The 87,852-nt window shown below is 46.6% G+C and carries 67 protein-coding genes and 4 pseudogenes (1 of these 71 running past the window's edge); 29 read left to right on the plus strand and 42 right to left on the minus strand.

From position 1 onward, the window contains the following. On the minus strand, positions 1-465 hold the 5' portion of the coding sequence (gene rppA / locus QUB13_RS09855) for a two-component system response regulator RppA (protein ID WP_333380333.1). Its footprint begins 210 nt before the window's first position; the window shows 465 of its 675 coding nt (coding positions 1-465); it begins with the start codon at positions 463-465; its stop codon lies beyond the left edge, outside the window. Between the two features lie 159 nt (positions 466-624). Between rppA and QUB13_RS09860 the strand changes: the two genes are divergently transcribed. Beyond that, complete coding sequence (locus QUB13_RS09860) at positions 625-1,014, plus strand: hypothetical protein (protein ID WP_333380334.1); 390 nt, start codon at positions 625-627, stop codon at positions 1,012-1,014. A 233-nt stretch (positions 1,015-1,247) separates the two neighbouring features. Here QUB13_RS09860 and QUB13_RS09865 read toward each other — a convergent pair whose 3' ends face one another. From QUB13_RS09865 to QUB13_RS09885, 4 genes are all read right to left on the minus strand, one after another. Next, positions 1,248-2,585 (minus strand): ferredoxin reductase family protein, encoded by a 1,338-nt coding sequence (locus QUB13_RS09865; RefSeq protein WP_333380335.1) that lies wholly within the window; start codon positions 2,583-2,585, stop codon positions 1,248-1,250. Between the two features lie 17 nt (positions 2,586-2,602). Continuing rightward, positions 2,603-3,379 carry a rhomboid family intramembrane serine protease gene (locus tag QUB13_RS30430; RefSeq protein WP_442922151.1) on the minus strand — a complete coding sequence of 259 codons (777 nt, stop codon included), beginning with the start codon at positions 3,377-3,379 and terminating at the stop codon, positions 2,603-2,605. A 27-nt stretch (positions 3,380-3,406) separates the two neighbouring features. Next, positions 3,407-5,053, minus strand: coding sequence for an alpha-amylase family protein (locus QUB13_RS09880; RefSeq protein WP_333380336.1), 1,647 nt, complete (start codon positions 5,051-5,053; stop codon positions 3,407-3,409). A 123-nt stretch (positions 5,054-5,176) separates the two neighbouring features. Then, a complete protein-coding gene (locus QUB13_RS09885; protein WP_333380337.1) occupies positions 5,177-6,403 on the minus strand; it encodes a PQQ-dependent sugar dehydrogenase in 1,227 nt (408 codons plus the stop codon). 685 nt (positions 6,404-7,088) lie between these two features. Between QUB13_RS09885 and QUB13_RS09890 the strand changes: the two genes are divergently transcribed. Then, complete coding sequence (locus QUB13_RS09890; protein WP_333380338.1) at positions 7,089-8,432, plus strand: APC family permease; 1,344 nt, start codon at positions 7,089-7,091, stop codon at positions 8,430-8,432. 25 nt (positions 8,433-8,457) lie between these two features. Next, entirely contained in the window at positions 8,458-9,126 is a 669-nt protein-coding gene (locus tag QUB13_RS09895) for a class I SAM-dependent methyltransferase (RefSeq protein ID WP_333380339.1), read from the plus strand. 86 nt (positions 9,127-9,212) lie between these two features. Here the strand turns inward: QUB13_RS09895 and QUB13_RS09900 are convergent, their stop codons facing one another. The 9 genes and pseudogenes from QUB13_RS09900 to QUB13_RS09940 all read right to left on the minus strand — a co-directional run. Next, positions 9,213-10,433: a Rid family detoxifying hydrolase gene (locus QUB13_RS09900; RefSeq protein ID WP_333380340.1), complete on the minus strand. Its 1,221-nt coding sequence runs from the start codon at positions 10,431-10,433 to the stop codon at positions 9,213-9,215. A gap of 125 nt (positions 10,434-10,558) precedes the next feature. Beyond that, entirely contained in the window at positions 10,559-11,053 is a 495-nt protein-coding gene (gene msrB, locus QUB13_RS09905; protein WP_333380341.1) for a peptide-methionine (R)-S-oxide reductase MsrB, read from the minus strand. 461 nt (positions 11,054-11,514) lie between these two features. Continuing rightward, positions 11,515-16,857 carry a hybrid sensor histidine kinase/response regulator gene (locus QUB13_RS09910; RefSeq protein WP_333380342.1) on the minus strand — a complete coding sequence of 1,781 codons (5,343 nt, stop codon included), beginning with the start codon at positions 16,855-16,857 and terminating at the stop codon, positions 11,515-11,517. 1,021 nt (positions 16,858-17,878) lie between these two features. Then, complete coding sequence (locus tag QUB13_RS09915; RefSeq protein WP_333380343.1) at positions 17,879-20,971, minus strand: methyl-accepting chemotaxis protein; 3,093 nt, start codon at positions 20,969-20,971, stop codon at positions 17,879-17,881. A gap of 135 nt (positions 20,972-21,106) precedes the next feature. Beyond that, positions 21,107-21,640, minus strand: a complete 534-nt coding sequence (locus tag QUB13_RS09920; protein WP_333380384.1) for a chemotaxis protein CheW — start codon at positions 21,638-21,640, stop codon at positions 21,107-21,109. A 183-nt stretch (positions 21,641-21,823) separates the two neighbouring features. Then, positions 21,824-22,066 (minus strand): annotated as a pseudogene (locus QUB13_RS09925) (RNA-guided endonuclease IscB); the annotation flags it as partial. 165 nt (positions 22,067-22,231) lie between these two features. After that, entirely contained in the window at positions 22,232-22,606 is a 375-nt protein-coding gene (locus QUB13_RS09930; protein WP_333380344.1) for a hypothetical protein, read from the minus strand. A gap of 103 nt (positions 22,607-22,709) precedes the next feature. Continuing rightward, a complete protein-coding gene (locus QUB13_RS09935) occupies positions 22,710-23,951 on the minus strand; it encodes a response regulator (RefSeq protein ID WP_333088458.1) in 1,242 nt (413 codons plus the stop codon). Between the two features lie 367 nt (positions 23,952-24,318). Continuing rightward, a pseudogene (locus QUB13_RS09940) lies at positions 24,319-25,533 on the minus strand (RNA-guided endonuclease InsQ/TnpB family protein); the annotation flags it as partial. A gap of 550 nt (positions 25,534-26,083) precedes the next feature. On the opposite strand from QUB13_RS09940, the gene QUB13_RS09945 reads away from it, so the two are divergent. Further along, on the plus strand, positions 26,084-27,367 hold the full coding sequence (locus tag QUB13_RS09945; protein ID WP_333380345.1) for a hypothetical protein: 1,284 nt from the start codon (positions 26,084-26,086) through the stop codon (positions 27,365-27,367). A gap of 683 nt (positions 27,368-28,050) precedes the next feature. Then, complete coding sequence (gene hmpF, locus QUB13_RS09950; RefSeq protein ID WP_333380346.1) at positions 28,051-29,799, plus strand: pilus motility taxis protein HmpF; 1,749 nt, start codon at positions 28,051-28,053, stop codon at positions 29,797-29,799. Here hmpF and tilS read toward each other — a convergent pair. Beyond that, positions 29,796-30,890: a tRNA lysidine(34) synthetase TilS gene (tilS, locus tag QUB13_RS09955; protein ID WP_333380347.1), complete on the minus strand. Its 1,095-nt coding sequence runs from the start codon at positions 30,888-30,890 to the stop codon at positions 29,796-29,798. The two genes, hmpF and tilS, sit on opposite strands and share 4 nt — an antisense overlap. On the opposite strand from tilS, the gene QUB13_RS09960 reads away from it, so the two are divergent. Beyond that, positions 30,889-31,095, plus strand: coding sequence for a hypothetical protein (locus tag QUB13_RS09960; protein WP_333380348.1), 207 nt, complete (start codon positions 30,889-30,891; stop codon positions 31,093-31,095). The genes tilS and QUB13_RS09960 overlap by 2 nt on opposite strands. A gap of 368 nt (positions 31,096-31,463) precedes the next feature. Here the strand turns inward: QUB13_RS09960 and QUB13_RS09965 are convergent, their stop codons facing one another. Then, positions 31,464-31,889, minus strand: a complete 426-nt coding sequence (locus QUB13_RS09965) for a KGK domain-containing protein (RefSeq protein ID WP_194011953.1) — start codon at positions 31,887-31,889, stop codon at positions 31,464-31,466. Positions 31,890-32,312: 423 nt separating this feature from the next. Further along, entirely contained in the window at positions 32,313-33,371 is a 1,059-nt protein-coding gene (gene ccsB / locus QUB13_RS09970) for a c-type cytochrome biogenesis protein CcsB (RefSeq protein WP_333380349.1), read from the minus strand. Positions 33,372-34,169: 798 nt separating this feature from the next. Between ccsB and QUB13_RS09975 the strand changes: the two are divergent. Then, positions 34,170-34,760: pseudogene (locus tag QUB13_RS09975) on the plus strand (Rpn family recombination-promoting nuclease/putative transposase); the annotation flags it as partial. 6 nt (positions 34,761-34,766) lie between these two features. Next, positions 34,767-35,066: a DUF4351 domain-containing protein gene (locus QUB13_RS09980; RefSeq protein ID WP_333380385.1), complete on the plus strand. Its 300-nt coding sequence runs from the start codon at positions 34,767-34,769 to the stop codon at positions 35,064-35,066. A 743-nt stretch (positions 35,067-35,809) separates the two neighbouring features. On the opposite strand, the gene QUB13_RS09985 is transcribed toward QUB13_RS09980, so the two are convergent. Together QUB13_RS09985 and QUB13_RS09990 are read right to left on the minus strand one after the other, a co-directional pair. Then, positions 35,810-37,549 carry a DUF3352 domain-containing protein gene (locus QUB13_RS09985; protein ID WP_333088471.1) on the minus strand — a complete coding sequence of 580 codons (1,740 nt, stop codon included), beginning with the start codon at positions 37,547-37,549 and terminating at the stop codon, positions 35,810-35,812. Positions 37,550-37,936: 387 nt separating this feature from the next. Next, complete coding sequence (locus QUB13_RS09990; RefSeq protein WP_333194387.1) at positions 37,937-39,028, minus strand: hypothetical protein; 1,092 nt, start codon at positions 39,026-39,028, stop codon at positions 37,937-37,939. A gap of 135 nt (positions 39,029-39,163) precedes the next feature. On the opposite strand from QUB13_RS09990, the gene QUB13_RS09995 reads away from it, so the two are divergent. The 3 genes from QUB13_RS09995 to QUB13_RS10005 all read left to right on the plus strand — a co-directional run bounded on the left by QUB13_RS09995 (position 39,164) and on the right by QUB13_RS10005 (position 43,065). Next, positions 39,164-40,402 carry an LL-diaminopimelate aminotransferase gene (locus tag QUB13_RS09995; RefSeq protein ID WP_333380350.1) on the plus strand — a complete coding sequence of 413 codons (1,239 nt, stop codon included), beginning with the start codon at positions 39,164-39,166 and terminating at the stop codon, positions 40,400-40,402. Between the two features lie 214 nt (positions 40,403-40,616). Beyond that, complete coding sequence (locus tag QUB13_RS10000; RefSeq protein WP_333380351.1) at positions 40,617-42,188, plus strand: AAA family ATPase; 1,572 nt, start codon at positions 40,617-40,619, stop codon at positions 42,186-42,188. Beyond that, complete coding sequence (locus tag QUB13_RS10005; RefSeq protein ID WP_333380352.1) at positions 42,163-43,065, plus strand: hypothetical protein; 903 nt, start codon at positions 42,163-42,165, stop codon at positions 43,063-43,065. Before QUB13_RS10000 ends, QUB13_RS10005 begins: the two co-directional genes overlap by 26 nt. 31 nt (positions 43,066-43,096) lie before the next feature. Here QUB13_RS10005 and QUB13_RS10010 read toward each other — a convergent pair whose 3' ends face one another. Beyond that, a complete protein-coding gene (locus tag QUB13_RS10010) occupies positions 43,097-43,339 on the minus strand; it encodes a helix-turn-helix domain-containing protein (RefSeq protein WP_333380353.1) in 243 nt (80 codons plus the stop codon). 211 nt (positions 43,340-43,550) lie between these two features. Between QUB13_RS10010 and QUB13_RS10015 the strand changes: the two genes are divergently transcribed. Next, positions 43,551-43,817: a hypothetical protein gene (locus QUB13_RS10015; RefSeq protein WP_333380354.1), complete on the plus strand. Its 267-nt coding sequence runs from the start codon at positions 43,551-43,553 to the stop codon at positions 43,815-43,817. A 58-nt stretch (positions 43,818-43,875) separates the two neighbouring features. Here QUB13_RS10015 and QUB13_RS10020 read toward each other — a convergent pair whose 3' ends face one another. Further along, positions 43,876-44,481, minus strand: a complete 606-nt coding sequence (locus tag QUB13_RS10020; RefSeq protein ID WP_333156224.1) for a hypothetical protein — start codon at positions 44,479-44,481, stop codon at positions 43,876-43,878. 3 nt (positions 44,482-44,484) lie between these two features. Continuing rightward, a complete protein-coding gene (cofH, locus tag QUB13_RS10025) occupies positions 44,485-45,642 on the minus strand; it encodes a 7,8-didemethyl-8-hydroxy-5-deazariboflavin synthase subunit CofH (protein WP_333380355.1) in 1,158 nt (385 codons plus the stop codon). Between the two features lie 139 nt (positions 45,643-45,781). Here cofH and QUB13_RS10030 point away from each other — a divergent pair, with 139 nt between their 5' ends. After that, on the plus strand, positions 45,782-46,999 hold the full coding sequence (locus QUB13_RS10030; RefSeq protein ID WP_333380356.1) for a glycosyltransferase: 1,218 nt from the start codon (positions 45,782-45,784) through the stop codon (positions 46,997-46,999). Between the two features lie 169 nt (positions 47,000-47,168). Then, entirely contained in the window at positions 47,169-48,959 is a 1,791-nt protein-coding gene (locus QUB13_RS10035) for a glycosyltransferase family 39 protein (protein WP_333380357.1), read from the plus strand. A gap of 94 nt (positions 48,960-49,053) precedes the next feature. On the opposite strand, the gene QUB13_RS10040 is transcribed toward QUB13_RS10035, so the two are convergent. Next, the gene (locus tag QUB13_RS10040) at positions 49,054-49,464 is read right to left on the minus strand and encodes a hypothetical protein (RefSeq protein WP_333380358.1); all 411 of its coding nucleotides are present in this window, start codon (positions 49,462-49,464) and stop codon (positions 49,054-49,056) included. Positions 49,465-49,615: 151 nt separating this feature from the next. On the opposite strand from QUB13_RS10040, the gene QUB13_RS10045 reads away from it, so the two are divergent. Next, complete coding sequence (locus QUB13_RS10045) at positions 49,616-49,873, plus strand: helix-turn-helix transcriptional regulator (protein ID WP_333380359.1); 258 nt, start codon at positions 49,616-49,618, stop codon at positions 49,871-49,873. A gap of 271 nt (positions 49,874-50,144) precedes the next feature. On the opposite strand, the gene QUB13_RS10050 is transcribed toward QUB13_RS10045, so the two are convergent. The 3 genes from QUB13_RS10050 to QUB13_RS10060 form a co-directional block, all read right to left on the minus strand. Further along, entirely contained in the window at positions 50,145-50,417 is a 273-nt protein-coding gene (locus QUB13_RS10050; RefSeq protein WP_333380360.1) for a hypothetical protein, read from the minus strand. A 47-nt stretch (positions 50,418-50,464) separates the two neighbouring features. Beyond that, positions 50,465-51,070, minus strand: coding sequence for a DUF3318 domain-containing protein (locus tag QUB13_RS10055; RefSeq protein ID WP_333380386.1), 606 nt, complete (start codon positions 51,068-51,070; stop codon positions 50,465-50,467). A 362-nt stretch (positions 51,071-51,432) separates the two neighbouring features. After that, complete coding sequence (locus QUB13_RS10060) at positions 51,433-53,007, minus strand: NupC/NupG family nucleoside CNT transporter (RefSeq protein ID WP_333380361.1); 1,575 nt, start codon at positions 53,005-53,007, stop codon at positions 51,433-51,435. A gap of 221 nt (positions 53,008-53,228) precedes the next feature. On the opposite strand from QUB13_RS10060, the gene QUB13_RS10065 reads away from it, so the two are divergent. After that, complete coding sequence (locus tag QUB13_RS10065; protein WP_333380362.1) at positions 53,229-53,516, plus strand: hypothetical protein; 288 nt, start codon at positions 53,229-53,231, stop codon at positions 53,514-53,516. Positions 53,517-53,673: 157 nt separating this feature from the next. On the opposite strand, the gene QUB13_RS10070 is transcribed toward QUB13_RS10065, so the two are convergent. Then, on the minus strand, positions 53,674-53,868 hold the full coding sequence (locus QUB13_RS10070) for a hypothetical protein (RefSeq protein WP_333088493.1): 195 nt from the start codon (positions 53,866-53,868) through the stop codon (positions 53,674-53,676). A gap of 748 nt (positions 53,869-54,616) precedes the next feature. Between QUB13_RS10070 and QUB13_RS10075 the strand changes: the two genes are divergently transcribed. Beyond that, a complete protein-coding gene (locus tag QUB13_RS10075; RefSeq protein WP_333380363.1) occupies positions 54,617-59,455 on the plus strand; it encodes a CHAT domain-containing protein in 4,839 nt (1,612 codons plus the stop codon). A gap of 34 nt (positions 59,456-59,489) precedes the next feature. On the opposite strand, the gene QUB13_RS10080 is transcribed toward QUB13_RS10075, so the two are convergent. The 3 genes from QUB13_RS10080 to QUB13_RS10090 are packed head-to-tail and all read right to left on the minus strand — an operon-like array spanning position 59,490 to position 61,825. Continuing rightward, a complete protein-coding gene (locus QUB13_RS10080; protein WP_333380364.1) occupies positions 59,490-59,711 on the minus strand; it encodes a hypothetical protein in 222 nt (73 codons plus the stop codon). A 10-nt stretch (positions 59,712-59,721) separates the two neighbouring features. Continuing rightward, the gene (locus QUB13_RS10085) at positions 59,722-60,414 is read right to left on the minus strand and encodes a hypothetical protein (protein WP_333380365.1); all 693 of its coding nucleotides are present in this window, start codon (positions 60,412-60,414) and stop codon (positions 59,722-59,724) included. 28 nt (positions 60,415-60,442) lie between these two features. Beyond that, positions 60,443-61,825 carry a GAF domain-containing sensor histidine kinase gene (locus QUB13_RS10090; RefSeq protein WP_333380366.1) on the minus strand — a complete coding sequence of 461 codons (1,383 nt, stop codon included), beginning with the start codon at positions 61,823-61,825 and terminating at the stop codon, positions 60,443-60,445. A gap of 638 nt (positions 61,826-62,463) precedes the next feature. Here QUB13_RS10090 and QUB13_RS10095 point away from each other — a divergent pair. Beyond that, positions 62,464-62,784: a DUF3155 domain-containing protein gene (locus QUB13_RS10095; protein ID WP_333088499.1), complete on the plus strand. Its 321-nt coding sequence runs from the start codon at positions 62,464-62,466 to the stop codon at positions 62,782-62,784. Positions 62,785-63,235: 451 nt separating this feature from the next. Here QUB13_RS10095 and QUB13_RS10100 read toward each other — a convergent pair whose 3' ends face one another. The 3 genes from QUB13_RS10100 to QUB13_RS10110 form a co-directional block, all read right to left on the minus strand. Further along, on the minus strand, positions 63,236-63,772 hold the full coding sequence (locus tag QUB13_RS10100) for a cofactor assembly of complex C subunit B (protein ID WP_333380367.1): 537 nt from the start codon (positions 63,770-63,772) through the stop codon (positions 63,236-63,238). A 318-nt stretch (positions 63,773-64,090) separates the two neighbouring features. Continuing rightward, on the minus strand, positions 64,091-64,483 hold the full coding sequence (locus QUB13_RS10105; protein WP_194011342.1) for a PadR family transcriptional regulator: 393 nt from the start codon (positions 64,481-64,483) through the stop codon (positions 64,091-64,093). 406 nt (positions 64,484-64,889) lie between these two features. Next, positions 64,890-65,093 carry a DUF751 family protein gene (locus QUB13_RS10110; protein WP_194011343.1) on the minus strand — a complete coding sequence of 68 codons (204 nt, stop codon included), beginning with the start codon at positions 65,091-65,093 and terminating at the stop codon, positions 64,890-64,892. Positions 65,094-65,163: 70 nt separating this feature from the next. Between QUB13_RS10110 and QUB13_RS10115 the strand changes: the two genes are divergently transcribed. Together QUB13_RS10115 and QUB13_RS10120 are read left to right on the plus strand one after the other, a co-directional pair. After that, positions 65,164-65,322: a hypothetical protein gene (locus QUB13_RS10115; RefSeq protein WP_333380368.1), complete on the plus strand. Its 159-nt coding sequence runs from the start codon at positions 65,164-65,166 to the stop codon at positions 65,320-65,322. Positions 65,323-65,365: 43 nt separating this feature from the next. Beyond that, positions 65,366-66,241, plus strand: coding sequence for a DNA adenine methylase (locus QUB13_RS10120; RefSeq protein ID WP_333088503.1), 876 nt, complete (start codon positions 65,366-65,368; stop codon positions 66,239-66,241). A 591-nt stretch (positions 66,242-66,832) separates the two neighbouring features. Here QUB13_RS10120 and QUB13_RS10125 read toward each other — a convergent pair. Beyond that, on the minus strand, positions 66,833-67,315 hold the full coding sequence (locus tag QUB13_RS10125) for a PD-(D/E)XK nuclease superfamily protein (RefSeq protein WP_333380369.1): 483 nt from the start codon (positions 67,313-67,315) through the stop codon (positions 66,833-66,835). Positions 67,316-67,342: 27 nt separating this feature from the next. Further along, the gene (locus QUB13_RS10130; RefSeq protein ID WP_333380370.1) at positions 67,343-68,278 is read right to left on the minus strand and encodes a metallophosphoesterase family protein; all 936 of its coding nucleotides are present in this window, start codon (positions 68,276-68,278) and stop codon (positions 67,343-67,345) included. A gap of 108 nt (positions 68,279-68,386) precedes the next feature. Here QUB13_RS10130 and QUB13_RS10135 point away from each other — a divergent pair, with 108 nt between their 5' ends. Next, entirely contained in the window at positions 68,387-69,433 is a 1,047-nt protein-coding gene (locus QUB13_RS10135) for a hypothetical protein (protein WP_333380371.1), read from the plus strand. Positions 69,434-69,899: 466 nt separating this feature from the next. Here QUB13_RS10135 and mrdA read toward each other — a convergent pair whose 3' ends face one another. Continuing rightward, the gene (mrdA, locus tag QUB13_RS10140; RefSeq protein WP_333380372.1) at positions 69,900-71,714 is read right to left on the minus strand and encodes a penicillin-binding protein 2; all 1,815 of its coding nucleotides are present in this window, start codon (positions 71,712-71,714) and stop codon (positions 69,900-69,902) included. A gap of 210 nt (positions 71,715-71,924) precedes the next feature. Between mrdA and QUB13_RS10145 the strand changes: the two genes are divergently transcribed. Next, a complete protein-coding gene (locus QUB13_RS10145) occupies positions 71,925-72,284 on the plus strand; it encodes a phage holin family protein (RefSeq protein WP_333380373.1) in 360 nt (119 codons plus the stop codon). Between the two features lie 167 nt (positions 72,285-72,451). Here QUB13_RS10145 and QUB13_RS10150 read toward each other — a convergent pair whose 3' ends face one another. Next, entirely contained in the window at positions 72,452-73,126 is a 675-nt protein-coding gene (locus tag QUB13_RS10150; protein WP_333380374.1) for an N-acetylmannosamine-6-phosphate 2-epimerase, read from the minus strand. On the opposite strand from QUB13_RS10150, the gene QUB13_RS10155 reads away from it, so the two are divergent. Next, on the plus strand, positions 73,112-73,249 hold the full coding sequence (locus tag QUB13_RS10155) for a hypothetical protein (RefSeq protein ID WP_333380375.1): 138 nt from the start codon (positions 73,112-73,114) through the stop codon (positions 73,247-73,249). The two genes, QUB13_RS10150 and QUB13_RS10155, sit on opposite strands and share 15 nt — an antisense overlap. Positions 73,250-73,353: 104 nt before the next feature. Here the strand turns inward: QUB13_RS10155 and QUB13_RS10160 are convergent, their stop codons facing one another. Genes QUB13_RS10160 through QUB13_RS10170 form a run of 3 tightly spaced genes read right to left on the minus strand, consistent with a single transcriptional unit; the run spans position 73,354 to position 76,425 of the window. Next, positions 73,354-73,617, minus strand: a complete 264-nt coding sequence (locus QUB13_RS10160) for a four helix bundle protein (RefSeq protein ID WP_333380376.1) — start codon at positions 73,615-73,617, stop codon at positions 73,354-73,356. A gap of 2 nt (positions 73,618-73,619) precedes the next feature. Next, complete coding sequence (locus tag QUB13_RS10165) at positions 73,620-73,880, minus strand: hypothetical protein (protein WP_333380377.1); 261 nt, start codon at positions 73,878-73,880, stop codon at positions 73,620-73,622. Next, positions 73,873-76,425, minus strand: a complete 2,553-nt coding sequence (locus QUB13_RS10170) for a hybrid sensor histidine kinase/response regulator (protein WP_333380378.1) — start codon at positions 76,423-76,425, stop codon at positions 73,873-73,875. The genes QUB13_RS10165 and QUB13_RS10170 overlap by 8 nt, the downstream gene beginning before the upstream one ends. Before the next feature lie 249 nt (positions 76,426-76,674). Here QUB13_RS10170 and QUB13_RS10175 point away from each other — a divergent pair, with 249 nt between their 5' ends. The 5 genes from QUB13_RS10175 (at position 76,675) to QUB13_RS10195 (ending at position 85,896) form a co-directional block, all read left to right on the plus strand. Beyond that, a complete protein-coding gene (locus tag QUB13_RS10175; protein ID WP_333380379.1) occupies positions 76,675-77,961 on the plus strand; it encodes a chemotaxis protein in 1,287 nt (428 codons plus the stop codon). Between the two features lie 474 nt (positions 77,962-78,435). Continuing rightward, positions 78,436-80,355, plus strand: coding sequence for a response regulator (locus QUB13_RS10180; protein ID WP_333380380.1), 1,920 nt, complete (start codon positions 78,436-78,438; stop codon positions 80,353-80,355). Between the two features lie 645 nt (positions 80,356-81,000). After that, positions 81,001-84,474, plus strand: coding sequence for a PAS domain S-box protein (locus tag QUB13_RS10185; protein WP_333380381.1), 3,474 nt, complete (start codon positions 81,001-81,003; stop codon positions 84,472-84,474). Positions 84,475-85,173: 699 nt separating this feature from the next. After that, positions 85,174-85,482 carry a DUF1830 domain-containing protein gene (locus tag QUB13_RS10190; RefSeq protein WP_333380382.1) on the plus strand — a complete coding sequence of 103 codons (309 nt, stop codon included), beginning with the start codon at positions 85,174-85,176 and terminating at the stop codon, positions 85,480-85,482. Positions 85,483-85,551: 69 nt separating this feature from the next. Next, positions 85,552-85,896 (plus strand): late competence development ComFB family protein, encoded by a 345-nt coding sequence (locus QUB13_RS10195; protein WP_333088531.1) that lies wholly within the window; start codon positions 85,552-85,554, stop codon positions 85,894-85,896. A 91-nt stretch (positions 85,897-85,987) separates the two neighbouring features. Here QUB13_RS10195 and QUB13_RS10200 read toward each other — a convergent pair whose 3' ends face one another. Together QUB13_RS10200 and QUB13_RS10205 are read right to left on the minus strand one after the other, a co-directional pair. Continuing rightward, positions 85,988-86,341 carry a DUF6464 family protein gene (locus QUB13_RS10200; RefSeq protein WP_333380387.1) on the minus strand — a complete coding sequence of 118 codons (354 nt, stop codon included), beginning with the start codon at positions 86,339-86,341 and terminating at the stop codon, positions 85,988-85,990. Positions 86,342-86,589: 248 nt separating this feature from the next. Next, the gene (locus tag QUB13_RS10205; protein WP_333380383.1) at positions 86,590-87,321 is read right to left on the minus strand and encodes a sucrose-phosphate phosphatase; all 732 of its coding nucleotides are present in this window, start codon (positions 87,319-87,321) and stop codon (positions 86,590-86,592) included. A gap of 160 nt (positions 87,322-87,481) precedes the next feature. Here QUB13_RS10205 and QUB13_RS10210 point away from each other — a divergent pair. Next, a pseudogene (locus QUB13_RS10210) lies at positions 87,482-87,852 on the plus strand (iron uptake porin); the annotation flags it as partial.

An 87,852-nucleotide genomic window follows, 5' to 3' on the forward strand; every position in this document is an offset into this window, starting at 1 on the left:
AAATTCACGAGTCGATAACTGCAGACTTTGCTCCCTCCGTTCAATAGTCAGCGTTGATAGATGTAGAGTCAGATCTTCAACCTGTAAAGTATCCCCTTTCCAAAGTGGCGATCGTCGTCCCAATGCCCGCACCCGTGCCAGCAGTTCAAACACATCGGCAGGTTTGATGAGATAATCATCTGCTCCAGCGTCTAAACCGCTAATTTTGTCAACAATCGCATCTTTGGCAGTCAACAGCAACACTGGGGCCGTTTTTCCCAGACGGCGGTATTGCTGGCATAAGCTTAACCCACTGACCTCTGGTAATAACCAATCCAGGATCAACAGATCGTAGTCCCGCTTGGATAAAATCCACTGGGCCGTCGCCCCATCTTCTACACCATCCACAATATGTCCTGCCTCAGAGAGAGCAGCTTGAAGTGGCTCCAGTTGATCTACATCGTCTTCTACCAGGAGAATTCGCATCCGTCTCACCATTGTTCGGCAAATTGTATGTATGGTAGAGAAGAAATTTAGGAAAAGCCTCCATCACAGGTAAGATTTATGCCAATCTGTTGCTAACTAAAATGTTAGTAGTTTCTCCCGATTATTTCGAGCAATCTAAATCTCAAATCCAACATTTCAATGGCTTTACCTCGCTTCTTACCACTTCTACACCGCGCTGCCTGGGAATTATGGATACCTCTGCCTTTGGTAGCAGCCTTATTCTGGACTACAGGTAACTTCATCGCTGCCCACACTCTAAGCCGTCCGTATAACTCTGTCCACAAACTCCAGGCAGATAAACAGTTAAATCGGAGATTACCAGTAACAATCTTGAGCATAAATGCAGAAATCGATCGCAGCGTCGGTGTTACCACTATTTTTGTCAACACCAGTGACTCAACTTTAAAGAAGTTGGAATACGAGTTTCCAGTAACCCAAACCAGTCAGGCCGAAGCAGCGATCGCCCAAGAATTAGCAATGCCGGTTGAAAATGTCCGCAAATTGATCAGCTACCGGATTAAGAACTAAGCGGTCGGTCGAAAAATTGCTGCACAATTGGCGAGTGGGAAATAGATCGAGTGCCGCCGATCGCAAGCATGGATTTAGTGCCTGTTATGAGAAGGATTAGAAATTGTGTCTTCTCTAAGATCGATAGGCTCAATTCGAGTTTGAAGCCAGGCAAAGACAACCGCAACTCCCAACAAAATGAGCGTTGTGCCTGCTACCAGTTGCAACATGATACTGTAACGCATAGCCCCCCATTAAGCTAAATCAAAGTGTTCCATGTGAACGTTCGTGACGGGAACCTTTAGTTCAAATAACGCCCGCTCAACGGCATCCATCATCACCGGAGCCGCACAGACAAAGTAATGCCGACTGCCCCGATGAAGAGGAATGTATTTTTCCAATAATGCTTGGTCAACATAACCTGTGTCACCTGCCCAATCGTCATGAACTTTTCGCAACACATAGACGATCGATAAATCTAATTTTTCCTTTAAAGCGTCTAGCTCTTCTTGATAGGTCAGGTCGTCCCAGGAGGAAGCCGCGTAGATTAGCAAAAAGGGGCGATCGTCCTTTCGTTGGGCCGCGGTCAACAGGATGCTGAAGATCGGTGTAATCCCCACTCCACCAGCAATCAACACAAAGCCAGCGCTGTCCCAATAGCGCTCGGTCGTAAATACCCCATAGGGCCCATCCAAATACGCTCTCGTTCCCGGTTGGACATCTTTGATGCCTTTGGTGAAATCTCCGATCGCTTTGATACCAAACTCGATGCGATCGGCGCGATCGGCACTAGACGACATCGAAAACGGATGTTCTCGCATACTCAACGGGGTAATATTCAGCGTCAACCAGGCAAATTGACCGGGTTCAAAGGTAAAGCCTTCATGTCCCAAGGGACGCAATGCCAGCGTCCAGACATCACCCCGTTGGGGCAGCACTTCCTCTACCACGTAGGGCTTTTTAGTCATCAACCAGGGTTTGATCAAACGCACATAAATGATTAGCCAGAGCGAGATGAGAATAATGCCTCCCCAGAGCACAGCTTTCCAGAACAAGCCTAAATAATTGCCAACGGCGAGGGCATGTGCAAAGCCGAACCCCAGTGCCACCACTGCCAGAATGGTGTGAGAGGCTCGCCAGGGTTCGTAGGGAATCTTGAGTGGTTTGCGCCAGATAGTTGTCACCACCATTGCCAGAAATGCCAGTGTACCCAAGACTGCCATCCGCGCCCGCCAGGGTGCCTGGGGAAAGTTGAGTAGTTGCAGGGTTTCCGGTTGAGCAATAAATAAGATAACTGGATGTACCAGCACCATGAAAAATGCCACCAGTGAGGTATAGCGATGAAACTGCAGCAGGATATCAATCCCGTAAGAGGTTTCGATCCGATTGACGCGGGCCGTCAGGATAAATTGCAACGCCATCATCGCCAAGCCAATAAAGCCCAGTGCTACCGAAAACTCAGTCCAGAATCCACGTCCAGAGGGAGCCGGATGCAATAACAGCACCAACAGGGGAAATAGAGTCAGTGACAGATACCCTACAATCCAGAGAACAGCAACTGCGCTCGGGCTATGCATTAACAACCTTCTCATAGCAAACTCCTAGACGATTATGGTTGGGATGCGAGTTGAAACCGTCGGTTTACTTCTTCCCAGTTGACCACATTCCACCAATTGGTCAGATATTCAGCGCGGCGATTTTGGTAGCGCAGATAATAAGCGTGTTCCCAGACATCGTTGCCCAGGATTGGGTATAAGCCTTTGGTAAGCAATACCACCACCTTCCATGCCGACATTACTGCGTATCTGCAAACTGGCAACACCGTACAAAGCTTGTTGGACAAACCAAAAGCCCAGGAAGAAAATTGCCGGATACGGAAAATTGTTAGAAAGAAACCTAGCGGAACCAAGGTCAGAATTTTAGCGTGAGGAAAGCGAAGAATGTACACTCCAAGGACGCCCGCTATCGCCCCACTAGCTCCCAATGCAGGCACCGTAGACTGCATTGAGAAAAACCACTGCGCCAACCCTGCTAAGGCTCCACAAAGCAGATAGAAAATCAAAAACTTGATATGTCCCAACTGGTCTTCGATGTTGTTGCCAAATACCCACAAAAACAGCATATTCCCACCCAGATGCAAAAAACCTCCATGCAGAAACTGCGAGGTAATGAGTGTCATCGCTTGAAGTAGAATTTGTGCGAGATCACCACTTTGAAAACTGGTAGTTAATTGATTCGGAACAACCGCATAGGCTTGTACAAAACTCTTCAATTGCGGAGCCGATAAACTTGCCTCATAAAAAAAAATAACGATGTTGATACCAATTAACCCATAATTGACGTAAGGAGTAATTCGGGTAGGATTGTTGTCGTGAAGGGGAACCACAATACTTCTTCCTTGTATGGATATCTGTTAAAAAGGCTGGTTGCCCACGCGAAACCAGTGGTAACCGTACCCTTTGAGATGAATTTTATGAGATGAATCTACGATCGCCTCATCCGGCCGATCTTCAAACAAATCAATCAAATATTTGTTAGCATCCTCTTTGAGTGTCAATGTTGCTGTACAGGCAGCTTCGGCCAGATTATGTACGGCAATAACCACCCTGCCCTCCCACTCACACCGATGGGCAAATACACTGGGGTGATTCGCCTCCAAGATTTGCCATGCGCCCCAACCAAACTCAGGGCATTCCTTCCGCACGCGGATGGCGCGTTCCATCCAGTTGAGCAACGAGTCAGGGTTTCGACGTTGAACCTTGACATTCAAATGCTCGTAGCTGTATTCGCCTTCGGAAATAACAGGAAGGAGGAGTTGATCGGCCGCGGCCGTCGAAAATCCACCATTGGGCGCACTCGACCATTGCATTGGTGTCCGAGCCGGATCGCGCTCGTTCAATGATAAGTCATCACCCATACCCAATTCTTCGCCATAGTTAATCACTGGCGTGCCTGGTAGGGTTAGCAGCAAACTATAGGTTAGTTGCAGTCGCTGAATATCGCCGTTGACCATAGGAGCAAATCGACGACGGATACCGCGATCGAAAATCCACATTCGATCGCGATCGGGCGCAAATGCCCCTGCAATTTCGTCTTGCTGAACATTGGAGAGTTGATCGAGCGACAGTTCATCATGATTGCGAATAAAGTTTGCCCATTGCCCAGTGGGGGGGAGATCTGGCAATTCTTTAAATGCTTCAATTAGTGGAGTTGCCGTTTCCTGTGCTAGGGCAAGCATTAAATGTTGATTTCCCCAAAAGTTAAACAGCATTTGCATCCGGTTGCCATCCCCAAAATACCTGGATAGTTCTTCGGGAGGTTCATTGGCTTCTGCCAGCAAAATCGCATCTCCCCGTCGCCAGGAAAGAAAATTCCGCAGTTCATCAATGTAGATGTAAGGATCGTCGACTCGCTCACACAGGTTATCAGCCTGTCTCAGTTCAATGAGATAGGGAGCGGCATCAATCCGAAACCCAGATACGCCCAACATCAACCAAAACCCCATGATTTTTTGAATCTCTATCCTGACTTCAGGATTAGTAATATTCAAGTCAGCCTGATGGTCATAGAACCGATGGGCATAATAGGCTTCTGCTTCTGGTTGATATGTCCACGTCGCTTTCTGAAAACCCGGGAAGATAATACCTTCTAACAAATCCTGCGGTTTCTCTTTTGACCACAAGTAGTAGTTCCAGTATTTGGAGGTTTTATCTTTACAAGCTGCTTGAAACCAGGGGTGCTGATCTGACGTATGGTTGACAACCAAATCAACAATAACCCGGATTCCTCGTTCTTCTGCCCTATGGGTGAATGCAACAAAATCTCCCAATGTTCCTAAACGAGGATCGATGCTGTAGTAATCCATCACATCGTACCCATTATCTTTATTGGGAGATGGATAGAAAGGCATGAGCCAGATGCAGGTAACGCCCAACCCAGACAGGTAATCAACGCGCTCAGTCAAGCCTGCAAAGTCACCAATGCCATCACCATTCGCATCCATGAAGGTTTTGACATCGATGCAATAGATGATGGCATTTTTGTACCAGAGATCCAGCATTAGAATTACCCATTCAACTGATAAAAGAACAGGTAAAGCAATCGCTTGAGCGATCGTAATTCTCTACCTCTTTTAAATTTGAAGCCCAAAAGTGATCAGAAGGTGACAGGTTCAAAAACTTACTCAGCGAGTAATGCGAAGAATCTTGTCCTGTTCTGGTGGGCAAGTGCCGCGACCATCACAATTACTGGTGGTCACATACAATTCCCCATCGGGGCCCATAATCGCTTCTCTGAGCCGTCCCTGCTGCCCCTGCAAATACACTTCATGCTGCTGCACTTGACCCGATCGAGGATCGATGACAATTCGCTGCAATTGCTCTGCCCGCAGTCCTGCAACTATGAGGTTGCCTTTCCATTCAGGAATCGCATTACCTGTGTAGATGGTGGCTCCTCCGGGGGGTAATGCCTGCTGCCACACGATCGCAGGGGTGACTAATCCTTGCTGTGATTCGCAGCGATAGATAGTGGGCCAGCCCAAATTATCACCTGCCCGGGCAACACTGACTTTATCGTGTCCCGATCGCCCTAACTCGCCACTGGGGCCATGATCGCTGACCCACAGAGTCGATACATTCACCCAATCAAACCCCTGAGTATTGCGAATTCCCAGGATATAAACTGGATTTCCTGGGAAGGGATTATCAGCGGGTACCTGGCCATCAGGGGTGACGCGCAAAATCTTGCCTGCCAGACTTTTGACATTCTGAGAAAGGTTTGGATCTCTGGCGTCTCCGGTGCCAATATAAAGCATCCCATCGGGACCAAACCGAATCCGTCCGCCGTTGTGGAATTGAGCAACGGGAATATTGTCAACAATGGTGCGATCGCGGGTTGCACTCAACCCATCCTGGGACAACTGCCAGCGTTCCACACGATTGACTGGAGTGCCATTTTGGTTGGCGGTGAAATACACATAAAAGAATCGGTTATTGGCAAAATCGGGATGAGCGGCAATGCCCAGTAATCCACCTTCACCGCGATCGCTGACATTGATGGTGGCGATCGCTTGGGGGCGCAGCTTGCCATTTTGCACTAGCCGCACCTGTCCCGATCGTTCAGAAACAAGCAGATCGCGGTTTGGTAAGAAGGCAATCCCCCAGGGAACATCCAGCCCTGTCACCACTTCCTCCACCCGTACACTCACCTGCCCCTGCGGACCAAACCCGTCTTCCACCAATTTGCAACTGGCTGGCTGCTGGGCAGTTTGATTAGTTTGTGCCTGTTGCGCTTCACTACTGATTTGGACAGAAGCCGGTGTTTCGCGCACCTGTGGCTGGGGAGAAGTGCAGGCAACTAGACCCATGATGCTCAACATTAGCCTACTTTTAAGAATGTTTGTTCGTTTCATGCGTTTTTACCTGCTAATTGCTTTTGAGCTACGCTGCAATTTTCATCAATTTTTGTGCAATCAAATAAAACAGCTAACACCGCTTATCCAACTGTTCACATTACTTTTTCTTGTAGACACGATCGATCGTCGTTTAATCACTTTTGAGCCGAAAATTTGCCGACAATACAAAGCCCCGATCTAGAAATCCAGTGCTTCTAACCATTCAACAACATGATGGCTATTGTGCAAGATCGTGTAGATTTTGTCATCTTGCAAAAGGCTGAATCTCGTTTCTGGATTATCTGTGCGGTTGTCTGATTGGCGATCGAAGCGCTCATGTATTGATTTCAGGAGTGACGCGGATTTGGTAGATGCTACCTCAACTGCAAGCAATGGTTCGTTTTGGTTTGATTATCCTGCAAACCATCGAAGCATGGGAACCTGCTCTCAGTAATTAATTGGAAAAATGTGGGAATTGTCACCTTTGAGTCACATTTGCTGTTGACGCTAAGAGTAGACCTTGATTGTCAACCCTTTCCTAAATAGATTTTTGAGGATGAACAGTTCACGTTTCCAGCAACTCTTTTTAATTTCTGGTATCGCAGGAATTTTAATTCTTCTGAGTGTCGGATTTTTGGGCAAAACGGAAATGGGTTTACGCCTGGGTGTCGTTACAAATTCTACTTGTTGAGAAGCTAAAACTGTGAATAGATTAGAGAACACTGCACTGGTAGAACGTAACGAACCCCAAACAGGGACTCCAAAACCCTCTATTAGTCTAATTGATGCGATCGCCTTGATTGTCGGGCTAGTAATCGGCGCAGGCATTTTTGAAACCCCTGCTCTGGTCGCTGCTAATGCTGGAACGGTTGGTGGTGTCATAGGAGTCTGGCTGATGGGCGGTGTTGTGTCATTGCTGGGGGCACTTTGCTACGCCGAATTGGCAACGACATATCCCCATGTCGGCGGCAACTACTACTACCTGAAACGGGCATTTGGGCAACCGATCGCGGTTTTATTTGCCTGGGCACGCATGACCGTGATTCAGACTGGATCGATCGCGCTGCTGGCATTTGTGTTTGGCGACTATGCCTCTGAGCTATTTCGACTAGGTGGCTACTCGCCTGCAATTTACGCCGCAGTCGCGATCGCCCTGCTCACAATGCTGAACATCATTGGACTGCGCCAGAGTAAAGGCCTCCAGAACTGGCTAGCGGTGATACTCGTTTTAGGCTTACTGCTGGTTATCGTGGTTGGTCTGGCATCCTCCCCTGCTTCCGTCGGGCCGCTTCCCTCCGATGCCTCTCCTACCTCTTCCTGGGGCTTAGCGCTGGTCTTCGTGCTGCTGTCCTATGGTGGTTGGAATGAAGCCGCTTACATTTCTGCCGAAATTCACCACCCGCAGCGCAATATTGTGCGATCGTTCCTCTGGAGCATTGGCATCATTACAGGACTTTATCTGCTGATTAATCTGGCATATCTGCGGGGATTGGGTATCGCAGGCATGGCAGACTCTCAAGCCGTTGCATCAGATTTACTGCGGCGAGTGCTGGGTGAACCAGGAGCCGCGTTTGTGAGTTTACTGGTTGTGACCGCCACGCTGGGGTCGATCAACGCCAGCATCTTTACGGGGGCACGCAGCAGCTTTGCTCTGGGGCAGGATCTGTCTGCGTTTCGTTGGTTGGGACGCTGGCACCCGCATCCGAGTTCACCCACAACCGCTTATTTATTGCAAGGTGCGATCGCCCTGACGCTGATTGGGCTGGGAACCTTCACCCGCAAAGGATTTGAAACAATGGTGGACTACACTGCCCCCATCTTCTGGTTTTTCTTTTTGATCAGCACCCTGTCGTTAATTGTTTTACGCATTCGAGAACCCGATCGACTCCGCCCGTTTAGCGTACCGCTTTACCCGATCGTTCCCATAGTGTTCTGCGCCATTTGTGGCTATTTGCTCTATTCCAGTCTGGTCTATACAGGCATCGGCGCGATCGCAGGGGTCATCGTTGTTCTACTGGGTATTCCCTTTGCCCGTCATACTACATAGCAACTTTTTTTGGAGATTTACGATCGTGCAACTCAAAACCATTAGGCAATCATTCTTTGTTGGCGTTAGCATTCTCAGTTTTGCTGCGATCGGCTGTACCCAACAACGTAACTTTGAGACAGTGGCTCCAACTCCGGCTGCCGCATCCCCAACTAATTCTGTTTCCGATGTGGCTCAAGCGACTCCTAGCCCCACAACACAAGCTCCAACCCGTGAACCCGATGTCGTTTACGTTCCAACGCCTGAACCGGTTGTGAATGAAATGCTGCGGCTGGCAAACGTGCAGTCCAATGACGTGGTTTACGACCTGGGTAGTGGCGACGGTAGGATTGTGATTGCAGCCGCTCAAAAGGTTGGCGCGCGGGGCATTGGTATTGACATCAACCCAGAACGCATTCGAGAAGCTAACGAGAACGCCAAAAAGGCTGGCGTGACCGATCGCGTCCAGTTTCGTCAGCAAGATTTATTCCAAACGGACTTCAGTGAGGCAACAGTTGTCACGCTATACCTACTGCCAGAACTCAACGTAAAACTGCGCCCCAAATTACTCAGTGAATTAAAACCAGGTACGCGCATTGTGTCCCATGAATTCGATATGGGCGACTGGAAACCTGAGCAAGTAGTAAAAGTGGGCGAGAGAACAGTCTACTACTGGGTTGTACCTGAAACTCCTCCTGCTAATTTGAAGAAGTAGTGAGACTATTGCAGCTTGAGGAGTCAGACTCTATATACCTGGCACGTCGATCCGATCGACGTGCCAGGTCAGCACTCAAACTCACGTTAAATAACCGCAATACAGTCAATTTCAACTAATACATCCTTCGGCAAACGCGCCACCTCCACACAAGCGCGCGCCGGTGCAGTTTCCGCATCAAAATACTTGGCATAAACCGCATTCACAGCGGCAAAATCATTCATATCTTTGAGGAAAACCGTAGTTTTTACCACATCCAACCAAGTAGCGCCGGCTTCTGTGAGAATTGCTTCGAGATTTGCCATAACTTGTTGGGTTTGTTTGGCCACGTCGTCGGTGTAGACAATATCGTTTAGTCTAGTGTCGATCGCAATTTGACCGGCTACAAACAGCATAGTGCCCGTTGCGGCGATCGCTTGATTGTATGGGCCGACGGGTGCGGGTGCTTTGTCAGTACGAATAATTTTGCGCGTCATAGATGTCACTTTTTGGGATAATTTTTCGGAGGTTTCTTGATTGTAGATTTCTCCATCTGGCATTATCGCACCAGTGAAGTCTGCATTCTCAATACTTACTGCATAAATGTTTGCATCTGTCAAATCTGCTTGTTTCAGGTTGGCTCCATCCAGGTTTGCTTTAATCAAATTTGCTCCTTGCAGATTGGCTGCTTCGAGACTTGCACCTTGCAGGCTAGATTTTTTGAGATTTGTCCCTTGAATATCAGCTCCAACCAGATAAGCTTCATCCAAATTCACCCATGATAGGTTAGATTTAGATAGCTTAGTCAACTGAAGTTTAGCTCCCTGTAAATTTGCGCTTTGAAGCGTCACACCAGTTAGGTCTGCCCGACTTAAATCAGCTTTAGTCAAGTCTGCTTGGGTCAAGATTGCACTACTTAGGGTGGCTTTACTTAGGTTGGCCTCAATCAATAAAGTTCTAGTTAAATTTGCACTACTCCAGCTAGCACCGCTAAGGTTTGCCTGATTTAAGTTAGCATCCCAGAACTTGGAATGATTGAAGCACGATCCGCTTAAGTTAGCACCGCTAAGGTTTGCCGAAATCATATTTGGTGAATTTCCCTGTGCCCCACTCAAATTTGCTTTTGTCAGATTTGCCTTACAGAGATTTGTATTGTGAAGGCTTGCCTTGGTCAAGATTGCCTCACTCAAATCAGATTCAGATAAATCAGCACTGTTTAGCTCTATTCCACTCAGCTTGGCACCTTTGAGGTCTACCCCTCTCAGCATAGCTGAATGAAATTTTCGTTCACCTTTAGCGTATCTTTCTAAAAGTTCTTTAGCGTCCATTCATAACCTCCCTGTCGTCACGTCCCAAAAATCACTATACCATCCGCGCGAATCCGCCTGCACTAGCGGTTTTGCGGATGGATGATTATCGGATTCCATACCACAGAATGACCCGTCAAAGAACGTCAGCCAGCAATAAATTTCATAGCAACACCATTCATGCAGTAGCGTTTCCCAGTAGGTGCAGGGCCGTCATCAAATACGTGACCCAAATGCCCGCCGCAGCGATGACAATGCACCTCAATTCTAGTCCCAAACAGCGAATTATCTACCGATGTGCCGATCGCCCCTTTGATCGGTTCATAAAAACTTGGCCAGCCAGTACCGCTATCAAATTTGGTTTTCGACGAAAAAACTGGCAAATCACACGCAGCACACGCATAAATCCCCTTCCCATATTGCTTATCGAGAATGCTAGTGTGAGAGCGTTCAGTGCCGTGTTTTCGCAACACTTCAAACTGTGCCGGTGTCAAAATTTTGCGCCACTCTTCCTCGGTTTTAGTAATTTCAAAAACACCCTTAGAAGCGGCCATAACATCAGAATTTCCAGGCAAACAGGACGATAACCATGCCATGCTTACTGTGGCTAGACCCGCTTTCAAAAATAATCGTTTTTTCATAATCCATCCACTTACTAATCTAAACTACCAGTCATATCGTTTCCGGTTGCACCGTCAGGTGTTTTAACCGCAGAGAACACAGAGGACACAGAGGGAGAGAATAGAGATTAGAGTAATTCCGATGCTACCGGATTTGATATCACGTTCAAAAATTTATGCTTGATTTGTAACTTTTTCAATCGCCTGTTCTTGGATATAATACCAATTTTGCTTGCAGCATCAGGTGATGTTAACTGTTAACTATTAACTGTTAACTGTTTAAACAATTCCGATGGCATCGTAATTATTCATCTCTATCTTCTCTCTCTGTGCCCTCTGCGCCAAGAGCGGTTAAAACACCTGACGATACAACTGGAAACGATATTACACCTACAAGTATTACAGTTAATTAACCCGATCGCACAAAAGTCCTGTGAGAGTTTAGCCCCCACAGGACTCCTATATTTTCAAACATCAACCGCCTAAGCCATAGCCGGAGCACCAACAACCTCACCCTTCAACATCCGAGAAGCAGCATCAAGCAACTGTTCCTCCAAATAAGGCTTGGTGAAATAGCCCTTCGCGCCCAAACCGTAAGCCATTTGGCGGTGTCTGTCAGCACCGCGAGAAGTCAACATCGCGATCGGCAATTCGCACAAAAGCGCATCCTTCTGCATCCGAGAAAGCAGCTCCAAACCGTCCATGCGCGGCATCTCAATATCGCAAAACACGATATCGCAAGGCAGGCCAGACTTCATCTTTTCCCAAGCCTCCTTACCGTCGCGAGCCTCCTCAACCCGGTAGCCGGCTTTCTCAAAAGTAATCGACAAGAGCGATCGCACCGTAATCGAATCATCCACAATCAGCACAGTAGGCTCAGTCTTCTCAACCTCCGCCTCCGCAGCCGCCCGATCGCTCTCATCCCAAAGCGTACCGCCAGCTTCCTTCTGCAGCCTGCCGGTAGCCAAATCGATCAACTCTAGAACGTCCGCAATCGCCACAATCCGACCATCCCCGAGCACCGTAGCACCCGCAATCCCGATCGGCTTCGGCACCGGCCCCTCCAACTGCTTGATCACAATTTCCTGTTCAGTCGAAACCTGATCCACCTGCACCGCCAAGAAATTGCCACCAGACCGGAGCACGATCACCGAAATCATGTCATCGTCAGTATTAAACCCGTAAACACTTCCCCGGCCCAAATGGCGGTTGTAAGCCAGCAAATCCCGCAGCGGCCGGAACGGCAAAATCGAACCCCGCCACTCAATGCAGGGTAAACCATCCGCCCCCGTCGTCACCTGATCGCGGGGCACATCGATCATGTCCTCCACCCCATCCATCGGGAAAGCAATCCGAGCCCGATCGCTAATGCAAGTCAGAGCCTTAGAAATACTCAACACCAGAGGTAAACGGATGGTGAATACAGTCCCCTTGCCGATCGTCGAATCGATCGCCACAACCCCTCGAATCTCCTGCAAAGAAGTCCGCACCACATCCATCCCAACCCCGCGGCCGGCATACTCCGTCGCTTGTTCCTGAGTGCTAAAACCAGGCATAAACAGCAAATCGTACACCTCCGAGCGAGACATCCTCTGAGCCTGAGCAGCCGTCAACAAACCCTGCTTAATCGCCTTAGCCTTCACCTTTTGCGGGTCAATTCCCGCCCCATCATCAGAAACCGAAATCACCGTTTGATTTCCTTGGTGAAAAGCCCGAATCGTAATCCTGCCCATCCCCGGTTTCCCCGCCGCCAAACGCACCTCCGGCGGCTCAATCCCGTGAGTAATCGCATTGTTCACCAAATGAGTCATCGGGTCATAAAGCTGATCCACAATCATCTTGTCGATCAAAATATCCTTACCCTCAACCTGCAACTGAGCTTGCTTACCGCACTTAATCGCAATTTCTCGCACCGCCCGGAACAACCTGTCCGTCGTCTCAGCAAACGGCTTCATCCGGGCCCGAGTCAAACCTTCCTGCAACTGAGTCGTGACTTGTCGCAATTGGCGAGTCACCTGATCCGCCTCATCCACCAAAAACTCAATATCCGCCGCCGACTCCCGCACCCGCACGATCAGCTCAATAATCTCCTGAGCCAAACTGTGGAAAGGAGTAAACCTGTCCATTTCCTCCGGTTTCCAGGCACCTTCCCGGTGGTTAGTAACCTCCTCCGAGCGCCAAGGCGACGAAGAAGCTCGGTGTCCCTGACGGTTTGCTAGCAAAGCAATCTCCAAAAGACTCCGCTCGTAGAAATCCTGAGTCCGCTGGCTCACATCGCTCAGCAGCGTCACCTGGTGCAGCAAATTGTCCAAAAACTGCCGCATCCGTTCTTGATCCTGCTCCAAACTGTTGCGGTTGACCACCAGTTCCCCCATCAAATTGCTGAGGTTGTCCAGTTGCTTCACCGGCACCCGCATCGTGTGGTCGCCGAACCCGCCAGCCCGAGCAGTACGTCTGGGTCTGTTAATCGCCGACGGCACAATATTGCCTTCCCCTTGGCGGCCGCCCCCGTCCTTGGAATCTTGCAGCAATTTTTCCAAATCGCCAAACTCGTCATCGCTGGCTTGATGGGAATTGGACGCAGCAACACTTGCAGAACTTGCCAAGGAATCGGGAATTTCTGCAAGTGTTGCACTCTCGCTGAGCAATTCCTCAAGATCCGAGAAAACCTCAGTGTTGACCGGACTCGAATTTTTCCCCCCAGATGCTGAAGCCGTAGCCGTAGCACCCCCTGCAATCAACAGCGCTTCTAAATCATCAAAATTGTCTTCATCGTCCTCACCGTCGGATTCATTGCCGCCAAAAAAGTCCGCCAGCGAGCCCTCTTCCAAATCCGAGGCATCCACAAGATCCGATTCGTCCTCAGCATCCCACAACCCAGATGTCAGTTCCGAAGTCACCAAAGGCCCTGCATCGATCGAATCCAACAAATCATCAAAACCCTCCAACTCATGAGTATTCAGAGTCGCCCCAGTTTCCAAAGCCGCCAGCAAATCATCATCGCCATCAAACATAGCCGAGACATAATCTGGCGACAGAGGCTCAAAATCCGTACCCCCAAAATCCCTTTCCAGAGCCTCAAACAAATCATCCCCACCGCCAGACTCTTCATCTGCGAAAGTTTCAGGTAGAGCAAACAAATCTGCATCGGTAGCATCCAACAAACTATCTGCTGGCCCGGCCGACAACTCCTGTAAATCTAAAGCAGCATCCTCATCTGCGACGGACAAACCAGCATCCGCCGGGCTCAAAAGCTGTTCGCCAAACATATCCTCCAACAAATCAAAAGTGCTATCCCCATCAGGCTCGAAACTTGAAACATTTTGAGGGAAATTATCCGACATCGCCTCAAAATCAACCTCTGCCAAATCGGCCAAATCCCGATCGTCCGGGGCCACAGCAGCGTCGAAAAACTCGATCGCCCCATTACTAGAGGAAGCTTCCCCATCCCCACTCAGCAATTCTGCATCTTCATCTAAACTCTGCAATTCTTCGCCAACCAACCCCGAAGCCTCCCCGTCATACTCAGTACCCGTAGGTACCGAACCAAACAGATCTGCCAAATCCGCCGCCTCCTGGGAAGTAACCGTCCCAGCAGAGCGATCGAGCCCATCATCATCATCCCCAGAAATCAAGTCTTCCTCCATCGAACCAAACAGCGCATCCAAATCCGTATCGCCCATATCTAAGCTTGCCGACTGCAAAGATTCATCATCCACACCGAAAACATCTTCCAGCCAATTTCCATCCTCAGAAACATCTAAATCAGAACTTGAAGTTAGATCCAGAACACTCTCAACGTTTTCATTTTGCGGTACGGCTGCATTGCTCATAAATCGATCGTCCTCACTGTCTCCACCTTCACCTTCAGAATCCAAATAACCAGAACTGATACTCAACAAATCTGTCAAATCGGAATCCGAAGCCCCCGAAGCCAGAACATCAAAATCATCCAGAGAAGAAACTAGACCAAACGTTTCAGCATTCCCCGAATCATCGTCACCGCCGACAGCAGACTCGATCGACCCAGCATCAAAAACCTCAGCATCAAAAGCATCCCCGTTCGATATCGCAACCAAGCCCGCCTCCTCCGAAACACCCAAATTACCAAACAAATCATCCAAATCAGTGTCCCCGGCAACATCCAGAGAAGATTGAGCAGCCACCTCATCCAAAAACGTACCCAAAGCATCCTCATCTGCCAGCGCCCCAGCTTTCTTGGCCCTCTGCTTCCGCTGACCCAAACCGCTTTCTCCACTTGCTGCAAACTGCTTGGAAGCCAGCCCCTGCCTCAAATCTGCATTTTCCTCACCCGCAGCGACTCCAGAACCGTCAGACTCCGCCGACATCAAATCTTCCCCAAACAAACTGTTAAGATCGTCCATCAGATTTTCGGTATCAACTTCCAAATCTTCCACAGTCTGTTCATCAAACAACAAATCAGTAAAATCGCCCGAATTGTCATCATCATCATCATCATCATCCGACCCCAGCATTCCCTCTGCAGCCATCCCATTCGACTGCGCGTAATCCAAATCTTCTTCTTCTTCCCAAGCACCCTCAAGATCTGGAGACTCGCCATTAAACAAATCAGCCAAAGTATTGAGTTCCGCCACCCCCACTTCAGGGCCGCTGCGAGCAGAAATTCTCAAAGAATCAGTCTCTATATCTGACTCTAGGAACCCTTGAAAATCATCGAACTGCGGCGATCGACCCTCACTGACATCATTGCCTTCGGTAGTATCCAATTGATCGAACAACTCATCTATATTCAACCCAGAAACCGTCGGTAGTAATTGTTCGTCCGAACCAGAATCGCCTAACCCAGCCCGCTTCCAAGCGGCATCTTCAGCAGAGATCCAATTTCCGCCGGCACTACTCGGTTGAGCGAAGGCCAGCAAATCCTCAAAATCGGTTTCGGGAACCCGAGCCTCGGGCATCAGCGACAGAAGTTTTTCGCTAGGCGCGATCGAATCAGACAATCCCGAAAGCACCAACTCCTGCGCTTGTTTGATATCCTTAATCACAGTGGGAGCCAAAACCCGGTAAGTATTTTCTGGATTGGCGATCGCCTCAGACACCACAGCCATCAACTCGATCCAGCCGGGAAGCTCAAATTCCTCCCCCGCCATTCTCAAATTCCGACAAATATTCTTGAGCTGCCGCCTGCTTTCATTCCCCTCCGGCTGTTTGAACTCCTGCAGCATTTCCCGCATCCTCGCGGGCACATCCGAGTCAAACACCAAATGCAGCGCACTGTCTTCTGTTTCTGTCGAATCAAAGTCGTAAACCGCCCCCGAACCCGCCATACCCCTCTCCGAGCCAAACGCCCCCGCCCCCATCCCAGCCAGAACCGGTTGAGGTAACGACAGCGGACTGCTCTGATCTACATCCCGTCCCGAGTGTCCGACAAGTCCCCCCAAATGCCCGTTGAGTTCATCAAACACCGGCTCCAACTCTCGAACCATCTGTTCGCCCATCTCTTCCGTCAGCCCAAAAGGCCCCGAAAGTTGCTCCAACAACCCTTGCAACGTATCAAAAATTCGCAGGAACAGAGATTCTAGCTGTTGGTCTACCTTAACGCTGCACTCTTTTAAAACCTTAAAACTATCCTCTAATCGGTGAGATGTTTGCTGAATGCTCGTCAGCCCCAGCATTGCCGCACCTCCCTTAACAGAGTGAGCGGCCCTAAATACTTCGTTAACCAGTTCTGGGTCTTCGATCGTCGCCTGCAGATTCAGCAAACCTTGTTCGATCGTATTGAGATGGTCTTTTGCCTCCTCAATAAAATAGCCCATTATCCTCTGTTGTTGTTCTGGCAGCATAGTTTTATTCCTGATTTTAATCGTTATTGTATTGGGTCTATTTTAGCTAGCGGGCGCGTGAATCCCCACTTCATAATTTTCAATTTGGGGTGGGATGAAAGCCTGGTCGATCGAGGTTGGGATGTTGACCATTTTGCTTCGCAACCGGAAAATATCTGCACACTGCGTAAATATTCTGTTAGATTAATTGACACTCTCCGGCGTGAACGCACGGAGATTCTTTAATCTACGAGCCGACTTGCTGAGGCAGGATTTCTCCAGCGACAGTAGAGGTTAACTCTCAAGAGAGCGTTACTGGGAGCATCTCAGTTTTGCATTTATAGTGCGAGCGTCCCCGCTCGCGAGTACAAGACGCGAGCTCGCGACAGCTCGCACTACAATAAAAAAAATGCTTTTTGCAAAACTGAGATGCTCCCTTGGGACAGATACACCATACCGGCTAGCGGTTGGTGTGGGTACTTCACCCAAGATACAAATCATGCAGCCATTTTGCTGTATTTGAGTCCGAATACCAGGAATTATTTCTATGCCTCGCGGTAGTTTTTGAGGTTGAGGTGCAGATGTGCTTCTTACATCTTTAATCCTTCCTTTTTTAAACCTATTTTGAGATTTTTCTAATCGAGAAACTTTCCATAAATGATTAGGATTAATGCAGTTACGGACATCACCACTATGGCGACAAAAGTATTATGCTTTAATCGGACGATCCAAGCTATTTGCTAATGCTAAACGGTGTATTGTAAGCGTTTCTATTCACCCTCAAGTTTATATCTTTTGTTGGTATAACTCCTGCTATTTTTTGAAAGAGTAGAGATAATACAGCCCATCGGCTGAATTTCACCAAATATGCCAGTAATCACCTCTACTATGTATCGTCCATTTGTACAACTCCTAGTTTATTTAGGTGCTGGATAGGTATCCCCGCAGCGCTTTTAAGGCTGCGAGGTTACTTTTTGTCTTTCATTGTTTCTGCAGAAACCTGCTGATAAATTAGCAAGTAAAAAAAGCATCAAACAATCAATTATTGTCTTTCTGTCGTTTCTACTCGGAACCTTTCCACCGATGTCAAAAGGTCGCGAGCAACGCCTACCAAATTTTGCAAAGCACCGGAAACTCGCTGCGCTTCCTGGGATGTTTCCTGAGCGGTTAATTCCACGGCCTGCATCACACTGGCGACGGAGCGAGCTGTTTCATTCTGTTCTACAGTGTCCGCTGTAATCGATCGCACTAACACGTCAATTCGATTAGTCACTTGAATGATATCTTCAAGCGATCGCTTCGCCTGCTCGGCCAACTTTGTCCCCTCAATCACCTGCTGCGTCCCTTCTTCCATCGCCATCATTACCGCGCCAGTTTCATTTTGAATTTGCATCACGATCTGCTCAATTTCTTTCAAAGACTTAGCCGATCGATCTGCCAACTGTCGCACCTCATCCGCCACGATCGCAAAACCCCTACCCGATTCCCCAGCTCTCGCCGCCTCAATACTAGCGTTGAGAGCCAACAAATTCGTCCGAGAGGCGATCGCCGCAATCAAACCCACAATCTTAGAAATTTCTTGAGAAGCTTCCGCCAACCGCTTGACTTTTCTCGTGGTTCCTGCAACCGTTTCTCGAATCTCCAAAATCCCGGCCACCGTCCGTTCCACAGCCTCGCCGCCTTTGAGAGCCGTCGCCGCCGCGCCCCGGGCCACTTCTTCCGCCTCCCTAGCGCTCTCTGCAACCCGCTGAATCGCGTCGGTGAGGACTTGCACCGAATTGAGCGTCGCCGCCTGTTCCTCAGCCTGCCGCAGCGCGTCAGAAGACAAATCGCCCGCAAACTTGGCACTATCCGTAGCGCCCTTGCTGACCTCGCGAGCCGCCTGCTTCACCTGATGGACAATTTCCCGCAAATTTTGAATCGTCAAGTTAAACGAGTCAGCAACAGCGCCCAAAACGTCGGCCGTCACTTCCGCAGTCACAGTCAAATCGCCCCGCGCCGCTCCTTCCACGTCATCTAGCAAGCGAATCACCTGGCGCTGCAAATCTTCCTTTGCCTGTTCCTGCTCGTCAGACTTGCGCCTGGTATCGCTAATCGTGGTTTGGATCACCTTCGCCATGTGGTTGAATTTAGCAGCCATTCTGCCAAACTCATCCTCCGAATAAATCGTAGCGCGAGCGTCCAAAGTTCCTTGAGATACAGCATCGAACTGAGCTTGCAAATTGTCCGAGGATTTACGCACCTGCTTGGCGATCAACTGGCCGATGCCCCAAGAAGTTAAAAAGCTGGTAATACCTGCGGCTGCGGTCATTACCCAGCCTGTTTGTCGCAGGTATACGATCGCCTCCGGCTTGTCTTGCCGCAGAGCTTGATAGGAAGCAATGTTAGTAACGAAAGCCACAGCTACCAGAGAAACCAGTCCGGCCCCGATCGCCGTGTACAACTGTTTTGTAAACAAAGGAGCATTTTCCAAGAAAGCCAATCCCCCCTGTTCTACAGTCACCGAAGTATCCAGCGCTTCAGATTCTGTCGCAGCAAAACTCGACACCGACGCACCAACAGGGCCAGAAATGGTAAACATCTCGTCGTCTCGAATTGCCGAGCCGTCGCTGTTGTCAAAGTCCAGGCTGCCCGTCGAGCCGATCATGCCGCTCGTCGAGTTGCCAAAATTGGTGTTACCTCGAGTCAGCATCGAACTGCTGGCATCTTCTGAGATGTCAAAGTCCGGCAAATTGCCCAAATCGTCAAATTCGTCAAATTCGTCTAAAAAGTCGCTGTTTTCTGGAGAATTCCCAGTTTTTGACGACCATTCGCTGTTGGGAGCGTTGCCCGCCCCGAAAGCTGTCGCTTGCTCGCTGTCGTCGAAAGAAAAAGCATCGCTGAAAGCGTCGTCATCAAAAGCGTCTAACTCGAAGCTGTCGATCGAACCAAATGCCGGGGGTTCCGAGTCACCGTAACCGTTGTTGTTAGAGGAAGAGCGATCGACCGAATTAAATTGTCCCTGGCTCGATCTTTGACTGTGAGAATTAGGGACAGCACCTCCCATCAGCAGCGTTTCGTCTTCCGCCAGCGAATAGTTTGACGAGTAGTCCGAGTTGTTAGTATTCGGCTGGTTTTGAGCTCCAGAAGACCCGAAACCCGAAGGTATCGGATCGGCAAAGGGGTCTGCGGCTGTCGCCGAAGGAGGTAGATTTTGACCGAGATCCGAGCCGCTTGTCGGCGGGGTTTGGTAGTCGTAGTCAGAGAAATCTTCGAGTTCGTCTGGCAAATCTAGCGCACCAAAAGGTTCGCTAAAATTGTCCGACGGCCCGGTGCGGGAGTCGATGTCGTTAGAGTCAAAAGAATTCTCGATTTCTGAAGAAGCGAAACCTTGACCGTTGAGTTGAGTCGGAGCTTCTGAAAACGCATCTCCTGAATAAGGTGCGCTTTTAGCAGACGCTTTGTCCCCAGACAAGTCACCAGCATCAAACGCTGCCTCATCCAAGGCAAAAGGGTCTTCAAAATCAGAATCGGCAAACCGATCCATGTCTAGCGGCTCCGACGCATCAGCATAAGCTGCCATCCCGCCGCTATCGCTACCAAAGGGGTTAGAATGCGAGGTTAAATCTTCTTGATTGTCCCTGCTCGTGGCATCTTGTGGTTCCCACTCCAAGCCGCTCATGCCCAAGTCGGCCAAGTCCAGGTTTTCTAGGTCGTCGTCTGCCAATTGACCGACATAGGGCTCCCCGGCGACAGAATCTCCACCAAAAAGTCCCAGATCCGGGTCTTCTAAGCCTTCATCAACAGATAAGTCTGGGTAGAATTCCAATTCTGTTTGAGCCGACAAAGCCTCTAAATTTTCCGTGTGCAGTTCTCCCGATAAAAATTGGTCTGTGTAGGTAATTCCGCTGTGAGCGTGTTCGACCAAACTGGGGTCGTCGCTGAGACCTAACACCACCGTGTACTGTTCCCGTGCTACCTCGTACTGTTGCAGTCCGTAGCAGTAGATGTGTCCGCACAGCAGGCGAGCGCTGGGATCTTCGGGAAAATCTTCTACTAATTGATAAACTAGGGCCGCAGCTTCTGAATAGTTGCCCTCCATGTAGGCCGCTTCTGCCCGTTGGTAGTCCTGCTGAAAGTTGGTACTTGTTGCCATTTGCCGCCCTCTTTTGATTTTAGATTTTAGATTTTAGATTTTAGATTTTTATCTTGAATGTTTAGATGCGCGCCTCAAGTCCTGTGACTGTTAATGATTAGACCCCTATCGCCAATCGCCAATCTAAAATCGATTTCACGCTGCCCACCGCGCCGATCGCAGAATTTTCACTTGATCTAGCAGTCGCAGCACTGTTTGAGCTTGTGGGCCTAACATCCATTCTCCCCTCAGAAATGGAATCATGCCGTCTGGTGCATTGTTTTGGGAGTGTAGTTGCTCTACGTCGAGCCAGTCCATCCCCACAATGCGATCGACTGCGAGCCCCAAAATCGTGTCTTGGTCTTCCACAGCCACGATGGGAATTTCGGGTCTGTCGGTGTTGAGAGGTGTTTGGTCTCCCAAAAACTGACCGAGATCCGCCACCCAAATCACTCTTCCTCTCATGTTTAGCGTACCTAAAAGCAGAGAAGAAACGTTAGGGATAGGTGTCATGCGGTCTGGGGAGGGAGATAATACCTCTCTAATCCCGATCGCCGGCAGTGCGAACTCGTTCCCCGAAGGAACGTAGAACCGCAGGTGCAGCTCGCCTTCGGGAGTTTCCAGTTCTTGGAATTCTGGAGCCTGATCTATGCCTTGTCCTGGTAATATAAAGTCTGAGCTGCCACTAATCATAATTCTGACACCTGCATTTCTAGCAAATTTTTAACGTTTAGCGCCTTGAGAAGGCACTGTGGAAACTTCGACGGTCAAAACTTGACAATGCCAAGCTTGACACAGCCAAGGGGTGAATGGCTATCCTGCGGTTCGTTTTTGGCAATAAATGCGCGCTCTCAATAATAATTTAGGGTGCGATCGATTATTCACCACTTCTAAAGACTCTATTTGACCGACGCCAGCAGCATCAATCCAGTTAGATTTAGGGAATCCCAGTCGAGTCCGATTAAACTTGGTTAATCCACCAGAACCAGTTGAAACACGCAATCCAGTTTCTTTCAGCCGATTAAATAATGCCCACCGAGTTGAATTAACTGCTGCTGCATTTTTCAGGAGATGCTTTGCTTGAGCGATAATCCGCTTGAGAACATCTGGCTTTTTAGGCTTAATTGGTTGACAAATTGGTTCAAAGGAAACAGCGGTTTTTATCCATCAAAAGCGTCATTGCTTGACGCCTCGGCTTTGCTTTCTTCGATTGCGTTTTCGGTGACGAAGGTTTTAACGCTTACATTAATACCTACCTACCGATTTTTGGGTTGGGGAATGTTAAACTTTCGGCATCGCAGAATGAAACCAACCAAAGACCAGCTTTTTTTTGACGGTAAAAGTCTGGGAAACCAAACTACAGTTTAAAGGTTCGTCAAGGTCGAACGTCCCAAGTGTGGCAATCTTAATTATACTTCTGCGATCGTCCTTGTGGGGCAGGTTTTTCGCTGGCTTTTTACAGGCTTTTTGCGAGACGATTCTTGTGTTTTTCGGATGGGACACAATTTTTCGATTTGACAAATATAGCGCGCCGGATTGACCGTTTCGCCGATCGGCAAAAGTTGAATTGCTCGATCGCCCAAAACGATACTGATTCAAAGCATTCTTGAGGTTAATCAAAGCGTTTTGATACATCCTGTCAGACAATTGATTCATCCAGTTTAATTCAAGTGGTTTTTTTAGGCGATCTGTGAAAAGATTCTTGCTTTCTTCCATCGACTTCGAGTCCAACAGCACCCTTACCGTAAATCAGCAACGTCTATTTTTCTTTGAGTTCATCTTCGAGCGATCGATCTAATAATCTTGTTGATAGATTCGATGAAGGATAGCCCGGGCCCACATATTTTTCTACCAACATTAATAATTCGCTTTCGCCAAAAGGTTTGGTGTAGAAGTCTGTAGCTCCGGCCATGCGGGCTTTAACGCGATCGATAAATCCGTCGATGCCTGTGAGCATGACGATCGGCGTTTGCCGGAAAGCGGTAGAATTGCGGAGCATAGCGCAAACTTCGTAGCCGTCGAGTTCCGGCATGGCGATGTCGCACAGAATTAAATCGGGTTTGAGTTGAAAAACCAAACTCAGGGCTTGCAGGGGATTGCCGATGGCAGTAGCTTCGTAACCGTGTTCGTTTAAAATTGACTCGACTGTTTTGCGAATCACATTGTCATCGTCAATGCAGACAACTCTCTTAACCTTGTTTTCTGGATGCGGCGGCCATTCTCTTCTGTCGTTTGCCGGCGCAACAGATGGCTCGTAAAATACTTGTACCAATCCCTGCTGCACGAAGGGGTAAATCGCCTTAGCGACAGTCAGCACGTCTCTGTTGAGGTAGCGTGCCATTTGGCGGATCGAAGTGTGACCGTCGGCCCAGCGCCTGAGAGTATTAAAGGTACTGGCTGGGAGGGCGACTCGTAGCTCGGTTGGATCTGAAATAACCGGACATTGGTTTGGCGACTGAATGTGAGGGTGAAACTGTTTCCACTGCTGCACCTGTTTGACAATCTTCGCTAGGAGGGGGCTAATTTCTAAGCTGGTCAGTTGAGGGGCTAATGCTGACCCCATTTCAAAAGTGAAGGAACCTTGATGAAGGCTGAGCAAGTCAAACAGGGTTTCGTGAACCATGCTGTGGATGATGTTGCGCCCTTGAGCTGGGGTGAGGATGTGGTTTTCTAGCAGGGCCCACAGATAGCCGTATTCTGGGGCATTGGTAGATGCCATATAAGGAACTTGGATTTTGTCGAGGGCTGTGTCTGCTTTGTAGCGGCGCAGGTAGTCGCGCAAGCGCAACAAACTGCCCGCACTCTGGGTAGCGTAAATAATCTGACCGTTGAAGCAGAAGACATACCAGGATTGTCCTGCAAGGGAGCGCGGGGGGGGTTGAGTACCCGTGTTGCTGGCGGTGGAACTGTAGGCTTCTACGAACAGTTCTCCGGTGCGCTGACCTAACTCAATCAATTGCAGGATGCTGCGGATGTCAATTTCACTCAAATTTCCCTGCATGCAGCTAAACTATCCTCTTTAAAACCGTTGTCTGAGATCGGAAAGACTGTGTGCTGGCCCAAAGATTGACTTGAGTTTCCGCGATCGTTGGCGCGATCGTACAATTGGGAATTGACGAAAGGGCGATGCGGCAAGTGGCGGGCTTTTTGGCAGCGCTAGGAGTCCATAACCTGAAACCGCACAAATCGCGGCATTCTCGCAGTGTGTAGAATCCACATCGCACAATTATTGTACGGGCTTTTCGAGCGTGCAACGCTGGCATTTCCGACTGGTTCAAGCCTTGAATCCCAACAGTTTTGATATTTACTGTGCGCGGTGGGTCTTTTTGGTTGAGTTCTGTCTTAAACCTTGACACTCCCCTGCTATCGAGGCGAGGGGATTCTTGGATCAGCCAGTCGAACTTATCTCTGTTTTGTCGCCACCAGCGAATAGAGATCGGTTTCCTAGCGTGAATTCCGGTGTGCCCCACCGTATTTAAATTGATTCCTGCACGGGCTTTCAAACCCTTTGCTAAAATATTTCTTCCAGCGTTGTGGTCGCGATCTAGTATCGTTCCGCAACCGCAAATATGCGTTCGGGTTGATAAAGTTTTCTTAACAATGTCGCCACAGTTTGAACATTCCTGAGATGTGTATTGTGGTGGAACAGCGATAACTGTTTTGCTGTACACTTTTCCAAAATACTCCAACCATTGAGCAAACTGTGACCACGCGGCATCACTAATTGATTTAGCAAGTTTGTGGTTCTTGACCATGTTACGCACTTGAAGGTCGACCTAGGCTACAAAATCGTTAGATTTCACTACGTACAACGCCGTCTTAATGGCGAAGTCTTTACGCTGCCGACTAACCTTTAGGTGCTTTCTTCCTAACTTGTTGATTGCCTTTTTCCGGCTTTGGGAGCCTTTTTTTTTCCGAGAAACTCGCTTCTGCAATCTCTTCAGAGCTTTTTCGCTTTGGCGGAGATACCGAGGATTGGGAACTGTTTCACCGTCGCTGTCAGTATAGAAGTGGTTTAATCCAACATCTATGCCGATAATTTTACCAGTAGAAACGGCTTCCTCTTTTCGTTCGATGTTGATGCAGAATTGGGCATAATAGCCGTCGGCACGACGCACTACCCTAATTCGCTTGATTTCATCGGGTGCCGAGAAATGCAAATCCCGATTACCAATTAACTTGAATTTTCCAGCAGCAAAGCCATCCTTAAACGTTAGGCATCTTTTGTCACTAGAAAGCGCCCAGCCGGATTGTTTGTACTCGACGGAACGAGTGTACTTCTTGAACTGCGGGTAGCCCTTTTTTCCGGGCTTCTTAGCTTTGCAATTGGCGAAAAAACGTTGGACAGCCAAAATAGCACGTTGGGCCATCGCTTGACGTGCCGTTGAGTTAAGCTTGCCTGCCCATTCAAACTCTTTCGCCACAACGGCGCATTGTTTGTACAGGTCTACTAACTTAATCCCTTGATTTTCTACCCAATGTCTAAGAGTTTTGTTTCTGACAAATTGAGCCGTCCGAATCATGTCATCGATGATTCGATATTGCTCCGCTTTGCCTTTTAACTTAAACTCTAAAACTATCATTGTAATAGTTTATCACTTTTGCTAAAACTTTTACCTATAAGTCTGTATATTTAACAAGTCTTCACACTTGTTGTAATTAAAGCCGTCCTATAAGGACGGGGCTTTAGACCCAATTTTTTGGTAAAATTATGTGCGGTCAAACATGGACACTCGATCGGGCTAAAGCCACGCTCGATTATTGCTTCTACGAATCGACTTGCTGATGCACCCATTACTTCAACTAGACAGTTTTTGACTGACCCCGACCAAAAACGGGTGGCGTGCCGCCTACTCCGATCGCGGCGATCGCCAATTTTGAAAAGAACGTTCCTGCTAGGGTAACAGCAGTTGACATTTTACCTAAATTTACCTAGGTTTTAGTAACTAAAACCTAGGTAAATTGACGAACAGACTAATTAGCGTTGGTGATTTCGATCGAAAGAGAAGGTGCAACCTTTGAAAAAGACCTCGCCAGCGACGTTTCGGAAATAAATAACTCATTCAAAATATTGCGAATTCTGCGCGAAGCAATTAATATACAAAGATACAACCGCATTGAGAGGTCGAATCAATGGCTACCCTAACTTATTGCAAAGGCTTGCCCACACCAGCAGATGAACTCAACGAACTAGGATTTACAGATTTCGAGATGTTCTTAGAAGCTTACGCCCCAATTGTTAGGGCTGCAAGTATTGAAACAGTCAACCACTTACTTTTAAGTACACAATTCAAGAAGTCCGACTGGAACACACACTTACAGCAAACCTACGGCATCAATAAGCGCCATGCAAATGGCGTAATCAGTGCGGCCAAAGGTCGTGTAGACGGGGCTAAAGAACACAGAATTTTACACACAAAGACTCTTGAAGGAAAGATTAAATCCATTAGTGTATGGCTCAAGAAAGCCGAACGTAAGTTGGGATTAGCCCGTAAATTTTATGCCAAGAAAAAATGGCATAATTCAAAGACAGGTTGTAATTTTCCCATAGCTTGCTCGCTCCAATACAAATCTACCAATTGGCAGAGTTTACGCTTTCAAATACACAATAAAAAGCGTAGACTGACCCTGTTAACGAATAGGCTCGAACACTTAAGAGTCAAGCCAATCAAAGTCGTCGTCCCTCACGGTGATATTTTTGTCGTCGGCTCTAAAGACGAGTCTTTTGGCAATCAAGTCTCCCATTGGAATGGGAGCGAAATAACTTTTAGAGTCCCCAAATGCTTAGAGTCACGATTCGGGAAAGCTGTATCTTCCGAGGTTGGTGATTTCAATCGCAACATAAATAGACTACCAGAATGCGGGGCTAAAACCTGGCACTTCTACCGTAAAAACGGAAAGTGGGTTATTGCCGTGCAATTTACTCCCAAGCCTGTGAATCAAGTTTCTAGAAATAGGATGTACGGTTGCATTGGTATCGATATGAATCCTGGTTCTATTGGGTGGGCGTATGTTGATAATGAAGGGAATCTCAAAGCCAAAGGGCAGATTCCATTAAAGATGGGCTTACCGAATGGCAAGCAGCAGGCTCAGATTGTTTATGCCTGCTTGCAACTAGCAACAAAAGCCACGGAGTTTGAATGTCCCGTAATTTGTGAAGAACTTGATTTCTCAACAAAAAAGGAATCTCTAGGGGAGAAAGGTAGAAAGTATGCCCGGATGTTATCGGGTTGGGCGTATAGCGAGTTCTACAAACAACTCAGTTCTATTTTGTCGAATCGCGGAATTGAGTTAATTGCAGTCAATCCAGCTTATTCAAGTATTATCGGCTTGGTGAAATACCTAAAAATGTATGGCGAGTGCCAGCGACGAATCGGCTGCACTGGTAATTGCTCGCAGGGCTATGAAATTAAGTGAAAAAATACCTCGCTCCTTAACCGCCTATTCCGAGGTGAACCCGGAAAAGCACGTAGGTCGCGAGTGGAGCCAACTGAATAGAAAAATCAAACGTTCCGCTGTAATATCACGTCGCTGTGATTATTATAGCGTTTCTAACTGGAGTTTCTTGGTCAACCTCGATGCCGAGGAAGCGTAAGCGCTAAGAAAGAACGTTTAAAGCTTATACCGCAGAGCTTACCCAGGTTTACCTAGGTTTTTATAAGCGGTGATTCATCTCCTGCAAGTAAATCGAAAATCGAAAACTTGTACAGCGAAGCCGAAGTATCGAAAACTTGTACGGCGACTCGTGCCCTGGGACTTGTGTCCCGCGAAGCCGAAGTAAGCCGAAGCAAGCGGAAAAATCTAAAATCTAAAATCGACTGACTTTTTTCGGCTTTGGGCTGTGAGAGTCGCTGCGGTTTTGCTAGTCTTGAATCAAGTGGCATTGAGGCTGCTCTGCCATTTTTCCAGAAAGCGGGCGGTGGCAAGGTTTTCGAGACGCTCTCCGTTGTGGGAGTGTTGTGGGTGATTGCTGTGCGCGATCGGGGAAAGGATGCTCTCCCCGGATTGGGAAAACGACACCAAAGACTACTTAGTATTTTCGGTCTTTAAGTAGCTTAAAGTAAGTTTGGATAGGTTTTACGAAGCAGAGGACTATTAGTGTGCTGTATCTAGCAGAAGTACAAAAACAGAGAAGCGGCTTTGGTCTCGGTGGCGGTAAGGCTGAACTGAAACTGCTAGCTTGTCAGCGGGGCGAACACAATTGGAGCGCCGTACCGGGGGATGATGCGATTCCAGTTGAGGAAGCTAATAAGTTTAACGACGGCACGCTGGTGCTGGTTGAGTTGAGCGCTAACAAGCAAGTACAGCGGATTCAGGAGGCTGCCCGCCAGTTGGTGAGCATTCTGCAAAATTTCTCGCGCTTGCAGGACAAGTTTAAGGATAAGGAAGAGGAAATTGAACAGTGGAAGGCTTCTCTGACGTTTTCGAGTCAGGAGCTCAATCGCCGGGAAATGGAAATGCAAGCCCGCGAAGAGCAGTTGGCTCAAATGGAAGAGGAGTTGGAGCGGCTGGAGGCTCAGCGCTCGGAAATTGAAAATACTCGCGATGAGGCTAACCGATTGCGGGATGAGGTCGATCGCAGCCGGGTGGAAATTGAGACGGCTTGGGAACAGTTGCGGGGCGAACAGCAGCAGGTGGCTCAGCAGCAGTCTCAGATTCCGCAGGGGGCTGCGATCGACGAGCAGCAGGCACTGAGGATTCAGGAGTTGATGAACAAGCTGGGAGGTGCAATTTCTGCCGCTCAAGGGGTTCGGGAACAATTGAATCAGTCTTTTGGTGTTGTGGGGGCTCAGCAAGCAATTGTGGATTTGCACTGGCAGCAGTTGGAGCAAAAACGGGCCAATGCTCAGCAGCAGCAGGAAGAGGTCGATCGACAGCTTCAAAGCCTGCAAAGCCGCTGGCTGGAGTGGTATCAATCTCAAGATGTTTTGGGACAAGCTCGGGCGGATCTTAAGGGGCATCAAAGTACGCTCAGCGCTAAGCAGGATCAGGTTGAGTCGATGTCTTTGCAGGTGCGGGCTGTTGAGGATATGTACGAGCAATTTTCTCGGTTCGCATCTGCTGCGGGTGCTGGTGGGGGTATGGAGCAGGCAGTAGATGTGTCTGCTCTGGAGCAGATGCCGGTTGATGAGTTGCAGGGGCTGGTGCAACACTTGCAAGAGGATTTGGAAAAGGTGTTCCGCTTTGTTAACGATCAAGAGGAGGAGTTGACTCTCCAACGGGAGACTATTGAGGAGCTGCAAGGGAAAATTCAAGCGGCTTCGGAGTACGATCGCATGGCTTTGGAAAATGAAATGGCCGATGAGCTCGAAAGTTATCAGATGTTGAACGAAACTCTGGTGGGACAGCGGCTCCGCTTGCAGGAACGGGAGGATGTTTTGAAGCAGCATCAGGGGGTGCTGTGGCGAAGATTGGGTACTGCTAATGCTCCAAAACAAGATCCTGCTGATATTGATTGGGAGCCGATGGTTGCACAGCTCAATTCTGTCCGCCAGCAGCAAAGCCAAGAACTGCAAAGGCTGGAAAATGAAATTAGGCAGGTGCGGGAACTTATATCTCAAATTGAGGAAAATGTCAACCGCCAAAATGTAGAAAGTGAGTCGAAACGTTACGAACTCAAGCAGTTAGAGCAGAATTTGTTCAATCAGAAAGGTGCTGTGGCGGAACTATGGGGCCGGGTGAATGTTTATCAAGAAATGTTGCAACCGATGCAGGATAATTTGAGCGGGCTGCGCCTCAAGCTGGAAGCGGCGGGGGGGGAACTCGATGGCGTGCAGCAGACTGGGGAGGAGCAAGATCGGGTAGTTTCGGATCTGCGACAAGTTCTTTCGGGTTGGATGACTACTTAAAATTTAATATCTAAAATTATCCAAGGTTTTTCAACTCGGGCGATCGCTCCTCCTGGAAATGGATCGGTTTGCGATCGGTTGGGCGCTGCGATTAAGCTGGTGAGTTTTTCTACGCTGTCAAAGCTGGGTGCTGAGGGTAATATTTGTTGCAGTAGCTGTCGCATAGCCCGTCGCTGCAACGCTAGGGGTGCTTCTCGCAAAATCGGGCGATTTAAGTTGACGGGCAGTTGAAATTTCACCTGCTCGCTGTCTGCAATGGGACAGATTGCTCGCTGTAGCAAGTCACTGGCTGCAAGTTCGAGATATTCGACGTCGGCGCGGAGGAGTTCGGCTGTTTGGGCGATCGCCTGTTGGGCTTTTGGGTTGAAATGAGTTTCTAAATAAGGCAATAATTCCGATCGAATGCGGTTGCGGGCATATTTTAAGTCTTGATTTGTGGAATCTTCCCAAATTGGTAGTTTTTGCTCTTGACAAAATTGACCGGTTTGCGATCGGGTGATTTCGAGCAAGGGACGAACTAAATAGATTTTAGATTTTAGATTTTCGATTTTCGATTGGGAATTTTCATTTTGATTTTCCAATCTAAAATCTAAAATCGGCGATCTCAAATCGAACAGGGGGCGCGTCCAGGTGAGGGCAGAAAGTCCGTCTGCCCCGCTACCGCGAATTAGGTTGTAGAGGAGTGTTTCGGCGCGATCGCTGGCTGTGTGGCCTGTGACAATGTAGGGGTAGTTGTGGGCGATCGCAATTTCGGTTAAAGCTTGATACCGCCACTGTCTTGCCGTCGCTTCGGTTTTGGGCACTAACAAGGCGGTTTGCAAATAATAGGATATGCCCCAATTTTTCGCTAAATTTTCTACATGACTTGCATTTAATTGAGAATCAGAACGCCAGCGGTGATCGCAGTGGGCGATCGCTAAATCCCAACCCCATTTTGGCTGCAAATCCACCAGCAATTTGAGCAAACACAGAGAATCTTGGCCGCCGGATACTGCTACCAACAATCGCTGATTTGAGGGCAATATTTGTCGCAGCAGCAGCGTCCGGTGCAGTTGAGCGTGGAGGTGCGTCCAATTGAAAGATTCAGCCATGAGAGCAGTTTTTCATGCAGTAAGTCATTGGGAATTGGGAATTGGGCGGAGCGAAGCGGAGGGATTGGGAATTGGGGATTGGGCATTGGGCGGAGCGAAGCGGAGGGATTGGGCATTGGCCAAACAGGGCATTAGTCAACAGTTAACAGTTAACAGTCAACAGTCAACAGTCAACAGTCAACAGTTAACAGTTAACAGTCATTAGTCATTAATTATTGGTGCTGTCCTTCCCGAGCTTTCCGTCCAATGTCCACCGTCCGAAGAGAAATGGAAGAAGGAAGAAGGAAGTTCAGCGTACTCGCAGTCTAGCCTGCAAGCTATGGTAGTGCTGTCCGCGAAGAGCGGTTAGACAAAACTCGCTCATCGCCGACACTAAGCCCGTGCGATATAGCGACAGCTTGCAAAGAGAAAACAAAGCTTTTTGCAAAAATATGAGATGATCCTAACAAATGGGTGTTGAGGGAATTGGGAATTGGGCGGAGCGAAGCGGAGGGATTGGGAATTGGTAATAGGGCAATTTCCCCTTTTTTTCACTCACAATTGGCACTTTCCCATTCTCTAAATTTCTGCTTTTTAGCTCCACATTCCTCTACTGTGAGGGTTGCTGTCTGGATACCCAGACAAAGGATAATTGTCACTTATTTGTGTTGAATCGGCTACAGTTGGTTCATCATTAGTATCAGTTGGGAATGAGCTATTTTGGTCGTAGGTCTGCGTGGTGTCTGATGTTTCTGGGGAGGCTGGAAGGGCTTTTTGTTCTGTTACCTCAGATTCGATCGGGTAAAACTCCAGACGCATCCTAAGTTTGCCTTTTGTCCAGTTTTTTCCGGCACTTAAAACTTCGCAATCCATGCCGTCTGAAAATAAGTGTTGTTCTAGCAATTTTGACTGCATAATGGTCATAAATTCGCTAACTTTGAATGTACACTGATACATTAAAGCGCTGGCAGGAGCAGACAAAACATCGTCTTCTTTGAGAAATATTTGTGATTCGTCCATATCAATTGTCCTGTTAATGAAGGAAGACGGAAAAGGGAAGAGAACCCTTCGGCTACGCGAGCGGGTAAAAAGAAGGAAGAGGGAAGAAAGTTTTTGATTCTCGATGCTTTTATAAGCTGGCATTGCATTGATGTCAAGTTTACCTCAAACGTAGTACCGGTCTGCTGTTTTACGATTAGGCTCCGAGCCCCCCAAATTCTTGCCCCCTACTCCCCCTTAAGAAGAGGGGGGTGGAAGCGATGGAAGTCCCCTTTTAAAGGGGAATTTAGAAAGAGGCAGACTCGGATGCAAACTAGAGATACAAAGGATTTTAGGCTGAATTTGACACTAATATTGGGCGTTGCCACCTGAGAACCGGAGATGCTATTAATCCCTACGCTTTGATTTATGCTGTTTTTCTGTGGCTGATTGGTGGCTGGGAAATTAGAAAAACCAACCGTAGGAATGTAAACCTTTGCCTAGCAGATTAACGCCTAGATAGCAAATCCAAACTACTACAAAACCTGTGGCGGCTAAAATTGCTGGGCGTCTTCCCTGCCAGCCGCGAGTGATGCGGGCGTGCAGGTAGGCTGCAAATACTAACCAAGTAATTAGCGCCCAAGTTTCTTTCGGGTCCCAACTCCAGTATGATCCCCAAGCTTCGTTAGCCCAAACGGCACCGGCGATAATTCCAACTGTCAGCAAGGGGAATCCTAAACCGATGATGCGATAGCTAATGTTATCAAGGGTTTCTGCTAGATTCAAGCGCTGGGGCGAGAGAAGTTCTGCGGTTTGAGTTGGGGCGGTTGATGCGGTTTGAACGGTTGCTAGTTCTAGCACTGCGGTGGTGCTGTAACCGTTATTGCTGTTGAAAGCGGGTTCGCCAACAGGTTGTCCGCTGTCGTCGTCGGCTGGGGGTTGGGGGTTTTGTGGGCGTTGGAGGCGGTAGTTGCCGTTGCGGTTGCTGTTGGTGCCGAAGGAACTGCCGGTGAGTTCGATTTTTTGGCCGCGGGTGACGATTAAAAATGCGATCGCCAGCAATGCTCCTACCATTAAGGTGGCGTAACTGAGCATCATGACGCTAACGTGCATCATCAGCCAGTTGGATTTGAGGGCTGGTACTAGGGGCTCTGCCGATTGCATGGTGTCGGGGAGAGTCAGGGCGGCAAAGGCGGTTATTGCCATTGCTACGGGGGTTGTCGCTACTCCTACTAGACGGGAACGGCTCATGTTTTCGGCGACTAGATGGATGGCGGTGATGCCCCAAACTAGGAAAAATAGGGATTCGTAGAGGTTGCTTAGTGGGAAGTAGCCGGCTTCTATCCACCTAGAACCGAGTAAGGCGGCGATGGAGAGGTTGGCGACGGCCATTCCTGCGGTGCCTAGGGCGGCCAGGTAGGGAATGTTGGGGAAGGCTGCGCCTACCCAGTAGATGAGCATTGTTGCGAACAGGATGGCGAAGGAGATGTTGTCCAGCCAGTTCTGAAGTACGACCAGATCCATATTATTTACTCCGGTAGTGTTTTTACTTATTTTTGCTAACTAGATCGATCGTACTGGGGTTCGGGAGTTTTGGGTTTGAGATTTTGAATTTTTGTGGCAATTATGAGTTTTTGGCTGTGGTTGAGGTGCCTGGGGGCGATCGCACGGACGCCTAAAACAAGCTACTCTTGACCCACCAGACGAGTGTCACCCCGTCAAGTCGCGCTGGTTGATTCTGGCTGACGGCTTGAGGTTGGACGAGTTGAAAGTAAGGAAACACCGAATGCTGAGGGTCGAAATTCGATCGCCCGCTAACAAATTTAGTCCTGGACGTAGAGGGGCAGAAACAGGGTTTTTTCAGGAAAATCCTTCGTTTTCACCCAGAGATTAAGTAAAAAACCCGGTTTTTTTGTCGGGAGTGCGTCTAGAACTGAAAATATAGGATATTTTTTGATATTGGGCTATCTCGAATCGTTTAAAATTGATTTAGCAGATTACCCACTTGCTGTTTTTGCAACCAGCAAAAAAACGGAATCCCCCGAATCAAGTCGTGGATACTCCCCAAATTTTAGACAAAAGCTTAAGCTCCGGTGATTCATCTAGAAAAGTCAATTCTAAAATTGAAAATCTAAAATCTAAAATAGACTGATGGTTGGATAATTTGCACAGGCTAGATGATATCATGTGCAGTCGATTAGTATAACAAAAATAGTTCGTAGTGCGGACTGGCACAGGCAATCCCGGAGCGTATGCAATTCGGCACTACGAACCAATTTGAGATCGGTCAATCGATCGCACACGATAGGAGATGTTGAGTTAATGCGTCGAGATTCAATTTTTTATAAGTTATTTCAAGAAGCTCCGACGCTGTTGTTTGAGCTATTGGAAGAGTCACCATCAAATGCGGAACAGTATCGATTTGATTCGGTGGCGGTGAAGGAACCGAAGTTTGAAATTGATGGGGTGTTTTTGCCGCCGGATGCTGCACCGGGAGTTGTATATTTCTGTGAGGTGCAGTTTCAGCGGGATGAATTGCTTTATGAGAGATTGTTTGGTGAGTCGTTTTTGTATTTTTATCGCAACCGCCAGCGATTTACTGATTGGGAAGCGGTGGTAATTTATCCGAGTTGATCGACTGAACAATCAGAAACGCATCCCTATCGATCGCTCACCAGCAGCAATCAGGTACATCGGGTATATTTGGATGAGTTGGGTGCGATCGAACAGTTGCCGCTGGGAGTGGCGCTGATGGCGTTGACGACTATCGACGAAGCGAGTACGCCGGAAGCTGCGCGATTGTTGCTGGCGCGATCGCAGCGGGAGGAATCGGAAGCGGCGAGTCGCGCCATAATAGAGATGCTGACGACAATACTGGTTTACAAGTTTACAAATTTAAACCGAAGGGAGGCAGAGGCGATGTTAGGGATTACGCTTGAGGAAACTCGGTTTTATCGGGAAGCTAAGGAAGAAGGGCGCGAACAAGGACTCGAACAAGGCATCGAACAAGGCCGCGAACAAGAAGGAAGAGCCTTGATTTTACGTCAGTTAAATCGCCGTCTGTTCAATCGGCGAGTTGGAACTTTGCCGGAATCTATCACCTCTAGAATTGCTGATTTGTCGATCGAGCAAATTGAAACTCTAGCAGAGGAATTGTTAGATTTTCAGTCGATCGCAGATTTAGAGGTTTGGCTGGAAAATTTGCCGCAGGAAGATTGAGGCGATGTGAGGGATTATATTTGAGGGGGCGATCGCGCCCTTTGCGCGCACAAATACCTCAAACGTACTCCCCCTCTGCTTCCTGGGTTCTGGGGCGTATGAAAGTGCATCCGCCGTTGCTGAGAGGATGTTAAGGGTGCGATCGGGGATGATTCCGGCGGATTAGAAGCGGATTGATGATGGTGGAAGATGTTTTGGGCGATCGTACCCACAGACTGATGTTAAATTTTTCTGTATGGCTAGTCTAAATCAATTGCGTAATTCTTTTAGGAGAAATCCCCCCTTGGAATTTTATTCATGACTACAATCACCAAATCCGATTAGCAATGCTGAAGATTCAACCCCCCTCAATTTTCTCCATCCTTTACATAAAAGCACTACCAAAATAGCCTGTACAATGACCTAACATTAACAGTCCAGCACGCAATCGCCCGCCAAGAAACCCGGTTTCTTTGCATTACTGGGGACTGCAGCGGAGGATTTTAGTCCATTAAACCAGGTTTGTGACAACCGCTGCACAAGTCCTAATTAAATTATAAAAATAATAAATAATCTTGCCTCCCGCCGTTGCTGTTTAATATCATATCCGCACTACGAACTGCACGCGCAAGCAGGTTCGTAGTGCGGACTTGACTCCGCTTTCCGCCAGCAAAAAATGGATACTACAAACCGTGTTTGTTATGGCAATCGACCCGACATGATATAAAGGGTTTTCATGGCGGATTTGTTCCATGATTTAAGAGCTAATTGGGAGAAGTTTGGACGGTGGGCGAAGGACTCGGTGCACTAGGATTCGGCGAGGGCTTTGGAGAAGGAGTGGATTGGTCGGATTTTTTGAGTCTGACAAAAGCGTCGTAGCGGGTGGTACGATCGCTAATAACGGCCGCTGTAACGCCGATCGACCGCGTGGCATCTATCCACATTTTTTGGGTGGGAGGAAACTCCGGTAAAGCTAGGTTTTTCGGGTTAAACGCAGTTTCGGTGTCGATGAAAAAATTGCCGTTGTTGGGCTTAAGTTGCGATCGTACAGTTTTCTGAAAAATTTCGCTGCTTAAAAGCGGACTTTTCGGCGCAGGAACGATCGCCTCAACCACGGGAGCTCCTACTGCGATAAACGCAACATTATTCATCCAGCCGCGAGTTACCGCAATCCCTCCAAACTGCGATGTCCATTTAGTCGCAGGTTGACCGCCGACTTTAATATCCTCAACTCTAAACCCTTTCATTTTCATCGTTTCATCAAGCTGTTTCAGGGATTTGTTAGCTGCGCTGCGGTTGTTTGTTTCCACCATAAATACAAATCCAGCAGCATATTTGTCTTTGGGATTTGGCGCGCTGGCAGGTATTAATGACAGAGAAAATTCTCCCCCCATCCAGTCGAGCAAATCTTTATCTAAATCCAAGCCGGTAGTGGATTTTAAACCTGTACGCAAAATTTGGGGATTAATTGGGGACAGCGGGTTAGCATCCGCTCCCAATACATAGTCTTGCCACAAACGCTGCAAGTTGCCGCCGGATACCATCATGATTGTATTGCTTGGGAGGCGGTCAACCATTTTTAAAGCGTTGTTTTCTACCACTATCTTTCTCGTGGAATCTGGTTTTAGCCAAGAGATGGATTTGAATCCAATGCCTTCTGAATCTAGTGTCGCTGTGGTGGCAAATCCCTGATTTTGTTGCAGTTTTTCCAGGTTTTCTGGCGAAATTTCGCGGGCTGAGTTGGCTGCTGTAAAGGCTGCTGCAACGGGCATATTTACGTAGAGTTGACCGAAGGCTGCTGGATCTTTTATTTGTTGGATGGCGTCTGCATAGCCGGGGGTTTTGGCGAGGGATGGTTCGCCTTTGTAGGTGTCAATTATTCTGTCTGTAGCCGTGGGATCTGTGGTGACTGCTAGATAGTTTGTGCCGAGTACCGCAACTGAAAAACTGCGATCGGGTATACCTTGAGTTTCTGTAACTTGCACGCCTTTATAATTGCGCTCAACCATTTTTCCTTGGTTGAGGGATCTGGGTTTTGCTAATAATTCTTTGGCTTTAATCGGGTTAGCAATTGGCAAGATAATTGCGACTGACTGCTGCATTGGCTGAGGCGGGGGCGAGTTGGGTGTCCGTGGGGGGACTGGTATTGCTGTTTTGTTTCGCAGAAACGCTACCATTGCTGTGTTACCTACCCACGGTTGAATGTCTTGCGCGTAGGCGTAACCGTTGGTTGTCAGGAGGCGATCGCGCAATTCGCTTAAAAACCTTTCAAACGAAGCTTTTGACTCGGGCGTACCAAACTCTCGCAGTTTATTCCACTGCGATTCATCCGTAGTGATCGATAGAGCCATCATCGCATCTTGCGGGACAACCGTTGCTCCCGCCGGTAAATCTTTGGCGGACCCGCGAGAAATGACGAGGTAGTACGCGAGAAAGCCTAAACCGATCAGAAGTGTAGCGGCTCCGATCGCAAACAGCAGGGAAGATTTATCTTTCTTAAACATTATTCGTAAGGTTTGGGTGCTCGGAACATGATAGATGATTTCCTTGCCTAATGTAGCAAATGTTGAAACAAGAAGGAAAAACAGAAACGGAAGTCGGAAGAAGCAAGAATAGCAATAGAAGCAGTAAAGCGTGAAGTCGCAAAATCTCCGAGAAAAGAAGACTTTACAAAACTTACGCGCGCCGAGGGCACAAACCGGATTTCTGCCTAAATATCTAGCGAAGAACCGAGGATTTTTCTAAGAAACTCGGTTTGAGAGCGCAACTCCTGCTTTAGTTAAGCCGATCGACCTTGAAATTCCCTGCTAGTAAATAATAAACTTTTTGTAAGCCTTTGCTCCGACAGCCTCCGAAAAGTCAAATATAAATGGCGCAACAGATTAATTGAATCAGTTTCTCGCCTTAAAGTCTTTAAAAATCGTTTGAAACGAGTACATCAACCGGTGGACATCGTTTGTCGCCCTCGGAAAAATGTTGAGTTCCCATTTCTTGCGCGCAGTTGTTAGTAGTTTTGCTACGGGCTGGGAGTAACTGTTAGAAATGAAATAGCTGCCGCCTTCGTAACGAATATCTGACGCTAATCCGATAAAAGCACCGGCCGTTTCTAGTTGAATTTCCGAGGTGTAGTGTTCAGTTTTAACCGCTAAAATTACTTGCGAGTGTCGGGGTTCGCGGTTGAGCAAGCGACAGATATTCGCTTCTTTTTGGTACAAAATTAAAACGTTGCAGTTGTGCAGAACTCCGGCTCTACCTTGGACTTTTACTCCGAGGTGAATTTCTAGGGCTGGTTTGTCGGGAAATTCCACCACAGCATGAGTGTATGGATGTGCGGTGCCGTGGATTGTTCCGGCTGTTTTTCTAAAGGTTAAATATTTCGGTGTTTCGTCGTCTAAAACATTGTTGTAATAAATATTACCGCCTTCATTAGCAACTGCTTTTAAGAGGATGGTGAATAGGTAAGCGTCAAAAATTCTTGCTTGTTCTGCTGCTCCGTTAAAATCGGGGTCGATGGAGCTTTTTAATTTGCTTTTAATGTCGGAATTGAGGGCGTAGTTGCTAGGCTCTGAGGGCAGTTTTTCGAGTAATTGCTTGAGGGCGATCGCCTGTTTGTGGCGAGGGGCAGTCACGCTGGAGGTAAACTCGATTGTTTGGGCTGTTTCTGCACCTGAATTGGCAAAAATTATTTTTGTGCCCAGAGGAGAGGTTTCCGATTCTACTTTCAAGAAATAAGCTATTTCGTCTTCCATTTCGGAAGTGTTCACCGTCGCTTGTCCGACAGCATCAATTAACAGCAAAAGTTGTTCTTTTGCGGTATAATCTTCTATCTTGAGCAGAGGTGTCTTTCTTTTGAGCGATCGCTCTTGAATTACTTTGCCTATCTCTACAGTATCTGCTACTTGTTGAACTACCCAATCCAATTTAAACTCATTTAGAATTGCCGCCAGTTCTTGATAGAGTTTGGCGTACTCGATGTCGTCCATAATTGCTTCTGCACTGCAAACTATATCTAATTATACAAGGTGGTTGATTTTTTTGTCAATCTGCCAACAGCCAACAGTCAACACTCAACTGCCAATTAGCAGTAAGCTATTTTACGACAAACTAGCGATCGAACTATGGCAACTATCAACGACAACTACCTCAAACTCAAAGCCGGCTACCTGTTTCCCGAAATTGGGCGCAGAGTCAAAGCCTATGCAGAGGCGAATCCCGAAGCGCCCATCATCCGGCTGGGGATTGGCGACGTGACTGAACCGCTACCGGCTGCTTGTCGCGAGGCGATGGTGGCGGCGGTAGCAGACATGGGTTCGCGGGATACCTTCAAAGGATACGGCCCGGAACAAGGTTATGAATGGCTGCGCGAGAAAATTGCCGAGCACGATTTTAAGTCGCGGGGATGCGATGTTGATGCTTCGGAAATCTTTATTTCTGATGGTTCTAAGTGCGATTGCGGCAACATTCTCGATATCTTTGGCAACAATAATACGATCGCAGTTACAGATCCAGTTTATCCGGTGTATGTAGACACAAACGTGATGGCCGGACACACGGGAGATGCGAACGACAAAGGCGAGTACGAAGGCTTTGTTTACCTGCCAATTACCGCAGAAAACAATTTTACTGCCCAAATTCCCACCGACAAAAAAGTCGATTTAATTTACCTGTGTTTCCCCAACAATCCGACGGGCGCAACTGCAACGAAGGAACACTTGCAAGCTTGGGTAAATTATGCTAAGGCGAACGGTTCGATTATTTTCTTCGATGCGGCCTACGAAGCGTATATTACCGATCCGAGTTTGCCGCATTCTATCTACGAAATAGAAGGTGCGCGCGATTGTGCGATCGAATTTCGTTCTTTTTCCAAAAATGCTGGTTTTACGGGTACTCGCTGCGCGCTAACAGTTGTACCGAAGACTTTGACTGGAAAAGCAGCCGACGGTTCCGATGTCGAAATTTGGAAGCTGTGGAACCGCCGCCAATCTACTAAATTTAATGGCGTTTCTTACATCGTGCAGCGCGGTGCTGAGGCGGTTTATTCAGAGGCTGGCAAGGCGCAAATTCAGGCATTAGTCAATTTTTACATGGAAAATGCTGCGATTATTCGCGAGAAATTGACAGCCGCAGGAATCGAGGTTTTTGGCGGCGAAAATGCGCCTTATGTGTGGGTGAAAACGCCTCACGGTTTGACGAGTTGGGAGTTTTTTGATAAGTTGCTGCAAACTGTAAATGTGGTGGGAACACCGGGTTCTGGTTTCGGCGCGGCGGGTGAGGGTTATTTCCGCATTTCGGCATTTAACAGTCGGGAGAATGTGGAGGAAGCGATGAGACGGATTGGGGAAGAGTTTAAGGTTTAATCTCATCTCCCGCTTAAACCGAAAAGCCGCCAGCCCGCCAGGGGTTGAAACTCCTGGCGGGCTGGCGGAATTAGGGAAAAAGCATTGATTTAATGTGTTGTGGAACAGGCCGGAAAGCCTGTTATTGAAAATAGTAAAAGATGTGAGTTATAATTTAAAATGATTGTGGCTCATCGTTTCAATAAAAAATGCAACCCAATACCAGGAGTTTTTTATGCACTTGCTACGAGTTCAAGTTCCTGATTTTCGGGGATTGAAAAATATAGACATCACTTTTGAAAAGGATTTTGTTCCTAGTATTTTTCCGCTAGGTAGTCAAAATGGCGGCGGTAAAAGTACGCTGTTGCAGTTAATTTTTGTATTGTTACACTGTTCTGTTGATGACGATAAAAAACCATTTTTACAAAACTTGATTCAAGGATTTAAAGTGGATGATGGAGAAGACACAAAAAACTTGGCAGTTATTGATATTTGGAATGGAGAAAAAATAGTTCAAATTATTTTTTTTGTATGCAAAAATTCTTTTCTCAAAAAGTCACATTCTTTAAAGGTTAAAATCAAAAATACAGAAAATATTACTTTTTATCCTGTAACACAATTTAAAGTAATGGAAAAGCAAATTGCAGATTTAGAAGCAATAAATAACAGCTTAACACTCAGTAGTCATCGATTAGATACAATCAAAAACATTGAAGACAATCAACAAAGGTTTGACACGGCTCAAAGAGAATTTAGGTTTATTCAACAATTGGTATCAAATTCAAGAGCTTCAGCATTAATATCTGTTGTCAACTCAAAAAAAAATGTATCTATTAAAGAAATTGAAAGTGTTCAAGACGAAATTAAACACAGACTAGAAGAAGTTGAAAATAATTTAAATGATTTAAAAAATACGTATGCAAGCTGTGAGGAAGTTTGGGAAAATATCGTTGAATACTTAACAGAAAAAAATCTGACATATATATGTAATTATTCAAGTGAAAAAATTTCAAACGATCAGCAAAATGAAGCTTTACTCTGTCATTTAAATAATATAGATAGGAAAGAAACCAACAATTTTTTAAACATACTTTCAGATAAAATATTTTTATCAGCTCCCTCCACACAAGTTTTTCTATTTCTCGATAGATCTACTAGAGAACTATTATTTAAAAGTCACAGTCAGACAAATGAGCATTATTTCGATAAAATTCAAAAAGCAAAATCTCAACTCAAAGGATTTTTTACTTATGACTTCCTGGATGTAGATTTACTCATTGAAGCCTTTAAAGCTGCTAGAGATAAGGATTTTAAAGAAGCTATAGAAACAGGTAAATATGGTAACAGCTATCAAACCTTAGTAAATGAATTAAGATTTTTATTTAGCTGTAAAACAATAAATATTGACAAAGACCTTTCGGCAGTAACTTTTAAATTAGAGAAAAATGGTGAAACTATAGAACTATATCCAGAAGATTTGAGTCATGGCGAACTTAAAAGACTTAGCATTTATATATGGCTCAAGTCTCGCAACATAGAAGATGCTATAGTTTTGATGGATGAAGTTGAAATTGCTTTTCATCCAGATTGGCAATATCAAATTATATCAGACCTCAAAGAGTGGGCTCCTAGCAATCAATATATTCTGGCAACTCACTCCTACGCATTGTGTGAAGCTCTGACACCCGCTCATGTTAAAGAAATAGAGCCAAAACTGATCAAACAAAAATCTACTATTACAAATGAGTCTGAATCCAGAACAGCTAAAACAACACTGCGAGATGATTCTTCAATCTCCCAGAATTAAGAACAAAATTGTAGTGTTATGCGAGGGCCCTATTCCCGATATCGAGGGTAGACGATCGCCTCAAGCTTATAAAAACATGGATAAAATGCCGGATGCCAACTTTTATAAGGCTTGCGTTCCGACATGGTGGAGACAGAAGCGACCGGAATTTTTCAACTGTGGCGATCGCGCAAGTGTAATAAATACTTATTTGAAGCTTTTAAAATTACACAAACAGGATACCACTAACTCGAATTTAGAACCCGATCGACTTTTTGCAATAATAGATTTGGACTTGCACCGGCAAAAGATTGATGATTACATTTTTCCCGATACAGAAGCAATTTTTTGCAATCTTTACGAAAAATCGGAGGTGCGATCGCAAAATGCAGCACTACACCGGATATGGATTACAGGTTTGATTCATAAAGAAGCATATTTTATCACACCTGAGCTTCAATCAATATTTGATGATTATCCTCATCCTCCGATGTATCAGGATAATCCTGTGGAACTGAATAGTATTTATATGGATATGGCTGATAAAATTAGTAGCGATCCCGACTTGAAGAATAACCTTAACATACAGAGAGCGCTCGACCGCATAAATCATTGTTTAAATTGTGCGGACTTAAATAGATTACAAGATTCATGGAAAACTGAGTTTCAAAATACCTCCGATGAAACGTGCAAGCATCAATTAATTATGGCTTTGCTCACAATTAAAAAAGCTAAGGATTATTGGGGAGAAATTAAGCCACCCGTTGACTGGAGCGGTAACGAGCGCCAATTTAGAGAACAACTATCGTTAAAAATTGGGGAATTTTATTCCCAGCAAAATAGCGATGTTAAGTGTCACATTCCTTTTTTTTTCAAAACATTGTATGAGTTCGTTTAAATAAAACGCCTCAATTATAATATTCCATTTTCTATCCATCAGCATCGCTAGGAAAACCAAATTGGTCTGGTAATTCAGCAGAGGTAATTTGCAGAATCTCTAGCAACTTCTTGTATTGCACAGGCGTTAGCTTCGGTACAGATCGCCCCGATTCCCAGTTTCTTACCGTCGCTTCCGTAACGCCAAGTGCTTCTGCTAGCTGCTTTTGAGTCATAAACCGCTGAGTTCTCAATCGCATTAAGGGCGATCGATCGGCTCTTTCTGAGATTCCCATAGGCTATTTGTTAACTTATATTAAATTTATTTACTATATACTTAAATTTATTGACGATAACCGTTAATTAATTTACGATTAGACAATCAAGATCAGACAGCACCAGAACCGCAACTTGTGCTGTAGGGGAATTGCTGTCTTTTCTTCAACTTGCTATTGTACGCGGTTTTACCGTTACAAAGCATCAAACCTATCGAAAATTGTCAAAACTATGTTGCAAGATTCCGCATCGAACCAAGTATCGCCCCAAGTTTTAACTAACCAAAGCTTTGAGGCCGATAATCGCGAAGCAGTCCGTCACGTCATCATCGGTTCGCCGCTGGGAGTACGACGCACAATCCACCAACTCCACGCATTGCGCTACGCGGAAGTTGCTCGTTGGACGCATCCGATCGCGATTCCCGACAATCGCATCATCATTACACCCGATCAGGGAGAAATCATGAGCTTGTTAGTTAAGTTAATTCGGTTGGATTGATGTGTTAATGTGCGATCGCCCTTTCGAGCATTGTAGTCGAAAGTGCGATCGCGCTTATTCAGCCATCTCGTACCATCCAAACCAGCATTCCCAAAATTTCGTCCACCGGAGGCAAGGCATAGTCATTAAGATCGATCGATACAATTTTTTCCTCTAGTTTGAGAAATCGCCACTGCGTCCCGTTACTGACACTGCCATAAATAACTGAAATTGGTTTCCCCTTCGCTTCATTAAACTTCTGCATTGCCACCATTTCTGCCACGCACTGTCCAATTCCTGTCTTCAAATCGGCTTTTTTAGCCTCAACAACCGCCACTGCCGGTGCTTCAATCTCCAACATTTCTGGAGAACGACTAATCAAATAATCACAAATCCCGTTTAGTCCAGTTTCATAATCAACCGTAAAGTCTTCCCCCGAAAACAAGCTAATATTCTGCTGCAAAATCTTCCTGACTTCCAGCAGTACCGGAGTAATAATCATTTCGGATCGAGCTTTTTCGCTACCTGTCGCCACAGCTACGGGTAAACTATTTGCCAAAAAATCTGTCAGGGTTGCACTCGGAGCGATCGGAGTTATTTGCGGTAGAAATCGCGGCCCTTCTACAGTTGTTAATCCAAAGGCTTGTTTAACTTTGATAATTGAGGTGAACTCGCTATAAGACATCGCTCAATTTATCCTACTACTTATTACTGCCAAATTGTCAACCCCCAAAGGTCGATAAATTGTATCTCTTTGCTGATAATCCCGCCCCAAAGAACGAATCGCATTCTGCAAATCTTCCACAGACTGACAACTGCCGCCAACTGCACCGGCCATCGTGGTAATGTGCTCCTCCATCAAAGTGCCGCCGATGTCGTTGCAGCCCCATTTTAGGGCTTCTGTAGCTCCTGCTAAACCCAATTTTACCCAGCTTGGCTGATGATTGGAAATCAAATTTCCCAAAAAGATTCTAGATACAGCGGTGAGCAACAATGTATCTGCTAAAATTGGTTGGTCGCGGCCAACTCGACTCCGCAAAGGAGCCGGTGCATCCTGTCCGACAAAGGGCAGTAAAATGAATTCTGTGATGTGCGCTGGATAGTTGTTGTTAATGGCAGTTTGTTGGAGCGATCGCATTTTTTCTAAATGCAAAACCTGCTGAGAGGCAGTCTCAATATGCCCGCAAAGCATCGTGCTAGTTGTCGGTAAACCCAGACGGTGAGCAGTTCCCACAATTTCTAACCAAGTTGCAGAATCTAGTTTTTCCGGGCAAATTATCCTCCGCACCGCATCGTCGAGAACTTCCGCCGCAGTGCCCGGCATCGAACCAACTCCCGCATCTTGCAAAGCTGAAATTACATAGCTGAAACTCAGATTATCTTGTCGGGCAATAAATTCTATTTCTTGGGGCGAAAAAGCGTGCAAGTGCAACTGCGGAAACTTATCTTTAATAGTTTTTACCAATTGCAGATAATAAGGCAAAGATGCACCGCCCTGTTTAGCTTGAAGATTTAAGCCGCCCTGCATACAAATTTCCGTCGCACCCCGCTGCACTGCATCAGTTGCCTTTTCCTGAATTTGGGCTGCATCTAACCAAAAAGCGCCTTCATCTCCGTCGTCGCGGCGGAACGCACAAAAACTGCAATGCTGCTCGCAAATGTTGGTAAAATTAATATTGCGATTTATAACATAGGTAACAGTATCCCCTGATTGTCGGCGGCGCAGCAAGTCAGCGGTTGCTTGAATTTGGGCGATCGCCTCTGGATCTCTTTGTTGCAAAAGTATCAAGGCGTCGGCGGTAGAAATGTTATAACCTTGTAAAGCTCGATCTAGAATTGCATCCACAGTTTTATTTTTGGCTCAGTTACAGAATTACTGCCTAGAATTAAGGCGTTTTTATATTTTAACAAATCGATCGTAGAGGAACGCTCTGCTAAAATCTCAACTTTTACAAAAGCATCTTTTAATTTGTGAAACTTAATTTATGGGCATCAACCAAACAAATCATCTGTTACCAGTGCCTTCTGGACTTTTGCAAATTCCTGCTGTACCGACTTTCGCTTCAACTTTTACAGACGCAGATACAGCGCCCATTTATTTTTCCCTGGTCATTCCCACCTATAACGAGTGCAAGAATGTCAAGAGTATTGTGGAACAATTGAGCCAATTGCTTGATGGCATGATTCCTGGCAACTACGAGTTAATTGTAGTCGATGACGACAGCCCCGATCGCACCTGGGAAGTTGCCCTGTCCCTGACACCAGAATATCCGCAATTGCGCGTGATGCGCCGCTCAGACGAGCGGGGACTTTCTACCGCCGTAATTCGCGGGTGGCAAGCCTCTAGGGGCGAGGTTTTGGGGGTGATCGATGCCGACTTGCAGCATCCGCCGGAGACACTATTGCAGCTTTTAGCAGAAATTCAGCGGGGAGCCGATTTGGCCGCTGCGAGCCGCCACGTTGCCGAGGGCGGGGTGAGCGACTGGAGCGTTGTCAGGCGATTGTTGTCGCGGGGAGCTCAAATAGTCGGATTGATCGTACTACCGGGAGTGGTGGGCCGAGTTTCCGATCCGATGAGCGGCTATTTTATGGTGCGCCGCAGTTGCATTGCCGAGAAAACAATGAATCCTGCCGGTTACAAAATTTTGATTGAAGTGCTTGGAAGGGGGGATATCCGCTGGATTGGAGAGGTTGGTTACGTGTTTCAGGAGCGGAAGGAAGGCGAGAGCAAAGTTACTGGAAAACAGTATATTGAGTATTTGCGGCATTTGCTCATATTGCGGTTTGCCCGCTGGCCGATGGGTAAGTTTCTGCGGTTTGGCCTTGTGGGTTTCAGCGGCGTATTTGTGAATATGGCGGTTTTGTACGTGCTGCGCGAAATATTCAATTTGGAGCTGACTCGCAGTCTGATTCTTGCTGCTGAATTGGCAATTATCAGTAACTTTTTTTGGAATGATTTGTGGACTTTTGGGGATATTTCTAAGCGACAGCCGGGAATTAAGCAGCGCTTGAAACGGCTGTTGAAGTTTAATACAATTTGCTTGATGGGTTTGATTTTGAATGTGCTGCTGGTTAATGTGATGTTTAATATTTTGGGGATGAATGAATATTTGGCGACTTTAATTGCGATCGCAGTCGTGACTCTGTGGAATTTCTGGATTAATATGAAGCTGAGCTGGCGGGTGACGGAAGTTGACAGTTGACTGTTGACAGTTGACTGTTGACTGTTGGCAGTTGGCAGTTGGCAGTTGGCAGTTGGCAGTTGGCAGGGAGGGTTTTAAACAGTTGATAGTTAACAAATAGCAACTAGCAACTATCAACTGTCAACTGTCAATTATCAACTATAATAACTGTTCTTGCCAAGACCTTTGAATGACTGAATTGATGATTAAGAACAAACAACTGTTGTTGCTCTTGCTGTGGATGGCGATCGCCCTAATGCTGCGCTTTGCCAATTTGGACTCGAAACCGCTGTGGACGGACGAGTTTTCGACTCTAGTGTTTAGTTTGGGGAACAGTTTTCGCGGTGTGCCGATCGATCGCGCGATCGACCTTCCCACTCTATTACAACCGCTGCAATTTCGTCCCGATGCTGGCATTGGAGATGTCCTAAACCATTTGCTGCTAGAAAGCAACCATCCGCCAGTATATTTTATGCTAGCCCACTGGTGGATGCGGTTGTTTGGCCCGACCGAAGATAGTTTAGTTTGGATCGGGCGATCGCTGCCGGCATTATTAGGCGCAATTTCAGTTCCCGCTATCTACTTTTTAGGCAAATTTGCATTCAATTCTCGTTTAGTTGGTCAATGTGCGGCCGCGATGATGGCAGTTTCTCCCTACGGCATTTATCTCGCTCAAGAAGCCCGCCATTATACGTTAGGAATCTTATTAGTTATTGCCTCTCTTTTTTGCTTGACCTTAGCTGCCAAAAAACTGCAACAGCGCGCTCCGCTGCCTATTTGGGCGGCGCTGCTTTGGATATTTTTTAACTGTTTAGGAATTGCTTCTCACTACTTTTTCGTGCTGACTTTGTGTGCCGAAGCTATCGCCTTAATTGCTGTAATTTGGCTGCAATTTAATCAGAAATTGGAAACGTCAAATAATCAGCAGCCGAATATTTGGCAATTTCAAATTATCTGGCGGCTGTTAGCAGTAGCGCTGGGGACTTTAGCTGGCGGTTTAGTTTGGGTGCCGGTATTTTTGTCAAATAAATACGGTAGCGAGCTCACGAATTGGCTTGTCAGTGGCGATCGCACATTTGTAGATTGGATCGCGCCGATTTTCCAAGCTGGCGCGGGATGGATTACTCTCGTGTCGCTGCTGCCGGTGGAATCGCCAAATTTGGCAGTAGTGGCTGGATCTGCGATCGGCATGACAATATTTTTGCTTTGGGCACTTCCCCTGCTGCCAAACGCTCTTAAAACTTCCTTAAAAACGCCAAATTATCGTTTAGGTACTGTGATTTTTGGCGGATTTGTACTCGGAGCAATTTTCCTATTTTTCAGCTTTGCATACATTCTCGGAATTGACCTAACTCGCGGCCCTCGATACAATTTCGTCTACTTTCCCGGCGCGATATTATTGTTAGGAGCAATCTTAGCAGTTATTTATAGCACACCTACAGTCAAAAGTCGATGGTTTAATGTGCCTGCCGTAGAAATTTATGGCAAAAGAGCAGTAATGCTAATTTTAGCAATGAGTTTTGTCAGCGGTATCACAGTAAATTCCAATCTCGGCTATCGCAAATATTACAAACCAGACCTTTTAATTCCGATTATCCGCGAAGTTTCGTCGAAAGTTCCCGTTTTAATTGCCACTACTCAAAAGACTCATGTAGAAATAGGAGAGTTGATGGGGATTGGATGGGAATGGGAAAGAAGTTCGGCAACGGATTTTGTAGCGGATGTAACGGATGTTAGGAAGAAAGAAGAAGTTAAAGCCTTTGATTCTCCGCTGTTTCTTTTGGCTAATCAGAGAAGGGATGGGCCGGAAATAGCGGCAGGGACACTTGACAAAACACTCAGTCAATTAGAACGTCCGCTAGATTTGTGGTTAGTAAATTTTCGCGCCCCTGTCAACTTAGCAGCACAAAAATGTCAGCTTGAATCGCGCCAGTTTCCTGCAGTAGACGGGTATGAATATCAAATTTATCACTGTTTTTGAACGGGCGGGCGATCGCAATAATTAAGGTTCGTAGTGTGGACTTCAGTTCGCAACAAAGAGCGGACTAAATGCCACACTACGAACCGATCGCCCGCTAAGCATCAGCGGCAAAATATTTAATTAAGACGCTCATCACTTCACCGGGATTTTGAGTTGGAACAAGCGGGCTCCAGTCAGTAGCGCAGGCAAAATTATCGCGGTGAAAAGAATGAATGACGCGGGAAACAACAGGACGAGAACTGATAATGAAAAGTTTCAAGAGTTCTCGGTTAACTGAAGTTTGCAAGTTTGGCTGCTTAGCAGGAGGCTGCATGAATTCGGCAGTTAGATTGTCTTGCCCAATCTCGAAAGCAAGTATTAATTCGGTATTGGGCAGCAGTTGCCGGATGACTGTCAGAGAAGATTCTGCTTCGCTGCGGCTGCGAAATTGCGCGACGGGTAAGCGCTGAAAGTTGGGCAGCAGTCGGTAAATAGTCCAAGCATTCAGAGTTTCTGGGGTGTTCATGGTTGTATTGTAAATTGGGTATGTTTGCCCATAGGAATCTGACAGACTTGCATCTTTTATTGTTAGTGCAGTCTGTTTTGGCTATGGTTGTGCCTATCAAAATCAAGCTAACCGCTTAATTTAAGCGCTTAAATTAAGATTTTATAATTATATGGTAAAAAAAAGGCAACGTCAACGGCAACCAGAAAATGAGTTGCCTTTTCGGAGACTGCGGGAGGATGCTAACCTCAGCCAAGAAGAGTTGGCTGTACTGATGGGCGTATCGGGTTCGTCGGTGCGACGATGGGAAAAGGGAGACGAACCGACGATGACTGTTCGGCAAATCAGGGATTTTTGCCGTTTGGTGGGGGTATCTTTTGATGAATTGCCGGATTATCTCAGTCGGCGAGTAGATGATGAAAAGTCATAGGGGGATAGATTGGTCGATCGCGCTTTCGATTAAAATAATTAAAATAAGTGCGTTAGCGAAGCTTTCGGCAGGAATCGATCTTTCATTGCAGTACAAATTTTGTGGCAGAGGTAGCCGCTCAAACTTTGAGTAACTCTCAGTATGCTCAACTGTCTGATTGAATTAAATCCCCTGCAGGTGGATGTCGTTTTATAGCTTTGTCAGCGGCCCGAATATTAATGACTCTCTCTCGATTTAAGACTAATAGGGATTTGACGGCGAGCGGACATTTCTACACAGCAGGCTGAATCTGACCCAAGAAAAGATTGCGGACAGTCCGATTGACAAAACTGAGGTAATCGTCGATTTCTTCGTAAAGATTGAGTTCTTGTTCTTCCTCATGATTTAGGGGCAAAGTTTGTTGTTTATCCAACAGTTCTTGGATTCGATTTTTAACAGCGGTGGAGGCTTTAAAAATGGGTATGCCTTCCACTAATTCAATTCGGACAGCTCCTTCTATAGGTAGAGTATCGCGCAGGTTTTCCAGTTTTGGCAGGATTAGCATAGTTGTGGATTTTATGGGTTTCCGTCTTGATTATATCAAGGTTTTTTTCAATCTTTCCTGACACTATCGGGCACGCCCACGGCCGAAATACCCGATATCGCCCTTAAATTTTGACACCGAATCAACTCGTTAAAATCCAAACTGCGCCCTTCAATTTGCGCCACAGCCTCGATCGCCCCCAGCAAATGTCCGGCCGCTTCCGCTTCGCTGTAACCGCGCCTTCCCGCTACTCTAATCGCCGCTTCGTCAGCATCTAACTCTACTTGGGAACTGCGGTTATCGCGCCAAATTCGAGTCATGGCGAGTCCCGTCAAACCGCCCGCGATCGCAATTCCGATCGCATCTCCCTGCAACAACTCTACAACAGTCCCGACAATTCCCGCCAGAGCAGCACCTTGATAAATATCCGCTTTAAACCACTTGAAATTGCCCAAAAAACTCACATTTCGCAATAGCAGCAAATCTCGCTGCGGCTTAGATAGCAACCTCCACAAATCAAAATTAATATAAATCGGTCGAGATTGATTCCAAGGCAAAGGAAAATCGCAATCAATTACCGTCGATTGTTGAGGCTTATTAATAATTTTACACGTCATGCGACCGGAAGCGGGCATCACATCTAACAGGCGGCGAATTTCAGGTTCGGGATTCATAGTTGAAGTCATTAGTCATTGGTCATTAGTCATTGGTCATTAGTCATTGGTCATTAGTCATTAGTCATTGGTCATCAGGAAGAGGGAATTGGTGCGATAAATCTCGTTTATTACTACTCGTTACCAGGCTCTGCCTGGTAACGCAGATCCGGAGGCTCTGCCTCCTTTTTCCCAGTCGAGGCAGAGCCTCTGAATATCGGTTCCAAGGCAGAGCATTGGAACCAGTTTACCAGTTAAATATTGTTGGCCAACCCACCCCTACAAGCGGGATTTTACTGTTGCGTGAGGGCGGGTTTTACCGAATTGTCAATAATTGATAAATATTGTGGGTGAACCCGCTCCTACAAGCCATTAGAAGATAATTAAGGCGTTTTCTTCGATTCAGATTTAGGAGATGCTTGAGCTTTTGGAGTTGCTTTTTCACCCTTCGGCGAAGGCTTCGGGCTGGCAATTTCTGGGGCAACGGACGGCTGGGAAGTTACGCTTGGGGATGCCTGCTGTTTTTGGGAAGCGGGGGCAGTTATCGGAGCTGCAGGGGCTGCCTTAGCACCTAAAATGCTCGCGTCTCCGGTGTCAAATAAGCCGGCGATGCAGGCAATCATCATTGTTGCTAAGGTGCCGACAAATAATGCTTTCCAACCGAGTTCGGAAATGTCTTTGCGGCGGGAGGGAATTAGGGCGATCGTACCGCCGACAAATATACCGACGGATGCTAGGTGCGCGAAGCCGGAAAGGGCGTAACTGACAATCAAAACTGTGCGATCGCTAATCAGTCCTTGTTTGGCGGCTTCTGCTAAACTTTGATAAGGTGGAATTGCGGTTTCTAACAGCCGCCGTCCGATGATTACTGATGCTACCCAAGAATCCTCAATGGGAACTCCAGTTAACAAGGTTAGCGGATAAAATAAGACTCCTTGGATATTTTGCAGGGTGACAAAACTAAAGATTGTGCCGATGGGAGCCGGCAACACGGCCAACCAGCCAAAGAATTGATTGATTAAGGAAACTAAGCCCAAGATTAAAATCAAAACAGCGGCGATCGCCACAGCCATTTTTACACCGTCCAATGCACCAATTATCGCTGCATCCAAAGGGCTGACTCGTTCGATGGGTTCTCCGCCCACAGTCTCTTGTTGACGGATTTCGCCGTCCGTTTCAGCAATTTCTTCGCCCACAAACTCGCGGCCTTGAGGCTTCCGATCTTCCTTGGGGATGCCGCCCATTGTCAGCGGTACTCCTGTTTCGGGAACTAAAATTTTGGAGATGACAAAGCAAGCGGGAATGGCGATAATTGAGGCGGAAACTAAATGTCCTAAAATATTGGGAAATACAGGTTTGAGAAAGCTGACGTAAATTGCTAAAGTTGATGAAGCGGCGGTTCCAAAACAGCAGGAGAGGATGGCACAAAGTTCGGAACGAGTCATTTGCGGCAAATAAGGCTTGACGACTATTGCTGCTTCTATTCCTACAAAAATATTAGCAGCGCCGCTGAGGGCTTCCGCGCCGCTCAACCGCATTGTCTTATAAAATATTTTGGCAAAAACTTCGGTGACAATTTGAATTACGCCGATGTTATAAAGTAAAGCCATGAGACCGGAAAAAAAGACGACTGTCGGTAAAGCTCGAAAGGCGAAAATATATCCTAAATTAATTGCCGGCTCTTTACCCGGTACTGGTACAATATTGCTCCCGAATACAAATCTCGCTCCGGTGTCAGCAGCGGTGAATACTCCATCGAGCAAGCCTGTAAACCACTCTAGGGCGATGCGAGTTGGGGGAAACAGGAATACTAAAAATCCTAAGACTAATTGCAGGCCAATGCCCCAGATGATGACGCGCCAAGGTATATAACGAACTTGGCGGTTTTCTGAGAAAATCCAGGCGATCGCGCAGAGTCCAAAAATGCCCAGAAATGAGATAAAGTTGTAAATAGACATGAGTCTAGTCCTTAAAATAGCTGAGAATACCGATCGACGGTTTGCACCACATCAGTTATACTATTCATCGGACGGCAAGTGCCAAAAAAATAATTAGCAGATAAATTACGCACTCAACAGCGTATTTATGTCGTTGCTTATGTCAGCGCCAGCGGAAGCGGATCTTTAGCAACCGTTGATTTGCCCTAATTACCAGCAGTTTAAATAAAAACACGCAACACATGGAAGCTTTTGCTCCACATCCTCCCGAATGGACTGCGATGGCGGTTCACGCTACTGAGTTTTGCTGTCTCAAGTGCGGTGCTAGCTGCACTGATGCCCGCGAGGTCTGGATTAATCGCCGATCGCCAGTATACAGTGAGTTCCAGCGTCGCAAGTGGCAAGAATTTTATCGCTGTCAGTGCGACGGCGTGTGGTGGGCCTGGAGTAGCGATAGGCCTCCTTCTGAACTTGTGCGTCCCGATGAGAGTTCGGAGGAGGGTTCTGATGAGGACGATGATGATTTTTAGAAGGACTTTCGATTGGATTTGAAACAGTCCCGGACTCACGCCCCGGCCAAAAACCCGGTTTCTGGATCAAGCATCTCACATCGCGTCCGATCGATTAAGATCATAAAAACGGATATGTGCGGAGGGCCTCCGCACATATCCAAGCAATTTTTCTCAACTAATTGAGTACGTCGAGTAGGCCATTGACTACGCCTGACATTACTTTTTCAACTAAACTCAATTCATGTTCGCCGATCGACTCATCTAATAGCATTGACTGAATTCGCTGTCTGTCTTCGCGAGTCAGTTGACCAGAGGCAAAGATCCGTTCAACTACTTGTTCATTTAAAAATGGGAAGGGTTGATTTTGCATTATCTGTCCCTAAAAGCATCAATATTTTGTTTTTAATTTTGCTAGAGGAGGCAGTTATTTTGTGGGTTTTTGCCTTCTCATCCAAATCTTTGCTTCAATCTTAGGACTCAGCAGGCGTTTTGTCAAGACACCTGCGACCGATAGATAAATACGGAATATGCTTGGTATTTCTGACATTCTGGCAAAAGATGGTTTTGGAGGGCGATCGACTCAAAGACGCTGATTTGCACCCTGGGAGCAAACCGCCGTGCCCGCAAGCTTTTTAAGTTTATTGGCACTTTAGCGGAACATTACAGCTCAAAAAAAATCAAAACTACAATGGATTAGAATGGGAATTGGGAATGGGGAATTGGGAATGGGGAATTGGGAATTGGGAATGGGGAATTGGGAATGGGGAATTAGGAATGGGGAATTGTTGACTGTTGACTGTTGACTGTTAACTAATGACTAATGACTGATGACGTTGGACGTTGGACGTTGGACGTTGGACTGATGACTGACGACTAATGACTACCAACTAATAACTAACTAATAACTAACAACCAATAACTACTAATCAATAACCAATAACCAATAACTACTAATCAATAACTAATAACCAATAACTAATAACCAATAACTAATAACTCATAACTAATAACTCATAACTAATAACTCATAACTAATAACTACTAATCAATAACCAATAACTAATAACCAATAACTACTAATCAATAACCAATAACTAATAACTAATAACTCATAACTAATGACCTATTTTCGCTCTGCTGTAATTTTGACATTAGGTTTTTTGCTGCTACCGCTAGCAGCGCGATCGCAACCTGTCATTCCGGCAAATGACGGCACTAATACTATTGTCAACCAGGAGCAAAATCGATTAGAGATTAGAGGCGGACAACTGTCTGGAAACGGCACAAACTTGTTTCACAGCTTCAGCCAATTTAATCTCAGCGAAGGTCAAATTGCTAATTTTCTAACTAATCCAAATATTCAAAATATTTTAGGGCGAATTTCCGGCGGCAATGTTTCCATCATTAACGGCCTGATTTCAGTAAGCGGGGGAAACTCGAATTTATTCTTAATGAATCCGGCGGGAATTGTTTTCGGTCAAAATGCGAGATTGAACGTGCCGGGGTCTTTTTTCGCCACAACTTCTACGAATATCGGTTTCGGCGATCGCTGGTTTAATGCGGCCGGAATTAATGATTATAAATCTTTACAGGGAAATCCCACTCAATTTAATTTTAATAACTCACAATCTGGGATAATTGTCAATGCTGGAAACTTAGCAGTTGGTAGCGGTAAAAATTTAACTTTGTTGGGCGGTACTGCGATTAATACCGGGCAATTGTCCGCCCCGGCCGGTCAAATTACGGTGGCTGCTGTTGCGGGAAGTAATACAGTCCGCATCAGTCAGAATGGTAATTTATTGAGTTTAGAAATTACTCCGTCTTTGCAGTCAGACAAATCGGCGATCGCCCCAGTTACTTTACCTGTGTTGCTGACTGGCCCGGGCGTAGAGTCAGCCACAGGTTTAACGACTAACGAACAAGGTCAATTAATCCTGACTGGGGGCCAAACAGTGCCGGTAAATGCCGGAAGCGCGATCGTATCGGGTGCTGTAAATGTCTTTGCACCTTCTGGCGCAAGAGGCGGCACAGTCAATATTTTAGGGTCAAAAGTCGGACTGTTCGGCGCAAATATCAATGCTTCCGGGACAGATGGCGGAGGAGTCGTGCGCGTCGGTGGCGGTTTCCGGGGGGCGGAACCAGTGCCAAATTCCCTGGTAACTTATGTTAGTCCTGATTCTACGATCGCAGCAGACGCGATCGACCGCGGCAACGGCGGCACAGCGACAATTTGGTCAGACAATACAACTCGCTTCTTCGGCAATATTACGGCTCGCGGTGGCACAGCAGCAGGTAACGGCGGCAGAGTGGAAGTTTCGGGTAAAAATGCTCTAATTTTCCAAGGAGAGGTGGATACCCGCGCGCCTAACGGGGCGATCGGCAATTTGTTGGTCGATCCGGCAAATATTGCGATCGTCAGCGGTAACGGCGAAAACAGCCCTTCATCCTCTGCTGGCGGGGAACTCCAAGCCACAGAATCACCGACGGAAACATCGATCTCAGAAGTGCAGTTAGAACAGATGGCGGCCGGCAGCAATGTAGTTGTAGAAACCCCCGGCTACATCACCCTCCAAAACTTACCCGACAACAAACTCGCACTGCAAGCGCAAACCGGAGACAGCGTAACATTTACCGCAGGCGGAGTGTTTTTTGTCAATGACCGGAAGGATGTCATCGAGACTCAAGGCGGCAATATCAACATTTTCGCCAGCAGCATCTCTCTGGGCGGAGTCAACGCTAACGGCGGCAATATCGCTCTGACTGCTAACGGCATTGACTTCAGGGGCGGCAGCAATTCCGTCAGCAGTGCGGGGGGAACAATTAGCTTGCAACCCAGCGACGGCCGAGCAATTCGGGTGGGCGGGACTGGCGATATTTTAGGGGTTTTGGACTTGACGGGAGGGGATCTGGGTGCTTTGGCGGCGGGTTTCGGTTCGATCGTGATCGGGCGCGCCAACAGCAGCTCGATCGCGATCGTCGCACCGATTACCTTCAACAGCCCGTTGACACTTCAAGGCAGTTCGATCGCGATCGACCATCCCCTGAGAACAACCGGCAGCGCTAGCTTGACACTCGACGCGCCCCAAACGGAGATCGGTGCCAACATCGCCGCACCGGGCGCAGATATCGCTTTTACTGGCAACCTTTCCCTGAATGCTGATGCAGCTTTGGGCGATCGAACTACCGGCAGCATTTTGTTCTCCGGCAGCCTAGACGGAGCTCGCGCCCTCAGACTTGACGCAGGGCGAGTCCGGTTCGGCGCGACAGTGGGTCAAACTGCACCGCTGGCGAGTTTGACTGTAAACGGTGGCATTACCGAGATATTTGGGGCGATCGCCACATCTGGCGACATCACTTTCAAAAGTCCCGTCACAGTCGATCGCCGCAGCACAATTTCGGCCAGTACCGGCAACATCACTTTTGCCAGTAGCCTCGACAGCATCCAAGGCCGGGCAAATAATTTGACGCTGCGCGCTGGCGGCAACATTACCTTTACCGGCGCAGTTGGTCAAAGTCAGAGGTTGGGCGTGCTCTCGGCTGATGCTGCTAGCGTGACGGCTACTTCCCAAATTGCAGCCCGCATTTTGAGCGTGAACGCGCGAGATTTTGCTACCATCAGGGGGGACAGCACGGCCGCTTTGGGAGCCGATATCAAGGCAGGAAATGTACTCTTAGAGGGTAATTTAAGGACGGATGGCGGCAATGCGAACTTGCAAGCTTTGGATGAGGTTCGGACTGGCAATATTACCTCCAACGGCGGAAGCATTCGGGTTGAGGGAAATACTGTTGCAGCAGGGGCGATCGACTCTTCGTCAGCAACGGGAACAGGTGGCGCGATCGCCCTCAAAAGCAATGCCGGCTCTTTAACTGCGGGAGGTTTGAACTCTTCGGGGGCGATCGGCGGCAATATTGCCCTCACCTCGCAAGCCGGCATTTCTACTCTCGATCTCAACTCCAGCGGCACTCAGGGAAACGGCGGCGCAGTCTCTCTGAGCGCGATCGGTAACATTCAGTCGGGCTTTATCAACGCTAGAGGTGGCAGTGTTGATGTCACAACCCTCGGTTTGTTTCGATCGAACAATGTTTTTCAGGATATATCCGGCAATCTTGCCAGTATTTCTACTGCAGGAGGTACAGGAGGCGGGGCGATCGCAATTCGGCACGGAGGCGGTAGCAATCGACCATTTGTAGTTGGCGGGGCGATCGACAACGGAACTCAGGGAAGCATTAATGCTGGCGTAGAAAACGCCATTTTGCCTAGTTTTTCCTTTGGGCAAACTTACACCCAAGGAAGTTTACAAAACCAGATTTCCCTAATTACACCGGGCGCGCGCCCTACTCCTCCACCAATCCCCGAACCAATTCCCGAACCAATCCCCGAACCAATCCCCGAACCAATCCCCGAACCAATCCCGACAGCGCCTCCAGTGCCGATCGATCCAGAGCCGGAGCTGTCATTTCCTGCATCTTTGCAAGTACAATTGCGCTCCTCAAATCAAAATACAAATTCCCCAATTAGGCCGGAGTTTTTCGTTCCTTCTCGCAAATTAGATGGAGCAGTAACTGGTATTTTAGCCTTTGAACAAATTTTTACTAGCGAATACGAAAAATATCTGAATTTACCTGCCAGAAAGCCGATTACGAATATGTCGGTAATTTACGAAACTCTTCGCAAAAACGAAGAAATTACCGGGGTAAAATCTGCAATAATTTATATGAATTGGGTCAGCGGCTCGGACGGAGCAGCCCAACAAAATGATTCGGTGCTGGTGGCAAGTCAAGATTTATCTAATCTATTGCCTGTTAGAAAAAAACTCAGCCCGCAGCCTCCCCAATCGTTAGAAGATGGGTTGATGGAGAAGTTGCCAACAGGTACAGAAATTTCCGATCTTCCTACCGGCGAGCATTTAGAATTAGTGTTAGTCACAGCTAACGCTCAACCGATGCGCGTTTTAGTTTCGGCGACAACGCGCTGGCAGGTACTGCAATTAGCCGACGCTTTGCAAACCGAAATCACTAATCCTAGAAGAAGAAATAGTATCAGTTATTTGGATGCAGCTCAAAAACTTTATCGGTGGTTAATTGCGCCATTTGCAGGAGAATTGGCAGCTTTAAAAATTAATAATTTAATTGTAATTCCGGCAGCGGGTTTGCGAAGTGTGCCGTTTGCTGCTCTTCACGATGGCAAACAATTTTTAGTTGAGAAATACAGCTTGAGCGTGATGCCGAGTCTGAGTTTGACTGATATCCGCTACGACAATATTACTGACGATGAAGTGTTGGCGATGGGGGCGTCGGTATTTAAGGATAAAGCGCCATTACCGGCGGTACCGGTGGAGTTAGAGTCGATCGCCCCGCCGACGCGCGGAAAATCATTTTTGAATCAAGATTTTACTCTCGCGAATTTGCAAGCTCAACGGGCCAATCAACCTTTTGGAATTATTCACTTAGCAACTCACAGCGAATTCCAGCCAGGGGAACCGAAAAATTCTTACATTCAGTTGTGGGATACTAAATTGCGCCTCGATCAAATGCGGCAGTTGCGGTGGAATGAACCGCCAGTGCACCTGTTAGTTTTAAGCGCGTGCAGTACCGCTTTGGGCGACGAAGAGGCGGAGTTGGGGTTTGCGGGTTTGGCGGTAGCTAGCGGTGCGCGATCGGCTTTGGCGAGTTTGTGGGAAGTCAGCGATGAGGGGACTTTGGGGCTAATGACGGAGTTTTACCGGCAGTTGCGGACTCCCAGAAGCGGTGGTAATTTGATGATTAAAGCCGAGGCTTTGCGGTGGGCGCAATTGCAGATGTTGCGGGGGCGGGTGCGGATTCAAGACGGGATGCTGCGAGTTGAAGGGCTTTCTGAGGCGATCGTTTTACCTCCTGAAATTGCGGCCAGGGGCGATCGAATGCTTTCCCATCCTTATTATTGGGCTGCTTTTACAATGATTGGCAATCCTTGGTAATTGGCCATTGGGAATTGGGCATTGGGCATTTTCCCTAATGACTGATGACTGTTGACTTTTGACTGTTGACTTTTGACTTTTGACTGTTGACTGTTGACTGTTGACTGTTGACTTTTGACTTTTGACTGTTAACATCATGTATGAGTGCAACCGGAATTGATATGACTAATAACCAATAACCAACAACCAACAACCAACAACCAATAACCAATAACCAATAACAAATAACAACTAACAAATAACAACTAACAACCAACTCTTCTTCCTTAATCTTCTTCGCTATGCTGGAAATGCCGCGCAACTTCCTGATGACATACGTACCAAAAATACAAAGCCAAATTCAGAAGAGCTAATAACTTAGTGCCATCTTCTAACATCGCGTGCAATCCTGTACTTGGAGAGTTTATAATATCCTCAAGCCGCGAGATAGCAAACAACAATAATGCTAGGACTAATGGCAAGTAAGGAGTAGTTTTGATGTACTGCCAAAAATTAGATATGTAAAGAAAAATCCCACTCGCATAACATAAATAAATTATTTTTTTAGATATTCCCAGCCGAGTAAGAATCAAAGTCATCCGAAACCTGTCATCCACATACAAGACTCCCAGCAGTAAAGCACTAAAAAATAAGAAGATGGCCGATCGACTGCGGGGATCTTTTTGGCGCAGCAATCCAAAAGTAAATGCACAAATTGCCACACAACTGCACCCTAGGACTTCGGAAACTCCGGTGAGAATGCCTTCGTAAGGGAACCAGAAATTAAAAGGATCGCTAAACAGGCGTTCAACTCCGTCTCCCTTCTTGTTGAGTTTTGCGTAGACGCTTAGCCAGCCCAAAATCAGGACAGTCAGAATGTTGAAAGCAGCTAAAAACGGTACAGTAAAAAAGTGTGTTTTGAAATTTTCTAAAGAGTTTGAAAATTTGGGAATTTTATCTAATAAAGACCGACGCTTCATAAAAACTATCTCCAAGCAATAGGCTTAGTTACTGATTGAGCTGCAGCCAAAGTACAAATGTAGTGCCGCGATCTGTTGGATATAAATGAGTTTCTGCTGGTGGCAGCCATTCGGGATTTACTGGAGAAAATACTTCGATTTCTCCTTGCATTTGGCGGACTAAATCGCGGGCGATCGCCAAACCCAATCCGGTGCCGGGAATTTCTGTCTGCGCTTTTTCTCCCCGGTAGTGCCTCTCAAATAAATGTTCTAAATCTTGGGGTGGAATCCCGGCACCTGTGTCGCTGACTGCCACTGCGACGGCAGGTAATGGGCGGTGTGTTGCCCGATCGCCATTCGCTTCCTTGTGCCTTACTTTAATATAAATTTGGCAGCCGGCAGAGCTATATTTCAAAGCATTGTCAATTAAATTGCTCAAAACTTCGCGCAAAGCTCGATCGTTCGCCGAAACTGGCGGCAAATCCACCGGAATGTCGGCTACCAATGACAGATGCCTTTCAGATGCGATCGCCCGGGCGGAAATTAACAGCGGTTGTAGTACCAATCCCACAAAACAGGATTCTTCCAAATTGGCTGCTGGTGAAAGCGACAGAGAAGAATGCGACATTAATTCTAAATTGGACACTGCTTTTTCTGAAGTGCCAAATGGGAGTCTGAGATTTGCTTCGCCTGTGTCAAGGGTGCGATCGAACTCGGCGAGCAAGTCTTGCAGCCGATCGCTCTCTCGGACAATACTAAAAGCCACATTGCGATTTCTGTCTTCCGGTACCAGCCTGCGCGCCAACAGCTTACCAAAAGTTCGCAACGCTGTCAGCGGACTTTTGAACTGGTGCAGCAAATTGTGCATCGTATCGTACACCTGAGTCTGGATTTGCCTCGCCGTGCCCAATTCCTGCTGCATCCACTGCGATCGCTGGTCTAAAATACAAGCCAGGGTCAAGGTGCGAGCAATTTGCTGCATTTGAGCCTCCTCTCGATCGTTCCAAGGCCTGTCTTGCCTGCCGCACACCAGGAGTCCCATTACAACTCCCTCGTGTACCATAGGCGTCACAATTTGCCGGCGTTGCTGCCACACATTCTCCGGGCCTTGACACCGATCGTTCCGCCGCTGATTATCCGGGCTCTGCTCGGGCGCGATCGCCCCCACCGTTGATTCTTCCACAGGAAAAGCTGGCGCAGCCAGCCGCGGCACTGGTTTGGCTGTCGAGTTTTCGGAAGATTGCAGCCTCAGCCCCAGATTTTCTTCCGATTCGGCTGATGTTTCTGGGTAAACCGCGATCTCTACCAACTTTGCTGCGCTTCCGGGTACGAGCTCTTGTGTCAGGTATACCGCGCTGAATGTCGCTCCCAAACTGACGGCGATCGCCACCTGCGATCGGCAAAGCTGGACAAATTCGGAACTGGCTGGCATTAACATGAGCGCCACATTAAGATATCTAACGGAATTCTAAGTCAATTACAACTGGGCCGGTGCCGATTACAGATGAGAAACTTCTAAATTTCTGGTGTCTCCGCTTTGATGGAAGGCGGATAGGTTCAAAGCATTCGGCTTTCACAAACAAAAATTGCTTAAAAGTAAAGCCCCGCCTGCATACTTTCCACAGATTTCCCAGCTTGGCTGCTGCCGGAACTTGCGGCCTACATTACCACAACTGGTGCATTTTGTCGATCGGCACGAATGTTAAGATTGTGTCGATATATTAAAAACCGTTGATTTTTTGAGCTAGAAGGGATATACTGGCCTCGGATTTGGTAGCTATGATTACCTAAAAAATCGATCTCAAACCCCGTCCGATCGGGACGGCTTTGATGATTGAATCATATATTGTTGATTCGCCAGATGTAAAAATCCGGTCTCAACTCTAGCATCCAAAAAATCTCAAATAGGTTGGGGCATCAACCTGGGGCTCGGCAAGATCGGACAAGCCGTGCTTGAGGAAAGCTGTTAGAATCCAGAATCCCCATTTTTTTTAGGGATGGGGAGTATGTCAAAACCTGTCTGTTCATACTGTCTGCTCATACTGTCTGCTTACAGAGGAGGTAAAGAAATTGGCCAGGAGACGCAAACGCAAGAGTCGCCGCCGACAAGAAGGACGCAGAATTTTAGAGTGCGTGCCTCAATATAGCATCGAGAGCGGCGAAGATAAACCCGTAACAGCGGCTCGCAAGTTCATCCATGCTGAAGGCATTGCTCCCCCTGCTTTGCTGTTAGTCAAGCGTAACGAGCATACCACCGACAGATACTTCTGGGCTGAAAAAGGTTTATTCGGAGCCCAATACGTAGAAGAGAACCATTTCTTGTTTCCCAGTTTAAAGGTAATGCTGGAAACAGCCGCAGAAAAAATTTCTGTGGTGTCCGCCCGCGCATAGGTCAAAATGTTGAGTTCAAAACATTGACAGCAATGTTTGTCTAGCTCTTTTAACAAAAGTGCGAGAGTTCTCATTGTCTGGAGAGTGCTGGCTGAAATTTACGCGAAAAGTCCTTAAGAATACAGAATAAGGGTATAAGGCTCCATCGCAACAGGATACTCGCCTGCAACGGGCGATCGCCACAGCGCGCACTCTCAGGATAATGGTTTTTTTAGACACTGCTCACGGATACAAGCCCCGCAGGGCTGTCGTGGCTTCAAATTTTAGACGAAAATTCAAATTCCCAGATTCATCTATAGAATAAATCGAAAATCTCGAATCTAAAATCGACTGAGTGTTATGTCGATCGAGCTTTCGGACTCTTTGAGAGAGCCGCAAACATTCATCGGTTGGTCGGCTAGAACTTTAAGCACGGCATCTAGCATATCAAAAAACGTTCCACACCAAAATTTTAATATTCCAGCGGTTTTAAATCTAAAGCTTTTTGCATAGCTGCTAGTTCATCGCGGTGAGCTCTGACAGTAACCAGGCTCTTAGTTTGGCTTCCCGACTCAGCAACAGATTCGAGTTTAAGGGAAACTTGCTCCGAGCGTCCAGCTTTTTTCCAGTAAAATATTCCCGCCAGCGGTGACAGCAGTACCAAAGCTAGGAAAATTTGACCTTGCTGGGGAAGTAGCATTCCCAAAAGCAAGCCCAAGGACAGAGTGCCGCCTGCACTCAGCAAAGTGAGAAAAATAGCTAAAAACCAACTAGGCCGCACAAAACCTTCAAAAGTGACTTTATAGTTTGGGGCATCGACGGCTGCAACTCGGTAAGCTCTAGAAGCAAAATACTCTTGTAGCTGGGTTAAAAGTGACTCTTGGGGGCGAGGCGAAGCAAACTTGATTTGTTCGATTCTTTCTTTGACTGAGGCCTTGATGAAGAAAAACAAGCCTACAGTCATCAGCAGGGCGATCGTAAACGTTGAAGAAAGAACAGTAGTATCCATCGGTAGAAGTTTGTGTAATTGAAATTATCTACTACTACTTTACAGAACTTTACAGACAAAAGCGATCGAGGACTTACGCAGACACTTGCTTACCAAAATTACCAACAAGCTTTGTAGCAAGGTTTTTTTCTCCCCATCACCAAATTCTTATATCTCCCCACGCTTTCTAATTTTCAAGTGACAATGCGTAAGTCCTGACGTAGTGTAGCTGCTCTAATTCCTGTGCGGCGATGCTGGCAAAGCGAAGACAAGGAAGGCAGTTCGCTTTGCTAGTAGCGCCAGCATTTCAAGGGTTTAGGCATCCGATTTCAACAGCGGCTAACCCGTGTGACCAGTTTCTAGGGCGCGGGGGCGACGGCCAGACGCGCCGTTTCCCTGACCGATATACTCGTGCCACAGGCGAGCTAGGTCTTGAGCTTGGTGCCGCCACTCGGGGAGGATTTGATACATCCGGCGGGGGCGGCCGCGTCCTTCTACTTTTTTCCAGTAACCGGTGATGACGGCTTCATCTTCGAGGAATTTGAGAGCGCTGTAGAGGACGGTATCGGAAAGTCGGTAGATGGGGAATTCCCGCTCTAATTGTCCGATGAGTTCTGTACCGTAGGAATCCGATCGCAATAACACCGAGAGAATGTAGCACACTGCTAGTTCCTTGTTTAGATAAACAGGAGGGGGGTCTTGAAAAAATTGATAGATATGTTCAAATTTCATCTGTCTTGTCCGCTAGAAACTCTCGCGATACCGTCAGGTTGACGGGAGAGGAAAGCGGGGCGGGGTGTGCCGCTTCCTAAGAACTAAGTGGGAATCGGGGAAACAGAGGTGCAGTATTTCCCCAGTTGTGTTGATGGCCCGAAAGAGTTGTGCTGCACTTAGGTAATGTTTGCTTGCGCCAAGGTTGAGGAGCGCTCACATAACTAGGGTAACTTTCTTTCTCTTATAATCTATCGCAGCGGCTATTGCCGGCGCGGGCGATCGCACATCAGAATTGCGTTGGCTTTAGGGATTAGTGTTTCCGCTCAAACTCAGCAGCAGAAATTTCCCTAAACCCTCTACCTGCCTTTCCAAGCGGGCCACAGTTTGTCAGAGCAAGCCGGCTTTTTCGGGCCGAAACTTGCTTTTAAACCGGGCTCAGACCTAACATGGCGCGCAGGGTAAAAGTTAGAAAGACAAAAGTCGCTACAATCGAAGTAACCAGGACGATGGCTGTTGCCGGTCGATCGAGTAGAGGTTTGAGTCGCTCGAACAGGAAAAAGAAGATTCCGAGACAGACAGTAATCAAAAAACGGGGGTACCTAGAGACGTTATTAATGAAATCTTGCATGAGCGCAGATGGGGTAATTTGTTACAGCTCGATCGTTGACTGGTAACACTTGTGAGCGAGTTAGATAATTTTGGCACAGCCGGAGCTAAATCGGCTCCTCGGGCGATCGGGCGTTTTTGCCGGCGAGGCTGATATATATAATTCTAACGAATATTTTCGATCGGTCGATCGCTGTCTGTTTAATCCCACCATACCTCCCGTGACAAATGAGAGAAGTATGTATATTTAGTTGTAGTTGTGATAAATATTATAGGGCTGTTATTTCTAAGTAAATGTCTGCTGCCGCACCTTCTTTCGTCTTGCCGCGTCCTTTTCTGAAATGGGCTGGAGGCAAAACTAGGTTGATCGGACAATATCAACCTTATTTTCCTGAAAAGTTCACCACTTACTACGAGCCTTTTTTGGGCGGCGGAGCCGTCTTTTTTTACTTAGCACAACAGAACCCTTCTTTGCAAGCTGTGTTAACAGATATTAATCCTGAGTTGATTAATGCTTATCGCTGTGTCAGGGATAAAGTCGAGGAACTGATTGAGCTTTTGTTAGAGCACGCCTCTGAACATAGCAAAGACAATCAAGCCTATTATTACTCGGTGCGATCGCGCTCCTACAATACAGCTACAGAAAAAGCAGCACGGCTGATTTACCTCAATAAAACTTGTTACAACGGCCTCTACAGAGAAAACTCCAAAGGTCAATTTAATGTTCCGATGGGCAGATACAAAAATCCTAACATTTGTCAAGCCGATTTATTGCGATCGGTCTCCTCTTTACTCGCGCCCGCTCAAATTGAAGTAAGAAAATTCGATGAAATTTTGGAGTTTGCTACAAGCAGTAAAGACTTTGTTTATTTTGACCCGCCTTACTATCCGATTAGTGCCACAAGTAACTTCACCGCTTACAGCCGAGATAATTTCAAAGAATCGGAACAGATTAAATTAAGAGATGTTTTTGTAGAACTTGCCCAACGCCGCGTGAAAGTTATGCTGTCTAATTCTAACTGCGATTTTATCGCTCAAATCTACAGCGACAGTCAAGCTTTCAGAAAAAATCATCTCCCCAAACAAATTGAAATATCAGCATCTAGGGGAATTAATTCTAATAGCTACAAACGCGGTCTAGTCAAGGAATTATTAATAAGTTCAATTTAAATAAACACTCTTTGGAAGCCTCTACCTAAACATATTTGGTACGGCAGCCCGTGACTTCAGAAGCCGGGTCGATCGCCCCCATGCGTAAGCCCTGAAACTGTGACCTCAAAAATGCGGTTTCTTCGTAGATTTCAAGCTACTCAACGGAAAACTCGTAGAACAAGGGTCAAAAAATTGGCTAAAAAAAGGAACTATTACCTATTGATTTGTCTGGACTTCTGTGGTATATTTTAGATAATGGGAGTGGTAACTTAAATTTTATTTTTGCCACCACTCCCATTATTAAATTATACCTCCAAAAAACCTCACAGTCAAGGGTTTAACTCGAAAAAAAAAGGCGATTTTTTTCAATTTAATAAAATTAAAATATTTGAATTATGCGTTACCGCAAATCATAGCAGTTTCTGCAAAAAATGCAACTGTACTGTAGCGAAGGGAAAAAGGGCGATCGCGATCCGTAACGAATAAATCTTGATGTAATATCAAATCCTTTCTTCATCGGAAGAGTAAATTCAGGCGTTGACTGTTGACTGTTGACTGTTGACTGTTAACATCATGTATGAGTGCAACCGGAATTGGTATAATGTGTGATTACAAATATTTGTTTGCCCAGGTAATAAAACCTTCGAGCTTGTAAACCCCCAAAAGATTTTGATTGTCGGGAATTTGTTTTTTAAACCAGTCGATCGAACCTTGCCTCATCCCGTTGCCACCCACGATCACAATAGTGGGAACCCGATAGCAAGTTTTAATATTTAAATTGAGGTAGGGATACTTTTCATCAACAGATCCTTTGTCTTCTTGCCACTTGCACTCAACAATTAGACCGAGAGGAAACGAAGCAGAACTAACAATATAAAAATCGACATTTATTTCTGTTTCATAAATGCTAGACCCGATATAAACTTGTTTAGCATATCGCTTGTGATTTTGCGTTGAGAGCAAGAGCCAATCTAACTTGCGCTTTTTTGGCAACTCAGGACATATTTCGAGATATCCGTGACCTCTCAATGTACCTTCTACAGTTGCTTCTAAAACAAAACCAGTTTTATTGGCTCTACAACCCCTATTCATTTTGTTGGCTCCTGAATATAATGTGAATTAAGCCGATCGCACTTCAATCACTCCCCGGTCAAAAACCCGCTTGTCAGTACCGATAGAACTGACAAACATCCGGTCTTGATAGACATCAAACGTCGCAAAACTCAGGAGGCTAGCAGAATACTCCGTCCACTCAGAACGCCCCACCGGACGAGTACCCCCGCCCGCCCCGCAAATCAAATAAGTCGTACCGTCAATCGATCGGGTGCGTTCGTAGCTGTGCTCGTGTCCGTTGATATAAAGCTGCACGCCGTACTTTTTAAACAAAGGCGTCAAAGTCTTAATAAAAGGTTGATTCACTCCGTAGATACCAGAGGAATAAATCTGGTGGTGGCCGAACACAACTTTCCACGGTGCGGTGCTCTGACTCAACTCTTTTTCCAGCCAAACAAGCTGATTTTTCCAATCCGCATTGCGATTGGTATCTAATGCAAAAAACTGTACCGGATCGCGCCGAAAAGTATAGTAGCGGCCTTGCATATTAAAACCCGCATATTTAACTTGCGGGTCGCCGTTAGCAGTGCGGATGTCGTGATTTCCCAGACAAGCATAAAATTTTACGCCTTGCTGCAATAATGGCTGATAAGGCTTCTCGAAAACAGCATTAATTTGTTCAATTTCGCCGTTATTGTAGATATTGTCGCCGGCGAGAACAGCAATGTTAAAAGGATTTTCCCGGTGATATTGGGTCATCGCCTCAGCCACAGCATACTGACCTTGGGCCCCGGTACCGGTGTCGGCAACCGAAATAAAGCGTAAAATAGGCGGTGAGGCTGGCAATGGGACGATCGCCCTTTGGCCCTCAACATTAGAAGGTACAGCAGCATTCGCGTCTGTCCCCCAGGAAGTCCGAAGCTGAAGCATTTTCCAGACTCCGGTAAAACCTAAGCTGCTGAGACTGGCTAAAAATAGAAAGTGACGGCGTTTAAGGCTCATGATGATTCAGTTAGAACTAATAAAATGATAAATTAAGGCCCAGAAGGCTCAACTAAAATTTATCTTTAGATATATTAGATATATTTGCAACGCTCCAAGGCAAAGAAAATGTCAGAAGAACAACTAAACCAACCAACTCCAGAAGCGTCTCAATCTCCGAAAGCGGAGGTTGGCGAGGCGGCTGCAAAGTCTGCCGCCACACCCAGCCAAGCTCAAAATGCCAGCAGCGCTGTTCCCAAAAATCAGAAAATCAAAGCTTTGATTTTCTCAATTCGGAATTTGGGGAAAAAAGGGAAAAATGTAGCAGCAGAACCCCCGTTGCAGCCCCAAAGGCCGATCGCGCCCACCGCTTCTGACTCAGCAACAGTAACTCCTCCGGCTGTTGCTGCAGAAGTTAAAGCGGAAGTTAACAGCGTTCCCCCGCCAAAAGTTGCGGTAAAATCCGATCGTAAAAAGTCTGTATCAAAACCCGCAGGCGACAGTTTTTTAGAGAAAGTCGTTGTACTTTGGCAAAGTATTGTGCGGTTAGTGCGATCGCTGCTACCGCCTTTTGTCAGCGCCAAGGTGTCAGATCCAATTTTAAACGCTTCCTTAGCAGCAATTCTCATCGTTGCAGTCGGTTTAACCTTCAACAGTTTCTCAGCAAAACCGCCGGAACAACTAGCAAAAGCGCCTATTGCAGCACCGCCGCAGTCCCCGCCTACCTTTGGCGATTTTTTGCCGGACACAGCCAAATCACCAGAGGCGATCGCAAATTCTCAGCCAACATCCGCTGAATTCAAAAGCAAATTGCCCGATTTAGTCGCACCAGAAAAAGCGCAACCGCTAGAAATTATCCCGCCACCACTAACGCCGGAACAGTCTTTGATTGCTGCAATTCAAACTCAAGTTGCTGACATTACCGATCGACTTGGCGGCGGTTTAGTTAGGTCTGTTCAAGCTGATTTCTCCATCGGCCTTTTGACTGTGAATGTCGCTGAAGATTGGTACAATCTCAGCACAACAGAGCAAAATCAGCTAGCAAGTAAAATGTGGAAAGAAGCTAATGCACTCGATTTCAGCAAGTTACAAATTGCCAATTCCGAAGGTAAATTAATCGCTAGAAGTCCAATTGTTGGTTCGGAAATGATTATTTTAGAAAGAGGGATTAATTAGATTTTTAACTTTTTGTATCTGTAAACCGTCCGAGCATTTTTAAATTATAGGACGCAGAATCAAATTATGTAAGGTGTGCATTACACACCTTACCGCTGTTAATTTTTTTAAGAAATCGCACTTTCTTGGAAGTGATATCAATTCCGTTAGGATCGGAATTATTCATTTCTCTCTGTGTTCTCTGTGTTCTCTGTGTTCTAGCGCCGGTTAAATCATTCCGATGCAACCGGAAACGATATGAGACAATTGGTAGGGGAAAACTTTTGAGCGCACTGATAGCAAAAAGGTGCGCCTCGCGCACCCTACATCAAAAAATATGAACAATAAACAGTCAACAATTAATATCAAATCCTCTCTTCATCGGAATAGTAAATTCACTGTTGACTGTTGACTGTTGAGTGTTAACCGTTAACCGTTAACAGTTAACATCATGTATGAGTGCAACCGGAATTGATATAACTCATGACTAGAAAGGTTTATTAGTAGGTTTAAAACCCTGCTTTTTAAAATAGGTTCGGAATACCTCTTGAGCAATTGGTGCCGCCGAAACCGAACCAAATCCGCCGCCTTCAACAATAACTGCGATCGCAACTTCCGGCTTGTCAGCGGGAGCAAAACCTACATACATAGAATTGTCAGGATGTCCGGGCATTTCCACAGTTCCAGTTTTACCAGCACTTAAAGGAATAGTACCGTCATTCATCGCGCGGGCTGTACCTTTTTTCACCACGTCAATCAATCCTTGTTTAACGACGTTTAAAGTTGCCGGCTTAATACCTGTTGGAATTTTTTTAGTAATAGGCGTATTGGTTTGAGAAGCCAACAAATGCGGCTGTACTCGCGAACCGCCGTTGGCAATAGTTGACACCATCACAGCCAATTCTAGGGGAGTACAAAGTACCAAACCTTGACCGATCGCCATTGTCACCGTATCGCCCACATACCAATCTTCCCCATACATTTTCTGTTTCTCTGCTGGGATCGGAACTTGACCGTGATTGGCTGCATCCAACCCCAAAAGCTCTAAATTAATAGCACCGCCAATGCCCATTTTTTTAGCCCATTTCGCCATTTCTTCCGGCCCGGCTGCCATGCCTACTTGATAGAAAAACGTATTGCTGCTGTAGGCCAAAGCGTCCCGGAAACCGATAACGCCGTAACCGCTACCGTGTTCGTTAAAGGAAATTCCGCCGATGTTAATTGAAGCAGAACTTACCAAAGTCGAGTCAGGAGAAAACTTGCCCGACTCCATCCCTGCTACAGAAGTTACAATCTTAAAAGTGCTGCCGACTGGATAGCCTTGAACTGCCCGATTTAAAAATGGTTTGTCTGGCCCTTGTAGTCGATCCCATTCTTTTTGAGTTACCTTGCGAGTGAAAATATTGGGGTCAAAGGTAGGCCAACTAGCCATTGTTAAAAGCGCTCCGGTTTTCACGTCGATCGCCACAACTGCACCCAGGCGATCGCCCAAAGCTTTTTCCGCAGTTTTCTGCATATCTAAATCTAAAGTTAGCTGCACCGGTTTGCCGGGAATAGGATCTTTTACACCCAAATCTTGGATTTCCTCGCCCTTAGCATTCACCTCGATCAAACGGTTTCCCCAAACGCCTTCTAAAGTTTTATTGGCTAATTTTTCAACTCCCATCTGACCGACAATCATTCCCATCGGATATGTAGGATTAGCTTTTAATTCGTCTAAAGTAGCTTCGCCGACGTATCCCAAAAGGTGAGCTGCTAGTTGCTCGTTGGGGTTATCTCGACTCGATTCTGCGCGAATTTCAACTCCCCGCAAAGTATTAGCTTGTTCTCCCAAGGCGACAAAAGTACCGACATCGATATTTTTACTAATTCGCACTGGGAGGGCAGATTTGTAGCCTGCTTCTTCGATTTTTTTGATAATTTCGGCTGCGGGAAGTTTGACGATCGGGCCGAGTGTGGCGGCGACTTCTTGCCAGTCTTTGGTCGATCGCTCTTTCGGCCACAGATAAACCGATCGAGATACGCGGTTAGCCGCAAAAATTTTGCCGTTGCGGTCTAAAATTTGACCGCGATTAGCTGCGACAGAAACAGGGCGAATGCGGTTATTTTCCGCCCGCTGTCGGTTGTATGCTCCCTGTACCAGTTGCAGTTCTGCCAGACGAAATACCGGCAGCGTCACCAAAGTAGTGACTAGCAGCATAAAAACCATCACTTGGAACGATCGGCTGCGCTGGCGCGTACCATTATCCAAGGCATTTTTGTCGAATCGGACGTGAGATTTAAAAGAAAAATCGCCAGCCATATTAATTAATCTGCTCTTTTATTCAACTAACAAGTAGATGCAGTTGCCATCCGGATTATTTAGCAGATACAGGCATTATAACTTCTCACTCTTTAGTGACAGACACAAATTCTGCCGGTTGGCAGACGAATTTACCGGATTTTTTGATTAAGGTAGATTTTAAATATCAGGTTTTTGTGACAATTCAACTTTTAAGGAGGTACAGGCGCTATGGAACCGCTCGATTTTTTGATTGCTTGGCTGGTGACGGGCAGCAGCTTGCTGCTAATTTCTCAACTGCCGATCGGTGTGGAAATTGACAGCACACCGAAAGCCGTAATTTCCGCTGCGGTGTTGGGATTGTTGAATGTTTTAATTTTGCCCATTCTGAAAACAGTTTTTTTCGTGCCGAACTTGCTGACGCTGGGATTGCTTTCCGGCGTCTTTGCTTTTGTGATGAATGCGATCGTTTTTGCCTCTGCTGCGAAGCTAGTGGAAGGATTTCGCTTGCGGATGGGCCTGTGGAGCACGGTATTGGGGGCGATCGCCCTGGCAGCAGTTAGCAGCTTTATCAATAGCGCGCTGATTTAGCAATTTCCCCAGAAAAAGGGCGATCGAAATCGCCCGATATTTCCACACATTACCTTGCGCGTTTCGTTTCTCTAGAACCGATTTCAATCGCCGAATATTCCTTATTCCTTCTTCTTTCTCCCTTCTTAGTTGTCCCCTATTCCCTCTTCCTTCTTCCTTCTTCCTTCTTACTTCCCAATCACCGACTTATAGGCTGTTACTTTGATGTCAATTCCAGTAATATCTGTGCCGACAACTACAGCGGCGGCTCCTAAGTGTAATGCTTTTTTTGCCATTTCTGGCCCGGCGATTCCGCCTTCGCAGATAACTGGAATCTTAAGCTTTTCTACCATTTGGGCGAGCAAATCAAATCCGGGCGGCGAGAAACTTTGCGTCTGGGGAGTGTAGCCAAAAAGAGTAGTTGCGACAGTATCTGCACCAGCTTGGGCCGCCGCGATCGCAGCTTCGATCGTGTCTACATCCGCCATCACCAATTTCCCTAATTCGCTGTGAATTCGATCGATTAACGTTTTTAACTCTTCGCCAGCAGGACGGTTTCGCAAAGTCGCGTCAACGGCGATAATATCGGCTCCAGAAGTGGCGATCGCCCGCGCGTCTTCAAACCGAGGAGTAATGTAAATCTCGCATCCCGGCAATTGCTGCTTCCAAATCCCAATTATCGGAGCCGATACCTGTTTTCGCACCGCCGCAATGTGAGCCGGAGAGTCAATCCGCACCCCCGCAGCCCCTCGATTGACAGCGGTGCGAGCCATTGCCGCAATGACGATCGGATCGTGCAGCGGCGAATCGGCAGGTGCTTGACAAGAAACAATTAATCCTGTAGGAATTTGACAATTAATCATGGGGAATTGGGAATTGGGAATTGGGAATTGGGAATTGGGAATTGGGAATTGGGAATTGGGAATTGGGAATTGGGAATTGGGCGGAGCGAAGCGGAGGGATCGGGAATTGGGATTTTTTTGTAATTTATTCCCTGTGTCCTATGGAACTCAAATAAGCGTTAAGTTTTGGTAGTAATTTATCAACAATTGGTTTAAATTTGCTTACTTCTTCGCTTGTGATAAGTTGTCTAGCTTATGCTAATCTTAACCAGTTTACTGTTTCGTACAAAGAGCCTAAGCGCAATTTTTACAAAACGCCGATTATCTTGGTCATTATAACGACCTCTTCCTTCAGCAATATTAGCACATACACTATCAGCAGACCGAACGATCTGTTTGCCCATCGTATCTTTTGTGAAATAATCCCATTTTTTAACAATCTCCCAAATCTCATTCGCCAAACTTTCCGCCAACTTATAAACCTCTAATTCCTCAAAATCAGGTCTTCCCATAATTACCTCAAAAACTCAATTATATTAAATGCCCAATCCCTCCGCTTCGCTCCGCCCAATGCCCTGCGCGGGCCCATGCCCCATCCCTCCGCTTCGCTGGGCCCTGCGCGGGCCAATGCCCTGCGCGGGCCCATGCCCCATCCCTCCGCTTCGCTGGGCCCTGTTTGGCCCATCCCTCCGCTTCGCTGGGCCCTGTTTGGCCAATGCCCTGTTTGCCCAATGCCCAATGCCCAATGCCCCATGCCCCATGCCCAATTATCCATTACCAATCCCCACCATTAAAGAAAGAATTTTGTCTAGCAATTGCTGAGGGTGAATCGGTTTAGCCAAACAATCGTTAGCTCCCGCTGTCACGAAAGATACTCGATCTGCAGGAATTTCCTGGGCGCTTAAAGCCAGGATTTTGAGATTTTCAGTAGCTGGTTTTTGGCGCAGTTGTTGGATTATTTCGCAGCCATTCATCCCTGGTAAACGCATATCTACAATCACAGCATTCGGTTGCAAAAGTTCAATTTGTTCTACGGCTGCCGAACCTTCAATCATCCACACTACTTGCAGTCCTGCTGCTGTCAGGATATCGCAAATGAGCATGGCAGTTTCTTCATCTTCTTCGACGAGTACGATGCTGCCTCGCAGGGAGGAGGAGTGCAGCGGTAAAGATGAATTGGATTTTTCATATTTGAATTTTGTGGATTCATCTTTGCTTTTAGTTTGACTCGGTATAAAAACGGTAAAGGTAGAGCCGACATCAACTGTAGAGTTGACTTCGATCGCGCCGCCGTGAAGTTCTACTAACTGTTTGGTTAAGGCCAATCCCAGACCGGTACCGCCGTATTCGCGGCGGTAGGGGGAATCTAATTGCTGGAATTTTTGAAACAAGAGCGATCGCTGATTTTCGGGAATTCCAATGCCGGTATCTTTGATTTGAAACACAGCGGTGCTACCTGCAGGTGCAGTACCCGGCTGTCGCACTGCAGGCGTTTGATTTTTATCTTCTGTCACCCAAACTCGCAGGATGACTCGCCCGCCTTCGGGAGTAAATTTGATCGCATTTCCTAAGAGATTGAACAGAATTTGTCTCAAGCGGCGCGGATCGGCGGTGAAGCGATCGCACTCTTGTTTTACCCGCTGTTCTTGTATTAATTCTACTCCTTTAGCCGCAGCTTTTTCTTTGAGGGCGTGCAGGCTCTGGGAAGCTAATTTAGAAATTGAAAATTCACTAATTTTTAAGATTGCTTTTCCCGCTTCTACTTGCGATAAATCTAAAATATCGTTGATTAATTCTAATAAGTGGTCGCCGCTATCTCGGATAGTTTGCAGGTATTGTCGTTGCTTTTGCAGCGGCACTTGTTTGGTGCCAACTTTGCCGTAAGACCACCGCAACAGCGTGTCGGAAATGCCGATGACGCAGGTGAGGGGAGTCCGCAATTCGTGGCTCATAGCTGCCAAAAATTCGCTCTTGGCGAGGCTGGCAGACTGGGCGGCGACCAGTGCATCGCGCAGTTCTCGCGTGCGCTCTATGACGCGCTGTTCTGAGGTGCGCTTTTGTTGCTGAACTTCTGCATAAAGTTCGGCTTGGTAAATGGCGATCGCCAAATGTTCTGCTATTTGTCGCAAAAATGTTATTTTGCTTTCTTCCCACTCCCGCACAGTAAACTGGTGGGCAATTAGCAGCCCCCACAAGTCGTCTTGAACTACGATCGGCACTAGCAATTTCGCCCGCACCTGAGCCCGCCGCATCAACTCTAAAAAACAAGGGTGCGAAGAGTAAGTTTTTTCGACATCCGCGACGCACAAAGCCAAACCTTTGCGATACTTCTCTGTGTCGATGACTCCATCGGGAAAACACTCGGCACCTTCACTAAAATTTAGTACAGACGAGATAGCGTCGCTGGCTAAAGCTTCGTAGGTGACGCGACCTAAATACAAGAAATACTGGGAATTTTCTTTGACTTCGCCAGACGCAGAAACCTCTGCCAGTATTTGTTTACTTAATTTGCCCTCGGGCGGTGCCGGCACTTTTTCAAATTGATAAATTAACAGGCGATCTACATCCAAAAACTCTCGCACTCTCGAAACTGCTTTTGACAAAATGACAGGCAATTCCAAACTCTGGCGGATTTGAGTTGTCACCTGATTCAAAAGTCGCTCTTGTGCGAGCTGCTGCTGCAAAGCATCTTCCACTGGCTGACAAAATTGAATGCAGGAATTTGGCATTTCTTCTGCGCGATCGCCCACTTCGGTCATCTGGTGCTGTAGCGTTTCGGGAGCGATCGGTTGGGGCGCGGAATTTTCCTCTATTTCCGTTTGGGCTTGTAGGGGCTGGTGATTGTTTTTGCTGGCATCGATTGCGAGAATATCCAGCAAATTTAGGGTAAATTCGCTTTGAATAACGGCCGAGTTTGGCTGTATATTGTTAATGGCTTGTTTGAGGGTACGAATATTAATTTTTCCCTTGGTTCCGGGCGTTATTTGGGCGATTTTTGCTACTATGGGAGAGAGGAAATTTGCGATCGCCTCTGGCTCAAAAGTCAACTCCACATTTAATTGCCAATTGAGATATTTTTCGCTGTGTTTGCGTTCGTTTGTTGCAGCAGCATCTAATGGCTTCCCCCGCAGCAGCGCGCTAAACCCATCTGATATTACTGCTGCAAACCGTTCCGACGAGTTTTCCCGATTTTCAGTAAAGGCAGGAGCATCGTCCGCCAGCCAAATCGCCCCCGGGAGTTCAGCCATTTGCTGTAACAACTGGTAAGCAGCCTCAAAGGTTGCTAGTGGCAAAGTTCGACTTAAGCTTTTTGGTTTCAATCTAGGTATTTTTCCGGTTGTTTTCAAGAACACAAGATCGAGCCCGATATTTTAGGGACGAAACCGGGGCGCAGCAGGCGCGAACGCTCCCAAAGACTTGAGATGAAAGTAATCAGAAGGCAGGCTCTCATCAGGCCCGCGAGTAGGAGAGTACATTTCTCCCTATAGTTGTGATTACTTTAAACAATCTTATTCCAGTATAATATCAATATATAATTTGTTAACTTCTACTTAACACTATCCGGGTAAATGAGCAATCCAACTCAACTCACCCCCGATTTCACTATCGGACATCTGCCGTCTCACCACTGCCAAGTGAGTGCTGCAACTCTAGGACAGGTAGTCGCTGAAAAATTCGAGCAAGAACCAGACCTGCCGGGAGTAATTATTACTCACGAATCGCAGGTGTTGGGAATGATTTCTCGTGTCAAATTTCGAGAGCAAATGATTCTTCCCGATCGCGTAGAACTTTACGGGCAGCACCCGATTCGCTCTTTGTTAGATTTTATCAGAATTCCGCCTTTGGTGATGGAGGAAAACTGGAAAATTGACGATGCCGTGCAAGCCTCTCTCAACAGGCAAAAAGACTTGATTTATGAACCAATTATTGTGGTAATGAAAAACCACACACTCCGCCTTTTGGACGTTCAAACTCTGGTAATAGCGCAATCTAAAAATTTAGCGCAAGCTTACAAAATTATTCAAAAATACCGAGCAGAAAAACAAAAATATTTGGCGATAATTCAAAAAGAGCAAGCCCAAGTTCGCGAATATCATAAGCTTTTACAATCCCAACTTCTGGAAACAGAAAAATCGCAAAATACTCCCAGTTCTCAGGAATTGGCACTGGCAAAACAAGCCGAACAAATTGCTCAAATGAATCGACGATTTGTGAGAATTGCAAAGTTGATTTCTTCGGAGGGCCGCCAAGCATTTCAAGCTACTTTTCAAGGTGCTAATTCTATTTGCAACAATACAGATAAAATTTTGGGAGTTGGCAAAGCAATAGCTAACGATCTAGAAACAGTTAACCGCACTTCCAGAACCATCCGGGAGGCGATCGAACAAGTCAGGCATTTAGCAGTACAGGTGGCTGTAGTTACTAATCAGATGGAAAGCAAGCCCAACGGTCTTGGCCAAGTGAGTTTAGAAATTGGCCGACTGGCAAGTAAAACTTTTGAATTGGGGACTCAAATAGAGCAAATTGCCAGCCGGTTTAAACTTCGCGTTCACCAACTCACGGAGGCGGCAAGAGCTGGTGCTAATGTGGCAAAATTCGTGACCATCAAGATCGATCGTGCCGAAATGGCGCTGTTAGAATTGGAAGAATTAATAGCAGAAAAAAATCCTACTTCATTTATAGATACTCAAGAATCTTTAGGTGTCAACAAAAGTGTTACAGCCCATTCTTTAGTTAAAGATATAGAACACGCAGAAATCGCGGTTTCTGAATTAGAACAAATAGTTAAGCAGCAAAATTCTTCGCAATATCTGATCGAAAAAATTCAGCAGGCTCTGAAGTCAAAAAAGCCCTGAAATTTTAGCAAAAATATGGTAATAAATTGAATTTTTTTCCAAAATTACAAGCATAATAAAACTTTACATTTTGACTGTTGAAAAAATACTATTTGTTGGAGCGAGGTGAAACAAATTAAAATAAGAGTTGGAAAAGGCTATTGAACATGGGTGTCAACTTAATCTCTTGTGCCGTGCCGATCTATTGTTTGACGGGCAGAACCCCCTGCGCCCCTGTTCCCTTGGGAGAAGAGTGTTTAAAGTGAGTATTGTTGAGGGTGATTAGTGGGTATGCTCCCCATCGAGACCAATCGGACGAGAGATACAAAAGACCTCTCATAAAAAGCCTGTACAGAGCAGGCATCCTCGACACTCCACAAGAATTGTTCGAGAGGTATCAAGAAGTTACAATTTCATTTGACATGAGGCAGGCTATTGAAATCCGCAAACATTGATCGCAAATTCCACAAACAGCTTAATTAAAAGGTGATATTTATGAAGATTTTGCTAGTAGAAGATGACACAATTACAATTAATTTGTTAACTCAATCGCTCAACGCTCACAATTACAATGTGAATGCGGCAACAGACGGTGAAACAGCATTACATTTGGCGCGGGCTTACGATTACGACTTGATTGTTTTGGATGTGATGATTCCTAAATTAGACGGTATTAGTTTGTGTCGTAAATTGCGATCGTCCGGCTGTAAAATGCCGATTTTACTGCTGACGGCGCTAGATAGCAGCAGCAATTTAGTTGAAGGTTTAGAAGCTGGTGCAGATGATTATGTGGTCAAACCCTTCAATCTGAAAGAATTAATTGCTCGCATTCGGGCTTTGTTGCGCCGGGGTAAGGCAAGTTTGTCGAGTACAAATTTGACTTGGGAAAAACTGGAAGTCAACCCGGATACTACGGAAGTCACTTATGCCGAAAAGATGCTGCATTTGACTCCTAAAGAGTACAATTTGTTGGAACTTTTTCTGAGAAATCCCCGGCGCATTTTCAGCCGCAGCGCTATGCTCGATCGCATTTGGTCGTCCGGCGAATTTCCTCAAGAAGAAGCCGTTACCGCTCACATCAAGGGGTTGCGGCACAAACTGAAAGCAGCCGGGATGACGGTAGATTTAGTCGAAACTGTGTACGGATTGGGCTATCGGCTCAAAAGTCTGCCGGAGGATATGGAGAACCAAAAAGTTCTCCAGGAAACGGCAGAAACTACTAGAAGTCAAGAGAGTTTATCTGCTGAATCCAGCGGGCAGAATCAGGAATTAAATAATGAGGAGCGCCACTTGAAAGTCCTGAGTGCGATCGCCCAAATTAGGGAAAAGTTAAAAGTCGATTTTAGCGAAAAGGTGTCGATATTCGATCGCGCGATCGCTCAACTCAAAAGCGGAAGCTTGGAGGGCGAACTGCGGCGGGAAGCTCAGGAGCAAGCTCACAAATTAGTCGGTTCTTTGGGAACTTTAGGGCTGCCGAAAGGTTCGGAAGTGGCGCGCAAAATCGAACATTTGTTCAAGGCTGAAAATGTCTTAAAACCTGGGAATGCTGAGCTGATGGAGGAATTTCTGGATTTGCTCAAACAGGTATTCGATCGCCCGCCGGAACCTGAAACCGAGCCTGTTGCTCAGGTTGTCCAACAATACCGCATCCTGATCGTTGATGATGATACTTTGCAGAGCGATCGACTAAAAATAGCCGCCTCCGGTTCCGGCTTCGAGATAGAAGTCGCAAACTCTCCGCAATCCGCAAGAAATGCGATTTCTCAACGGCCTCCCGACGCGATTTTGCTGGATTTGACCTTTTCCAGAACTCAGGAAAACGGACTTAATCTCCTAGCCGAACTCCGCAGTGAAAAGCCCGAAATTCCGGTGATGGTTTTTAGCGGGCACAATCAATTGAGCGATCGAATAGAAGTTGCTCGTTTGGGAGCTTCCGGCTTTTTACACAAATCAATTCCCGCAGCAGATATACTCAAAGCAGTCGCCCAACTCCTCGACCATACGGACTCTACAGAAGCCAAAGTTATGGTGGTAGATGATGACGTGCATCTATTGGCTGTACTGAAAGTGATTCTACAACCTTGGGGATTTCAGGTGACAACATTAGATAATCCAGAAAAATTCTGGGATGTACTCGAAACCACTTGTCCCGATTTGCTAATTTTAGATGTGGAAATGCCCGGTTATAACGGTATTGAGTTGTGTTTGGCAGTACGGAACGATTTGCGTTGGAGCAAGCTCCCAGTCCTATTTTTGACTGCTCATTCCGAGTCGGAAATAGTGCGCCAAATGTTTGTTGCGGGTGCTGACGATTACGTGAATAAGCCGATCGTAGAACCGGAATTGATTGCTCGCCTCCTGAACCGTTTGGAACGAAGCCAACTCAGACACAGACTGTCTCTGACACAGGGTTAAGCTTAGTCTCGATTCTCCCAGCGCCCTCCTTAAGAAAGATGCCGATCGAGCATAGCTTTTTAAGGAGGATTTAGCGGGATCTAATCTCGACGGTAAACCAGAGATACAAAGTTTTCAGGGGATTCGTGAGATCAATCATGCAGCAGATGTCCGAAACTGCCAATCCCAGCTTTCACCCAGAGTTGGGATGGTTAGGTTGTGTGATTGGGAGCATCTGGTGTTTTGCAAAAAGCATTTTTTTGTAGTGCGAACGTCCCCGCTCGCGTCTTGTACCACTCGCGAGCTCTTGAGGTGCTCGCACTATAAATGCAAAACTGAGATGATCCCGTGCGATTCGGATGCGTGTCGATCGATGTTTGATATCATGTAGGTCGATTACCAAAACAAATACTGTTCCCGCGTGTCCACAAAAGTACCCAATATTGAGCCTGTGCAAGTCCGCACGCGCGAACCTTATACCATTTTTCTAAAGATTTGCTATGGATGAAGTCATAGCCCCCCGATGCTTTGGGGGGTTGGGGGGAGGTAGTATGTAGCGCTACTTTATGAAATTGGTATTACTGCGGTCAATAGACCAGACTGGATATGACCGACAGGCAAAAACACAAACTCATTTAAAAACATATTTACAAAAACACGAAAGTAATGGTATTACCCTCAGACAAAGCCGCTCTCAATGACAGCGAATACGAATTAATTTACGCACCGGGTTCCATTCAACCTCACGGTATTTTATTGGTGCTAGAATCTCCGCTGTTGAAAATTTTGCAAGTTAGCAACAATACTTTTGAGGAACTCGGCATTGACCCCGAAGCACTTTTGGATCATTTTTTACAGGAATTTGTTAAAAGTGAGGAAATTGAGGCTATTGAAAAAGCTTTATTGGGAAACAGCTCTCAACGTAATCGTATTACATTATCATTCAAAAATCAAAAGCGCCAGTCTGTTTTTGAGGGAACGCTGCATCAATCAAGTTCAGTATTAATTGTGGAACTAGAGCCGATTGTTGCGCCCAAAGCTAGCGAGTGTTTCAATTCTGATGATTTGATTCAACAGCAGATTGACAAAATCCACAACACGCCAAACCTGCAAGCGCTGTGTCAGACAGCAGTTGAAGAAGTGCGGAGAACGATCGGTTTCGATCGGGCGGTCGTCTATCAATTTGATGCCACCGGTGCCGGGAAAGTCGTCGCCGAAGACAAAGTAGAAAATTTAGCTCCTTTATTGGGGCTGCACTATCCGGCTACCGATATTCCCCACCAGGCCAGAAACCAGTTCACGATGAATTTAATTCGGTTTATTCCCGATATTCACTATCAGCCCGTACAACTAATTCCTCACTGCAATCCGCTGACCGGTCGCCCTCTGGAGCTGGAATTTTCTTTGTTGAGAACAGTTTCTCCTTGCCATCTTCAATATCTAAAAAATATGAAGATTGGCGCTAGCATGACTGTGACATTAATGAAAGACCAAAAACTCTGGGGATTAATCGCCTGTCACCACCAAACACCAAAGTATCTCAACTACAGAACAAGAAAGACTTGCGAATTACTAGCCAAATTTGTCAATTTAGAACTAAACTACAAACAAGATAGCGAAGATCGAAACTATGCAATTTCTTTAAAAGAAATTTGCCGTAAATTTATCGCAGAATTTTCTCAAGAAAACTGTTTTGTAGAAGGTTTACTTAAATCCCCAGAGGCATGGCTGGCATTGGTGGGGGCTACCGGTGGAGTTGTGTGTGCCAATGAAAATTTGATCGCTACCGGCAAAACCCCGGAATCAGGAGAAATCGAGAAGTTAATTGCTTGGATAAAACCTCAAATAAATAATGAAATTTTTTATACAGATTGTCTGGCAAAACTGTATCCGCCAGCCCAGAAGTTTAAAGAAGTTGCTAGCGGTTTGCTGGTGATGGCTTTGTCGGAAATGCAAAATTATTATATTTTGTGGTTCCGTCCCGAAGCAATTCAAACTGTCAATTGGGCAGGTCAACCAGACTGGCCAATTGAATTTAAACCGGATGGTAGCAGGTTGATGTCTCCTCGCACTTCCTTTGATTTGTGGCAAGAAACTGTGAGGTTAAAATCTTTGCCTTGGCAGCAGTGCGAAATTGAAATTGCCCGAGAACTGCGAGTGGCGATTGCTAGCATTGAGTTGCGGAAAATCAACCAGCAGCTTAACTTAGCTTTGTCGGCTACCAAAATCGGATTTTGGGACTGGGACGTGCAGAAAAATCACATTGTTTGGTCGAGGGAACACCAAGAGTTGTTTGGTTTGGTACTGGGAACTTTTGCCGGAAATTATGAAAATTTTGTAGCCTGCATTTACCCAGAAGATTTAGAAAGTTTGGAGAATGCTGTGAATGTGGCGCGAGTGCAGCGATCGAACTTCTGTCACGAATACCGCGTGATTTGGCCTGATGGCAGCATTCACTGGATTGAGGGGAAAGGTAAGTTTTTTTATAGCGAAGCGGGCGATGCAGTGCGGATGGTGGGGACTGTTAGAGAAATTACCGATCGCAAAGCTAGAGAATTAGAGTTGCGTTTGTTGGAATCTGCAGTCACCACAACTAACGACGCGGTGTTAATTACCGAAGCTGAACCGATTGACGAACCGGGCCCGCGAATTCTGTATGTCAACCCAGCTTTCACGCGGATGAGTGGCTATACCCTAGAAGAAGTTTTGGGCAAAACGCCACGCATTTTGCAAGGAGAAAAAACAGATAGAGCAAGTCTAGATAGCATTCGGACAGCTTTGAAAAATTGGCAGCCGGTGCGGGTTGAGTTGATCAATTACCGCAAAGACGGGACGGAATTTTGGGTAGAATTGAGTATTGTTCCCATAACCAACGAAAGTGGTTGCTTTACCCATTGGGTTGCCGTGCAGCGCGATATTAGCGATGCCGTGGCGGCAGCTACGCAACGCAAACAAGCTGAAGCCGCCCTCCAACAGCTCAACGAACGGTTAGAAATGCGAGTTTTGCAGCGAACCAGAGAACTAGAAAATTCTCAAGCAGAACTCCGGGAAAACGAAGCTTTATTTCGCTCTCTGAGCGAGAGTTCCCCCGTGGGCATTTTCAAAATCGATGGTGGGGGACAATGTACCTATACAAATCCGCGCTGTCAAGCAATTGGTGGCTTCACAGCAGCAGAAGCTTTGGGAAGCGGCTGGATGCAGTTTGTTCACCCGGAAGACATTAAACTAATTCGGTCTAAATGGTCGGAATCGCGATCGCTAGAAGAGGTCTTTTCCTGCGAATTTCGCCACGTCAAACTAGACGGAACAATCAGGTTTTGTTGGCTAAAAACAGCTCCGATTTTTTCCAACCGAGGTCAACTAATCGGTCACGTCGGCACAGTCACGGATATCACAGAAAGCCGGGAAATTGAAAAAATGAAAAATGAGTTTATTTCCATTGTCAGCCACGAACTACGAACGCCGCTCACTTCAATTCACGGTTCTTTAGGTTTGCTGGCTGCTGGGGTACTCAAAGACAAACCGGAAACGGCCAATAAGATGTTACAAATTGCGTCGAACCAGACCGAACGGTTAGTGCGTTTGGTCAATGATATTCTCGATTTAGAGCGGCTAGAATCGAGCCAAGTTACGATTATTAAGCAGTGGTGCGACGCGGAGGTTTTGATGCGGAAGTCTGCGGAAGCTGTGCTGTCTGTGGCGGCCGAAAATCAAATTAATTTATCGATTTTGCCCTCTTCTGCACAAGTTTGGGCAGAGCCCGACAGAATCGTTCAAATGCTGGTAAATTTGTTGAGCAATGCGATTAAATTTTCGCCGAGCGGGTGTACAGTAACTGTCAGGGTTGAAGATTTGGGCGATTCCCTACGGGATAGCTACGCTTCACGAGTTTTATTTGAAGTCAAAGATCGGGGTCGGGGGATTCCTGCCGATCAACTAGAAACTATCTTTGGACGATTTCAACAGGTAGATGCTTCTGACTCGCGCCAAAAAGGAGGTACGGGTTTGGGTTTGGCTATCTGTCGCAGCATCGTACAGCAGCACGGCGGCAGAATTTGGGCCGAAAGTGTTGTTTCTGAAGGCAGCAGTTTCTATTTCACGGTGCCTGGACCGTTTGAAAGCGAAGGGGAAAAAAGTTAGCTAATAATCTCGGAAAAAAGCGACAATATCAAGGTAAAACCCGCTAAAATCGCGGTAATTTCCTTGCAAAAATCACGCAATTATGTTAATAAATCGGGTTTCTGCGTCCAGGAAAATCCTAATTCGGCTGTTTTCAGAATTTCCTCATTTTTTTGATTTAGCTTTGAGATCGGGTGATTGGTTACTTTAAACCCTGATTCCCCAGAAGTTTCACAGATCACCTCGGGGAGTCCGGGTTTTTTGTGGCGCGTAAATTTGAGCGAACTCTACACTATGTGCGCGCCGATAACTGTTGTTGAAGTTTCCGAGACTTGCGTCAAGCACCGGTTAAAAACCCGGACTGTCGAATGTAGCGAAGTTTTTTTTAGGACTGGCGCGCGGGCGGCAATCACCTTGATTTTTCACGAATTACAGAGTCTGCAGCCGACAGATTAGGTAAAAAACCCGGGTTTCTGCGCTAGTGCGGTAATGCCTGCTGGGGCAAAAGTATATTCATCAAAAAAAAATGATAGTCTTCATAATTCCCTCAGATTTTTTAGATATTGTTTGTTTTAGGTTCTACAGTTGAAGGTCACACTCTCAGCAGTATCCCGCTGCCGAAGAAAAAACCTGCAGTCTGGGGAGTCGGGGTCAGGGATGGTGCTTTCGATTAACTGGTGCCACAGCATAAGTTTTTGAAAGATTGTGGAGATTTGTTAAATGTTAGACCGGGTATCTTCTAAAGATAGCGACCACATTTTGTGCTATTACCCAAATACTACGAACCAAATTCAGGTGGTTCGGATTGGGAACATTCCTAATTGGTACTTTGAAAGGGTGGTGTTTCCGGGAGAGCGACTGATGTTTAAAGCTGCGGTAGAAGCAGTCTTAGAAATTCACACCTGCGCCGTAGCAACTGCTATTTTATCGGACAAGATTCCGTGCTACGTGCTGCGGGTTATAGAAGAGGTTAGTTCTGAGTTTGATCTGGTTGTTCCTAAAGAAAAAAGTGCGGTATTGTCGCGCTAAAATTAAGGAGAAATCCGAACAACTAGCACGGGAAAAAATATTAGTTAAGTAGTGTTTTAGGACGGGAAAATGCAGAAAAATCTTGTCAATATGACCTTGGCTTTAGTGACAGAGGAAGTAGAAATTATCTTGGGGTCTTATCCCAAGTATCCTTACCAAGAAGCTTTTTCCCCTTGGGGCTTGCGGCAGGATTTGATTGCTTACGTACTCAGCCGAGTTCCTAATAAATATATTGCGATCGACTCCGGTGAGTCTCTCAACCAAAAAGTGCAGATTCGCTGTTCTTCAGAGCAGTTGCTGCACATAGAAAATTTGATTCATACTGGGATTCGCGACGTGCTGCACAGCTATCAGAAGATAGATTGTGGCGTTTGGGAACAAGTTAAATCTGGTGAGAGGGTTGCTAGTTGGTAAGAATAGTTTTCGCTTGATGGGGGAGATGCCGATCGGCTCGGCACTCTCGGTTGAGCGATCGAGCTATAATTGTGTACCTGTTCGATCGCGATTAACACTTTTGGTAATCCCCGCAGCCGTCGCAGGGGCCATTAGGTTTGACAGCACAGCGGAGAATTTCCGATCGAGCGTTAAAGCGACAGCTAGGATCTCCGATAATCCAGATACCGCTGACAAATGTTCTTTCCGTCGGCGGTGCGACAGACTGCACGTACAGGGCAATTTTTTGCAGTTGGTAGCGGCCGGATTTGAGTTGATAGCGGTGGTGGCGTTCCAAAACAGCATAGGTTTGTTCCTCGAAATCTAGATAGTTCCCCGGTTGCGGTGTCCAATCGAGCCGAATACTGCCTAAAGATTGGCGGGGGTGAGATAAAATTAATTCTACTGGTAAAGTATTTTGTTCCATGTGGCGGTCTGGCAAGCTAGTATACGCTGATGCTATCGCACTCACAGGTTCGATCGAGATGCGGTGGAGATTCTGAACGGATTTTAAAGGTTTGCGGGACTTGCGGTGCGTTTGTAGTAAGGACTTCAGTCCTCGGATCTCGATCGGGCGCGAGCTCGCTTAGGTGCTCGCAGGCTTTAAATGCAAAACACAGATGCTCCCGATGAGGACGGTCATCCTGACTGGGAACAAAACCGGATTTTGTGCCATCAAAATTCCCAAAAATATGCCATTCCTTCCATGATTCCTCCAGCGCCAGCAGAGCGAGCTAAATAATGATTGTTGCCGCCGAATTCGCGATGCCATGCTAAGAGTTCGGACATAGCGTTAGCGACGATTACCCCCCGAACATCTTGTTCAAACATACTGATATCGTTGCCAGAATCGCCGCAGACTAATGTTAACTCTGATGGAATTTGCAGGCGCTTTTGTAAATAAGTCAAGGCATTACCTTTATTGCTAGTTTCCGGTAAAATATCTACATCGCGATTGCTGCTAAAAATGATTTGAGCGACCAGTCCCGATGCTGTTAGTTTTTGCTGCAATTCCTGAAGAATCGAGCTGTGTTCTGTTGACGGTTCCAGACAATAACTGATTTTCCAAGGATTTTGTGCTTGTGGGGATTGGGGTTTAAGTTTCTTAAACTGCTGAGCTAAAGAGGCGATCGCCATTTTATCCCAATTTTGAGAAATATATTGAGCCCAATCTAAATCCAGAGTGCCATCTTGGTAAATCTCGCTACCTACACCTGCGATTAAATAATCCGGTGCTAGCAGTTGTTTTTCGGCAATTAATTCGCAAGTCGAAGCATGAGAGCGCCCGGTAGCGTAAACCAAACAAATTTGCGATCGCATAGATTGCAAGCGCTGGTTGAAAAATTGAGTTGCTTCGTCATCTCCGACTAGCGTGTTGTCTAAATCTGTAACTAACAAAAACTTCATTTTGGGAATTAATCAGTAGTCATCAGTGATTAGCGAGCGATTGCTTCCTCAAATTTTTTTAACTATTTATAAGAATTTGTTAAACAAAATACATTTGTAAGCAATCCGATCGTTTAAGATTGGCCAAATTTAATTTTTAACAAGTGGTGTGAGTGTTTTGGTGAATAATTTAACCTCCGTTAAAGCTTTTTGGCTGTCTTTCTTGATTTCTGGTGCGGCGGTGCCTTTGGGGTCGATCGCAGCCATAGCTCAAGTTCAGGATAGCTCAACTCCAGAAGTTGCGCTAGAGGCGAGTGCCGTCCCTGCGGCTACCGCCGACGCAGCGCAGGCTGCTGCATCTATTGAAATGCCTCAGTTAGCAGAGACTAACTCAGCAGATACTAACTCGGCAGTCGATCGTACTTTACCGCAAACAGATACAGATGCAGCAACGGTCGATCGTACTTTACCCCAAACAGATGCAGCAACGGTCGATCGTACTTTACCCCAAACAGATGCAGCAACGGTCGATCGTACTTTACCCCAAACAGA

The sequence above is a fragment of the Microcoleus sp. B4-D4 genome, from assembly GCF_036705185.1.
Taxonomy (GTDB): domain Bacteria; phylum Cyanobacteriota; class Cyanobacteriia; order Cyanobacteriales; family Microcoleaceae; genus Microcoleus.

Coding starts and splice junctions, on each gene's coding strand:
- QUB13_RS10030 (WP_333380356.1), top strand. CDS start 45,782: ATGGGCATCAACCAAACAAATCATCTGTTACCAGTGCCTTCTGGACTT.
- tilS (WP_333380347.1), bottom strand. CDS start 30,890: ATGGCTGAATCTTTCAATTGGACGCACCTCCACGCTCAACTGCACCGG.
- QUB13_RS09985 (WP_333088471.1), bottom strand. CDS start 37,549: ATGTTTAAGAAAGATAAATCTTCCCTGCTGTTTGCGATCGGAGCCGCT.
- QUB13_RS10090 (WP_333380366.1), bottom strand. CDS start 61,825: ATGCCAGCCAGTTCCGAATTTGTCCAGCTTTGCCGATCGCAGGTGGCG.
- QUB13_RS09945 (WP_333380345.1), top strand. CDS start 26,084: ATGGCTACCCTAACTTATTGCAAAGGCTTGCCCACACCAGCAGATGAA.
- QUB13_RS10020 (WP_333156224.1), bottom strand. CDS start 44,481: ATGTCTTATAGCGAGTTCACCTCAATTATCAAAGTTAAACAAGCCTTT.
- QUB13_RS10015 (WP_333380354.1), top strand. CDS start 43,551: ATGTTGCAAGATTCCGCATCGAACCAAGTATCGCCCCAAGTTTTAACT.
- QUB13_RS09965 (WP_194011953.1), bottom strand. CDS start 31,889: ATGGACGAATCACAAATATTTCTCAAAGAAGACGATGTTTTGTCTGCT.
- mrdA (WP_333380372.1), bottom strand. CDS start 71,714: ATGGCTGGCGATTTTTCTTTTAAATCTCACGTCCGATTCGACAAAAAT.
- QUB13_RS10055 (WP_333380386.1), bottom strand. CDS start 51,070: ATGAATCCCGAACCTGAAATTCGCCGCCTGTTAGATGTGATGCCCGCT.
- QUB13_RS10160 (WP_333380376.1), bottom strand. CDS start 73,617: ATGGGAAGACCTGATTTTGAGGAATTAGAGGTTTATAAGTTGGCGGAA.
- QUB13_RS10050 (WP_333380360.1), bottom strand. CDS start 50,417: ATGCTAATCCTGCCAAAACTGGAAAACCTGCGCGATACTCTACCTATA.
- QUB13_RS10010 (WP_333380353.1), bottom strand. CDS start 43,339: ATGGGAATCTCAGAAAGAGCCGATCGATCGCCCTTAATGCGATTGAGA.
- QUB13_RS09915 (WP_333380343.1), bottom strand. CDS start 20,971: ATGGCAACAAGTACCAACTTTCAGCAGGACTACCAACGGGCAGAAGCG.
- msrB (WP_333380341.1), bottom strand. CDS start 11,053: ATGAAAAAACGATTATTTTTGAAAGCGGGTCTAGCCACAGTAAGCATG.
- QUB13_RS10150 (WP_333380374.1), bottom strand. CDS start 73,126: ATGATTAATTGTCAAATTCCTACAGGATTAATTGTTTCTTGTCAAGCA.
- QUB13_RS10100 (WP_333380367.1), bottom strand. CDS start 63,772: ATGGATACTACTGTTCTTTCTTCAACGTTTACGATCGCCCTGCTGATG.
- QUB13_RS09935 (WP_333088458.1), bottom strand. CDS start 23,951: ATGCAGGGAAATTTGAGTGAAATTGACATCCGCAGCATCCTGCAATTG.
- QUB13_RS10180 (WP_333380380.1), top strand. CDS start 78,436: ATGAAGATTTTGCTAGTAGAAGATGACACAATTACAATTAATTTGTTA.
- QUB13_RS10110 (WP_194011343.1), bottom strand. CDS start 65,093: ATGCAAGATTTCATTAATAACGTCTCTAGGTACCCCCGTTTTTTGATT.
- QUB13_RS09980 (WP_333380385.1), top strand. CDS start 34,767: ATGTTAGGGATTACGCTTGAGGAAACTCGGTTTTATCGGGAAGCTAAG.
- QUB13_RS09880 (WP_333380336.1), bottom strand. CDS start 5,053: ATGCTGGATCTCTGGTACAAAAATGCCATCATCTATTGCATCGATGTC.
- QUB13_RS10005 (WP_333380352.1), top strand. CDS start 42,163: ATGATTCTTCAATCTCCCAGAATTAAGAACAAAATTGTAGTGTTATGC.
- QUB13_RS09865 (WP_333380335.1), bottom strand. CDS start 2,585: ATGAGAAGGTTGTTAATGCATAGCCCGAGCGCAGTTGCTGTTCTCTGG.
- QUB13_RS09930 (WP_333380344.1), bottom strand. CDS start 22,606: ATGAATCAATTGTCTGACAGGATGTATCAAAACGCTTTGATTAACCTC.
- QUB13_RS09990 (WP_333194387.1), bottom strand. CDS start 39,028: ATGGACGACATCGAGTACGCCAAACTCTATCAAGAACTGGCGGCAATT.
- QUB13_RS10065 (WP_333380362.1), top strand. CDS start 53,229: ATGGAAGCTTTTGCTCCACATCCTCCCGAATGGACTGCGATGGCGGTT.
- QUB13_RS10145 (WP_333380373.1), top strand. CDS start 71,925: ATGGAACCGCTCGATTTTTTGATTGCTTGGCTGGTGACGGGCAGCAGC.
- QUB13_RS10120 (WP_333088503.1), top strand. CDS start 65,366: ATGTCTGCTGCCGCACCTTCTTTCGTCTTGCCGCGTCCTTTTCTGAAA.
- QUB13_RS09910 (WP_333380342.1), bottom strand. CDS start 16,857: ATGCTGCCAGAACAACAACAGAGGATAATGGGCTATTTTATTGAGGAG.
- QUB13_RS10075 (WP_333380363.1), top strand. CDS start 54,617: ATGACCTATTTTCGCTCTGCTGTAATTTTGACATTAGGTTTTTTGCTG.
- QUB13_RS10190 (WP_333380382.1), top strand. CDS start 85,174: ATGTTAGACCGGGTATCTTCTAAAGATAGCGACCACATTTTGTGCTAT.
- QUB13_RS10135 (WP_333380371.1), top strand. CDS start 68,387: ATGTCAGAAGAACAACTAAACCAACCAACTCCAGAAGCGTCTCAATCT.
- QUB13_RS10060 (WP_333380361.1), bottom strand. CDS start 53,007: ATGTCTATTTACAACTTTATCTCATTTCTGGGCATTTTTGGACTCTGC.
- QUB13_RS10035 (WP_333380357.1), top strand. CDS start 47,169: ATGACTGAATTGATGATTAAGAACAAACAACTGTTGTTGCTCTTGCTG.
- QUB13_RS09860 (WP_333380334.1), top strand. CDS start 625: ATGGCTTTACCTCGCTTCTTACCACTTCTACACCGCGCTGCCTGGGAA.
- QUB13_RS10000 (WP_333380351.1), top strand. CDS start 40,617: ATGCACTTGCTACGAGTTCAAGTTCCTGATTTTCGGGGATTGAAAAAT.
- QUB13_RS09995 (WP_333380350.1), top strand. CDS start 39,164: ATGGCAACTATCAACGACAACTACCTCAAACTCAAAGCCGGCTACCTG.
- QUB13_RS10070 (WP_333088493.1), bottom strand. CDS start 53,868: ATGCAAAATCAACCCTTCCCATTTTTAAATGAACAAGTAGTTGAACGG.
- QUB13_RS09885 (WP_333380337.1), bottom strand. CDS start 6,403: ATGAAACGAACAAACATTCTTAAAAGTAGGCTAATGTTGAGCATCATG.
- QUB13_RS10105 (WP_194011342.1), bottom strand. CDS start 64,483: ATGAAATTTGAACATATCTATCAATTTTTTCAAGACCCCCCTCCTGTT.
- QUB13_RS10185 (WP_333380381.1), top strand. CDS start 81,001: ATGGTATTACCCTCAGACAAAGCCGCTCTCAATGACAGCGAATACGAA.
- QUB13_RS09900 (WP_333380340.1), bottom strand. CDS start 10,433: ATGGACGCTAAAGAACTTTTAGAAAGATACGCTAAAGGTGAACGAAAA.
- QUB13_RS10200 (WP_333380387.1), bottom strand. CDS start 86,341: ATGGAACAAAATACTTTACCAGTAGAATTAATTTTATCTCACCCCCGC.
- QUB13_RS10130 (WP_333380370.1), bottom strand. CDS start 68,278: ATGAGCCTTAAACGCCGTCACTTTCTATTTTTAGCCAGTCTCAGCAGC.
- QUB13_RS10205 (WP_333380383.1), bottom strand. CDS start 87,321: ATGAAGTTTTTGTTAGTTACAGATTTAGACAACACGCTAGTCGGAGAT.
- ccsB (WP_333380349.1), bottom strand. CDS start 33,371: ATGGATCTGGTCGTACTTCAGAACTGGCTGGACAACATCTCCTTCGCC.
- QUB13_RS10195 (WP_333088531.1), top strand. CDS start 85,552: ATGCAGAAAAATCTTGTCAATATGACCTTGGCTTTAGTGACAGAGGAA.
- QUB13_RS10040 (WP_333380358.1), bottom strand. CDS start 49,464: ATGAACACCCCAGAAACTCTGAATGCTTGGACTATTTACCGACTGCTG.
- QUB13_RS10165 (WP_333380377.1), bottom strand. CDS start 73,880: ATGGATAATTGGGCATGGGGCATGGGGCATTGGGCATTGGGCATTGGG.
- QUB13_RS10085 (WP_333380365.1), bottom strand. CDS start 60,414: ATGAAGCGTCGGTCTTTATTAGATAAAATTCCCAAATTTTCAAACTCT.
- QUB13_RS10175 (WP_333380379.1), top strand. CDS start 76,675: ATGAGCAATCCAACTCAACTCACCCCCGATTTCACTATCGGACATCTG.
- QUB13_RS09960 (WP_333380348.1), top strand. CDS start 30,889: ATGAGAGCAGTTTTTCATGCAGTAAGTCATTGGGAATTGGGAATTGGG.
- QUB13_RS10125 (WP_333380369.1), bottom strand. CDS start 67,315: ATGAATAGGGGTTGTAGAGCCAATAAAACTGGTTTTGTTTTAGAAGCA.
- QUB13_RS10045 (WP_333380359.1), top strand. CDS start 49,616: ATGGTAAAAAAAAGGCAACGTCAACGGCAACCAGAAAATGAGTTGCCT.